97 protein-coding genes, 2 tRNA genes, 3 rRNA genes, 2 other RNA genes and 1 pseudogene (2 of these 105 cut by a window edge) are annotated in these 115343 nt (G+C 50.5%); 43 read left to right on the forward strand and 62 right to left on the reverse strand.

Annotated features, from left to right (window positions below; genetic code table 11):
• The 5 genes from aat to QJT81_17015 all read left to right on the forward strand — a co-directional run.
• Positions 1-86, forward strand: the 3' end of a protein-coding gene (aat, locus tag QJT81_16995; GenBank protein WGZ93482.1) for a leucyl/phenylalanyl-tRNA--protein transferase. Its footprint begins 664 nt before the window's first position; 86 of the gene's 750 nt are visible here — the last part of the coding sequence; its start codon lies off the left edge, out of view; its stop codon occupies positions 84-86.
• Between the two features lie 25 nt (positions 87-111).
• Positions 112-768, forward strand: coding sequence for a DUF480 domain-containing protein (locus QJT81_17000; protein WGZ93483.1), 657 nt, complete (start codon positions 112-114; stop codon positions 766-768).
• Positions 769-780: 12 nt separating this feature from the next.
• Positions 781-1479 (forward strand): 7-cyano-7-deazaguanine synthase QueC, encoded by a 699-nt coding sequence (gene queC, locus QJT81_17005; protein ID WGZ93484.1) that lies wholly within the window; start codon positions 781-783, stop codon positions 1477-1479.
• 11 nt (positions 1480-1490) lie between these two features.
• Positions 1491-1835 carry an AF1514 family protein gene (locus tag QJT81_17010; GenBank protein ID WGZ93485.1) on the forward strand — a complete coding sequence of 115 codons (345 nt, stop codon included), beginning with the start codon at positions 1491-1493 and terminating at the stop codon, positions 1833-1835.
• Positions 1836-2026: 191 nt separating this feature from the next.
• A complete protein-coding gene (locus QJT81_17015; GenBank protein WGZ93486.1) occupies positions 2027-2599 on the forward strand; it encodes a hypothetical protein in 573 nt (190 codons plus the stop codon).
• On the opposite strand, the gene QJT81_17020 is transcribed toward QJT81_17015, so the two are convergent.
• The 25 genes and pseudogenes from QJT81_17020 to ffs all read right to left on the reverse strand — a co-directional run bounded on the left by QJT81_17020 (position 2600) and on the right by ffs (position 39370).
• A complete protein-coding gene (locus tag QJT81_17020; protein ID WGZ93487.1) occupies positions 2600-3505 on the reverse strand; it encodes an alpha/beta hydrolase in 906 nt (301 codons plus the stop codon). It abuts the gene before it with no gap.
• A 19-nt stretch (positions 3506-3524) separates the two neighbouring features.
• The gene (locus QJT81_17025; GenBank protein WGZ93488.1) at positions 3525-4694 is read right to left on the reverse strand and encodes a UbiH/UbiF/VisC/COQ6 family ubiquinone biosynthesis hydroxylase; all 1170 of its coding nucleotides are present in this window, start codon (positions 4692-4694) and stop codon (positions 3525-3527) included.
• Between the two features lie 86 nt (positions 4695-4780).
• Positions 4781-5092 carry an RDD family protein gene (locus tag QJT81_17030; protein WGZ93489.1) on the reverse strand — a complete coding sequence of 104 codons (312 nt, stop codon included), beginning with the start codon at positions 5090-5092 and terminating at the stop codon, positions 4781-4783.
• 99 nt (positions 5093-5191) lie between these two features.
• The gene (truA, locus tag QJT81_17035) at positions 5192-5974 is read right to left on the reverse strand and encodes a tRNA pseudouridine(38-40) synthase TruA (protein ID WGZ93490.1); all 783 of its coding nucleotides are present in this window, start codon (positions 5972-5974) and stop codon (positions 5192-5194) included.
• Positions 5975-6049: 75 nt separating this feature from the next.
• The gene (locus QJT81_17040; protein WGZ93491.1) at positions 6050-9103 is read right to left on the reverse strand and encodes a FimV/HubP family polar landmark protein; all 3054 of its coding nucleotides are present in this window, start codon (positions 9101-9103) and stop codon (positions 6050-6052) included.
• A gap of 256 nt (positions 9104-9359) precedes the next feature.
• A complete protein-coding gene (locus QJT81_17045; protein WGZ93492.1) occupies positions 9360-10382 on the reverse strand; it encodes an aspartate-semialdehyde dehydrogenase in 1023 nt (340 codons plus the stop codon).
• 2 nt (positions 10383-10384) lie between these two features.
• Positions 10385-11464, reverse strand: coding sequence for a 3-isopropylmalate dehydrogenase (leuB, locus tag QJT81_17050; protein ID WGZ93493.1), 1080 nt, complete (start codon positions 11462-11464; stop codon positions 10385-10387).
• A gap of 23 nt (positions 11465-11487) precedes the next feature.
• A complete protein-coding gene (leuD, locus tag QJT81_17055) occupies positions 11488-12123 on the reverse strand; it encodes a 3-isopropylmalate dehydratase small subunit (GenBank protein ID WGZ93494.1) in 636 nt (211 codons plus the stop codon).
• The gene (leuC, locus tag QJT81_17060) at positions 12123-13526 is read right to left on the reverse strand and encodes a 3-isopropylmalate dehydratase large subunit (GenBank protein WGZ93495.1); all 1404 of its coding nucleotides are present in this window, start codon (positions 13524-13526) and stop codon (positions 12123-12125) included. Before leuC ends, leuD begins: the two co-directional genes overlap by 1 nt.
• A 119-nt stretch (positions 13527-13645) precedes the next feature.
• On the reverse strand, positions 13646-13804 hold the full coding sequence (locus QJT81_17065; GenBank protein WGZ93496.1) for a hypothetical protein: 159 nt from the start codon (positions 13802-13804) through the stop codon (positions 13646-13648).
• Positions 13801-15125: pseudogene (locus tag QJT81_17070) on the reverse strand (UPF0236 family protein). The gene QJT81_17065 and the pseudogene QJT81_17070 overlap by 4 nt, the downstream one beginning before the upstream one ends.
• Positions 15126-15168: 43 nt before the next feature.
• Positions 15169-15666 carry a hypothetical protein gene (locus QJT81_17075; protein ID WGZ93497.1) on the reverse strand — a complete coding sequence of 166 codons (498 nt, stop codon included), beginning with the start codon at positions 15664-15666 and terminating at the stop codon, positions 15169-15171.
• A 144-nt stretch (positions 15667-15810) separates the two neighbouring features.
• Positions 15811-23190, reverse strand: a complete 7380-nt coding sequence (locus QJT81_17080; protein ID WGZ93498.1) for an IPTL-CTERM sorting domain-containing protein — start codon at positions 23188-23190, stop codon at positions 15811-15813.
• A gap of 155 nt (positions 23191-23345) precedes the next feature.
• A complete protein-coding gene (locus QJT81_17085) occupies positions 23346-24851 on the reverse strand; it encodes a DUF11 domain-containing protein (protein WGZ93499.1) in 1506 nt (501 codons plus the stop codon).
• A gap of 43 nt (positions 24852-24894) precedes the next feature.
• On the reverse strand, positions 24895-29316 hold the full coding sequence (locus QJT81_17090) for an SdrD B-like domain-containing protein (GenBank protein WGZ93500.1): 4422 nt from the start codon (positions 29314-29316) through the stop codon (positions 24895-24897).
• A 116-nt stretch (positions 29317-29432) separates the two neighbouring features.
• Complete coding sequence (locus QJT81_17095) at positions 29433-30005, reverse strand: DUF11 domain-containing protein (GenBank protein WGZ93501.1); 573 nt, start codon at positions 30003-30005, stop codon at positions 29433-29435.
• 2 nt (positions 30006-30007) lie between these two features.
• Positions 30008-31996, reverse strand: a complete 1989-nt coding sequence (locus QJT81_17100; protein WGZ93502.1) for a hypothetical protein — start codon at positions 31994-31996, stop codon at positions 30008-30010.
• Positions 31997-32149: 153 nt separating this feature from the next.
• Entirely contained in the window at positions 32150-33358 is a 1209-nt protein-coding gene (locus tag QJT81_17105; protein WGZ93503.1) for an RNA-guided endonuclease TnpB family protein, read from the reverse strand.
• 155 nt (positions 33359-33513) lie between these two features.
• The gene (locus QJT81_17110; protein WGZ93504.1) at positions 33514-34437 is read right to left on the reverse strand and encodes a hypothetical protein; all 924 of its coding nucleotides are present in this window, start codon (positions 34435-34437) and stop codon (positions 33514-33516) included.
• Positions 34437-36224 carry a hypothetical protein gene (locus QJT81_17115; GenBank protein WGZ93505.1) on the reverse strand — a complete coding sequence of 596 codons (1788 nt, stop codon included), beginning with the start codon at positions 36222-36224 and terminating at the stop codon, positions 34437-34439. The genes QJT81_17110 and QJT81_17115 overlap by 1 nt, the downstream gene beginning before the upstream one ends.
• 52 nt (positions 36225-36276) lie before the next feature.
• On the reverse strand, positions 36277-36621 hold the full coding sequence (locus tag QJT81_17120) for a histidine triad nucleotide-binding protein (GenBank protein WGZ93506.1): 345 nt from the start codon (positions 36619-36621) through the stop codon (positions 36277-36279).
• Positions 36621-37217: a recombination mediator RecR gene (gene recR / locus QJT81_17125; protein ID WGZ93507.1), complete on the reverse strand. Its 597-nt coding sequence runs from the start codon at positions 37215-37217 to the stop codon at positions 36621-36623. The genes QJT81_17120 and recR overlap by 1 nt, the downstream gene beginning before the upstream one ends.
• A 1-nt stretch (position 37218) precedes the next feature.
• Positions 37219-37545: a YbaB/EbfC family nucleoid-associated protein gene (locus QJT81_17130; protein ID WGZ96509.1), complete on the reverse strand. Its 327-nt coding sequence runs from the start codon at positions 37543-37545 to the stop codon at positions 37219-37221.
• Positions 37546-37593: 48 nt separating this feature from the next.
• Positions 37594-39240 (reverse strand): DNA polymerase III subunit gamma/tau, encoded by a 1647-nt coding sequence (dnaX, locus tag QJT81_17135; protein WGZ93508.1) that lies wholly within the window; start codon positions 39238-39240, stop codon positions 37594-37596.
• A 33-nt stretch (positions 39241-39273) separates the two neighbouring features.
• Positions 39274-39370: signal recognition particle sRNA small type (ffs, locus tag QJT81_17140), an RNA gene on the reverse strand.
• 179 nt (positions 39371-39549) lie between these two features.
• Here ffs and QJT81_17145 point away from each other — a divergent pair.
• The 5 genes from QJT81_17145 to QJT81_17165 all read left to right on the forward strand — a co-directional run bounded on the left by QJT81_17145 (position 39550) and on the right by QJT81_17165 (position 47364).
• The gene (locus QJT81_17145) at positions 39550-39912 is read left to right on the forward strand and encodes a response regulator (protein WGZ93509.1); all 363 of its coding nucleotides are present in this window, start codon (positions 39550-39552) and stop codon (positions 39910-39912) included.
• A gap of 584 nt (positions 39913-40496) precedes the next feature.
• Positions 40497-41768 (forward strand): ABC transporter substrate-binding protein, encoded by a 1272-nt coding sequence (locus QJT81_17150; protein WGZ93510.1) that lies wholly within the window; start codon positions 40497-40499, stop codon positions 41766-41768.
• A gap of 15 nt (positions 41769-41783) precedes the next feature.
• Complete coding sequence (locus QJT81_17155) at positions 41784-43613, forward strand: methyl-accepting chemotaxis protein (GenBank protein WGZ93511.1); 1830 nt, start codon at positions 41784-41786, stop codon at positions 43611-43613.
• Positions 43614-43616: 3 nt separating this feature from the next.
• On the forward strand, positions 43617-46511 hold the full coding sequence (locus QJT81_17160) for a response regulator (GenBank protein ID WGZ93512.1): 2895 nt from the start codon (positions 43617-43619) through the stop codon (positions 46509-46511).
• 16 nt (positions 46512-46527) lie between these two features.
• Positions 46528-47364, forward strand: coding sequence for a response regulator (locus tag QJT81_17165; protein ID WGZ93513.1), 837 nt, complete (start codon positions 46528-46530; stop codon positions 47362-47364).
• Positions 47365-47455: 91 nt separating this feature from the next.
• Here the strand turns inward: QJT81_17165 and rrf are convergent.
• The 6 genes from rrf to tyrS form a co-directional block, all read right to left on the reverse strand.
• Positions 47456-47571: ribosomal RNA gene (gene rrf / locus QJT81_17170) — 5S ribosomal RNA — on the reverse strand.
• 122 nt (positions 47572-47693) lie between these two features.
• Positions 47694-50524, reverse strand: a 23S ribosomal RNA gene (locus tag QJT81_17175).
• A gap of 276 nt (positions 50525-50800) precedes the next feature.
• Positions 50801-50876, reverse strand: a tRNA-Ala gene (locus QJT81_17180).
• A 22-nt stretch (positions 50877-50898) separates the two neighbouring features.
• Positions 50899-50975 (reverse strand) — tRNA-Ile (locus tag QJT81_17185).
• An 87-nt stretch (positions 50976-51062) separates the two neighbouring features.
• A 16S ribosomal RNA gene (locus QJT81_17190) occupies positions 51063-52551 on the reverse strand.
• Together the 16S, 23S and 5S rRNA genes with 2 tRNA genes alongside form the textbook arrangement of a ribosomal RNA operon.
• 347 nt (positions 52552-52898) lie before the next feature.
• The gene (tyrS, locus tag QJT81_17195; GenBank protein ID WGZ93514.1) at positions 52899-54098 is read right to left on the reverse strand and encodes a tyrosine--tRNA ligase; all 1200 of its coding nucleotides are present in this window, start codon (positions 54096-54098) and stop codon (positions 52899-52901) included.
• Positions 54099-54682: 584 nt separating this feature from the next.
• On the opposite strand from tyrS, the gene QJT81_17200 reads away from it, so the two are divergent.
• Entirely contained in the window at positions 54683-55960 is a 1278-nt protein-coding gene (locus tag QJT81_17200; protein WGZ93515.1) for a peptidoglycan DD-metalloendopeptidase family protein, read from the forward strand.
• A gap of 45 nt (positions 55961-56005) precedes the next feature.
• On the opposite strand, the gene iscX is transcribed toward QJT81_17200, so the two are convergent.
• The 18 genes from iscX to hypA all read right to left on the reverse strand — a co-directional run bounded on the left by iscX (position 56006) and on the right by hypA (position 69769).
• Positions 56006-56209, reverse strand: a complete 204-nt coding sequence (iscX, locus tag QJT81_17205; protein ID WGZ93516.1) for a Fe-S cluster assembly protein IscX — start codon at positions 56207-56209, stop codon at positions 56006-56008.
• A gap of 12 nt (positions 56210-56221) precedes the next feature.
• Positions 56222-56560, reverse strand: coding sequence for an ISC system 2Fe-2S type ferredoxin (gene fdx / locus QJT81_17210; GenBank protein WGZ93517.1), 339 nt, complete (start codon positions 56558-56560; stop codon positions 56222-56224).
• A 4-nt stretch (positions 56561-56564) separates the two neighbouring features.
• Positions 56565-58427 (reverse strand): Fe-S protein assembly chaperone HscA, encoded by a 1863-nt coding sequence (gene hscA / locus QJT81_17215; protein ID WGZ93518.1) that lies wholly within the window; start codon positions 58425-58427, stop codon positions 56565-56567.
• A gap of 8 nt (positions 58428-58435) precedes the next feature.
• Complete coding sequence (gene hscB / locus QJT81_17220; protein ID WGZ93519.1) at positions 58436-58978, reverse strand: Fe-S protein assembly co-chaperone HscB; 543 nt, start codon at positions 58976-58978, stop codon at positions 58436-58438.
• Positions 58978-59298, reverse strand: coding sequence for an iron-sulfur cluster assembly protein IscA (gene iscA, locus QJT81_17225; GenBank protein WGZ93520.1), 321 nt, complete (start codon positions 59296-59298; stop codon positions 58978-58980). Before iscA ends, hscB begins: the two co-directional genes overlap by 1 nt.
• A gap of 1 nt (position 59299) precedes the next feature.
• Positions 59300-59695, reverse strand: coding sequence for a Fe-S cluster assembly scaffold IscU (gene iscU, locus QJT81_17230; GenBank protein ID WGZ93521.1), 396 nt, complete (start codon positions 59693-59695; stop codon positions 59300-59302).
• A 21-nt stretch (positions 59696-59716) separates the two neighbouring features.
• A complete protein-coding gene (locus tag QJT81_17235) occupies positions 59717-60940 on the reverse strand; it encodes an IscS subfamily cysteine desulfurase (GenBank protein WGZ93522.1) in 1224 nt (407 codons plus the stop codon).
• Between the two features lie 21 nt (positions 60941-60961).
• Positions 60962-61429, reverse strand: coding sequence for a Fe-S cluster assembly transcriptional regulator IscR (gene iscR, locus QJT81_17240; protein WGZ93523.1), 468 nt, complete (start codon positions 61427-61429; stop codon positions 60962-60964).
• 54 nt (positions 61430-61483) lie between these two features.
• On the reverse strand, positions 61484-62281 hold the full coding sequence (gene cysE / locus QJT81_17245) for a serine O-acetyltransferase (GenBank protein ID WGZ93524.1): 798 nt from the start codon (positions 62279-62281) through the stop codon (positions 61484-61486).
• Positions 62282-62307: 26 nt separating this feature from the next.
• Complete coding sequence (gene hypF / locus QJT81_17250; protein ID WGZ93525.1) at positions 62308-64632, reverse strand: carbamoyltransferase HypF; 2325 nt, start codon at positions 64630-64632, stop codon at positions 62308-62310.
• 3 nt (positions 64633-64635) lie between these two features.
• Positions 64636-65262 carry a YkgJ family cysteine cluster protein gene (locus QJT81_17255; protein WGZ93526.1) on the reverse strand — a complete coding sequence of 209 codons (627 nt, stop codon included), beginning with the start codon at positions 65260-65262 and terminating at the stop codon, positions 64636-64638.
• 17 nt (positions 65263-65279) lie between these two features.
• A complete protein-coding gene (gene hypE, locus QJT81_17260; protein ID WGZ93527.1) occupies positions 65280-66305 on the reverse strand; it encodes a hydrogenase expression/formation protein HypE in 1026 nt (341 codons plus the stop codon).
• 50 nt (positions 66306-66355) lie between these two features.
• Positions 66356-67492 carry a hydrogenase formation protein HypD gene (gene hypD, locus QJT81_17265; GenBank protein ID WGZ93528.1) on the reverse strand — a complete coding sequence of 379 codons (1137 nt, stop codon included), beginning with the start codon at positions 67490-67492 and terminating at the stop codon, positions 66356-66358.
• Complete coding sequence (locus QJT81_17270; protein ID WGZ93529.1) at positions 67489-67773, reverse strand: HypC/HybG/HupF family hydrogenase formation chaperone; 285 nt, start codon at positions 67771-67773, stop codon at positions 67489-67491. Before QJT81_17270 ends, hypD begins: the two co-directional genes overlap by 4 nt.
• A gap of 14 nt (positions 67774-67787) precedes the next feature.
• Positions 67788-68300 carry an ACT domain-containing protein gene (locus tag QJT81_17275; protein WGZ93530.1) on the reverse strand — a complete coding sequence of 171 codons (513 nt, stop codon included), beginning with the start codon at positions 68298-68300 and terminating at the stop codon, positions 67788-67790.
• Between the two features lie 121 nt (positions 68301-68421).
• Complete coding sequence (locus QJT81_17280; GenBank protein ID WGZ93531.1) at positions 68422-68637, reverse strand: hypothetical protein; 216 nt, start codon at positions 68635-68637, stop codon at positions 68422-68424.
• Between the two features lie 41 nt (positions 68638-68678).
• Complete coding sequence (hypB, locus tag QJT81_17285) at positions 68679-69428, reverse strand: hydrogenase nickel incorporation protein HypB (protein WGZ96510.1); 750 nt, start codon at positions 69426-69428, stop codon at positions 68679-68681.
• A complete protein-coding gene (gene hypA, locus QJT81_17290; protein ID WGZ93532.1) occupies positions 69428-69769 on the reverse strand; it encodes a hydrogenase maturation nickel metallochaperone HypA in 342 nt (113 codons plus the stop codon). Before hypA ends, hypB begins: the two co-directional genes overlap by 1 nt.
• 156 nt (positions 69770-69925) lie before the next feature.
• Here hypA and QJT81_17295 point away from each other — a divergent pair, with 156 nt between their 5' ends.
• Positions 69926-72820, forward strand: a complete 2895-nt coding sequence (locus tag QJT81_17295; protein WGZ93533.1) for an AMP-binding protein — start codon at positions 69926-69928, stop codon at positions 72818-72820.
• Positions 72821-72937: 117 nt separating this feature from the next.
• Positions 72938-73564: a lytic transglycosylase domain-containing protein gene (locus QJT81_17300; GenBank protein WGZ93534.1), complete on the forward strand. Its 627-nt coding sequence runs from the start codon at positions 72938-72940 to the stop codon at positions 73562-73564.
• Here the strand turns inward: QJT81_17300 and QJT81_17305 are convergent.
• Both QJT81_17305 and ubiH read right to left on the reverse strand, forming a co-directional pair.
• Positions 73561-74166, reverse strand: coding sequence for a 2OG-Fe(II) oxygenase (locus QJT81_17305; GenBank protein WGZ93535.1), 606 nt, complete (start codon positions 74164-74166; stop codon positions 73561-73563). The two genes, QJT81_17300 and QJT81_17305, sit on opposite strands and share 4 nt — an antisense overlap.
• On the reverse strand, positions 74163-75377 hold the full coding sequence (gene ubiH, locus QJT81_17310; protein ID WGZ93536.1) for a 2-octaprenyl-6-methoxyphenyl hydroxylase: 1215 nt from the start codon (positions 75375-75377) through the stop codon (positions 74163-74165). The genes QJT81_17305 and ubiH overlap by 4 nt, the downstream gene beginning before the upstream one ends.
• Positions 75378-75625: 248 nt before the next feature.
• On the opposite strand from ubiH, the gene QJT81_17315 reads away from it, so the two are divergent.
• Entirely contained in the window at positions 75626-77485 is a 1860-nt protein-coding gene (locus QJT81_17315) for a hypothetical protein (GenBank protein WGZ93537.1), read from the forward strand.
• On the opposite strand, the gene pepP is transcribed toward QJT81_17315, so the two are convergent.
• The gene (pepP, locus tag QJT81_17320) at positions 77482-78834 is read right to left on the reverse strand and encodes a Xaa-Pro aminopeptidase (protein ID WGZ93538.1); all 1353 of its coding nucleotides are present in this window, start codon (positions 78832-78834) and stop codon (positions 77482-77484) included. The genes QJT81_17315 and pepP overlap by 4 nt on opposite strands.
• Positions 78835-78844: 10 nt before the next feature.
• Entirely contained in the window at positions 78845-79399 is a 555-nt protein-coding gene (locus tag QJT81_17325; GenBank protein ID WGZ93539.1) for a UPF0149 family protein, read from the reverse strand.
• A 74-nt stretch (positions 79400-79473) separates the two neighbouring features.
• Between QJT81_17325 and QJT81_17330 the strand changes: the two genes are divergently transcribed.
• From QJT81_17330 to QJT81_17345, 4 genes are all read left to right on the forward strand, one after another.
• Positions 79474-79713, forward strand: a complete 240-nt coding sequence (locus tag QJT81_17330) for a hypothetical protein (protein ID WGZ93540.1) — start codon at positions 79474-79476, stop codon at positions 79711-79713.
• A gap of 5 nt (positions 79714-79718) precedes the next feature.
• Positions 79719-80027, forward strand: a complete 309-nt coding sequence (locus QJT81_17335) for a cell division protein ZapA (protein ID WGZ93541.1) — start codon at positions 79719-79721, stop codon at positions 80025-80027.
• Between the two features lie 53 nt (positions 80028-80080).
• Positions 80081-80259: non-coding RNA, 6S RNA (gene ssrS, locus QJT81_17340), on the forward strand.
• A gap of 117 nt (positions 80260-80376) precedes the next feature.
• On the forward strand, positions 80377-80856 hold the full coding sequence (locus QJT81_17345; protein ID WGZ93542.1) for a DsrE family protein: 480 nt from the start codon (positions 80377-80379) through the stop codon (positions 80854-80856).
• Here QJT81_17345 and QJT81_17350 read toward each other — a convergent pair.
• On the reverse strand, positions 80846-81259 hold the full coding sequence (locus QJT81_17350; protein ID WGZ93543.1) for a CbiX/SirB N-terminal domain-containing protein: 414 nt from the start codon (positions 81257-81259) through the stop codon (positions 80846-80848). The genes QJT81_17345 and QJT81_17350 overlap by 11 nt on opposite strands.
• A gap of 84 nt (positions 81260-81343) precedes the next feature.
• Between QJT81_17350 and QJT81_17355 the strand changes: the two genes are divergently transcribed.
• Together QJT81_17355 and QJT81_17360 are read left to right on the forward strand one after the other, a co-directional pair.
• The gene (locus QJT81_17355; GenBank protein WGZ93544.1) at positions 81344-82420 is read left to right on the forward strand and encodes a fatty acid desaturase; all 1077 of its coding nucleotides are present in this window, start codon (positions 81344-81346) and stop codon (positions 82418-82420) included.
• 13 nt (positions 82421-82433) lie between these two features.
• The gene (locus QJT81_17360; GenBank protein ID WGZ93545.1) at positions 82434-83024 is read left to right on the forward strand and encodes a CoA pyrophosphatase; all 591 of its coding nucleotides are present in this window, start codon (positions 82434-82436) and stop codon (positions 83022-83024) included.
• A 235-nt stretch (positions 83025-83259) separates the two neighbouring features.
• Here QJT81_17360 and gcvA read toward each other — a convergent pair whose 3' ends face one another.
• The gene (gene gcvA, locus QJT81_17365) at positions 83260-84222 is read right to left on the reverse strand and encodes a transcriptional regulator GcvA (GenBank protein ID WGZ93546.1); all 963 of its coding nucleotides are present in this window, start codon (positions 84220-84222) and stop codon (positions 83260-83262) included.
• Between the two features lie 43 nt (positions 84223-84265).
• Here gcvA and QJT81_17370 point away from each other — a divergent pair, with 43 nt between their 5' ends.
• From QJT81_17370 to QJT81_17385, 4 genes are all read left to right on the forward strand, one after another.
• Positions 84266-85411: a DUF4147 domain-containing protein gene (locus QJT81_17370; protein ID WGZ93547.1), complete on the forward strand. Its 1146-nt coding sequence runs from the start codon at positions 84266-84268 to the stop codon at positions 85409-85411.
• A 7-nt stretch (positions 85412-85418) separates the two neighbouring features.
• Positions 85419-86258 (forward strand): ferritin-like domain-containing protein, encoded by an 840-nt coding sequence (locus QJT81_17375; protein WGZ93548.1) that lies wholly within the window; start codon positions 85419-85421, stop codon positions 86256-86258.
• Positions 86259-86360: 102 nt separating this feature from the next.
• Entirely contained in the window at positions 86361-88139 is a 1779-nt protein-coding gene (locus QJT81_17380; protein ID WGZ93549.1) for a transglycosylase SLT domain-containing protein, read from the forward strand.
• Positions 88140-88244: 105 nt separating this feature from the next.
• Positions 88245-89189 (forward strand): hypothetical protein, encoded by a 945-nt coding sequence (locus QJT81_17385; GenBank protein ID WGZ93550.1) that lies wholly within the window; start codon positions 88245-88247, stop codon positions 89187-89189.
• A 48-nt stretch (positions 89190-89237) separates the two neighbouring features.
• On the opposite strand, the gene QJT81_17390 is transcribed toward QJT81_17385, so the two are convergent.
• The 5 genes from QJT81_17390 to QJT81_17410 form a co-directional block, all read right to left on the reverse strand.
• A complete protein-coding gene (locus tag QJT81_17390) occupies positions 89238-90824 on the reverse strand; it encodes a hypothetical protein (protein WGZ93551.1) in 1587 nt (528 codons plus the stop codon).
• 412 nt (positions 90825-91236) lie between these two features.
• On the reverse strand, positions 91237-91848 hold the full coding sequence (locus QJT81_17395) for a hypothetical protein (GenBank protein ID WGZ93552.1): 612 nt from the start codon (positions 91846-91848) through the stop codon (positions 91237-91239).
• Complete coding sequence (gene xrtH, locus QJT81_17400) at positions 91845-92360, reverse strand: exosortase H (protein ID WGZ93553.1); 516 nt, start codon at positions 92358-92360, stop codon at positions 91845-91847. The genes QJT81_17395 and xrtH overlap by 4 nt, the downstream gene beginning before the upstream one ends.
• Positions 92361-92461: 101 nt before the next feature.
• A complete protein-coding gene (locus QJT81_17405; protein WGZ93554.1) occupies positions 92462-92773 on the reverse strand; it encodes a hypothetical protein in 312 nt (103 codons plus the stop codon).
• A gap of 52 nt (positions 92774-92825) precedes the next feature.
• Entirely contained in the window at positions 92826-93662 is an 837-nt protein-coding gene (locus tag QJT81_17410; GenBank protein WGZ93555.1) for a serine/threonine-protein kinase, read from the reverse strand.
• A 251-nt stretch (positions 93663-93913) separates the two neighbouring features.
• Here QJT81_17410 and rpsF point away from each other — a divergent pair, with 251 nt between their 5' ends.
• The 12 genes from rpsF (at position 93914) to QJT81_17470 (ending at position 105432) form a co-directional block, all read left to right on the forward strand.
• Positions 93914-94303, forward strand: a complete 390-nt coding sequence (rpsF, locus tag QJT81_17415) for a 30S ribosomal protein S6 (protein WGZ93556.1) — start codon at positions 93914-93916, stop codon at positions 94301-94303.
• A 24-nt stretch (positions 94304-94327) separates the two neighbouring features.
• Positions 94328-94555: a 30S ribosomal protein S18 gene (rpsR, locus tag QJT81_17420; protein WGZ93557.1), complete on the forward strand. Its 228-nt coding sequence runs from the start codon at positions 94328-94330 to the stop codon at positions 94553-94555.
• A gap of 12 nt (positions 94556-94567) precedes the next feature.
• Positions 94568-95014, forward strand: a complete 447-nt coding sequence (gene rplI / locus QJT81_17425) for a 50S ribosomal protein L9 (protein ID WGZ93558.1) — start codon at positions 94568-94570, stop codon at positions 95012-95014.
• Positions 95015-95147: 133 nt separating this feature from the next.
• The gene (gene dnaB / locus QJT81_17430) at positions 95148-98021 is read left to right on the forward strand and encodes a replicative DNA helicase (GenBank protein WGZ93559.1); all 2874 of its coding nucleotides are present in this window, start codon (positions 95148-95150) and stop codon (positions 98019-98021) included.
• Between the two features lie 26 nt (positions 98022-98047).
• A complete protein-coding gene (gene alr, locus QJT81_17435) occupies positions 98048-99121 on the forward strand; it encodes an alanine racemase (GenBank protein WGZ93560.1) in 1074 nt (357 codons plus the stop codon).
• A gap of 92 nt (positions 99122-99213) precedes the next feature.
• Positions 99214-99909: a hypothetical protein gene (locus tag QJT81_17440; protein ID WGZ93561.1), complete on the forward strand. Its 696-nt coding sequence runs from the start codon at positions 99214-99216 to the stop codon at positions 99907-99909.
• 67 nt (positions 99910-99976) lie between these two features.
• Positions 99977-101461, forward strand: coding sequence for an ATP-binding protein (locus QJT81_17445; GenBank protein ID WGZ93562.1), 1485 nt, complete (start codon positions 99977-99979; stop codon positions 101459-101461).
• A gap of 11 nt (positions 101462-101472) precedes the next feature.
• Positions 101473-102162, forward strand: coding sequence for a response regulator (locus QJT81_17450; protein ID WGZ93563.1), 690 nt, complete (start codon positions 101473-101475; stop codon positions 102160-102162).
• 106 nt (positions 102163-102268) lie between these two features.
• Positions 102269-102685 (forward strand): Spy/CpxP family protein refolding chaperone, encoded by a 417-nt coding sequence (locus QJT81_17455; GenBank protein ID WGZ93564.1) that lies wholly within the window; start codon positions 102269-102271, stop codon positions 102683-102685.
• 36 nt (positions 102686-102721) lie between these two features.
• Positions 102722-103072, forward strand: a complete 351-nt coding sequence (locus QJT81_17460) for a hypothetical protein (GenBank protein WGZ93565.1) — start codon at positions 102722-102724, stop codon at positions 103070-103072.
• 263 nt (positions 103073-103335) lie between these two features.
• Positions 103336-104223, forward strand: coding sequence for an OmpA family protein (locus QJT81_17465; GenBank protein ID WGZ93566.1), 888 nt, complete (start codon positions 103336-103338; stop codon positions 104221-104223).
• 48 nt (positions 104224-104271) lie between these two features.
• Complete coding sequence (locus tag QJT81_17470) at positions 104272-105432, forward strand: mechanosensitive ion channel (protein ID WGZ93567.1); 1161 nt, start codon at positions 104272-104274, stop codon at positions 105430-105432.
• A gap of 68 nt (positions 105433-105500) precedes the next feature.
• On the opposite strand, the gene QJT81_17475 is transcribed toward QJT81_17470, so the two are convergent.
• On the reverse strand, positions 105501-106100 hold the full coding sequence (locus QJT81_17475; protein ID WGZ93568.1) for a hypothetical protein: 600 nt from the start codon (positions 106098-106100) through the stop codon (positions 105501-105503).
• Positions 106100-108601: a penicillin-binding protein 1A gene (locus tag QJT81_17480; GenBank protein ID WGZ93569.1), complete on the reverse strand. Its 2502-nt coding sequence runs from the start codon at positions 108599-108601 to the stop codon at positions 106100-106102. Before QJT81_17480 ends, QJT81_17475 begins: the two co-directional genes overlap by 1 nt.
• A 245-nt stretch (positions 108602-108846) precedes the next feature.
• On the opposite strand from QJT81_17480, the gene pilM reads away from it, so the two are divergent.
• The 7 genes in view from pilM to aroB are tightly spaced (at most 52 nt apart) and all read left to right on the forward strand, a layout consistent with a single transcriptional unit that may run on beyond the window.
• Positions 108847-109899, forward strand: a complete 1053-nt coding sequence (pilM, locus tag QJT81_17485; GenBank protein ID WGZ93570.1) for a type IV pilus assembly protein PilM — start codon at positions 108847-108849, stop codon at positions 109897-109899.
• A complete protein-coding gene (locus tag QJT81_17490) occupies positions 109899-110549 on the forward strand; it encodes a PilN domain-containing protein (GenBank protein ID WGZ93571.1) in 651 nt (216 codons plus the stop codon). The genes pilM and QJT81_17490 overlap by 1 nt, the downstream gene beginning before the upstream one ends.
• Positions 110546-111187, forward strand: a complete 642-nt coding sequence (locus QJT81_17495) for a type 4a pilus biogenesis protein PilO (GenBank protein ID WGZ93572.1) — start codon at positions 110546-110548, stop codon at positions 111185-111187. Before QJT81_17490 ends, QJT81_17495 begins: the two co-directional genes overlap by 4 nt.
• Positions 111184-111714 carry a pilus assembly protein PilP gene (locus QJT81_17500; GenBank protein ID WGZ93573.1) on the forward strand — a complete coding sequence of 177 codons (531 nt, stop codon included), beginning with the start codon at positions 111184-111186 and terminating at the stop codon, positions 111712-111714. The genes QJT81_17495 and QJT81_17500 overlap by 4 nt, the downstream gene beginning before the upstream one ends.
• Before the next feature lie 20 nt (positions 111715-111734).
• Positions 111735-114215, forward strand: a complete 2481-nt coding sequence (gene pilQ / locus QJT81_17505) for a type IV pilus secretin PilQ (GenBank protein ID WGZ93574.1) — start codon at positions 111735-111737, stop codon at positions 114213-114215.
• A gap of 52 nt (positions 114216-114267) precedes the next feature.
• Positions 114268-114804 carry a shikimate kinase gene (locus tag QJT81_17510; protein ID WGZ93575.1) on the forward strand — a complete coding sequence of 179 codons (537 nt, stop codon included), beginning with the start codon at positions 114268-114270 and terminating at the stop codon, positions 114802-114804.
• Positions 114791-115343 carry the 5' portion of a 3-dehydroquinate synthase gene (gene aroB, locus QJT81_17515; GenBank protein ID WGZ93576.1) on the forward strand. The gene runs 524 nt beyond the window's last position, so the window shows 553 of its 1077 coding nt (coding positions 1-553); its start codon is at positions 114791-114793; the stop codon falls past the right edge of the window. The genes QJT81_17510 and aroB overlap by 14 nt, the downstream gene beginning before the upstream one ends.

Consider the following 115343-nt stretch of genomic DNA (forward strand, 5'->3'; position numbering starts at 1 on the left):
AGGATAATTTACACATTCCCCCGCCACGCTATTGGGTCGCGGATACTCATGCTGACCTTTCCCATTGGGAACCACAAGCGACTTAAACAATAACACACAGGGCTAAGCACAATGTTTGACGACGAACAACCCAGACCACCGTTCAGTGCCGAAGAACTCCGTATCCTCGGTTGCCTGATGGAAAAGCAACTCACCACGCCCGCCAGCTATCCGCTGACCTTCAATTCCCTGATGAACGCCTGCAACCAAAAAAGCAGCCGCGAACCCACCATGAATTTGACCGAAGGTGTGGTCGGGCATACCGCTAAAGTGCTGGTGGAGGGCGGTTGGACTGCAATCCAATACAGCGAACGCGCCCAGCGCGTGGAACATAAAGTCGACCGTCGCCTGAAACTAAACCGCCAACAGCAAGCGGTTCTGTGCGTACTATTGCTACGCCGCCCACAAACACTCAATGAAATCAAAACCCGCACCGAGCGCATGGCAGACTTTGCCAACACTGATGAAATCCGTGAGATTTTAGAGGCATGGATGGCAGCCGAAAAACCGCTGGCAGTGCGTTTGCCTGCGGGTGCGGGGCGGCGTGAAGACCGCTATTTTCATACGCTTGGCACTGAAACGTTGGACGAATTGCAAACCACTGAACCCGCCAGCCCTACTGCCAGCAGTCATAGCAGTACGCCCCGCCAAGACCATTATGCCCAACTGGAAGCACGGGTAGCCGCTCTGGAACAACGGCTGGCAGCGTTGGAAAGCCAGTTGCTTTAACTAAGGAATCCCATGAATAAAGCAGTCATCCTTCTCAGTGGCGGACTCGATTCCACCACTGTCCTCGCCATTGCCAAAGCGCAAGGCTATGAACCCTACGCACTCTCGTTCCGCTACGGGCAGCGCCACAGCATCGAACTCTCCTCGGCGCAGCGCGTTGCTGCCGCTATGCAGGTCAAGGAACACGTCATTGCTGATATTAACCTGCGAGCCTTCGGCGGCTCGGCATTGACGGCTGATATTGATGTTCCCAAAGGGCGCGATACTGCCGCGATGGAAGCGGCTATTCCGATTACCTACGTCCCCGCCCGCAATACCATTTTTCTGTCGTTTGCGCTCGGCTGGGCGGAAGTGCTGCAAGCTAACCATATCTTCGTGGGGGTCAACGCGCTCGACTATTCCGGCTACCCCGATTGCCGCCCCGAATTCATTAGCGCGTTTGAGACGATGGCAAATCTTGCCACCAAAAGCGGGGTTGAGGGCAATAAACTCACCATCCACGCACCGTTAATCCAGATGAGCAAAGCCGACATTATCATCAAGGGCATGGAACTTGGCGTAGACTACAGCCTAACCAGCAGTTGCTACGACCCCAGTGATGACGGCAAACCGTGCGGGCAATGCGATTCCTGCCTGCTCCGCGCCAAGGGCTTTGTTGAGGCGGGCGTTGCTGACCCGTTATTGCTGCGCTATGCTCAAGGATCAGTCTGAGGAATAACCTGATGAAAGACACTGAAAACCACCCTTCCGAATTCGTCTGTAAACTCCGCGCCGAACCCGATTACAGCGGCGTAACCATCATCGAAATCGAGCAGGAAGTACCGATTCAAGATTTCAATGCTGCCAAGCAACTGGCGGATGATAAAGCTGAAACACTGCTGGAAAGCGCCATGCTGCTGGCATTTCATGATGGCGACAAAGGTTTTGACTCCCCGCAGCACGGCGATGAATGCCATGCAGGAAGCCCCATACCCGCGTATATCGACTATGCGCTGAGTCATGGTGCAACCCTGAAGATTGACATCGACAAGGGGCGCTTTATCTTTTTTTACCTCGCGGTTGCGTAACGCCACCGTATTGCCGCCAGTGTGGGAAATACGCGGTTCTCAGCATTCACACACCATCTTGCTGACTTCGCGCTAAAGGCTTTGCCGAGGCGGGCGTTGCTGATCCCATTAAGGTTCACCCCACCATTCGCATTCCCCCGCCCCCTACCCCTATAATGCCGCACCAAGTTAGTTTTGAAAGAGGAACCCCCGTGCGTATACGCCTAAAAACCAAGTGGAACAAGCAGGAACGTGAAGTTTCGCTGGAAGATACCGTCAGTGTGCTGGCGTTTAATACCTGGAAAATCGGGATGCAAACCCTGCTGGAAATCGAAAACGAAAATTTCCAGACCGACACCCAAATGCAACGCGTGATGGTGATGGAAGAAATCATGGCATTCATGATTCACATCCTCGACCGTATTTCTCATGACGTATTAAATGACGATGATCGGGCTGCACTTGTCACTACTTTCGCTTTGAAAATCGCCGACCACGTGCAAGACAATGCCCGCGATTTCGGGGGGCCAGGCGATTACCGTAACCCCTTCATCAATAAGCTCAACCAGCGTATGGAAGATTATGCGGAAACCACTTGGGGCAGAGTCGGGCAAGAACCCGGCTTTTCAATGGGGCTGGCGTTCGGCAACTTTATTGCCGAAGCCTTAGGTCCGCGTGACCGCAAATGGGTGTTGGACTATATCCAAAGGGTGCTGATGCCCGAAATGCTCAGCACTTACAAAAAAGTCCTAACCCGATTGGGAATGCTGGAAAGCCACAAGTGATTATTTCCAATCGACGAAAGTAGCAACCTTGTCTGCCAACTCATCGGCATACAAATCCATGAAGAAATGATCGGCTCCGTCGATCGTTTCTGTTTTCAGGTTATCCTGTTTGATGCCTTCGAGCTTGGCAGGCAAATCATCGACCACTTCATCTGCCGACCCCATCACAATCAGCGTCGGCTTTTTGATCTTGGGTAATAAGCTAGGTGTATTCTTGCGCTCGTCATCCTTGTAATAAGACACTACGCTATCCGCTGCGGCTTTAGCGTTTTCGCAATACACGAAACCGGGTAATGTCATCATCTCCGCGCCCTTACCTTCGCCCACCAGCTTGGTAGCTTCCGCCATAATGTCTGCCAAAGGCTTTTTGTAACGTTCCTCGTATTCTTTACTGCTCTTATCCGCATCAGCCGTTGCCGGGGCAATCGCTATAACTTTTTCCAGCAATTCAGAATCTTTTTCCGCCGCATACCACGCCACCTGATTGCCGCCACGTGAATGCCCTAAAATAGCCACTTTGCCAGCACCCTGTTCTTTCGACCAATTCATCCACGCATCGAGCTCCGCCACTGCATCTTCATGCTTATGCTTGTGCTCAATGGTGCAATCCAGCATCTCGGAAGGGCGCTTATCCACTGCGTAACTGAGGTTGACGTTGAGGGTGTTGTAACCCTTTTCCTTCAGCAACTCGCTCAAGGATTGCATGATTTCCATCTTGTTGTGTGCCAACGTGCCATGCTGCATCAAGATAACGCCATCTTTAGCCGTTTTTCCATCTGCCAAAGTCAATTCACCACGCAAGGTAATGTCGCCTTGCTTAACCGTCACTTCTTCCGCTTGCAATGTGCTAAAGGCTGCTACCAACGAAAATGCTACCGCACCTGTAAAACGTTTTACCAAACTCATCTCATCCTCCTACTCTTATTCAAATGCCCATCGCTCGTTTCGCGATTTCGTATTTTAGAAAGCTCATTTGATTGACGATAGATAACCCCGAATTGCGCAGGATTTTCCAGGGTGTCAAGGTATTACCAAATAACAAACGGAAACCTTCCATCGCCTTTTGTGTCAGCACATTATCGCCGCGCCGCGCCCGTTCGTAAGCACGTAACACTTTCACGCTGCCCACATCGCCCTGCGCTTGGCAGATTTGCTGGGCTAATTCCACCGCATCTTTAATGCCCAGATTCACACCCTGCCCTGCCAAGGGGTGAATGGTGTGTGCCGCATCGCCCACCAACGCTACACGTTCCTGAATATAAGGCTCAGCATGACGACCACGCAGTGAAAACGCCGCCCGTTCCCCCACAGCAGTAACGTCGCCTAAACGAAAATCCAAGGCTTGCGCCAGTTCGCGGCAGAAATCGTTATCCGACAAACGCAACATGGCATCTGCACGATAAGCAGGCAATGTCCAAACAATCGAACAGAAGCCATCGGCGAGTGGTAAAAAGGCTAACGGGCCACCCGGCATAAAGCGCTGCCAAGCCGTGAACTGGTGCGCTAATTCTGTTTGCACCACGCAAATCAGCCCTTTTTGCCCGTAATCTTGTGTTTCCATCCCAATACCCGCCAGTTGGCGGACTTTGGATTGTGCGCCATCCGCCCCTACCAACAGTTTGGCTTGCAAAACCTCCCCGCTGTGCAAAGTAGCGGTGACTTGCTGCGCATCAACCAGCACCTCGGCGAGTTTATCGGGGCAAAACACATCAACACCATCCAGAGCTTGCAAGGTATCCAGCAGCGCCAGTTGTATCACCCGGTTTTCAACAATATGCCCAAGGTCTGGCTCACCCAAATCCGCCGCATCAAAACGAATTTCACCCGTACCGGTGGCATCCCACACCTGCATGGCCTCGTAAGGAAACGCACGACGCGCCACAATCCCTTCCCATGCACCCGCTGCAAGCAACGCCCGCTGCGACGCACGGCTGATAGCCGACACGCGCAAATCATAGGGATCATCAGGGGAAAATAGTGCGGGTTGATGCGCTTCGAGCACCGCAACGCGCTTACCCGATTGGCCTAACAAACAAGCCAGCGTCGCACCGACCATGCCGCCGCCTGCAATAATGACATCGTATTGCACTTGCATTGCCTTTATCCTTTGCAGAGTTACCTAAGCAGCAAGACTACAGCAAAGCAGACGCAGGAAATACCGCTTCGGGTCAAATTGACGGGTTATTGCACTAACCAAGGCCACAACAATAATTTACCGGGGGTTGCCCCCAATAAACTCCAGAACCCGATGAAATACACTAGCGGTACAGCCACGAATACCCCATGTAGGGTGCTATTTTCGTAAGAAGCGTGATACAACAGCCACGTTTGCCCAAATACAAACGACAAGACGAACATCAATAACAGGCTGATCAGCAGTAAATCAAAGGCAAATGCCAACAGGCGCATCCCTAAGTTTCGATGGCTTGGCTGGCACACATGCGACATAAAATACCCTTTAGCGGGCGGAGTCAGTTGATGATTGATTTTCATGAATGACACTCCTTGTCACCTCGCAACACTCAAGCTATGAAGTATAGTCTGCTACCAGCAAAACTGCTGATAAAAGTATCTGTTAGTTAGCCAAAATGTTCAGAAGATAAAACTCGGTAGCGTGTATTCTGCTGATAAACCAAAATGTTCTGGATAATCAACATGCACAAAATACAAACCAGACGCAGGAGCCGTCATGCCTGCTTGTGTACGATCACGCTGCTCCAATAAGTCACCTATCCAGTCTACCGGGCGTTCACCGGCTCCCACCATCAACAACGAACCGGTGATATTGCGCACCATGTGATGCAAGAAAGCATTAGCCACCAAATCCAAATAAATGAACTCACCTTCGCGACTCACGGTCACTTCCAGCATCTCGCGTACCGCGTGACGCGCCTGGCAACCTGCTGCCCGAAAACTGGAAAAGTCCTGCTCACCCAGCAAGACCTGCGCTGCCTCATGCATTACTGCTGCATCTAATGAACCGTGTTGCCAACAAACCCGTTGCTGCAACAATGCCGGGCGTGCCTGACGGTTGAGAATAATGTAACGGTAACGCCGCGCCCGTGCCGAAAATCGCGCATGGAAGTCATCTGCAACCGGCTGAATCCAACGCATTGCCACCCCATCCGGTAAATGGGCATTCGTGCCAAACAACCAACCCCGCAAGGGGCGCTGTGCATGGGTTTCAAAGTGAATGACTTGCCCAATACCGTGTACCCCTGAATCGGTGCGCCCTGCGCATACCACCGCAATCGGCTCAGCCGCCACGGTAGACAGCGCCTGTTCGACATAACCCTGCACCGTTGGCCCGTGACTCAAACGCTGCCAACCAAAGAAGGGGCTTCCATCGTATTCGATACACGCTGCAAATTTCATGACACTTATCTCAGGGGCAGTAAAAACACAAAAGGCCGGGTTAACCGGCCTTTATAACGTGAAAGTGAAGATTCCTCAACCTGTCTGGTGGAGCAGCATTTCCGCTTCGCGACGTTGATCGTCGTTGCCTTCAACCATGACTTCTTCCAAGGTACTGCGAGCACCTTCGATGTCGCCCATATCCAGATAAGCCCGTGCCAAATCCAATTTAGTGCTGATATGCGCTTCGTGCAAGTCAATTTCCTCATCGGGGAAGTCGAGGAATGACAAGGCATCGTCAATATCACCTAACCAATCTTTATCTTCATCACTGATCGGCGCGTAGAAGGTATCCTTGGGCAAAATGCGCTTGATGCCGGTTTCATTATCCAAATGCAAGTTCAAATGTGTCGCATTGGAAGCCACAGCCATTTCAGGCTCAACCGCCACAACAGGTGGATTCTCAACAACCGCTGCATTGTCATCCACGTCGGTGAGATCAAAGTCCAACAGATCGTCGGTGTTACCTGCATCGTGCTGGTTATGGGAAACGGCTACAACGTCTGGTTGTGGCTGCTGTGGCTTGCTCGCCCCATCCAACGCTTCCAGATCGAAATCAAAATCCAAGTCATCATCCAACTCACCTAGCTCAAATGTATCATCTGCTGTCAGCGTTTCATCTTTTGCTTTATCCGCTGTCAGGTCAGATAAATCAGGCGTTTGTGCTGCGGGCAGCGGCTGATCCGCTGCTACATCGGCAACATCTTCGTCCTGTAAGAGCTTATCAAGATCAATGTCATCAAAATCTAAATCACCCAGATCCAGATCATTAAAGTCCTCTTCCAGTTCAGCTTTAGGCATAGCTGGAGCAGCAGAGGCCACTGGAAGGGTATCATCTGAATCGTGGGATGACGCCAAAGCCACACCAGCCGTTGCAGCAGCAACACCGCCCAAGGCCGCAGCCACTGTAGCCGCAACAGAAGGTATCGCAGCAGCTTGACTCATATCACCTTGATAGAGACGGTTATCCGGGCTAATTTTGCGTCCCCACTCCACAACAGACTGCCATAAAGCCTCTTTACCTTTAACGGGCATCGCAGCGAATTGTTGCGCCTGGCTGTCAAATGCATCGCGGTTATTCGCAACGAAGTAACACTCCATTAACTTGTGACGATACTCTGGCTTATCAGGATAACGCTCAATGCATTTTTTCAGCTCGGTTTCTGCCTGTTGATACAGGCCATAAGCGATATACACATTGGCTTCTGTTAAACAATCATCTTCATTAGCTTCAGCGGATGGCTCAGCCCCTATTCCACCAATCCCAAAAGGATCCTCCTCTGCCTTTGCAGATGCCGCCAGCACGCCGTAGGTATTGCCTTTGTCGGCTTTTTCCAATTCCCGTTCCAGGGCATTCATATCAAATGGTTCATCGGCTACCGGAACATCCAGATCATCATCCAGATTAGCCACCCGGCTTTGCGCTTGACCAGATGCAGCATTATCTGGTTTGCGACGGCGTCCCAATAACCACAGCAATAACAGCAATGCCAGAGAACCCGCCCCAATTTTCAATGCTAACGGTGACGTTAACAGCCCCAACAGATCGTCACCACCACTGGTTTGCTCCGCAAACGGGCTTGGCTCTTTCACCGCTTTTTGTGCATCTGCTGCCGGTGTAACAGGTACAATTGCAGGCTTTAACGGCACTGCACTGGTATTACTTGTTGCCGTATCTGCTGGCGTGGCTACCGTACTCGTATTCTGGCCTAAAGCGGTATTAGTCTTAGTTACTGTCTCAGTAGGCAACACAGTTGCTGGTTGTGTCGGCTGCTCTGTCCGCAAAATGGTATTGTTATCTTGACCGTTGACATTTGCCATTTGCATTTGAATGTCTTTACCTTGCTCTGGCGTCACTGCCGCAGGCTGCGTGCCTACGCCCTGAGCATCGGCTGTATCAGCCGTAGACGGAACGTTAATACCATTAGCAGCCAGTTGTTTTTGCAAATCGGCAAGCTGGCTATCACGCAACTCCAGCAAACGATTTTTCTTGTTCAGCATCGACTCAAGATCGGTTACACGTGACTTGAGTTCATTGTTTTCATTTTGACGCGCCGCCAAGGATTCATTTGCCAATGCCAGTTGCTTCTCGATTTCTGCTAATTTGGCAGTGCCCGCAGCGACTGCGGCATTATTAGCGGTGCCTTCACCTGTTTTAGCACCTAATACCTCAAGACGTGCTTTATCTGTCGCATTGTTAGCTGCTTTCGCTGGTGTTGCGTTTGCTTGAGTTGCTGGCGTCGTCTTGGCTTGCTTGGTATCTTGACCTTGTTGGGGCACGGTATTACCTGCCAGAGATTTTCTCAGTTCACGCCATTCAGCATTTTGCTGACGAATTTGGCGACGTGCCTCTGCTTGTGGCACTGCACTGATTTCGCTACCGCTTGGCGCTTTCATCAGCGCACCGGCACGGAGATTGTTGATGTTTTTATCAATGAAAGCCCCCGGATTTGCCCGGAATAAAGCCATCATCATTTGGTCATTACTGACACCCGCACGCTGGAGACGTGAAGCCACACGGAATAGCGTATCACCTGATTTGACGCGATAAGTACGGTTCCGAGAAGCAGCAGGTTGTTGCGCTGCTGGTGTAGCGGTAGCTGCGGCTGGCTCACGTGCCGGACGACGTACATTACCGGTAGCTTTAGGCTCCGCTCGCACTGCGGCTTCCCCAGCGACCGTATTACCCGGCTGCATAAGTACAGGCGGATCCAGCATCACAGTATATTCTTTTAGTAACTGTCCCTGAGGCCAGCTCACTTCAAGCAGGAAATTAACAAATGGTTCCTGAATCGGCGCATCAGATGATACTAAAATTACAGGCTTGCCACTTTGAACCGTTGGCGTAAAGCGCAAATTACCGAGGAACTCAGGACGTGCCACCCCAACTCGATTGAATACCTCCGGCGGCGCTAAACGTACCTGAATCTGACTGGCATCTGCCGGGGCAGCAGACAGCAAGTCAATTTTTGCACGCAATGGCTGGTTTAAGTGAGAGTTAGACTCAATATCCCCAAGCCCCAAGGCACTGGAGGCCGCTGGATACGCTCCGGCGATGAATATAGCTAAGCTCAAGGCTTGTTTATTCACTGCAATTCCCCTTCAATTGATTCTTTATCTGTGTAAGATTGTGGCATCCCTGATTCATCACCTTCATAACTTTTATTAACCATTATTATTTTGATGAATAGCGATTCTGGTTGTTGTTTCTTAACGCTGGAACTTTATATTAGTACATTATGCTCAGCAATGTTGCCCCGATACAAGCCTTTAGGAAGATGCTAACACCTAACCGTATCTGCAAGCCATTGTGGGCAACAGTGAATTAATTCCCGCTTAACCACACCTATATATAATCGCGTACTAATATTTCGGCAATTTGCACACTATTTAACGCAGCACCTTTACGGACATTATCAGCAACCACCCATAAATCTAAACCAGACGTGCACGAAATATCTTCACGGATACGGCTAACATAAACCACATCGCTATTAACAGCCTCGGTCACAGGGGTTGGATAACCACCATCTTGACGTTCATCCAACACTTCAACGCCAGCCGCTTGACTTAACAACGCGGTTGCTTCAGCCGCCGTCAGCTTGCGCTGCGTTTCAATATGAATAGCCGCTGCATGACCAAAAAACACGGGTACACGCACCGCTGTTGGATTCACCCCAAGCTCAGGCAAACCCATGATTTTACGGGTTTCCTGCACCACCTTCATTTCTTCCCAAGTATAGCCGTTTTCCTGAAACGCACCGATATGTGGGAAGAGATTAAAGGCAATTTGTTTGGCGTACAGCTCCGGTTCAACCGGACGGGCGTTGAGTAATTGCGCGGTTTGATGCGCCAACTCATTAATACCTGCACGCCCCGTACCGGAAACTGCCTGATATGTCGCCAGGTTAATGCGGGTAATTTCAGCAGCATCATGCAAGGGTTTTAACGCCACCAGCATTTGGCTCACCATACTGCTGGGATTCGCAATAATCCCGCGTTGCTTATACCCCGCAATCGCGGCTGGATTCACCTCTGGTACGACCAACGGTACATCCGCATCAAAGCGAAAATAGGCGCTGTCATCAATAACAAGGCAACCAGCGGCGACTGCTTTTGGCACATAATCCGCCGCTACCGTTTCAGTGCTGGCAAATAATGCCAATTGCACGCTGGAAAAGTCGAAATCTTCGACTGATTCAATATCCAGCGTTTTATTGCCGAAATCGACGTATTGTTCGCCATCGGTGGCAAATTCCAGTGCATATATTTTGCCAATTGGAAATTTACGCTTTGCCAGCAAGTCCAGTATGGCTTCACCAACCAGACTGCCGGTTCCAACAACTGCTACATTATAAGTCTTAGCCATGATTACCCTTGTAAAGCTGCAACAACCGCATCACCCATTTCCGCCGTGCCCACCTTGCGGTCGCCCTCGGTATAAATGTCGCCGGTGCGCACGCCTGATGCCAGCACTGTTTTCACTGCCCGCTCGATGCGCTCAGCCAGTTCTGGACGATTGAGGCTGTAACGCAGCAACATGGCCACGGACAGAATGGTTGCCAACGGGTTAGCAATGCCTTTGCCTGCAATGTCGGGCGCAGAACCGTGGATCGGTTCGTACAAGCCGCACGCAGAAGAATTCAGGGAGGCAGAAGGCAACATGCCGATAGAGCCGGTCAGCATCGCCGCCGCATCTGAGAGCACGTCACCGAACAAGTTACTGGTTACAATCACATCAAATTGCTTCGGTGCACGTACCAATTGCATTGCCGCGTTATCGACGTACATGTGGCTGAGTTCAACTTCAGGGTATTCCTTGCCAACCTTTTCGACGATTTCGCGCCACAGTTCGCAGACTTCCAGCACGTTGGCTTTATCAACGGAACACAGGCGTTTGTTACGTTTCATTGCGGTTTCAAAGCCGACACGGGCAATGCGTTCGATTTCGGATTCGGTGTAAGTCGCGGAGTTGAAGCCTTGGCGTTCACCGTTTTCCAACACCCGAATGCCGCGTGGTTGACCGAAGTAAATACCGCCGGTTAATTCGCGCACGATCATAATGTCCAGACCTGCCACCACTTCCGGTTTCAGGGTGGAAGCCGATGCGAGTTCTTCGTACAGAATCGCGGGGCGCAGGTTCGCAAACAAACCCAAATCAGCGCGAATTGCCAGCAAACCGCGTTCGGGGCGCAACGGGCGATCCAGCGCATCGTATTGGGGGCCACCCACCGCACCGAGCAAAATTGCATCGGCTTTTTGTGCCAACGCACGGGTGGAATCGGGGTACGGTTGCCCTTCTTTGTCGTAAGCGATACCGCCGATATTGGCGTATTCCAGCTCTACCGACAGTGTGCCTTCAGCGGTAAAAACGTTGAGAACTTTAACCGCTTCTGCCACGATTTCCGGGCCAATTCCGTCACCGGGCAATACTAAAACTTTGTGTGTCATAACCATCTAACCCAAATCAAATCTTAAAATAACCAAGGCGCGACTTGCTTACGCTTTGCTTCATACGCCCGAATATCATCGGCATGTTGCAAGGTCAGCCCAATATCATCCAACCCGTTCAGCAAACAATACTTGCGGAAGTCGTCAATGCTGAACGCGAACGCTGCGCCACTCGGCGTGACCACTTGCTGCGCTTCCAGATTCACAGTGAGCTGATAGCCCTCGGTGGCTTGCGCCTCAACGAACAACTGATCAACCACTTCAGCAGGCAAGGTCAACGGCAACAAGCCATTCTTGAAGCTGTTGTTGAAGAAAATATCCGCGTAACTCGGCGCAATCACCGCACGAATGCCGTAATCCGTCAACGCCCATACCGCGTGTTCCCGCGACGAACCACAGCCGAAGTTTTCACGCGCCAACAGCACGGAAGCACCCGCATAACGTGGCGCATTCAGCACGAAATCGGGGTTCGGAGTGCGCTTGCTGTGATCCATACCCGGTTCACCCGGTTCGAGGTAACGCCAGTCGTCAAACAGCGTGGGGCCAAAGCCGGTACGCTGGATGGATTTCAAATATTGCTTGGGGATAATCGCATCGGTATCGACGTTAGAACGGTCGAGTGGCACGACTAAACCTGTGTGTACGGTAAATTTTTCCATTAGAGTGCCCTCACATCCGCGAAATGACCTGTCACTGCTGCCGCTGCCGCCATTGCGGGGCTGACCAGATGAGTACGCCCGCCCTGCCCTTGCCGCCCTTCAAAATTGCGGTTGGAGGTGGAAGCACAACGTTCGCCCGGTTCAAGGCGGTCGGCATTCATCGCCAAACACATGGAGCAACCCGGCGCACGCCATTCAAAACCAGCTTCGATGAAGATTTTGTCCAAGCCTTCACTTTCGGCTTGTTGTTTGACCAAGCCAGAGCCAGGGACGACCATTGCCAACTTAACGTTTGCGGCAACTTTGCGGCCTTTAGCGACTTCAGCGGCGGCACGTAAATCTTCAATGCGCGAATTGGTGCAAGAGCCGATGAATACTTTGTCGATTTGCACGTCGGTAATCGGCATATTCGCTTCCAAGCCCATGTATTTGAGCGCGGCGCGGATGCCACTGGCTTTGACCGGATCAGTTTCGTTGGCAGGGTCTGGCGTTTTGCCATCGACTGGCAACACCATTTCGGGGGACGTTCCCCATGTTACTTGCGGTTGAATACTCGCAGCATCCAGACGAATCACACTATCAAATACCGCGTCTGCATCGGAATGCAGGTCTTGCCATGCTGCAACGGCGGCTTCCCAATCTTCTGCTTTCGGGGAATAAGGGCGGCCTTTGACATAATTGATGGTGGTGTCATCGACCGCAATCATGCCAGCGCGGGCACCGCCTTCGATAGCCATATTGCACACGGTCATGCGCCCTTCCATCGACAAATCGCGAATCGCTTCGCCGCCGAATTCGATGGCGTAACCTGTGCCGCCTGCTGTGCCGATTTCACCGATAATGGCCAGCACGATGTCTTTGGCGGTCACGCCTGCACCAACTTTGCCATCCACACTGATCAGCATGTTTTTCATCTTTTTCTGGATGAGGCATTGCGTTGCCATGACGTGTTCGACTTCGGATGTGCCGATACCGTGTGCCAGTGCGCCGAATGCGCCGTGCGTAGATGTATGGGAATCGCCACAAACCACGGTCATACCGGGCAACGTTGCGCCTTGCTCAGGACCAATGACGTGGACTATGCCTTGGCGAATGTCGCCAATGTTGAATTCGGTAATGCCAAACGTGCGGCAATTCGCATCCAATGTTTCGACTTGCAGACGCGCTACCGGGTCAGTAATACCGTGTTCCAGCCCGATGGTCGGCACGTTATGATCGGGGACTGCCACCATTGAATTGACGCGCCAAGGTTGGCGGTTAGCCAAACGCAGCCCTTCAAATGCTTGCGGTGAAGTGACTTCGTGAACCAAGTGACGGTCGATGTAGAGTAAGGCCGTGCCGTCGGCTTCTTGCCGCACCACATGCGCATCCCAGACCTTATCGTAGAGCGTTTTGCCTGCCATAAATCCCCAAAACTGCCGTTGGAAAAGGGGAACATACTACACTTTTTTGCCCTGCATCATCCACAAAAAAAGGCCAACACGTGGGCTGGCCTTCATACTTGCTACAGACTAATCGCTATTTATTTGCGCTTAGCACCCAAAGGATTGGATACATCTTTAACACCTTCTGGATGCTTGCTTACATCAACACCTGTAGCTTTGGAAATAGGATCCCAAAGCAATGGGTGAATAACTGCATCATCAATCGGGGGTGTGAACAAAAGTGCGGTAAACCTCATGCCGCCTCAGCGGTGTTTCGCCAATAATGCTTCCATTGCTGGTTTCCCCGCATGACCCTCAACGCCAACATATCCGCCGCATTATCACTTTTCCACCATGCCCCCGATTTTTTTAAGCGTTGCTGGATGATGTAACGGTGTGCACTTTCTATTTCGCCCGACCCCACGGGCAATCCGAGGGATTTTGCTGTCGGGTAATCCAGTTGCTCAATGCGGTTGCTCAGGTAACGGTGACAAGCTCGTACTGGGGCGTTACTGTCTTCTACCGTTTCTGCTTCGAGGAAAGGTTTCAGTGTGTCGATGACCGCTTGAGCTTGACCATCCTGTAGGGCTTTTTTCTGTTTGGCAAACCATTTATCCTTGTCCTTGAGGCATGAACAGCTTGCGGATGCTGCTGATAGGTATTCACAAACATGATAAAAATCAATCAGGTAATGTCCTTGTGTGCCAAATTGTTCATCCACTTGACGGTTGATCCAGCTTGCCCCATCACCCACCGCATGGAGGAACGTGCTTTTTCCAAATCCAGCACGGCAGGCGGTGTCGAATAAGATTTTTCCAGCATCTTCTACCGTGCCACCGAATATTGCGCCAAACGTTGGCGTAGCACTGCCTTTGGCGTGGGCAAGACACAGGCGGGCTTCTTTCCAGCTTTCCTTTTTGCCTTTGCGCTTGTCGGGGGCTGTTTCGTCAATCTCGACGATGGGGATCATGCTGCCGTCCATTTCGGCAATGACATAGGCTTTTCCCAACGTGCTTGGATAGTCTTTTATCAACACTTGGGATTCATGGATGCGTTTGGCGTGACCTTCGGTGATGTGTCGGATGCTGCTGGATGCCAGCCGTATCCCGTAATGTTCTTCTAATTTATCAGGCACTTGAGCAAATGAACAGTCCGCCCCAAAGTCCGTCACCGCCCGTTGCAGCGGGAGCGAACAGCCTCGGCAAACAACCTCGGCACTCTGGCTAAAGGGGCGGACACGCTTGCCGGGAATCCGGTAGACCGGTTCGCTTATGTGGATTTTTCCGTAGGTCGTGTGCCAATGACAGTTTTTTTTCCACTCTTTACATACTTCCCAATGCCTTCTTCACAGGCTGGGGCTGTGCATTTTTCTACACGTTTGTTTGCCCATGCAGTGATCGCATCATTTCCCATTTGGCGCAGTTCTTCTATCACCCGCTGTTCGGCGTCTGCTGCTTTGATAATGTCATCACCGGCATTTTCAACCACCTCGATTAGCCCTTCCATCCGAGCTTTTAATGCGGGGTTGCGGTTCAAGGCTTCTAAAAGTTTTTGGTCGCGGGAGCTAACTGTCAACATGGGAAAGTCCTTTTTCTCTGGTTTTAGGGGATGCCATCTTAGTCTACAGGACACCGCACTTTTGTTCACACCCATCAATCGGTGCAAATGCACTACCTAAACCCGTAGCAGAAATTGCTTTCTCAGCGAATTGGTGAACACCAGAAGCCAGCCCACCCGCAGCAGAACCCAAACCATTGGAAGATGAAGAACCGGCACTACCACCATAGCCGCCACAAGAAGAACCACCTTGACTGCCGTAACTGCCGCAGGAAGAGCCACCTTGACTACCCCCAGTAGAGACGCCACTAATACCACCGAGCAAGTTACCAATCAAGTTAGATTTAGCACCCAACAAACCGCCCTTCAAATCCAATAAACCACTACCAAATGATTGGCTCTTCGAACTCTCGTTTTTAGAACCCGAATTTCCAGAGCATCCACAACTAGAGACGGGTTGAGGAGCTGATTTATTACTACCAAACAAGCCACTTAACAATCCAATTGTCATAACATTACCTCTCATATCCATATAATAAACACATGATAGTAAGCACTTCATGTTTTTATCAATTTAGTATCTCAGTGGGGTTTGAATCCGCATAAGTGCGATTAACGGCTCAAAATCACAGACAAAGGCCAGCACGTGGCTGGCCTTTTTTTGAGTGGTATTCCCTTCGACTACGCTCAGGGAACGGGAGGGGGCTTAGTCTTCGCGGCGGCGGCGGAAGAATGCGGCTGTTGCCAGCAACATGCTCATGATCGCCAGACCCCATTGGCTAAGGGTCGGTACATGCAGATTCGCGACCAAACCGAAGCCAACCGTGGTATTGGTTGCGCCACCATCTTCTGGCTCATCACCCCAGCGTAGGCTGATCGGCTTGCTGACAATGCTACCATCTGGTGCCAAGACACCGTTGCTATCGGTTGCATCATCATCGTTCGGGTCATTACCACCAACCGTTGGCAGATAGCCAGCCGGTGGCACAACTTTAACAACGTAATCACCTTCACGCAGGTTGCCGAAGAAGTACTTACCATCAGCATCGGTCGTTTGTGGTTTCAGTACATCGCCAAAGACATCCGTTACTGGCTTGCCATCGACTGTCAGCAAGGTTACGGTTGCCCCCGGAATACCCGGTTCGCCGCCATCCTGTTTGCCGTTGCCATCCAAGTCTAACCAGAGGCGGCTACCCAGATTGACAGAACGGAACAGACCACAGTCAACCGTCAAGTTACTGAAACCGTTAGCATTAGGCTCGGTACCCGGTATCAACGTGACCACTGGGGTTTGGAAGCGCCCTTCGACAACCTTACAGTTGCTGTCAGTGTTGGATGGATCAGTATCCGGGTCAGCGCCACCTCTCGTGATGCTATAACCTGAATCCTTACCCGGATTCATGGTCACGATGTAATTACCCGGTTTCAGGTTCTGGAACAGATAATTACCGCTTGCATCCGTCATGACCGCTGCGACAGGCTTACCACTGGCATCGGTTGCCGGGGTAATGCCATCTTCTTCCCACAAGCTGACGCTCACGCCACCGATACCCGGTTCAGCATTATTTTGCTGACCATCGGCATTGCTATCCAGCCATACTTTGTCACCCAGAGACACGGAACCGTAGAAACCGCAGTCAACGGTCATATTACCGTTAGCATCGTCACCGTCAGCATCAGGTTCAGCACCTGCTATTAAGGTGAATGGATGGGTTTCAATCGTGGTATTGATCGGATTCACGCGGCAGTTGCTGTCAACATCACTGGCATCATCATCCACATCAATCCCGCCAATGGTTAGGAAGAATCCTTCTGGTGGTTCAACCGTCACAATGTACTCACCTTCCGGTAAATTATCGAACAGATAGAGACCGTCAGCACCGGTGGTGTGTGGGGCAACAATCTTGCCATCCATATCCGTCACCGGACGACCAGAAGCATCAGTGAGCGTCACCACAGCATTTTCAAGGAAACCTTCGCCCTCTTCACGCTGACCATTAGCATTGCTGTCAATCCAAATTTGGTTGCCAACAGAGACGGGCGTACCCGGCTCGACTGGCTTAACCGGTACAACCGCGAAGTCAACCGTCAGGTTAGAACGGTTATCTGCCGTTCCCATGCCGTCATCACCGGCAATGCCGCTGGCAGTTGGCATCTCGCCTGTTGGCTCCTTGTCGTCCAACACAATCAGGTTAGAACACAAGCCATCCGAAACGGTGCTGTCACCATTGTCGTTATTATCACCATCCGCGTTAGCATCAGCTTCTTTCGCGGCGGTGCTGGCGGTGTAACCATCCAGTGCTGCACCTTCATTAAAGTTGCTGCCCGCCACACAGACTTGGTACTCACCAGCGGTCAAGCCACTGAACAAGTAGTAACCGTCTTTGGTTTCGGTGTACGTCAGGACTTTGCCATCTTTATCCAGCAATTCCATGACCACACCGTCAACGACGGGCTGTTCATCCTTGTCGAATACGCCGTTATTGTTGGCATCAACCCACACGCTGTTGCCGAGACTGTGCGTCGGCGCTTTCGGCAGGTAGAAACCGCAGTCCACCGTCAGATTGTCAGTGGTGAGGTTGAATGCGCCCGTTTGCGTTTTGCCATCCACGACTTGGCAATTGCTGTCCGTGTTGGAGGGGTCATCGTTAACCGCTGCACCGCCTTTGGTGGTGATATAACCTTCTGGCGCTGCCACACGCACCAAGTATTCGCCTTGCGGTAAATTCTCAAACAGGTACATGCCATCCGCTGCGGTGGTGATCGCGGCTACCGGTTTGCCATCCAGATCGGTGACAGGGTTGCCTTCCTTATCCAGCAAGGTAACCGTTGCACCTTCTAAACCAATTTCGTCGTCGTCTTGCTGACCATTTTCGTTGGTGTCAATCCAGATTCTGTCACCTACAGAAACTGCTTTGGGTGGTGCAATGTCTGGCGGAACCACACCGAAGTCGACGGTCAGGTTAGAACGGTTATCGTCCGTACCCATGCCATCGTCACCGGCAGTGCCGCTGGCAGTTGGTGTTTCACCCGTTGGTTGTTGATCATCCAACACAAGGACTGTAGAGCACAATCCATCCTGAACATCGCCATCACCGCTGCTTTGGTTATCTGTTGGTGCATTACGTAACGGACTGCCTGTATAGCCTTTCAACAGACCTTCATCGAAGTTACCGTGCGCCACACAAACTTGGTATTCACCTGCCGCCAAACCGCTGAACAAGTAGTAACCGTCTTTGGTTTCGGTGTACGTCAGGACTTTGCCATCTTTATCCAGCAATTCCATGACCACACCGTCAACGACGGGCTGTTCATCCTTGTCGAATACGCCGTTATTGTTGGCATCAACCCACACGCTGTTGCCGAGACTGTGCGTCGGCGCTTTCGGCAGGTAGAAACCGCAGTCCACCGTCAGATTGTCAGTGGTGAGGTTGAATGCGCCCGTTTGCGTTTTGCCATCCACGACTTGGCAATTGCTGTCCGTGTTGGAGGGGTCATCGTTAACCGCTGCACCGCCTTTGGTGGTGATATAACCTTCTGGCGCTGCCACACGCACCAAGTATTCGCCTTGCGGTAAATTCTCAAACAGGTACATGCCATCCGCTGCGGTGGTGATCGCGGCTACCGGTTTGCCATCCAGATCGGTGACAGGGTTGCCTTCCTTATCCAGCAAGGTAACCGTTGCACCTTCTAAACCAATTTCGTCGTCGTCTTGCTGACCATTTTCGTTGGTGTCAATCCAGATTCTGTCACCTACAGAAACTGCTTTGGGTGGTGCAATGTCTGGCGGAACCACACCGAAGTCGACGGTCAGGTTAGAACGGTTATCGTCCGTACCCATGCCATCGTCACCGGCAGTGCCGCTGGCAGTTGGTGTTTCACCCGTTGGTTGTTGATCATCCAACACAAGGACTGTAGAGCACAATCCATCCTGAACATCGCCATCACCGCTGCTTTGGTTATCTGTTGGTGCATTACGTAACGGACTGCCTGTATAGCCTTTCAACAGACCTTCATCGAAGTTACCGTGCGCCACACAAACTTGGTATTCACCTGCCGCCAAACCGCTGAACAAGTAGTAACCGTCTTTGGTTTCGGTGTACGTCAGGACTTTGCCATCTTTATCCAGCAATTCCATGACCACACCGTCAACGACGGGCTGTTCATCCTTGTCGAATACGCCGTTATTGTTGGCATCAACCCACACGCTGTTGCCGAGACTGTGCGTCGGCGCTTTCGGCAGGTAGAAACCGCAGTCCACCGTCAGATTGTCAGTGGTGAGGTTGAATGCGCCCGTTTGCGTTTTGCCATCCACGACTTGGCAATTGCTGTCCGTGTTGGAGGGGTCATCGTTAACCGCTGCACCGCCTTTGGTGGTGATATAACCTTCTGGCGCTGCCACACGCACCAAGTATTCGCCTTGCGGTAAATTCTCAAACAGGTACATGCCATCAGTTGCGGTGGTGATCGCGGCTACCGGTTTGCCATCAAGATCAGTGACAGGGTTGCCTTCTTTATCCAGTAAGGTAACAACTGCGCCTTCCAAACCGGTTTCGCCTTCGTCCTGCTGACCGTTTTCGTTGGTGTCAATCCAGATTCTGTCACCTACCGATACAGCTTTCGGCGCTACGGCTGGTGGCAATACCGCAAAGTCAACCGTCAGGTTGGAACGGTTATCATCCGTTCCCATACCATCATCACCCGCAGTGCCGCTGGCAGTTGGCAATTCACCGGTTGGCTCTTGCTCATCCAACACGATCACATTGGAACAGAGACCATTTGCGGTCATTGCACCGCCGTTATCATTGCTGTCGCCATTTGCGTTAGCATCGGCTTCTTTGCCATTGATACCGGCTGTGTAACCCACCAATTTGCCCATGCCGCTGAAGTTATTCGCTGACACACAAACCTGATATTCACCTGCATTTAAGCCACTAAACAAGTAGTAACCACCGGAGGTCATGGTGCTGTCAAGGACAGTACCAGTGGCATCACGCAATTCCAGTTTAATGCCGTTAAGTAAGGTCTCACCTTCATCAAACTGACCATTACCCGCCTTGGCGTTATCGCCCGCTCCATCATCGACCCAGACCATATTACCAATGCTGTGAACCGCTGTGCTTGGCTGATAGAAACCACAGTCGACCGTCAGATTGCTATTATCGCCATCACCGTCAATGCCGGAAGGTGGTTCTGTACCTGCCATCAGGGTGAACGGTGCAGTTTGCACATGGTCGCCCATCACGGCACAGTTGCTGTCATCGTTGGCAACAACTTCATCCACATCACCCGCATTGATGGTAGGAATATAGCCTTCAGGGGCTTGTACACGAATGCTGTAATCACCTTCCGGCAATTTAGTAAAGCCATACAGACCGTCTGCGCCCGTCGTAAATGGGGCGATGGCATTGCCATCCATGTCTTTCGCAGGGTTGCCGTCTTTATCCAGCAAGGTGACAGTAGCGCCTGCCAGTGGCAGCTCACCTTCATCTTGTTTGCCGTTTTGGTTGGCATCAATCCAGAGATAATCACCAACAGCAACGACTTTGGGTTCAACGACCGGTGCCACGATACCGAAATCAACCGTGAGGTTGGAACGGTTGTCGTCGGTGTTTACACCGTCAACACCGGGTAAATCATTAACACCGTTTTCACCCGTAGGTTCTTGATCATCCAGCACCACGAGGTTGGAACACAAGCCGACGGCAATATCATCTGAACCATTGTCATCGCCGTCAATATCGGTGTTGGCATCAGAGATATTTCCACCCGTACTGGCGGTGAAGCCTTCCAAAATATTGCCTGCAATAAAATTCTCAGCAACAACACACACCTGATAATTGCCTGCCGCCAAACCGCTGAACAAATAGCGTCCAGTCGTATCGGTAGTGGTAGAACTGATGACTGCGCCGTTGGCATCCTTCAGATCCAGGCTGATACCAGCACCGGCTGCCATTTCACCTTCATCGGCTAAACCATTGTTATTGGCATCAATCCAGACGCGGTTGCCGATGCTGTGGGGCGGTTCTTTGGGTTGATAGAAACCACAATCCACGGTCAAATCGGTGTTCGCATCCGTATCACCATCATTGACAGGTTCAGCACCTGCGGTCAGCATGAATGGCAAGGTTTGAACATTACCGCCGACTACCGCGCAGTTGCTATCGTCATTGACGGAATCGGTATCGACTGCCGCGCCCCCTTGCGTCACGACATAGCCATTTGGTGCTTTCACCCGCACGATGTACTCACCTTCCGGCAAATCACTAAACAGGTATTTACCGTCTACGCCCGTTTGGATGTAGTCAACATTGTTGCCATCCAAATCTTTAACAGGGTTGCCATTTTTATCCAGCAAGGTCACTACCGCACCCACCAATGGTGCTTCGCCCTCATCTTGCTTGCCGTTTTCATTGGCATCAATCCAAACCGTATCACCCACAGAAACAGGGATTGCCGGTTTTGGTGGGATCACCGCAAAGTCCACCGTCAGATCAGACAGTTCATCCGGGGTATTAACACCATCATCGCCTGCGATACCATTGGCGGTATCCAGTTCACCCGTTGGCGCATTGCCATCCAAGGTGATCACATTGGAACACAAGCCCTCGGCAATGACATCACTGCCATTGTCGTTGCTATCCACACCTGCATTCGCATCCGTTTCATTACCACCCGTGCTGGCGCTGAAACCATCGAGCGTTGAGCCTGTTGCAAAATTGCTGGCGGCAACGCACACTTTATAATCCCCTGCTGCCAGACCACTGAACAAATAGAAACCTTTGCTGGTGGTAGTAGTGGTCAGCAATGCACCATCGGCATTACGCAACTCAATCACCACACCATCGTCTACGGCGGCTTCGCCCTCATCCAGCGTGCCATTATTGGCATTTGCCGGAGTATCCGCGCCATCGTCGATCCAAACTTTGTTACCCAAACTGTGTACGGGTTCGGTCGGTTTATAGAAACCACAGTCAACGCCCAGGTTGCTGTTCGCATCCGTATCACCATCATCAATCGGTTCACCGCCTGCCGTCAGGCTGAACAAGGCAGTGGTAATGCTGCCATCGCCCTGCACCGCGCAGTTGCTGTCATCATTCGCCGGAACGGTATCCACATCACCCGCATTCACGGTAGGAATGTAATCTTTCGGTGGTATAACTTTAACGCTGTAATCACCTTCTGGCAGATTACTAAACAAGTATTTACCGGTCGCATCGGTAACGACTTCAGGAACGATAGTCCCCGTCAAATCTTTAGCGGGAGAGCCATTACTGTCCAGCAAGATGACAGTTGCACCAGCTAATGGGTCTTCGCCTGCATCCTGCTTACCGTTTTTATTGGTGTCTTCCCAAATAAGATCACCGACAGAAACCGGTGTTTTCGGAACGGCTGGCAGAATATTCAGGGCGTAATCTTCCACTTCGCCATCCGCCGCCTCGCCACCAATGCCATCACCACCAGCGGTGGAGCAACGGAAGCGGGCATAAATCGTGCCTTCTGCGGCAAAAGCAGGGACATCCATCGTTAGGTCATTGACACCAGCCGAGAGCACCTGATCAATAAAAACTTGCTCGCCTGCACCGCCCCAACTACCATCTTGATTCCAGTCGACCCAAGCGTTTAATTTACAAGCGGCGCTCGCCGTTACTTGTACCACGCTTTTGGTATCGCCCACATGCAGCGGTTCAATGGCGACGCCATCTTCATCGTCTTGCTTACCGAATGCATCAGTTGCGCATACGCCGTAAACAGGCTGACCTTCATCAGCATCATCGGCACTAGCGCCCCCCTGCAATACACCGGAATCACCGTCCACACACTTGCCAAGATACAGATCAGTACCAAGCTGGTGACGCGCCCCATTGCTGGAAGCCAAGGTAGGGAAACCGGGGTCTGGTGCGTCACCGTGGTCGAATGGAATCGAAACCGCCGCACAAGATTCATTGTTAGTTGCATCGCTATCACTGCCACCACTGTCGACAACTTGCGTACAGTTGGTAACAACCTCGTTAGCATAGGCTGTCGGCAACGTTGCGAACGCACCAACCATAGAAATGCACAAGGAGAGCTTTATTATTTTCATCTATAGTGCCCTGATCAATTAAATTTTTATGGATATTTTTTTATTAATTATCCAAGGATAACGGCTTATTCGCCAAACGTCAGCAATAAGCCGCCGAATGGCACTACTGGTGCATGAGAAATCATTCCCATGCACCGTATTACCAAATGATTTACTTACTTCACGGTTGCAGTGATTTTCAGCACTTTATCCGCGCCATTTGCCAAATCACCCACTGTCCACAGACCAGTTGCTGACACGTAGTTGCCAGCGCTGTCATCACTGACATAAATCAACGTGGCAGGTAACTGGTCAGTAACAGTTACACCGGTTGCCTTGTCAGGGCCTTTGTTGGTCGCTGTCAGTACATAGACAACCTTATCGCCACGGCGTACTGTCGTTACTGCTGTACCCGTTTGATCAGTCACTGTTTTCACCAACTCAATATCGACCTTCGGATCAACCGTAATGGTAAGATCAGCAATGTCGTGGTCATCCTCGTCACCATCGGTATTGTCAATCACATCATCCTTAATACCGGCTTCATTGCCAGGGTTATTATCCGGCGTAGAATCCACATCCACACCCGGTTTTCCATCGGCATCTTTGAATGCCATAATTTCAGCCGCGTTGGTCACTTTACCTGCTGTGGCATCTGCTTTAACCGTAAAGCTAATGTTAACGGTGGTGCTTTCACCTGCTGCTAATGCTGCAATCGGTGCTTTCAGCGTTGCCGTGCCATCACCATTGTCTTGCCAAGCCGCATCATTCAGCGTCAAACCGCTTGGAATGTAATCGACAACTTCAATGTCTTTCGCTTCGAGCGTGCCTTGGTTGTAAACCTCAATGGTAAATTGGACACCATCCTCTGGTTTTGCCGTAGCAGCTTGTGCGTCCGCCAAACGTTTACGTAATGCCAAATCCATTACCGGCTGGGCAGTAAAGGTAACTTTGTAATCTTCCACTTCACCATCAGCCAATGCGCCAGTGGCTTTACTGCCATCAATGGTATCCGTACTCAAACGGCAACGGGCATACGTGCCATTGGGCATGGTGGTGCTGGCATCCGCCGGTACATTTGGCATCGTAATCATCACCGTTTCACCGACTTTGCCTGCCTCGATAGGAGCACCACCGTATTCATCAGTCGCATCAAACGTGCCATTGCCATCGAAGTCAATCCAGCAACCAATCGTTGCGTTGCTGCTGGTTTGATTGGTAGCGGTCACACTCAAGGTCAGCGTTTGACCATCAGTCAAGACAGGAATGCTAACCCCATCATCGTCCACGCCATCACCGTCCGCACTCGCACCAGGCTGACCATCAGCTTCTTCATCAACCGATGCACCGAGCATTAAACCCGGAATAATTTCGTGCTGTGCCCCATTATTTGCCAGCAATGTGCCATAAGAATCCGGTGCGTCGCCAAAATCGAAAATGGATTGCACGGTTAAGGGAGCACAGGCTTCATCATCTTCTAATGCCCCTTTGCTAAAAGCATCCAACAAATCCGCTTGGCTGGCTTTATTACCGGGGGTGGAGTCGGTATCCGTTTCCACTGTCGCGGACACTTGTGCACAGTTAGTGATAGTCGAATCAGCCCAAGACTGGTTCGCTGCCATCAACACCCCAATAGCACAGAAAGACACCAGCAAAGCTTTAGTATTAGTAAGTTTTCTCATTGTTATCGCTCTCTTTATTTAACTTGTTGTTTATTGTTGGTTGTTACTGAACCGTTACCGTAATTTTTAGGATTTTCGATTCATCTTTAGCTAAATCGCCAACTATCCATTCACCAGTTGCTGCGTTATAAGCACCAGCCGCACCATCATCACTGACATAAGCTACTCCATTAGGCAATTTATCTGCCACGACGACACCTGTTGCCGCATCTACACCGGTATTTTTGGCAGTCAGGGTATACACCACCGTTTCCCCACGCTTAGCGGTGCTTGGCTCAACGATTTTGCTCAATTCCACATCGACTGCTGGCACTGATTTTTCATAGCTGTACGTCACGCAAGCACTTGCACCGGCAAAAGTACGTTGGAACACCTGCGTATTGCCACCGCCACCGACCGTTGAAAGACCTGACATGGTTTCATAAGGCAAAATCACCATCACACCATCAGCCGCCGCAGTGAAATCTGCCAACGTCGAGTAGACTTTGGTTTGGCTGTTCGTGGCGTAATCCCAATCACTCAGGGCAAAAGCTGATGTCCCCCGATAATCCAAAATACCATCTGCTGCACTCAGTGCTTTGGAACCAGAATCGTAGCTTGTTAACGTGTCTACCGATGTAGCATCCGGCAAGGTCAAGAATCCCTCAACAGAACTCTTCAGTTTGACCGTCTGTGCTTGTTCCGCATAGACTTCCGCCGCTATCAACTGACGAGTTGCCCCGTAAGCGCTGAGGCTAACCCCCGTCAGAGTACCCAAAGTACTGTTAAATTTGGGCAAAGATAAGGTTTCATTCAACTCGGTTGGCTGGAAAGGTACCGCATCACAATACACCAGAGTATTGTCTGTCAGGACTAACCCCGCATCCCACTGACGTTGATTGTCACCCAGTGCAACACTGATATTGGGTGTGCGTCCAGTCGTGCTATCCGCATCACTGTCTTTATCAGGATCACCACCTTGTGTTGCAGCCGTCAAGCTATAGCCAGTTGGTGCAACAAATTCCACCTGATAAGTATCCGGCATTATCCCAGTGAACAAATACGCGCCGTTATCATCGCTAAAGGTAGATTTAACGATCTTGCCATCGCTAACACGAATCAAATTGACCAAAACACCGGCTACGGCTGGTTCACCACTGTCTTGAATGCCGTTTTTATTAGTGTCTTGCCAAATGTAATCACCCAGGGTTGCCCCTTGTGCAAGCGTAATCGCGTAATCTTCCACCTCACCATCAGCAGCCTCACCACTTGGGCTTAAACCACCGGCAGTGCTTAAACGAAACCGCGCGTAAGTTTGCCCGACCTTGGCATCAGCAGGCACATTCACATCCAACACCCATGAACTTTGATCGCGTAAAGCTGATGCCTTGATATTTTGGCTACTGGCGATCTGTTCACCCGGATCATCGAAATCACCATCCCCATTGAAGTCGATCCATGCATCCAGTTTAGCGTCACTGCCGCGTGGCTGTGTTGTCCCCACTGCAATCACCGCAAACTCGCCGGGAATGAGCGGGGTCATAAAGTTCACACCGTCTTCATCATTGCCATCACCGTCAGCCGCTGCATTGGGTTGACCATCAGCTTCTGCATCCACCACTGCACCCAAATGCAAGCCGGATACAATGGTATGGCGTGCACCATCCGTTGCTAACAGAGTCTTGTAGGTATCCGGCGCATCACCAAAATCTAATGTCGCCACAGATGGTGTTTCACCAGCATACAAACACATGGCATCAATCTTGATAAAATCCACACTGCCGCCGTATACCGAAACACGCACCGCATTTGCACCGGCGGGTTTCGCCCCCAGAATCAATTCCTGTTGTGCCAACTGCGCATCGCTATCAACATCATGTGTTACTGCCAGCGCTTGTGCCGTACCGATAACGGTTCCGCCCGGAGCAGTTAAATATTGGATAGAAACCGCTTGGTCACTCGGCTCATGTGAACCGGAATAGTATGACAGCTTGAGTGCCTGACCTTCCGGTACACTGCTGATGTCTGCATCCTGATAAAAGGTTTCAGGTGTCCATGTAAAGGCGAACTGCGAACCATGAGGCTTAAGGTTGACAGAAGAACTTGTTGAAATATTGTTTTCACCTGTCCAATTAGGTGCATTGTCACCTGCTGCACCTTGTTCAAAGCTACCATTGAGCAAAAAGTTCTCAACTGCCCCGACCGGACACCATGCATCGACTACCGGTGCAGCTTTGTAACCAATATCCAAGGTATGGTTGTTTTCACCGACATTGCCTACCGTAAACGCAATCTCGCCCGCGCTAGTCGCATCAGAGTCACGTAAATCGGTGGTTGCTTGGTTATCAGTAACATTGTCAGCGTTTTGTTTAGTGATAATTAAACCATCAAGTGACGTTTGCCCAGCACTGTTAACCGTTACTTTGCAACTCTCTCCTGCACTCATAAAGGTGGCATTGCTCGCACTAGAGAACAGGAATTGCCCGCCATTAGCCGTCGTTACCGTAGCCGTATCAGCACCACAAGTTAGAACAACCTCAACACCATCAATACCTGCTTCATCTGCATCCTGAATACCGTCACCATCAGTGTCGTTCCACACACGGTTACCTACCTCGATAGGCGCGGGATCACACAATACCTCCAAATCACCAAGACCTACACCCTTGCTGGCTGTTGTAGGATCAGCATCCGTAGTGCGATACAGCTCAAAACCGTTGCGCGTGCGTTTACCGCTCTGGTTATTCAAGGTAATGACACCGCCCGTACCGTAGTTAGCCGCACCTGTTACCGGGTCATACGTCACTGACATGACTTCACCCGTGTTGGGCACAACGCTCAAACCACCCACAATAATTTCAGGGTGTCCGGGGAAGTACGACAAACCCGTACCATCCGTATTACCGTCACCGTGGAAGAAGTCCCCCTCATAAAACTCACCCGCCTTGTCGAGTATGTCACCCCAACTCATCGGATAACCATCCGGGTCAGCCTGATTGATTGCAAGCCCACCGGCACTGCTACAACCCGCAACCGTACCTTCAATGCCCCATCCTGATGCCGTTTTACACGCTTTCAGAATATCGCCCGCAACATACAAGGAATACAGCGTCGTTCCGGTTGGTCCGTAGTTTTTATGCCCGACTTGAAAGCCCATGCGATCCGTAAAACCCAAGATCATATTGCCATTGTCTTCAAACTCAATGTCACTCAAGAGCGGTGATGGGTAACTGATATTACCATCGGAACAAGTATCCGGCAGGGCATCTGTCCACGGCTTCCATTTCGTCATGACTTTGCATTTATCGTCATACTGGAACGGTGGCTCTTTAAGATAATCCAATGGGAACGTTAAAACTTGGGTAAACGCTGCGCCATCCAGCCGATAAACACTAGCTTTAAGGTTTGCAGCACCCGAATCATCCGCAAGATTGGCAGGATTCCCCGAAGCACTACCATCACACGTGACACCCGCGTAAATTTTTCCTTGATGTTCACCTAATGCCCAAGGGCGGCTCTGACCGTTGCTGCAACTTGCATCCGGCAGGGCATACGAACCTTTTAGCGTTTTGCTGGCGACATCAATCGCGTAGACTTTTTTGTCATACACGTTCATCGCATACAGGGTTTTTTCATCGGCACTTAATTCGATGTCACCAATACCCACTTTCATGACATCCGTAAACGCCGATGCATCATTTTGTGGCGGTGCATCCACACCCCGCTCAGAATTGTCCTGATATTGTGGATTGGCAGAAACCGTACTCACGGCAATACCCAAATCATCCGTCAACTGCAACCAAGGCGTGGCATTGGGTACGCCGGTGCTAGGGTCAATCGTGTAAATAGCATCAAGACCGCCGCTACCCAGCGGTATATGCCGCTTTAGCACGGCAGCGGCATACAATTGTTTCTGAGAGCGGCTGTAAGCGACGCCCCATAAGCTACCAATCACCGCAGATGTCGCAATATTGGTTTTATCCAGCTCACTTAACCCTTCATTATTGTAAGAAAAGCGTAAAACCTGATTATTGTCTGCGCCGCTGCGATAGAGCGGTGTCACCATTTGTGGGTTTGCTTGGCAAAAATTATCCGCATACGTCACCGCAAAATTCACATCGGCGGCATTTGCTGTCACAAACTGGGTTGTCGTACCTGTCGCTGAACTACCACTATTGGAGAATTCCGGCAGATTGCTAAATTCAATCCTAACTTTATTGCCAGTTGCAGTCGCGCCACTGTTAGGAAAAGTGTACGTTCCGTCAGCAGCAGTGGTAGCACTAACTGTACTGCCTGTCGCATCCGTTGCCGTGACAATAACACCCGCAACACCGGTTTCCACCTGAGGTGAAGCCGTATCAAACGTGCCATTACCATTGAAATCGTGGAAAACTTTGCCGGAAATATCGGCCTGTACAACAGCAGCAGATAGCAGCAGCCCAACACCTGCATATCTCGCATAATAGGGGATTTTTTTACTTTTCATTATTCAGCTCATTGTTATTGTTAACTGGCTTAATTTTATCTGGGAAAGAATACCGTTCATCGAGGCTGTGCGCCATTAATCCCCGAAGAACGGTACATCACGCCGTTAAGATCACACTATTTAACCAATACGGAAATAGTAATGGTTTTGCTTGCCTTTGCTGCCAATTCGCCGACAGTCCAAGTTCCGGTAGCAGTGACATAAGCACCAGGGCTGTCATCACTGACGTACTGGACACCTACTGGCAATTGCTCCGTAACTTCTACCCCCGTTGCCGCACTATTACTTTCGTTGGTGACAGTCAGGGTGTAAACCACGGCATCACCATGCTTAGCGGTGGCAGGCATGACTTCTTTAGTCAGCTTCACATCTGTTTGCGCAGGTGCTGATTTATAGCCAATATCCAGCGCGTGGTTGTTTTCACCTGCACCACCAACCGTAAACGCAATCTCGCCTGTGGTGGTCGCATCGGAGTCGCGCACGTCAGTCAGCGGATTATTATCGGTGGCGGTATCCGCATTCTGAGTGGTCACGCTCAAGCCATCCAGCGGCGTTTGTCCACTGGCAACAGTGATTTTGCAGCTTTCGCCCGCCCCCATGAAGATGGCGTTGGTTTTATTAGAGAACAGGAACTGCCCGCCGTTCGCGGTCTTGACCGTTGCCGTATCCGTGCCGCAGGTCAGCACCACGTCTACGCCGTCAATGCCCGGTTCGTCTGCATCCTGAATACCGTCGTTGTCGGTATCTTTCCTACGCGGTTGCCCACTTCGATCGGGGCAGCAGCGGTTAACAGCTCAATATCACCCATACTGTGGGATTTACCGTTATAGCCAATCTCCTTATTCCCGGAATACATATTGCTATACCAGTTGTTGATTGCCCCGTTTGCGGTACTCAGGGTGTTCGTGCCTTGTGTAGACCAGTAAGGCTCTCCTGTTGCGCCTTCAGGATGCGGATCTACCAGACTCAACAACAACTGCTGGCTACCCTTGAGCAAAGCCATCGCACCACTTGAACCATCAGCAGCACTATCACCGGCCTGATCGTTGAAAAACTCCGTGCCATAATTACCCGCTGGACAATCAGCCGTGCCTTCCAGCTTAAAACCACCGGCGCTATTGCACACTTTCAGGATTTCACCCAATGACTGGGTTTTTTCTCGGTCGTTAGCGTCGCCCCATAAATCGGTAAGCCCCGATTTAGGCGCAAAGTTATAAAAACCGCCCTGTAAACCGTAACGGTCAAGGAATGCCACGTACATATTGTTGCCTTCATCAAACTCAATATCCGACAAAATAGGCTGAATATATTTTTTCCAGTTAGTCCCAACTTTTTTATCGGTATCTGACCACGGGTTCCAGTTACCCCCATCCTTGGCGTAGTTCAAGGGGAAACTGATCTCACTGGTAAAGCCATCCGCTGGTGTTTTAAGATCAAATGACAACACATGCGCCGTCATATCCGCCGTATTTTGCGAGGTTAAGGCATCACACACCGCCCCCAGATAGCCACGCCCCTGATGAATGCTCAATGCCCACGGTCTCAACTCCCCGCCCGTACAAGCAGGCACACCCGGCAAACTGCCAATCAGGTACTGGTTCACCGTTCCCGGCAAAGCCGCAAAACCATCCTTCACATCCACGGAAACCAGGCTTTTTTGATGCAGGTTGGTGAGCCACAAGGTATTGGCTGACTGATCAATATCCAGATCGCCCACACTCATTTTGCCCACTTTGGCGAAGGCATCTAGGTCAATATTCGGGTTAGCCGGGCTGGCATCCAGCGTATAGTCGAGTTCACGTCCGGTATTGCCCGCATCGGCAGCACACGCAGCACTACGGCAAACCGTACCAAAATCAAGCGCAGCCCCGCCATTAGCGGGTGTTTTGCCTTGCAAGCTAAATGAACCAAGGAAGGTTCCCGGCGTTCCACTGGCATAATCCATCACATAAATGGAGCCTGCGTCCCCGGTCGGTGCAAACCCGATATGGCGCTGAAGTACCGTCGAAGCGAACAAGCGTTGGGTATTTTTCTGGAATGCCTTACCCCAGATAGAGCCAACCTGCTGAACCGCCGCACTACTGGAAGGAATAGGCCCCGTTCCCTGCGTACCCTTATTATCCTTAAAAGCCGCATTCAAACCTGTATCAGCATAGCGGACATTCTGGATACTAGGCGCAGTATTACCCACCCCAGAGCCATTTTGTTGCAGGTTGGTAATGTAAAACGGGGTGGCAGTGTCGGAATAATCATCCGGGTTATGCGCCCCAAAGGTAACATTGCAATTGCTGGCGTCAATAAACTGCACAGAGGTATTACTGCCCGCACCACTTACCGTGCTTTTTAGCCATGCCTGATCCCACAAGAATTCAACCCGCACCGGGAAGGCAGGCGCGGTAGCCGACCATGCCCCAGTTGCATCAGTTGTCACAGCCTGTTCTGCCCCCGCTGCATCAACCACTTTGACCTTGATACCAGCCAGCCCCGGCTCGTTGGCTTCGCGTTGACCGTAAACGTTGGCAGCAGTACTGCCCGGCGCAACCGGCAATTCAAGATAAGCAACCCCACCCACATCCCCCGTATTACAGGCCGCGTGAACAGCCGTCGGAAGCAAAGCGAGTGCAAACGGCAAACCCAGCCCTAGGCGATACCATGACGGTGAAGGTGATTTTTTTTTCATAGCCCAACTCATTATAATTTTTAGAATGGATAATTTTAATTTCGAGAAGATACCACTTATCAGTATAACGGCTGAACCAAAACCCGAAGAACGGTAGTCATGCCAAGCAAATCCTCAAACCGTTATTTCAAACCTACCCAAATCTACCTATAGCTAACTAAAAGTAGTCATGGTGTTGAATTCCTGCTTCACGGGGGCTGGTTTCGTCTTCGGCTTGCGCCCAAGACCAGAGCCTTCCCCTCCACAGGCAGACACCGTGTAACTCACGGCGTATTCTTCTAAATTCTTGGCGGCATTGATGTCACGGTCATGGACTGCACCGCAAACGGGGCAAGTCCATTCACGTACCGACAGTGGCAGCTTCTCCACTTTATGCTCACAGCCAGCAACAGAACAGGTTTTGCTGGAGGCAAAAAACCGATCAGCCACCACGACCACCGCACCGCGCATTTCCGCCTTGTATTCCAGTTGCCGCCGGAACTCAAAGAATCCCATGTCACTGATGGCACGGGATAAATGACGGTTTTTCACCATACCCGACACGTTCAAATCTTCAATGCCGATGGTGTGAAAACGGCGGGTTAAATCCGTAGTGAGTTGGTGCAAACTGTCTTGGCGAATGTTGGCAATACGTGCGTGAAGTGTTGCCAGCTTCTGCTTCGCCTTGTGACGGTTGGCACTGCCTTTGACCTTGCGGGACAGGCTGCGCGAGAGCCGTTTTAGGCGGGAAAGCAAGGCTTTATGCGGCTTTGCCCCAACCACTTTTTCCCCCGTTGATAGGGTTGCCAGTGCAGATACGCCCAAATCCACCCCTACCGTGCCTTGGTTTTTGGCAGGCGGGAGATGATGTTGGTCGGTATCCACGGTGATGCTGGCGAACCACTGGTCAGCGGTGCGAGAAACCGTGGCAGAGAGGATTTTGCCGGAAAAGCGTAACGTTTCCCGCATCCGTACTACCCCAAGGTTGGGAATGCGGATGCGGCAACCGTCAAGGCTGAACTGGTCGTTGGTGAGGGTGAAACTGTCGCGGCTTTTACCTTTCTTTTTGAATTGCGGGTACTTGGCTCGCCCCGCAAAGAAGTTCTTGAAAGCTGCGCCGAGTTGGATAATTGCCATTTGTGGGGCGTTTTTGGTGACTTCCAGCATCCAGGGGAATTGTGCGCGTTTGATGGCGTTCAATTGGCGGCGCAAGCGCATTTGGTTGGGTTTTGGCTGAGTGTTGTCTTCCTTCCATGCCGTGTATTGGGTTTGCCATTCTGCCAACGCCCAGTTGTAGGCGAACCGTGCTGTACCAGCGGCTTTCGCCAAGTACGTCGCTTGCTTATGGTTGGGGTCAAGGCGGATTTTGTGGCTGATGATCATGGCAAACAGAATGCAGCACGGTGTGATAGTTGTCTAGTCATCCGTGCTTTTGCTGCTATCTTTTACGGATAAACGGCACTACGCTTTTATAAACCTAACCAAAATGATAAAGCTTGAATAGATTTAGATAGATTTTATGGTAACTGTTTCAAACCCTACTCACCACCCTCTGGCGTAGCCGCGACAAACTGCCAACGGTCTTGCCCCGCTTGGTAACTAAAACGGTACGCCCGTTTGTGCGGATTATTTTCCGCCAGCAAACGAAACCCAAACTCCGTTTCCTTCGCCTGCATCACGTACTGCCCCTGCCGCTCAGCAAACTCAATCTTGCGCACACTGGTAGAATTCCCATCCGGCAAGGTTGCCAACGCAAACTCATGGCGCAAGTCGTCCGTAAAATCCCCGTGCGTATCCAATGCCACCGAATACACATCTGACGACCGCGCTGACCCAAAATACAGCCGCTTGTGTTCCGCCCCGTTGAATACCCCCACGCCGATGGCATCCGTCCCCTCCAATTGGCTGACCACCGCATTGCTTGCCATATCCACCCGATAAATGCGCCCGTTAGCCTGTTTGGGGGTCGAGCCTGCCAGCGAACTCGCATACAAACTGTCGGTATCGCAATCGTAAAACAGCCCCATCGTGCCAAACGGGTTAGACGGCGATGGCGGCGCAACCGCTGGTAATTCCAGCCACAACGCCATCTCGCCCGTTTGCGCGTCAATTTTATAAATACGGTTCTGCAACGCGGGCGGATTCTCGGCAAGACTTACGTCCGGTGTCGGCGCAACGTAAATATTCCCCGCCTTATCCCGTGCGAACGCGCCAACGTGCCCCGCATCATCCCAGCTCGGATGTTGCCACGCCTGCCCACTCTGCACATTCAACAAACGCAAACCCGTATAACCACGCTGCTGGGTATCAATCGCCACCTGCGCCCCCAGCCCAGTTTTGCTGATGAAAGCAGGCATCGCTTGGCAAGCGTTCGCCACTCCCGGTTTAAAGTTGCCCATATCTGGCTCGCCGCAAGCACTCAGTAGCAAGCCAGCTAGCATTAACACGCTAATCTTACGCATCACGAAGCCCCCTTCACTGGCGTAAACATCGGCCCCGACCAGCACGGCCAAACCTCCACATTCGCCACGCCATCTTTGACCCGCGTATCTGCCCAGCAATATTCACTGCCGGGATTGCCATCATTCTTCATCTGCGGCACATACCACAGCACCGTATCCTTACCCTGCAACGGTTCGGCTGGCTCAATGAAATGCTCCGGGCCTTGCTGATAATCCTTATTGCAGCACGTCCCCAACGTCACTGTATCCTGTTCGCCCTCTTCCGGCTTATACACACTGAAATACGTAAACGCCTTATCGCCACGCCCGCCATCCCCAAACTGCCCACGCCCCGGTTCGACGTAGAACCCCGCACCATCCTGCCCCGTCACCCGATACTGATAACCTTCGTTGGTAAACTTAGCATCATCCTGCAAACGCCATTGTTCCTTATCCCACGCGCTCCAATCTGCGCCATTCCATTCCGCAATCGTATCCGCGCTGCCCGCGCCGCCCGCATCCAAATCAATCCGCACCACCGGACGGTACGTCCCATCCGTTCCGCAACCACGTCCGAAATCGGCTTGCGCCACCCGAAAACGCCCATCCTTATAAAACTCAAAGCGCTGCACGTAACGGTAATTGCACGGCGTAGGCCAAGGCGGTTGACGGAAATCCTGCACCACCGCAAACCCCACTTCCTGCCCATTCTGCATAATCGGCTCGGTTTTCGGCCCGTTATACGCAATCACCACCGCCGCACTGAACAGCGGACAACCAATCGCATCGCTATAGCCAAAGCCTTCCCGCGTCGAATAACTCACATGCCAATCCAACACCTTAGCGCTCTTCAGCACCTGTTTACCGTTGAATTTCACATTGGAAAGCTGCAAACCGTCTGATCCAGTAATCACATAATCCATATCCCAACCCGACTGCGACAGGCTATTCACCTTTTCGCAGAAATTGCGAAAGGTGGTTTCATTTTCCAGACTGCGTTCTGTCACCACGGTTTTGGGGCCACTTGCGCCCAAATCCGTCCAGCGCGTCCCCACCAGCTTGCCATCGGTCAAATCAACGATTGCCCACAATGCATCGTTTTCAAACACATAAGTTGGCGCAACACACAGATGGTGCGAACGTTCACACATCGAATCTTGCAACGCGGTTTTGAACTCTTTCTTATCTGGCTGACGGTTTCTATCCTGCAAAATCGCCTGCACTTCGGGTGCTGCCCCCGCAATCGCCGAGGCTAATTCCACCAAGCGCGGCGACAAATCCGGCTGCGCGTAATTCTGGCGACTCACCCCCAACACTTGCTGCTTACTCACATCCGCAAACGCAATCGTAGAGGCATTGTGGAAATGGTCATACATCTCCACCCGCCAACATTCTGCCTGCGCACACGGCCCCGCGTTGCCATTGAAATCCGCTGGCAGGGCTTTACGCACCGTCATGATTTCATTGCGCAACGGCGCGTTGGTTTTTTCATCACGGGTAAATTTGAGAAATTCAGGGTTGGCGACTGCCAGCTTTTGCGCCAGTTGGGCATTCGCTTCCGGCAATTCTTTGTCGTTTAACACCAAGATCGGCGGATCGGCTTGCAATGCCGTTTGCACCCGCTGCCAGTAATCAGCAAGTGCCGGAATGCTGGAATGCAGTTGTTCACGCGGCACAGCTTGCGCCAAGGTGCTGGTATCCGCGAATTTATCGACGGTAGGTAAAGTGACGGATGGCGGTTTATCTTCCCCGCAGCCCCCAAGCCACAGAGAAAAAAGGCACAAAACAATGCCTGAATGGATTTTCATGGTTAGCCCTTATTCTGTAGGTCGGGCTTCAGCCCGACATCTTCTCCAACGTTTAGCCCGGCGGCCAGCTCAACGCCCGCCCCGCCAACAAATGCAAATGAATGTGGAACACGCTTTGCCCCGCGTCCGCGCCACAATTCATCACCACGCGGTAGCCTTCATCCGCGTAACCCGCATCCGCCGCAATTTTCTTCGCCGCCAAATATAACTTGCCGATCAATACCGCATCTTCGGGCTGAATGTCGTTGATCATCGCAATGTGTTTACGCGGAATAATCAGCACATGCAGCGGCGCTTGCGGGTTAATGTCGTAAAACGCGATGACATCTTCATCTTCATACGCCCGCTTTGCCGGAATGTCACCTGCAACAATGCGGCAGAATAAACAATTGCTCATCAGTATTTTCTCCGTCCTTCAAAGGCGTGGGAAAGGGTTCCGCTATCGACGTATTCGAGTTCGCTACCCATTGGTACGCCGTGCGCAATGCGTGATGCAGGAATGCCGCGTTTGGCGGCGAGTTCGCTGATGTAATGCGCGGTGACTTCGCCTTCGACGGTTGGGTTGGTGGCAAGAATCAGCTCTTGCACTTCGCCCTCATCCAGCCGCGCCTCCAGCAAATCCAAGCCAATGTCTTCGGGGCCAATGCCATCCAACGGCGACAAGCGTCCGCCTAATACGAAATAGTAACCGCGATAGCCGGTCGCTTGTTCCACCGCCACCACGTCGGAAGGGTGTTCCACCACGCACAGCAATTGCGGTTGCCGTGCCGGATTCGCGCAAATGCGGCAGGTATCGTGTTCGGTGAGGGTGCGGCAACGTGAGCAATGCTTAATGTCACGCATCGCCCGCCCCATGACATCAGCAAGCCGTTCACCGCTGCGTCGGTCATTTTCCAGCAAATGGAACGCCATGCGCTGCGCGGTGCGTGAACCGATACCGGGCAGGCAACGCAACGCATCCACCAATTCTTTCAGCAGCGAGGATTCGCTCATTTTAGAACGGCATCTTGAAGCCAGGAGGCATCGGCATTCCCGCTGTTACGCCTGCCATGCGCTCCTTCGAGGCTTCTTCCAGCTTATGCACAGCATCATTGAACGCGGCTGTTACCAAGTCTTCCACCATGTCTTTATCGTCTTCAAACAAGCTAGGGTCGATGGTGACACGCTTGCATTCGTGCTTGCCGTTGATCACGACCGACACCAAACCGCCACCGGATTGCCCCGGCACTTCCATCGCCGCAATTTCTTCTTGCGCCTTTTGCATATTTTCTTGCATTTTTTGCGCCTGCTTCATCAGGCCGCCAAGTCCGGCTTTACCCATCATGGTATGTGTATCCTCATTGTGTTCAATAGCTGGCAGTTTACTACACTAACTGGCATTTGTGCGCGGGCGGATGCTTCCCGGTACGATAACTGCGCCAAAAGCCTCTTGCAATTGCTGCACGAACGGGTCGTTGTTAATCGCTGCTTCGGCTGCCTTCTGCTGTTCCGCCGCTTCGCGCAAGGTACGCTTTTCAGGGGTTTCTTCGGTGACAACACTAACGTGAAAATTTAACTTGAGCGAACGCCCGTAATGTTTTGCCAACGCCGCTGCCAATTGCGCTTCGGCAGATTCACTTTGCAAGGTTGCACCGCTTTCATCCAGCAACAGCGTAATTTGATCGTCAGTAACACTTTCCAGCAAACAATGTTGCGCTAAAGGCAGCGCCATGCCGGAAAGATTGAGCTGAGGGTAGAGGGTATGCCAGTCGTTAGTGGAAAGAAACCCCTCCCCAGCCTTCCCCTTATCAGGGAAGGGAGCAAGAGGTGAAGCAGTGACGGCTTCTTGCTCCTCCCCTGACATGGGGAGGTTGGGAGGGGTTTCTTTCTCCCGTAGCGTTTCAATTACAATTTTTTTTTTCTCAACCGGTGTTGAGTGTGCTTGAGATTTGCCATCATCCAGCCGAAACGCCAGCATCCGCAACAGCAGCATCTCAAACCCGCCACGCGGATCGGGTGCTAAGGGCAAATCCCGTCGCCCATACAATGCCATCTGATAATACAACTGCACATCTGCCGGTGACAGCAATTTCGCCATCTGCGCAATATCCGCATCCGCTTCATCGGCTGGCACGATTTGCTGCACCGCTATGCTATGCAATAACGCAATGAAACCATCCGCCGCCGCCGTAAAATCGGTGGTGAGTTGCGCCATTTGCTCAACCGTTGCCAGCATCCCAACCCCATCGTCATCCGCGATGGCTTGCAACAAGGCGAGTAAATGCTCGTGCGGCAACAAACCCAGCATATCCTGCACTTCGTCTTCACTCACTGCCCCACCACCGGCAACGATTGCCTGATCAGTCAGGCTCAGTGCATCGCGCATACTGCCATCTGCTGCACGCGCCAATAAGCGCAAGGCGCTTTCGCTGAAGGGAATATTTTCCTGCTCCAACACATTCGCCAAATGCCCGCTGATCATATCCACCGGCATTCGTTTCAGATTGAATTGCAGGCAACGCGACAAAATCGTGACCGGTAATTTCTGCGGATCAGTGGTGGCAAACAGGAATTTGACATGCGGCGGCGGCTCTTCCAGCGTTTTCAACAGCGCGTTGAAGCTGTGACCGGAGAGCATGTGCACTTCGTCGATCAGGTAAATCTTGAAACGTCCACGAGTCGGGGCGTATTGCACATTGTCCAACAAATCGCGGGTATCTTCGACCTTGGTGCGAGAAGCCGCATCGACTTCGATCAGGTCAACGTGACGCCCTTCGGCAATTTCGCGGCAACTGCGGCATTCGCCACACGGTTTAGCGGTAACACCGGTTTCGCAGTTGAGGCATTTGGCAAAGATTCGGGCAAGCGTGGTTTTTCCTACCCCGCGCGTGCCGGTGAACAAATAAGCGTGATGCAGCCGTTGCTGCCCATCATCGCCTTCCAAAGCATTCATCAAGGCTCGCAATACATGCGCCTGACCCACCATTTGCTGGAAGTCCTGAGGCCGCCATTTTCGTGCAAGTACTTGATAACTCATGAGGTATTCGTAGAATTTTAGAGTGGTGGCAGCCTGCACCAGCCGCATCCCGGCGCCCGAATCAGTAGCTGTTGCTGCTCCCTTCCGGGCCTGACAAGGTTCACTACTTATCGTCGCGGGAGAACCAATGCAGGCCACCATTGCGAAGGACGCGGAATTATGACCGAATTACCCGCCAACAACAAGGCATTTACGCAAGCATCAGCAAACCGACCCCATTCATAGAAATTTGATTGCTTAAAGTGAACCGATTGACTATAAACGATACTGGCAGTTTTACCCCGTTGAGTGTACTAAGGAAGAGCACCCATGATGATTCGCAAGATACTGATTGCTGATGACTCCAATACAGAACGTCTGAATCTTACCCACATCCTTGAATCTGCTGGCTATCAGGTCATTGCTGCACAGTCCGGCAACGAAGCAAAAGCCTTAGCAGAATCACAACAACCCGACCTCATTTTGCTGGATATTATCATGGATGATGGTGATGGTTATCAGGCGTGTCGTGCCATCAAACGTAACCCTGCTACCCAAACCATTCCTGTGATCATGGTTTCCAGCAAATCCAATCCTGTGGACAAACAGTGGGCGCAAAAACTAGGTGCTACTGACTATATCGTTAAACCGTATACTGACGCTGAGGTGCTGGCACAAATCAAGAAACTGTGAATACCAACCACGATTGATGATTCCAACAATAAAAAATAACTGGCACATGTCGAGCAAAGAAGCTGGCAGGTGCGTTACCCAAGGAATAATAGAGGGACAGATAGGTGCAAACTTCATCTGAGAAATTAATCGAGAATCGCTTTTGTTATTGCGTAGGAATGCACACGATCCTACTAGAAGCAGAGGTCAGAGCAGAATTATTGACTGGGCAGGTTATTTATCCTGTTCCTTTTGCACCAGCATGGTGTGCTGGGTTAATCAGTTTGCGTGGCGATTTACACCCTATCATTAATATGCATCACGTTGTACAAGGCCAATCCTTTCGCAATACACCGCAATTACTGTTAATACAACACCCGAATTTCTCACCTATTGCACTAACCTGCGATGGTTACCCACGTCAGCTAAAGCTATCTTCCACAGACCTAACCCCACAAATCGCAGACAACTTACCGAGCTGGATCCCCCATAGTCTGCATCATCAAGGTAAACCATTATTAGCGGCTGACCATGGAAAATTATTGCGTTACATACAACGCACACAAGGAAGTTAAACCATTAACCCCGGAGGAGTGTACTTAAATATGAAAAACAACAATAAATATCGACTCATAACGGCAAGTATTTTGAGCTTGCTCTTGAGCACCCCAAATACTATTCATGCAGAAGATGGTGTCAGTGCAAATGAGATTCTCATTGGTGGTGTGATGGATTTGGAAGGCCGCTCTAGCGGCTTAGGACTTGGCATGAAAGCAGGCATTGAAGCCGCTATCAATAATCAAACTATTGCAGGCCACTCTCTCAAGTTTCTAGCAGAAAATGACTCTTATACCCCAGATAAAGCTGTAGAAGCTACCCAAAAGCTCATTGAACAAAAAGTCTTATTATTTGCTGGCAATGTTGGCACACCGACTGCCCACAAAGTGTTGCCTATTCTAGAGCAGCAAAAAATACCCGCAGTGGGATTCTTTACAGGTGCTGGTTTATTACGCCCCGGCAAAGGCGACATCATCAATTTCCGTGCAAGCTACGTCCAGGAAACTAAAGCAGTCATCGACGCTGCCTTGAAAAACGGAATCCAACCCACTGAAGTATGCGCTTATGTGCAAAACGATACTTATGGCATGGCAGGTGTCCAAGGTATTATGGATGCGCTACAAGGAAAAGAGAATGCCACAAACGTCGTTGCAGCGCTTGAAAAAGTCTTAAAACTACAAGGCGATAACATTCCCCGCAACGGCATCGCCCCTGTTGGCGTCTATACCCGCAATACCTTCATCGCCCGTGACGGCTACGACTCACTAAAAGAATGGGAAATCAATCACGACACCCATTGTAAACTAATTGTCACTGTTGGTACTTACGAAGCCATCGCTCGCTTCATCGCTTACGCTAACAGTAAAGCCGAACCGTGGATTTTCAGCGCAGTATCCTTCACCGGCGCTGATGATTTTCGTAAAACCTTAAATAAATTTGCTATTACAGAACGGGTAATCATGACACAAGTTGTACCGCCACCCGACAGTGAGCTGCCCATTGTTCAAGAAGCACGCACTGTATTAGGTAAAGATTACGGCTATGTCTCGCAAGAAGGCTATATTGTTGGCAAACTACTCCTACATGGGCTGCGCCAACTGGAAACGGAAGGTAAACCTATTACCCGTGCTAACCTGTTAACCACCTTCAAAGGCCAACAATTTGACCTTGGTGGGTTGAATATGGATTTCACCCATGATAATCAAGGCTCCGACTTTGTGGTCATGACCCACTACCTAAACGACAAATGGCTAGCCATGCAAGATTCCACTTGGCGTGACTGGCTTGACCAACAACAAAAAATGCCAACAACAGACTAAGCAAGGGAGATAACCATGGCAACTCAGGCAACGAAACGTGCCACTTTCCTCAGCAACCTCTCGGTTGCTCGCCGCATTTATGCGCTCATTCTGGTGCCACTCGCCATCCTGTTTATCACAGGTATTTTTGCGATTATCGCCCTCAATCAAAACCGTTTGGCATTGGAAGATGTAAATAACCGTGTCATTGCCATCGATAAAGGCAATAAAGTGATTCGTCGGATGCAACGTGATTACATCGCCTTACTCCATGAAGTACAAATTGGTAGTCGTACTTGGGAAGATGGACTCAAAACCTTAACCAAACTGGAGTCGGATCTTAATACCAGCATCCTCCCCAGTTATAAAGCGGCAAAAACTAGCCAAGCAGAAGACCCACAGACGCTCACAGCTTTCAAAGAAGTCGATAATTTATTTGGTGTCATAAAAGAAGCAAAGGAACTCCTGCAAACAGAAGACCGTGGCAAACTAGAACTTTACCTGCAAAATGATTTAAACGCTGACACGAAACCCTTGCGTGACAGCATTCACCAAGAAGTGGAACGTGACATCCAGCAAGCAGAAGAAACGTTTATTGGGGCACAACAAAATGTTGGCTCATTCCTAATTACCAGTATTGTCTTGATTTTATTAGGCACACTGATTGCCGCTGCCTTAGGCTTCCTCATTTACAAGTCAATTGCTGACTCTATTGACCGGCTCATCGGCACCATGAGGAAAATTGCCGACGGCGACTTACAAGCCCGCGTAGAACTCGAAGGCAAAAACGAACTAGCAGAACTCGGACAAAACTTCGACCAAATGATCGAAGACCGCATCACCACCCAAGCACGTATCGACCACGATCACCAACAACTTAACCAGTCCGTTGGTGCATTGCTGAATGCCGTATTCGATCTGAGTGAGCGCGACTTAACCGTTCGCGCCAGAGTCACGGAGGATGCGACAGGCCCTCTGGCGGATGCGATTAACCAGCTTGCCGAAGATACTGCCGATGTCCTTAAACAAGTCCGTGACGTCGCCACCTCCGTCGAAACCACCTCACAAGACGTTAACCACTACGCCCTCGCTGTCAACAAGCTGGCGCAACTGGAACAATCGGAAGCGGAAGAAACCACCGCGCAACTCGGCACAATTTTACAACGCCTAGACAGCATCGCCGCCTCTGCCCAACAAGCCAATCAGGTTGCCGATACCACCTCTAGCACCACCCGTCACGCGCAGGAAGCTGTATCGCGCAGTATGGAAAACATCACCAATATCCGCGATACCGTACAAGAAACCGGCAAACGCTTGAAGCGCCTTGGTGAACGTTCCCAAGAAATCAGCCAGATCATTGACTTCATCAACAACCTTTCTGAACGCACCACCGTACTGGCACTCAACGCCAGTATGCAGGCCACCGCTGCCGGTGATGCAGGACGCGGGTTCTCGATGATCGCCGAAGAAATCCAACGTTTGGCGGAAAGCTCGCGGGATTCCACCAACCAGATTTCTACCTTGGTCCGCAATATTCAGCAAGAAGCCAACACCACCATCGCCACAATGGATAACACCATCGCGCAAGTGGTCAACGGCTCAACACTTGCCAGTGAAGCCGCACAACAAATGCAAGCCACGCTCGAAGCCACCAACCAATTAGTCGCTTCGGTTGAAAAAATTGCCGAATCTTCAGCCGAACAGGTCGCCATCAGTAAATCGTTGCAAACCCGTGCCGAACGCATCGTGGAAGCCACGCAATCCACCGGTAAAGAATTGCTGTCCCTCACCGGATTGACCAAAAACATGGCGGAATACGGGCAACGTCTGGTGAAATCGGTTAACGTTTTCAAACTGGATGCGTAAGCCATGGATGATGTCAGCGCCTTTGCCGAAGTACTGGAAGATGTTGCCCTGCAACTCTCCAGCCTCAACCCGCTTGCGGAAGAGCCAGAAGAGATTGCCGCGACTGCTGCCACCATAGTTGCCGAATACCAACGCCTGTCTGAAGCTGCCCATCAGTACGGCATGGCGGGTATGGCACAAACCGCAGAGTGGATACACGACCTGCTGCTTAGCTATCAGGAAATGTTACCGGAAGCCATCCTCGAACTGCTGCAAAGTGGGCAATTGTTCGGCTGGATCGAACTCGCTGCTTTTGCCCTGCGCGAACCAGAAGACCCCTCACATTTGCCTGCCATTGCCGCCGAATTAATGAATGAAGCTTGGCCAGAACCGCCCAAGCCGGATATTTTGGAAAACTTGCTGGTTAACCTGCGCGTTAATACCCTGCAACCAGCGCCTGTTGAAGAAGAAACCCTCGCTACGGTTGCCGCTATTGATGTAACGACACCAAGCAACGCTGTCGCACAAAACCCATTGGCTTGGGATGCTGACATTCACCCCGAATTGTTGGAAGCCTATTTACAAGAAACGCCGGGGCAAATCGCCGAAGCCGCCCGTCTAATTCACCTGATTTCCCAAGGTGATAATACGCCAGAACAAAAACGTCATGCGGCACGTCTGGCGCATACGGTCAAAGGAGCCAGTGGCGTTGTCGGTGTCAAGGCGATTGCTGCCTTTACTCACCGACTGGAAGATATTCTCGAACTCGACATTAACCCGCATTTGCCCAATGGTCTAGGCGCAACCTTAGCCGCGTGCGCTGATTGCCTCGAAACCCTGTTCGACCATTTGCAAGAACACAAACCGCTACCGGACGAATACCACAGTTTACTGGTGGAGATGGATACCTGGGAATTACGCCTTACTGAAACAATACCAGCAGAAGCCGCCGAGCCTGATATATCCGAACTATTGCCGGTAACACCGCTGCTTCTGCCCGACTTCATCACCCAGTCGGGTTTAACCACCGATGATGAAACCAGCACAAATAACACGCCCAATGCTGAAGTGCCACGCAGCAGTGCCGCCCATTTGAGTGTTCCGCTGGAAACCGTACAACGCTTGCTCAACTTGGCGGGGGAATTAATCACCTCCACCAGTCAAATTGCCGAACAAGCACAACACACATTAGCGTTTGGCAAACAGCTTCAACAGCAAGACGAACGCATTCGCCAGATGCTAGAAGAACTCAGTGAAACCATCGACCAGCAATCCAGCAATTTGCACTCGCCATCCACCTATCAGTCTTTTACAACCTTGAGTCAGGCAGATGGTTTTGACCAATTGGAATTGGAAGCTTATAACGACTTACACAGCACCTCTAATTTGCTCACTGAGTCCATTGCCGATAACCGTGAGTTAACCCGCAATCTGCAACAGCAAATTCGCCAAATTTCGGAACAGGTTTATCAGCAACAACGCCTGCAACGGCAACTCAGTGAAACCATTTTACGCACCCGTCTCATTCCGGTGCAATCCATCGTCACACGCTTAGAACGCACCGTGCGGGAAACGTGTCGCCGCACCGACAAGCAAGCCAACATCAGTATCATTGGGCAAAACTTGCAAGTGGATACCGACATCTTGCAAGGGCTAAACGCCCCTCTGTTGCACATGTTGCGCAACGCAGTTGACCACGGTATCGAAACACCCGAAGCACGCCAAGTCGCAGGCAAATCGCCAGAAGGTCAAATTGAGCTGCGTTTTGAACAAAAAGGCAACCAAATTCACCTCACCTTGAGCGATGATGGGCAAGGCTTAAACCCTGAGCAAATTCGAGCGCGAGCTATCGAACGCGGCATGATTAAACCGGATACCAAACTCAGCGAATCTGATATTTTACGCCTGATTCTACAACCGGGCTTCACCACCCGCGATCAAGTCAGCGATATTTCCGGGCGTGGTGTGGGCATGGATGTGGTGCAAACTGCCGTTGAAGACCTGCAAGGCTTGCTGCATATCAGCAGCCAAATGGGACAAGGCACAACCATTCACATCCAAGTCCCACTGACGCTGATTGCCACTAATGCCCTATTAGTACGCGCAGGCAATCATTTAGTCGCCATTCCCAGCAATACCATTCAGCAATTGCTCTATGTCGCGCCCGATCAATACCAATTTGAAGGTGAAAACTGGTTCATTCAACACCAAGAGCAATCGCTGGAAGTGCTGCAACTATCGCAATTACTCGGCTGGCAAGCACCTGCACCTGACTTACGCAAAGGCCATTCACTCTTGATCATTGCCAGTGAACAGAAAAGTTATGCGTTATATGTCGATGAAATCCAACAACCGCGCGACATTGTAGTCAAAAGTCTCGCGCCTTGGCTCAACTTAGCTCAAGGCGTCAGCGGTGCTTGTATCCTCGCCAATGGTGCAGTTGCGCCGGTATTAGACGTATTGCGCATCTTGCGTCATCTGGAAAACGGTCAGCTTACCTTAAAAAGCAATCAAGCACTCAGCACCGACAAAACGGCACAACGCGCCCGCATCCTCATCGTTGACGATTCACTCAGCAACCGTAAATCGCTTAGCCTCATGGTGGAACAAATGGGGCATCAAGCCATGACCGCTGTTGACGGTCTCGAAGCACTGCAACAATTGCATGAACATGCAATAGAACTGGTGTTAACCGACTTGGAAATGCCGCGCATGAATGGCTTAGAAATGACGCAAGCCATCCGCATCTGGCCTGAAAAACGTCACTTGCCAATTGTTATGATCACCTCGCGTGGCACGCAAAAGCACCGCAATATGGCACAACAAGCGGGAGTCGATGCATACCTCACTAAGCCGGTTGACTACGACACCCTGCACAAACAATTACAGCGCTGGCTGCAAACACAACTTGCGGCCTGATAAAGAGAGAAACCCCATGCTTACCACAGAAAAAGAAACAATTGGCATTTGTTTATTCGAGCTTCCCGAAAAAGATCAGGCAGTTATTCAACGTGTCGTCACATTTGGAGCATCGCAGGGCAAACATTACAACTTGCAACCCAACATCGCGTGTTCTGAGATTGTAATCACACTGGATGAAGTCGAGCTACCTAATAATACCGCCGTACATATCCGTATTGGTGACTCCGATCTGCCATATGACATTTTATTGCAACGCCCTCTGTTAGTGACCCGTGTTATGCGGGCTATTGACGATGCCGCACAATTACTCAAATCACGCCCTGTCATTAGAGCAGAGAATCCAGACATCACCACAGAATCATCCTCCAAACTTAGCACAACAACAGAACCAGAAATAGTCGTACAGGAAATGCCTGTTCCAACAGCGGTTGTGCCAGAAAATGGGACTGAATCAGCAGAAACTTACCGTTATACCGCACTCGTCGTTGATGATAGTGCAGCCATTCGTAAACAATTAGAAATAGAGCTACGCCACGCCAATATTGCAGCAGAATTTGCTGAAACCGGTGAAGAAGCTTTGGAAAAGTCAGCACACAAGCAATATGACTTGGTATTCTTGGATGTCATTATGCCCGGTATTGATGGCTACGAAGTCTGCCGCAAAATGCGCTCTAGCAAAGCCATGAAAAAAACCCCAATCATCATGCTAAGTGGCAAAACATCGCCATTGGATGAAGTTCAGGGGGTTATTGCTGGCGCATCCACGTACTTGACCAAACCCGTTCAACATGAACAGTTTCAACAGACATTAAAACGGGTGTCTAAATGGTTAACTAACTTTGCCCGCTGATGCGGGCATTTTTATGGTGTTGCATTTTACAAATTCCAAGCATAAAAAAAGCCCCGTAACGGAAACCGTTAACGGGGCTTTTAGGATTGATGCTTGGCGTTGACCTACTCTCACATGGGGAGACCCCACACTACCATCGGCGATGCTGCGTTTCACTTCTGAGTTCGGGATGGGATCAGGTGGTTCCACAGCTCTATGGACACCAAGCAAACTGGCAAGGTTGAGAAGGGAATGCCTAGGCTGCCTTCTCGACCTAATCTGGAAAAATATCAGGGATACTTAATAACTGAGGTCTAATTTTATATCTCTCGTAGACCGTTTTGGGTTATAGGATCAAGCCTCACGGGCAATTAGTACTGGTTAGCTACATACATTACTGCACTTCCACACCCAGCCTATCAACGTCGTAGTCTCCAACGGCCCTTTAGGACCCTCAAGGGGTCAGGGAGATCTCATCTTGGGAGGGGCTTCCCGCTTAGATGCTTTCAGCGGTTATCCCGTCCGAACATAGCTACCCTGCAATGCCACTGGCGTGACAACAGGAACACCAGAGGTTCGTCCAACCCGGTCCTCTCGTACTAAGGTCAGCTTCCCTCAAATCTCCAACGCCCACGGCAGATAGGGACCGAACTGTCTCACGACGTTCTGAACCCAGCTCGCGTACCACTTTAAATGGCGAACAGCCATACCCTTGGGACCTGCTTCAGCCCCAGGATGTGATGAGCCGACATCGAGGTGCCAAACTCCCCCGTCGATATGGACTCTTGGGAGGAATCAGCCTGTTATCCCCGGAGTACCTTTTATCCGTTGAGCGATGGCCCTTCCATTCAGAGCCACCGGATCACTAAGACCTACTTTCGTACCTGCTCGACTTGTCTGTCTCGCAGTCAAGCGTGCTTATGCCTTTACACAAACCTCACGATTTCCGACCGTGATTAGCACACCTTCGCGCTCCTCCGTTACTCTTTAGGAGGAGACCGCCCCAGTCAAACTACCCACCATGTATTGTCCCCGGCATTGTGATGCCTGGGTTAGAACTCCGAACATACCAGGGTGGTATTTCAAGGACGACTCCACCAGAACTGGCGTTCCGGTTTCATAGTCTCCCACCTATCCTACACAAGTAGGTTCAAAGTTCAATACAAAGCTATAGTAAAGGTTCACGGGGTCTTTCCGTCTAGCCGCGGGTACACTGCATCTTCACAGCGATTTCAATTTCACTGAGTCTCGGATGGAGACAGTGCCGCCATCGTTACGCCATTCGTGCAGGTCGGAACTTACCCGACAAGGAATTTCGCTACCTTAGGACCGTTATAGTTACGGCCGCCGTTTACCGGGGCTTCGATCAAGAGCTTCGCTTGCGCTAACCCCATCAATTAACCTTCCGGCACCGGGCAGGCGTCACACCCTATACGTCCTCTTTCGAGTTTGCAGAGTGCTGTGTTTTTGATAAACAGTCGCAGCGGCCTGGTCTCTGCGGCCCACTTGCGTGGGCGTACCTTCTCCCGAAGTTACGGTACCATTTTGCCTAGTTCCTTCATCCGAGTTCTCTCAAGCGCCTTGGAATTCTCATCCAGCCCACCTGTGTCGGTTTGGGGTACGGTTAATTTATACCTGAAGCTTAGAGGCTTTTCTTGGAAGCAGGGCATCGAACACTTCAGTACCGTGGTACTTCGTCATTACGCCTCAGTGTTAAGAATTCCCGGATTTGCCTAAGAATTCCACCTAAACGCTTAAACAGCCATCCAATAGGTTGCTGTCCTAGCCTTCTCCGTCCCCCCATCGCAGTATAAATTAGTACAGGAATATTGACCTGTTTCCCATCGACTACGCATTTCTGCCTCGCCTTAGGGGCCGACTAACCCTGCGCCGATTAACGTTGCGCAGGAAACCTTGGGCTTTCGGCGGACGGGTTTTTCACCCGTCTTGTCGTTACTTATGTCAGCATTCGCACTTCTGATACCTCCAGCAAACTTTCCAGTTCACCTTCACAGGCGTACAGAACGCTCCTCTACCACTTGAATAAATTCAAGTCCGCAGCTTCGGTAGGTGGCTTAAGCCCCGTTGAATCTTCCGCGCAGGCCGACTCGACCAGTGAGCTATTACGCTTTCTTTAAAGGATGGCTGCTTCTAAGCCAACCTCCTGGCTGTCTGTGCCTTCCCACATCGTTTCCCACTGAGCCACCATTTGGGGACCTTAGCTGGCGGTCTGGGTTGTTTCCCTTTTGACAACGGACGTTAGCACCCGCTGTCTGTCTCCCGTGCTCGCACTTCCTAGTATTCGGAGTTTGCAATGGGTTGGTAAGGCGGTCAAGCCCCCCTAGCCATAACAGTGCTCTACCCCTAGGAGTGATACACGAGGCGCTACCTAAATAGCTTTCGAGGAGAACCAGCTATCTCCGAGCTTGATTAGCCTTTCACTCCTATCCACAGCTCATCCCCTACCTTTTCAACGGGAGTGGGTTCGGTCCTCCAGTACCTGTTACGGCACCTTCAACCTGGCCATGGATAGATCGCTCGGTTTCGGGTCTACTCCCAGCGACTGAACGCCCTGTTCAGACTCGCTTTCGCTACGCCTCCCCTATCGGTTAAGCTTGCCACTGAAAGTAAGTCGCTGACCCATTATACAAAAGGTACGCAGTCACCCCGTAGGGCTCCCACTGCTTGTACGTACACGGTTTCAGGTTCTATTTCACTCCCTTCACCAGGGTTCTTTTCGCCTTTCCCTCACGGTACTGGTTCACTATCGGTCAGTCAGTAGTATTTAGCCTTGGAGGATGGTCCCCCCATCTTCAGACAGGATTTCACGTGTCCCGCCCTACTTAATATGTCCTCTATAACGTTTCGTGTACGGGGCTATCACCCGGTATCGCTGGCCTTTCCATACCATTCCACTACATTAAAGAGATTCGGCTGGTCCCCGTTCGCTCGCCGCTACTGGGGGAATCTCGGTTGATTTCTTTTCCTACAGGTACTTAGATGTTTCAGTTCCCTGCGTTCGCCTCCCTTGCGGGATACCACAAAAGTGGTGGGTTTCCCCATTCGGAAATCTACGGGTCAATGCCAATTTGCAGGCTAACCGTAGCTTATCGCATGCTATAACGTCCTTCATCGCCTCTGACTGCCAAGGCATCCACCGTGTACGCTTAGTCACTTGATCCTATAACCCGAAACAGTCTACTACCTTTTGTGCGGTAAACTTGGGTTACAGCGTGTCTATAATCTCGTAACGATCAATCTTGAGATATATAATCTTCTCAGTTATACATTTCGCCTTGATATTTTTCCATTTTGTTAAAGAACGACCTAGATACTTAGGTTGAACTGACAAAAGCCAGTGCAAAGCAGCCCAAAGGGCTGCTTTGCGGTGACTTCTGAAGTTACCGTGGTGTTGACATTTATTGCAATGCCTTTCGATTCGGGATGAATCAGAAAGTGGTGGAGCCAGACGGGATCGAACCGACGACCTCCTGCGTGCAAGGCAGGCGCTCTCCCAGCTGAGCTATGGCCCCGATAACCTTTGCGATGCAAGAGTGGTGGGTCTAGGTGGACTCGAACCACCGGCCTCACCCTTATCAGGGGTGCGCTCTAACCAACTGAGCTATAGACCCGTGTTCGGTACTAGAGCACTTGCAATAAATGCGGTCTGCCAGACGACTTGTGTGGGAACTTGTGTTCGTGTGAGCGGCGTTTCTCGTAAAGGAGGTGATCCAGCCGCAGGTTCCCCTACGGCTACCTTGTTACGACTTCACCCCAGTCATCGGCCACACCGTGGCAAGCGCCCTCCTTGCGGTTAGACTACCTGCTTCTGGTGCAACAAACTCCCATGGTGTGACGGGCGGTGTGTACAAGGCCCGGGAACGTATTCACCGCGACATGCTGATTCGCGATTACTAGCGATTCCGACTTCACGGAGTCGAGTTGCAGACTCCGATCCGGACTACGGATGGCTTTCTGGGATTTGCTCCACCTCGCGGTATTGCTTCCCTCTGTACCACCCATTGTAGCACGTGTGTAGCCCTGGTCATAAGGGCCATGATGACTTGACGTCATCCCCACCTTCCTCCGGTTTGTCACCGGCAGTCTCCTTAGAGTTCCCACCATTACGTGCTGGCAACTAGGGATAGGGGTTGCGCTCGTTGCGGGACTTAACCCAACATCTCACGACACGAGCTGACGACAGCCGTGCAGCACCTGTGTCAGTGTTCCCGAAGGCACCAATACATTTCTGCAAAGTTCACTGCATGTCAAGACCAGGTAAGGTTCTTCGCGTTGCATCGAATTAAACCACATGCTCCACCGCTTGTGCGGGCCCCCGTCAATTCCTTTGAGTTTTACTCTTGCGAGCGTACTCCCCAGGCGGTCAACTTAATACGTTAGCTCCACCACCAAACCCTAAAGCGGGCCTGACGGCTAGTTGACATCGTTTACGGCGTGGACTACCAGGGTATCTAATCCTGTTTGCTACCCACGCTTTCGTGCCTCAGCGTCAGTGTTGGTCCAGAGAGTCGCCTTCGCCACTGATGTTCCTTCCGATCTCTATGCATTTCACCGCTACACCGGAAATTCCACTCTCCTCTCCCACACTCTAGTCACCCAGTATCAGATGCAGTTCCCAGGTTGAGCCCGGGGATTTCACATCTGACTTAAGTAACCGCCTACGCACGCTTTACGCCCAGTAATTCCGATTAACGCTTGCACCCTCCGTATTACCGCGGCTGCTGGCACGGAGTTAGCCGGTGCTTCTTCTGTTGGTAACGTCATTATCTTCCCAACTGAAAGTGCTTTACAACCCGCAGGCCTTCTTCACACACGCGGTATTGCTGGATCAGGCTTGCGCCCATTGTCCAATATTCCCGACTGCTGCCTCCCGTAGGAGTCCGGGCCGTGTCTCAGTCCCGATGTGGCTGGCCATCCTCTCAGACCAGCTAAAGATCGTCGCCTTGGTAAGCCTTTACCTTACCAACTAGCTAATCTTACGCGGGCTCATTAAATAGCGGCTTGCGCCTTTCCCCCGTAGGGCGTATGCGGTATTAATCCGGCTTTCGCCGGGCTGTCCCCCACTACTCAGTAGATTCCCACGTGTTACTCACCCGTCCGCCACTGAATCCGAAGATTCCGTTCGACTTGCATGTCTTAAGCATACCGCCAGCGTTCAATCTGAGCCAGGATCAAACTCTTCAGTTCAATCTTCATCTTTTGAAATTGAAGAGCAAATCCATCGAAATTACGTATAAATTACATTAACGTGAACTCAATGGTTGCTTGCTTCTGTGCCTCTCGACACAATCACAAGCCCCCACACAAGTTTTCTGGCTTCTTTTGTTAATCTGCGCACTGCTCTCTAAGCAGCGAGGGGCGAATCTTAAAGGCTTTCGAGGTTCGTGTCAAACACTTTTTCAAAAATCTTTCGGACTCTAAAAGCAAAACACACAACCTAAGTCACTGATTCTGCTTTTGTTTCAGAGCGTTTTTGCCCTGAGTGAGCGGCGCATTATACAGACTGAGTTAAGCCCGTCAACCTGTTTTTTGCCTTAAGCCAAGGTTATTTTGGCGAACTTACGCTTGCCTACTTGGAAGACTGCCGTGATTCCCTTTTCAATCAAAAGATTACGGTCTTCAACCTTGATGCCATCGACTTTCACGCCACCCTGTTGAATCATCCGCAACGCATCCGACGTACTGCCAATCAAGCCTGCCGCTTTCAATAGTGATGCAATTGGCATTCCCGCGCCTTCGGCAACGAGGCTAATTTCGTCCATTTCATCCGGCATCGCACCTTTCTGGAAACGTGCAATGAAGTCTTCACGCGCCCCAACTGCCGCCGCCTGACTGTGGAAACGCGCAATCAGCTCTTCCGCCAACAGGAATTTAAGATCACGCGGATTCGCCCCCTGCTCCACATCCTGCTTGAAACGCTTAAGTTCAGTCAGTGGACGGAAGCTGAGTAATTCAAAGTAACGCCACATCAACTCATCCGAGATCGACATGATCTTGCCAAACATATCGTTAGGCGCATCAGTAATACCAATGTAGTTACCTAACGACTTAGACATTTTATTAACGCCATCCAAGCCTTCGAGCAATGGCATGGTCATGACCACCTGCTGTTCCTGCCCGTATTGACGCTGTAAATCACGCCCCATCAGCAGATTAAACTTCTGATCCGTGCCACCCAACTCCACATCGGCTTTCATCGCCACCGAATCGTAACCCTGTACCAATGGGTAGAGGAATTCATGAATCGCAATGGACTGCCCCGATTTGTAGCGTTTGGTGAAATCATCACGTTCCAACATCCGCGCCACCGTTTGTTTAGCAGCCAATTGAATCAAGCCCGCACTGCCTAACTGATTCATCCACGCCGAGTTAAACATGATCTCGGTTTTGTCGGGGTCAAGAATCTTGAAAATCTGTTCCTGATACGTCAGGGAATTTTGTTGCACCTGTTCAACCGTCAACGGCGGGCGCGTGGTAGATTTTCCGGTTGGATCGCCGATCATCCCCGTAAAATCACCGATTAGAAATAAAATCTGGTGTCCGGCATCCTGAAACTGTCTCATCTTATTAATGAGCACGGTATGCCCCAGATGCAAATCAGGCGCAGTTGGATCGAAACCCGCTTTTATCCTAAGTGGCTTACCTTTTTTAAGTTTCGCCACCAATTCGGCTTCGACCAGCACCTCTTCACAGCCACGTACCAGCTCTTGCATCAGGTCAGCAACATCATCCATTTAACATGCTCCAGAATTGACAATTCTTTAATTTTGATCTACATAGACGAGTAAGTTTATCAGTTTTCTCAGATGCAAGGTCAAGCCAGCATAGAGAGTGTCGGCATTTTTGGCTGATAAGCGTGGTGAGTCAACCTCTATTGAGTTCAGGAATGATTCAGTACATACTCGCTAACCTCTGCTTCACTTGCAGGTTTTTGTATGAAAAACATACAGAAACATACCATTTGATAACAAGTATGGAGTGAAAACCCTTGTCATCGTTTACACGAAAGTCACAACCCAAAAAAAGCTGGGACGAGACTATGAAAGGCTTTGATTTCCCCGGATGTTATATTCCTGCGGATCATAAATCTGGGTCAATAAAGACTCCATCTAAACTGTTGGAAAGCCTTCTAAAACCTGCCCCGGTCAACATTAGGGTAGCGCCACCCAAAAACAGCGCGAAGCCAAAAGTACCAGCCAAACCGCGTACTCTTGCTACACAGTCCCTTTCTACGAAAAAGCCGCTGCGCTACCTTGCGACTCGCTCATTATTACTTGCCTGTGGCCTTGCTACACTGGGCAATGTACCTGTTTACTCAATGATCAGCAGCACGGAAGACGGCAAAATCATTCACCTGACAGAGCCATTGCTGGATAGCACATCCCCTGCGCAAATCGTTAAGGATCTGAATTTACCAGCCGTTGCGGTTGAATCTTTCTCAGGATACGCCGTCGATATTTTGCCCGATGCCACGCAAGGTAACTGGTCGGCACACACAGTAGAAACGGATGACACCCTAGAATCCATTCTAGGCAGACTCGAACTCACCAAAACATCACAAAAACTGCTGGAAAATACCACCATCAAACAAGCACTCGGCAATCTGAAAGCGGATACCCGCCTCTTCACCCAAGTGGTTGATGACAGCTTACAACAGCTCATTTATGCCAAAAACAACGCTGAAGTTTACATCGTTTCCGTGACGGATGACGGCTACGTCGGCAAATGGGAAAGCAATGCATTGGAAACCCGCAATGCCAAAATCGCTTTCACGGTCAAACATTCCATACAAAAAGATGGCAAAGCCGCAGGCTTGAGCAAGTCGGTCATTCGTCAACTCAGTCAAGTCTTCCAGAAAGATGTCGATTTCAAGAAAGGCATCAAAGCAGGTGATAAAATTGGCGTTATTTTTGAAGATTTCCGTTACCAAGGCGAAAGTATCTACACCGACAAAGTACTGGCAGCCGAATACGCCACCGCGAAAAAATCCTATCAGCGAGTACGTTTCACGTTGGGTGAAGGCAGAACCGACTACTTCCGCCCCGATGGTGACACTGAACTGAAACGTGCCGCCTTTGACCGCAAGCCACTTGCCGACGGACGCTTGAGTTCTGGTTTTGGAATGCGTCGCCACCCTGTTTTTGGCTTACGTAAAAACCATGCCGGTACGGATTTTGCCGCGCCCCGTGGCACACCGATTTATGCCACCGCCGACGGTAGCGTCAAATCCATTGGTCGACAAGGTGGCTACGGCAATGTCATTGAATTAAGCCATATTAATGGCATCACGACTCTGTACGGACACATGTCAGCTTTCAAAGAAGACTTAAAATCAGGGCAAAGCGTTAAACGCGGTGAGGTGATTGGGTATGTTGGCTCAACGGGAACATCCACTGGCAACCATGTGCATTACGAATTCCGGGTCAATGGTGAACCGCAAAACCCAATGGCAGTAGAACTCCCACAAGTCGGCATTATGACTGCGGAAGAAATGCAAGCGTTCAAAAGTGTGGCAACTGCAATGGTGCGTGATCTTGCAGACTTGCGCAAACTGGCTTCAGCCGATCAAACAAGTCGCACACAAAACGGCAGTTGAATTCCAACAGATGGCTTGTTGTGAGCAGCAACAAGCCAGATTCACCTACTCCGCTTCTTCAATCCACGCCATTTGAATCGCCTCTAGGATCTTCTCATTGGATTTTTCTGGGTTATCGTTAAACCCATCCAATGCCTGCACCCACGCATGTAAATCCGTAAAGCGAATATAACGCGGATCAACATCAGGGTGCGCGTCGTTCAACTGGATAGCAATTTCCAAGGTATCCGTCCATTTAAGTTCGTCCACTTCCTACTCCCCTTAATGATTTTCAGACACCATATTGATGGTATATTTGGGAATTTCGATCACCAAATCTTCAGCCGCGACTTTCGCTTGGCAACTCAAGCGTGAATCCGGGTCTACACCCCACGCCTTATCCAAATAATCTTCTTCCAGATCAGTCGCATCTGCCAGTGAATCGAAACCCTCACGGATATAGACGTGGCAAGTCGTGCAGGCACACGATTTCTCACAAGCGTGTTCGATGGCAATACCATGCGCCAACGCCGCATCACAAATGGTCGTCCCTGTTTCGACATCCAACACCGCACCTTCTGGGCAAATGTCTTCGTGCGGTAAAAAAATCAGTTTTGGCATGGTGTTATCCTTTGAATTCGTCAACCCGGTGGCCGGTCATCGCGGCGCGAATACTGGCATTCATACGGCGCTCTACATAAGCTTCGGCGGCTTTTTCCAACGCCTTGATTCCCGCTTCAATCGCTTGGTAATCATTGCTGGGGCGCAGTTCGGCTAATTTTGCACGGAAACCGAGAATATGCTCACGCTCGGCAGCACTCAGCAATGCCTCGCCATCGGTTTGTAAGGCAGCATCCAGCGCTTCGATGGCGCGGTCTGCTTCCACTTGCTGTTCACGCAACCGCCGCGCTTCCATATCATCGCGGGCATACGTCATGGAATCACGCAACATGGTTTCGATTTCAGCATCGCTCAAACCGTAGGACGGCTTCACCTCGACACCCGATGTAATCCCCGTGGTTTGCTCTTGCGCGGTCACATTCAGCAAACCGTCCGCATCGACTTGGAAAGTCACGCGGATACGTGCTGCCCCCGCCACCATCGGCGGAATACCGCGCAATGAAAAACGTGCCAACGAGCGGCAAGCTTCCACCGTATCCCGTTCGCCTTGCAGCACGTGGATAGACATCGCCGTTTGCCCATCCTTAAACGTGGTGAACTCCTGAGCGCGAGCCACAGGAATGGTGGTATTACGTGGAATCACTTTTTCCACCAAACCGCCCATGGTCTCCAACCCCAGTGACAATGGAATCACGTCCAGCAACAGCATATCGGAATCGGGCTTATTGCCCGCCAATATATCGGCTTGAATCGCCGCCCCAAGTGCCACCACCCGATCAGGGTCGATATTCACCAGCGGCGGCTTACCGAAAAATTCGCTGACCTGTTCGCGCACTGCTAATACACGGGTCGAACCACCGACCATGACGACATCCTTCACCTCATCCTTGCTCAGATTCGCATCACGCAAAGTACGGCGGCACGCCATCAAGGTCTTTTTAATCAAGGGCGCAATCAAGTCATTCATCTGGCTGCGCGTGAATTCGCCCTGCCACTCGCCTAACGTTACCGCAGTGGTTTCTGCCGTCGTCAGCGCTTCTTTGGCATCACGCGCTACCACCAACGCACCACGCAACACCGTTTGCTCGGCACTGCCTTGCAAACCAGAGGCTTGCAACAACCATTCCGCAATCACATGATCGAAATCATCGCCACCGAGTGCCGAATCACCACCCGTTGCCAATACTTCAAATACGCCTTTATGCAAACGCAAAATCGAAATATCAAACGTGCCGCCGCCCAAATCGTAGACCGCGATCACGCCTTCCGCATCTTGGTCCAAACCATAAGCGACCGCGGCAGCGGTTGGCTCATTCAACAAGCGATAAACATTCAAGCCCGCCAACGTCGCGGCATCACGGGTGGCTTGACGTTGCGCATCATCAAAATACGCCGGAACGGTAATCACCACGCCGGTCAAATCGCCACCCAAGGTTTCTTCCGCACGTTGCTTGAGGACGCGCAAAATATCTGCCGACACTTCCACCGCCGAAACATCGCCACCCACGGTATGAATGCGTGGCACGGTCGAGTCACCATGCACAAAATGGTACGGCAAATGCCCACCAAGCTGTTTCACATCATCGACTCCGCGCCCCATCAGGCGTTTAGCAGAAGCAATGGTATTGTAGGGGTCTTGGCTAATCGCGGCCTTGGCATCGTACCCCACCAGCGGCGCAATATCGGCTTGATAACGCACCACGGAAGGCAATAAATGCCGACCCTCTGCGTCCGCTAAGGTATCGGCTTGACCGCTGCGCACGGTAGCGACTAATGAATTGGTTGTCCCAAGGTCAATGCCCACCGCCAGTCGATGCTGATGCGCAGTCGTGGACATGCCGGGTTCGGAAATTTGCAGTAATGCCATGATTAATCCTAGAAGCTTTCTTCAAGACGTTCTTCACGCTGGCGAATGTCTTCCAGCAGACGCTCGAAAAAGCGCATTTTGAGCATAGCATCTTTGGCGGCAGGCAGGTGTTGCTGCGCCCATGCTGCGGTGAAATCGCCTTCCAAATCGCGCATGGCTTGGCGCACTTGTGAGGCTAAGGCATCCAACACTTCAAACGGCTCTTCTGCCGTTTCAGCCTCTTCAATTGCCTCGCGCAACTCCATCTGCTCCACGAGAAATTCAGGGTCGGAAGATGTATCGCGCTCATCGTTAATGACCACGCCAGCCAGCACCAGCAAATAACGCGCCCGCAGACGCGGTTGCCGCAATGTGTCATGTGCTTCATTCAGCAATGAGGTAATCTGCATTGCCAAGCGCCGCTCCTGATCGCTGCCACTGGCAAACCGATCAGGATGGTATTGGGATTGCAATTCGCGAAAACGCTGACTTAACACCGCGCCATCGACCTCGAATTGCGGCGGCAAACCGAACAGGGCGAAATAATCCTGTTGCAGCGCTGACATTGCCATTAGACCGTGAAGCTCTCACCGCACCCACAACGCGCTTTTTCGTTAGGGTTGGTGAATTTAAAGCCTTCGTTCAAGCCTTCGCGGGCATAATCGACCTCAGTGCCATCCAAATACACCAACGCTTTGGGATCGACGATGACTTTTACACCCAGACTTTCAAACACTGTGTCTTCTGCTTGCAGATCATCCACGAACTCCATGACGTAAGCCATGCCAGAGCAACCGTTAGTTTTCACACCCAAGCGCAAACCCAAGCCTTTGCCACGGTTGGCAATGAACTTGTTAACGCGGGCAGCAGCGGATTCAGTCAAGGTAATCATCTTATGCACCTGCTTGTTCTTGCTGTTTCTTTTGATAATCTTCAATCGCGGTGCGAATCGCATCCTCTGCCAATACCGAGCAGTGAATTTTCACCGGGGGCAAATCCAGTTCAGCCGCAATATCCGTGTTCTTAATTTGCTTAGCCTCTTCCAGCGTCTTGCCTTTGACCCACTCGGTCAGCAAGCTGGAAGACGCAATTGCTGAACCGCAACCGTAGGTTTTGAACTTAGCATCTTCAATAATGCCTTGATCGTTTACCTTGATTTGCAGCTTCATGACGTCGCCGCACGCCGGAGCACCGACCATGCCCGTACCGATATTCACATCTGCCTTGTTGAAACTGCCCACGTTGCGGGGATTTTCGTAATGGTCAATGACCTTTTCACCGTATGCCATGATCTATACCTCGTAGAAACTTTAATGCGAAACCCATTCGACCTTACTAATGTCGATGCCTTCTTGGAACATTTCCCACAATGGAGAAAGTTCACGCAGTTTTTCGACCGCTGTGCGAATACGTCCGATGGCGTAATCCACGTCTTCGACGGTGCTGAATCGCCCCATCGACAAGCGTAGGGAACTGTGAGCCAATTCATCACTACGCCCCAAAGCACGCAACACATAACTGGGTTCGAGACTGGCACTGGTACACGCTGAACCTGAAGACATCGCCAAATCTTTCAACGACATCATCAGACTTTCGCCTTCAACGTAGTTGAAACTGATGTTCAGAATCCCCGCAACGCGGCGTTCCAAATCACCGTTCACGTACACCTCTTCAATATCTTTTAGACCATCGTACAAGCGATTGCGTAACATTAGTATACGGTCTTTCTCGGTATCCATCTCCAGCTTGGCAATGCGAAATGCTTCCCCCATGCCCACAATTTGGTGCGTAGGCAAGGTACCGGAACGCATTCCGCGTTCATGGCCGCCGCCATGCATTTGCGCTTCAATACGCACACGCGGCTTGCGACGTACATACAACGCACCAATGCCTTTAGGCCCGTAAATTTTGTGAGCGGAAAAGCTCATCATATCCACTTTCAAAGCTTCCATGTCAATCGGCACTTTACCGGCACTTTGCGCCGCATCCACGTGGAAAACCGTTTTGTTCGCACGGCACATTTCACCAATCGCGGCGATGTCCTGAATCACACCGGTTTCATTATTCACCTGCATAATGGAAACCACGGTGGTGTCTTCACGCATGGCGGCTTTGAGCTTCTCCAGATCAATTAAACCGTTGGGTTCTGGATCAAGGTAGGTGACTTCAAAACCTTCACGTTCCAATTGGCGGCAGGTATCCAACACCGCTTTATGTTCGGTTTTGCAGGTAATAATGTGTTTGCCGCGACGTTCATTAAAGTGTGCCGCACCTTTGATCGCGAGATTATTGGATTCGGTTGCACCGCTCGTCCAGACGATTTCTTTGGCATCCGCATTGATCAGTGCGGCTACATCATGACGTGCCTGTTCCACCGCCTCTTCTGCTGCCCAACCAAACGCATGGCTTTTGGATGCAGGGTTGCCGAACATGCCAGCAGGGGTCAGGTATTGCATCATTCTTTCGGCAACACGCGGGTCAACGGGAGTCGTTGCGGCGTAATCGAAGTAAATGGGCATTTTCATTTCACTCATGGGGCTTGTCCTGCACTAGCATTAATGGGAATGTGAATGGATAAAATCAATGCGCTTATTATGCTGACGCGCGGCGGTTTCTTGGACTTCCATTTTGGCGGTCATGTCAGCAAGGGTGATTTCTGACAGGAAGACGCGAATTTGGTTACTCAAGTCCATCCACAAATCGTGGGTCAGGCAACGTTTATTGTCTTGGCAATCGCCTAAGCCGCCACAGCGGGTAGCATCCACGTTTTCATCGACGGCGCTGATAATGTCAGCAATCACAATGTCGGCAGCAGCGCCGTTCAGTTGGTAGCCACCACCTGGACCACGCATACTGACCACCAGCCCGGCTTTGCGCAATTTGGCAAACAGTTGTTCCAAATAGGAAAGTGATATATCCTGCCGTTCAGAAATCTCCGCCAGCGATACTGGCTGCTCCCCATTGTGCAAGGCCAAATCCAGCATGGCTGTCACTGCATAGCGACCCTTAGTAGTCAGTTTCATATTGATGCTCTCCATTCAAGCTGAATGCATCCTATCAATACCTGACAAAACTAGTCAAGTATTAAGGTTTTCCGTATCTCTTTTGGCAGAGTCGTCACTACTACCCTCCATACCACCAAAACCTTCCGTTTTTAACATGGGCAATGGCACCATTTCCAAGTGCCCGCCAAGACGATGCACTTCTTCACAGAGTTTATCCATACGCTCATCCATAAGGTGAATGTGGTCAAGCATTCGGTTAACGGCATTGGCTACGGGGTCAGGCATATCTTGGGTTGCGCCATAAGCGTCGAATCCCATTTTCTGCGCAATTTCCTCACGGCGTTTTTCTTGGTGTTTGCGTGGGGTGACGACACGCCCCGGAATGCCCGTCACGGTGGCACCTTCCGGCACACTTTTCACCACGACGGCATTGGAACCGACCCGCGCACCGTTAGCTAAGGTAATCGGGCCGAGAATTTTTGCACCCGCACCAATGACCACATCATTGCCCAACGTCGGGTGGCGTTTACCTTTTTGCCAACTTGTGCCGCCCAAGGTGACGCCGTGGTAAAGGGTGCAATCGTCACCAATTTCCGCCGTTTCGCCGATCACTACGCCCATGCCGTGATCGATAAAAAAGCGCCGCCCGATGGTTGCGCCGGGGTGAATTTCCACGCCGGTAAACAAACGTGCCACATTCGACAATACCCGCGCCAGCCATTTGAAGCCACGTTGCCATAACCAATGGCTGACGTGGTGAATGAAAACTGCGTGCAAACCGGGGTAAGTGGTGACGATTTCAAATACATTGCGGGCAGCCGGGTCACGGTCAAAGATGCAGTAAATGTCTTCACGGATTCGCGCAAACATGCAATTCCTCAGGCAGCAATGGGGGTTCAGGGGGCATAGTATGCCTGCTTCTGACGCATTGCGCCAATCACAGCCTGACCTAAGGCAATGCCACCATCATTGGTGGGTACGTGTTGGTGGGTGAGTACCTGTTGCCCAAGCCCTTGCAGGCGTTGGCTGATACCGTTAAACAGAATGGCATTTTGGAACACACCACCCGACAACGCGATGGCTTTAATTTCCGGGTATTCCACCCACAAACGTTGTGCCAACTCGCTAATAACGTGAATCAACCCTTGGTGGAATTGTGCAGCAATCGCCTCGCGGCAATAGCCCGTTTGCAGGTCTTTGAGCAATTCAAACCACAGCGGTGCGGGGTCAATTTCCCAACAACCCGCCACATTCTTTTCCAGACCAAAGGGATAAGCAGGTACGATATTCAGCAAACACGCGGGCGTAAGCGCTTCGAGTTCAAGCGCCGCTTGCCCTTCGTAGCTAATGCCGTCGCGGCTGCAATTCAATGCTGCTGCCACCGCATCACACAACCGCCCACAAGAACTGCTCAACGGGGAATTCAGCCCCCGCGTTAACATGGTTTCCAGCGTTGCCAACGGTTGTTGTTGCAAGTATTGAATCAGCTCCAGATCGGCAAAACAGGTGCTGACTTCTGACCAACCGAGTGCTTGCAAATGCGCCCAGGTATTGCGCCAGGGTTGCAAAATGGCTTGCGTACCACCGGGCATGGCGATGGGTTTGAAATGCCCTACCCGCTTATAACCGCTGTAATCTGCTAACAAGAATTCGCCGCCCCAGAGTGTGCCATCATCACCGTAGCCTAAGCCATCCAGCACGATACCTAGCACTTTGCCACCCTCCACAGGCCAGCCGTTTTCTGCCATGCAAGCGGCAATGTGGGCGTGGTGATGTTGCACTTCGAGCAGCGGCAAGCCTTGTTCCCGCGCCCATTGTTGCCCCAGTTGAGTGGAGCGGTAGCTGGAGTGTTTATCGACCACAATCGCTTGCGGTTGATGCTGGAACAGGTCACGGTAAAGCTGCAAAGTGTGGGTGTATTCGCGCCAAGTACGGGCATCTTCGAGGTCGCCTAAGTGTTGCGAGAGAATGGCTTGCCCGTCGCGTAACAATGCGAATGTGTTTTTAAGTTCGCCCCCCATTGCCAACAGTGGCGGAGCATCCGCAAAGCCTGACGGCAAGCGGATAGGTTCGGGTGCATAGCCACGCGCACGGCGCAATAAGCGCGGTTTGCCTGCAAGGATACGGGTGACAGAATCATCGACACGGTTCACGATCGGTCGATTGTGTAACAGCAGGTAGTCGGCGATGCCTTGCATTCGCTGGCGGGTTTCATCCAACGTGATGCATTGCGGTTCTTCGCTGAGGTTGGCGCTGGTCATGATCAGCGGCGTATTCCAAGTGTCGAGTAGCAGGGCGTGGAGGGGGGTGTAGGGGAGCATGAAACCGATGGTAGGTATTTCTCCTCCCACCCTGCGTTCTAGCAGCACAATCGGCGCATGTTTGCTGTGCAATAACGCCGCTTCTGCCTCGCTCATATAGCAATATTGGCGAATAACCTCTATATCCCGTGCCATCAACGCCAACGGTTTCTGATAACGGCGTTTACGACGGCGAAGCTCAGCAACACTGGATTCATTCATTGCATCGCAAACAAGGTGCACGCCCCCCAAGCCCATTAGCGCGATAATGCAACCTTCACGTAGCAAGCGGCTGGCTGTGTCGATGCAATCACGTTCCGCTCTGGTTAGTTCAATCCCCTGCCCCGCCATGTCTTCCAACCACACCTTGGGGCCACACGTCGGGCAAGCATTCGGTTGCGCGTGAAAACGGCGGTCGGCGGGGTCGGTGTATTCGCGCAAGCAGTCGGGACATTGCGTAAACGCTGCCATACTGGTATTCGCACGATCATACGGAATGGTGCGCACAATGCTCAAACGTGGCCCACAATGCGTGCAATTGGTAAATGGGTAACGGTAACGGCGATTGCTGGCATCAAAAATATCCGCACAGCAAGCGGCACACATTGCCGCATCTGCCACAATACCCGTGTGAACGTCACCGGATTCACTGGCAATAATACGGAAATCGTGGTGTGGACAATCGGCATCCAATACCGTGATGTGAATGCCATCAAGCCGTGCCAACGGTGGAATATCAGTACGTAATTGCTGTTGGAAATCAGCCAGTGCCGATTCACTGCCCCATGCCTCGATCAACACGCCGCTGCTGTCATTGCGCACTGTTCCGGCGATACCACCCGCCTGCGCCAAGCGCCAAACATTCGGGCGAAAACCGACACCTTGGACTAAGCCAGCAATGCGAATACGGCACGCACTCATCCCTTATGACTCAAGCCGTGCGGCTAAATGCGCCCAGTCTATTTCCTGTAAAACTCGCGCCTGTTGTTGCACGTAACCATGCTGCATCGCTGCCTGCTTTTGCTCCGGCGTTACCATCCCATGAAACGGCAACATTGCCTCGTAAGCCGCATCCTGATGGAACTTGAGCGGGGTCAACACATCCTCACGACGAGTGTAAAAAGCATCCTCACCTTCCGCACACGTTTTGCCAAACACATTGAAATGGCGGCACGCCAGCGGACGCATCGGGTGCACGCTACACGCCCCCTCCAGCAAAAACGGGCAAGGCTGCCCTGCCACATGATTCGCCAGTTGCGGTTTCAAGCGGGTGCGTGTCTCAGCGGGCATGATCTTGGTGACATACCAATACAGCCCCAGCAATTCCAGCGGAAAAATCGGAATGGTGGTGTGACTCTTACAGCAATTAGAACAACCTTTGGCACAGGCAAGTTTACGCCCGTTGCGTTCTTCTTGCTGAATACCTTTGGCAACACCGACATCCGCGCGGTAATAGGCGTCGAAGGCGTAACCCAGCCATTTATTTGCCGCCTCGTCAGCAGGAAACTTGAGGCGTTGGGGTTTGCCGTAAGCGGCTTTTTTGGTTTTCATCCAGACTCCGATGGGGTTCAGCAAATGCGCGGTAACTGCTCTCCCGGCAGCATATCAACAATCCGTTCCCCACCGAAAGCGGTTTGCAAGATCACATGCCCCTCGCCCTCCACCACCGCACCAATAATGCAGGCGTGATAACCTGCGGGAATGCGCTGCATCGCCGCCAACACCGTTTGCGCCGCCTCTGCCGGAACAACGGCGACCAGCTTGCCTTCATTCGCCAAATACAGCGGGTCTAAACCCAGAATTTCGCACATGCCACGCACCGGAGTACGAATCGGCAAAGTATCTTCCTTCAGCACCATATCCACGCCGGAACGTTCCGCAAATTCATTCAGCACTGTCGCCAGCCCGCCACGGGTCGCATCGCGTAAACAATGAATGTCGGAACAAGCCGCAAACATCGCTTCCACCAGCGCATTCAACGGAGCGCAATCGGATTCAATATCCGCCTCCAACGCCAAATCGCCCCGCGCATTCAGGATTGCCGCGCCATGATCGCCTAACCAGCCGTTGATGATGACCACATCGCCCACTTGCGCACCGCCAGCGGACGGGTTGAAACCAGCCGGAATCACGCCCACCCCAGCCGTATTGATAAACAACTTATCCGCCCCGCCGCGTTGCACGACTTTGGTATCACCCGTGACGATTTGCACGCCTGCTTCATCCGCCGCCAAGCGCATGGATTGCAATATGCGGGCGAAGGTTTCCAACGACAAACCTTCTTCAATAATGAAACCGCAACTCAAGTACAGCGGTTTCGCACCCCCGACTGCCAAATCGTTGACCGTGCCATTGATGGCGAGTGTGCCGATATTGCCACCAGGAAATTCCAGCGGCGTAACCACGTAAGAATCCGTGGTGAATGCCAACCTATCACCTTGCGCACCTAATCCCGCCAACGGAATACGCGCCTGATCTTCGCCCTCTTCCAACAGCGGATTGCTGAAGGTGCTACGGATAAGCTCATCCACCAATTGATGCATCACCCGCCCGCCACTGCCATGCGCCAACGTAATCGAGCCACTAAAATTCATACCGCCCCCTCCCCCAATCCTATTAATCCTTTCATCCTAAAAATCCCGGTTCAAGACCGTTTCGCCAACTTCCCATACGCATAATACGCCGCACACGAACCCTCCGGCGACACCATCAACGCCCCCAGCGGATTTTGCGGATTGCACGTCTTCGCAAACGCTGGGCATTCCCACGGTTTCATCACCCCGCGCAACACATCCGCACACTTCAGATGTTCAGGATCGTACCCAACCGCGCCCTGAGCGAAGTCGATGGGCAAACCAAACTTCTTCTCCGCATCGTAAGCCGCATAATCATCCCGAATCTGGACACCCGCATCGCCAATATTCCCCAAGCCGCGAAACTCGCTGTGCTCCCGCGTTTCGTAGACCTCCGCAATGGCTTTCAACCCCGCAACATTGCCCGCCTCTGGCACAATCCGCGCATATTGATTTTCGACCTCGCAACGCCCTTCGGCAAACTGTTTCACCAACATCCACAAGGCTTGCAAAATATCCAGCGGTTCAAAGCCGGTAATCACCAACGGCTTGCGGTAATCGCGGGTCACGAAATCATAGGGGTGTGCGCCGATCACCATGCTGACGTGTCCGGGAGCGAGGAAACCATCCAGTCGCAAATCGGGATCGGTCAGAATTGCCCGCATCGTCGCAGGCGTGGTGATGTGATTGCAGAACAGCGAAAAGTTTTTCAGCCCTTCACGGTATGCCTGCAACAGGGTCAATGCGGTACTGGGCATGGTGGTTTCAAACCCCAGCGCGAAAAACACCACTTCGCGCTCAGGATTTTTACGGGCAATCGCCAGCGCATCCATCGGCGAATACACCATGCGCACATCGCAACCATCCGCTTTGGCTTGCAACAGGCTTTTGCGCGTACCGGGGACACGCATGGCATCACCAAACGTGGTAAAAATCACGCTGGGTTGTTCCGCAATTGCCACGCAATCATCCACCCGCGCCATCGGCAATACGCACACCGGGCAACCGGGGCCGTGCACCATTTCGATGTCGGCGGGCAACATCGACGCAATGCCGTATTTGAACAAGGTATGGGTATGTCCGCCGCAGAATTCCATGATTTGCAAAGGCATTTCACGTTGACCGCGAGCGATGGGTGCAAGCCGTTTGATTTCTTCTACCAGCTTTTTGGCAGTGGCGGGGTCGCGGAATTCGTCCATGTATTTCATACGGAACTACCCACTTGCCGCATCAAGTCGATCTCGTCCTGCATATCGCCTAATTCTGCCAGCAAGGCTAAGGTACGAGCAGCTTCCTCCTCATCCAACCGGCTCATCGCAAAACCGGCGTGTACCAGCACCCAATCCCCGACGCAACTTTCAGCCGGGTGTTCGTCATCGACCACGCAAGTGATAATGACATCGCGTTTCACCCCGCCAATATCCACTTTGGCAACGAGAAATTCATGGTCAACCAATTCGGTAATTTGTCCGGGGATGCCGAGGCACATGCTGCTCTCCTTGCTTAACTGAAATTGAGATCAACCGTCAGCGGATCAGGCATCGCTTCAAACGCACCTTGCACATCATCCGCCGTCACACCATCCGGCAAACCCAGCTTAAGGTGGGCGTAAAACATTAACTCGCTGGACATGGGCGCGGCGCGTTGTTCGCTTTCCAGCTCTTCGATATTGACGTTCAAGGCGGCGAGTTGGCGGGTAATGTCGTGAATAATGCCGGGGCGGTCGTGACCTAAAAGCTCCAAGGTCAGCGGTGTGATATTACGCGGAGCGCCAACTTCGCTGTCCGTTACCAAGATTTGCAGACCGTCGTTTTGCAAGGCTTGTAGGGCTTGTTTGAGATTGGCGACGTGTTCTTGCGGCAGGGTGACGTGAGCAAGACCGGCAAATTGTCCTGCGAGGTGAACCATGCGGCTTTCCTGCCAGTTGCCGTGATGGGCGGTAACGGCTTCAGCAAGGGATTTGACCAGACCAGCGCGGTCAGAGCCAAGAACAGTCAGTACCAGTGAGGATTGCATGGGAACTCCTTATTGCGGTTGTAATGGTTCGATTGTAGCAGGTCAGTGCGCCGGACATAAAAAAACGGCGGCACAATCGCTTGCGCCGCCGTCTTTATCAATCAGTGGTTACTCGGCTGGCTTATTTGCCGACCATTGCTTCGCATTCAACGATCAAATCATCCAGAACTTTCACCGCTGTTTTGGCTTCTGCTTTGATTTCTTTCAGGAAATCCAGCTCGCTTTTGCTTACCGCGCCGTCTTTCAGCACCAGTTCACGCAGCATATCGACTTCTTTGATGCTAATATGACCGTCAGCCAGTACGAAGCCTTTAGCCACTTTACGCCATTCTGCCATGATCTATTCTCCTTTTTAACATTGATTTCATAGAGTTTAGATTATGCTGGAACTGGCGGTTTGACACAAATTAACCAGTCAAGCCAGCCCCCTATTCCTACGCCGCTAGTGGCAGAAACATGCAAAATCTGGATGGTGGGGTTAACACGGCGGGCGTATTCTTCACATTTTGCCACATCGAATTTCAGATACGGCAACAAGTCAATCTTATTGAGGATCATTAAATCCGCCGCGTGGAACATGTCGGGGTATTTGATCGGCTTGTCTTCGCCTTCGGTGACAGAGAGAATCACCACTTTGTGCGCTTCGCCCAAATCGAAGGCAGCGGGACAAACCAAATTGCCAACATTTTCGATGAATAAAATGCCGCCGTTGGCGATGGGTAACGATTCGAGCGCCTGCCCGACCATGTGCGCATCCAAGTGACAGCCTTTGCCGGTATTGATTTGCAGCGCGGGAACGCCCGTGGCGCGAATGCGGTCAGCGTCATTGCTGGTTTGCTGGTCGCCTTCGATCACCGCCATTGGCAGGTTGCCCTGCAAGCGGGTCAGGGTTTCGGTCAGCAAGGTGGTTTTGCCCGAACCGGGGCTGGATACCAAATTGAGAGCCAGTATGCCACGTTCAGCCAACCACTGACGGTTTTGCGCCGCGTATTGATTGTTTTTGCCGAGAATGTCTTGCTCGATTTGCACCATCCGTGCATTGTTCAAGCCCGCCGCGTGGCTATGACTATGCCCACGAATCAGGGAATGCTCCGCCGAGTCTGTTCCACATCCACATACGGTACACATCACGTCACCTCCAGTTCTTTAATGCGCATTTCATCCCCCTGTGTCACCTGTAGTTGGTAACTGCCGCAGTGCGGGCAAGCATCATAACGTTGTTGTATGGCAACTGTTTGCGCACAATCCAAACACCATGCTTGCGCGGGGATTTCAATGATTTCCAGTGTAGCCCCATCTGCCAAGGTATTTCGCACGATTACGTCAAAACAGAAGCGCATGGCCTCGATTTCTACACCGGACATTGCCCCGATTTCAAGCCACACCGCCTTCACTTGGCTAAAGTGCTGGCGTTTAGCTTCATTTTCCAACACTTGCAAGACACTTTCGCATAGGGACATTTCATGCATGGCGAACCTCCGCTTAAATGATACACCGCTAATAGCGACTCTCAGTAGCAACAAACGCCACTTTTCCCGTTTCCCTTGCACGATAATCATGTAAACCGTTATCGTGCAATCCTATAAACAGCAACATTTACATAATGATTCATGAGGAGGAAGCCGATGTTGCCAGCCACACGCATCCACGGATTACGGGTTTTTCTGACAGCGCTCATTGCCGTCCCCATCCTACAACAGTGGATGAGCAAACCCGTGGCGACGTTAATCAGTATGCTGCCCTTAATCTTGTTGAGTGTCGTGCAATACCGGCAGGCTGCTTGCAACCGACACGATTGGCAAGCAGTACGTCACCACCCTGATCTGTGGCTCACAATCATGGGTAAAGCGGTATTCTGGGGGATATTGCTGGTATTACTTGCCATTTATCCGGTGCATTGGGCGCTACACGCCCTCACAGCAGTGGGTTTACTGATTGGAATGCTGATTGCACAGCGTATGTCGACCACGCATATTGAAACCGGGTTAATTCCCGTCGGTGCGCTGGGTATTATGGGCAGCATTATCGTGCTCGGCCTTCCCTCAACGCTCTTGCTGCAAATGGCTCTATTACTGTTTTTAGGGGTAATGGGGGGATTCTTTGTTAGCCCCTTGCACGCGCTGTTGCGTTATCACGTCCCCTCGGAACAACTGCCTAAAACCATTCCGCTTGACCATGTAACCCAAAGCGCGGTCATGCTGACGTTTGTGGGCATTACCGCGTTACTCGCATGGCAAGGTGTCACTAATCCGCTGTTAATGACGGTGTTAACCGCAACCACGGTGGCGGGGGCGCTGTATACGCTGTATCACATGCCGCAATCCTTGCTGCGTTTTGTCTTCAGCCGCCTGTTTAGGGCGCGTTACCGCTTGAAAGTATTGGGCTTTGAACACCTGCCTGCCACTGGTGGCGTATTATTGCTGGGCAATCACATCAGCTTCATCGACTGGGCATTGGTACAAATGGCATCCCCGCGTCAACTGCATTTTGTGATCGAAAAAGGCTATTACGAACGTTGGTATCTGAAAGGTTTCCTCAACTGGTTTGGGGTAATCCCGATCAGCAGCGGGGCGAGTGCGGATTCACTGGAAAAAGTCACCGAGATGCTGAAAGCGGGTGAAGTGGTGTGTTTGTTCCCCGAAGGCACGATTAGCCGTACCGGGCAGTTGTCCGAATTCAAGCGCGGCTACGAAAAAGCGGTGAAAGGCACAGGTGCGGTGATTGTGCCGTTTTACCTGCACGGCTTGTGGGGCAGCCGCTTTTCACGTTCCAGTGGCTTTTTGCGCGAAAACCGTCAGTCAGGGTTTAAGCGTGACATCGTGGTGTCATTTGGCAAAGCCTTGCCGGAAAGCATTCCTGCGCACGAGTTGAAACAGAAGGTGTTTGATTTGTCGTTTGCGTCGTGGGAAGCGTATTCACACCTGATCGACCCGATTCCAGTCAACTGGTTACGGGCGGCAAAACGCATGAGCTTCCGCATGGCGGCGGCGGATGTGATCGGCGAACCCTTGAGCCATCACCGCTTTATGACGGCGGTATTTCGCTTCGCGGCGCTGATCAAAAAACTTAGCCCCGAACAGAATATCGGTTTGCTGTTACCCACCAGCGCGGGCGGTGCAATTGCCAATATGGCGGTGCTGACGCTGGGTAAGACCATTGTGAATCTGAACTACACTGCCAGCAGCGAGGCGATGCAGAGCGCCGTGCAACAAGCGGGTTTAGCACGGGTTTACACCTCTAAGCGTTTCCTCGACAAACTGAAAGAACGCGGGATTGATATTGCCGCTATCCTGCCCAATACCCCATTGACGTTTTTGGAAGATCTGAAGGCGGAAATCCCCAAACACCAACTCCTCACCACCTTACTGCTGGTAATGCTGTTGCCGACCCGCGTACTGCAATGGCTGTACATTCCGAAAATCGACTTGGATGCAACCGCAGCGATCCTGTTTTCCAGTGGCAGCGAAGGTGCGCCTAAAGGCATTGAACTGTCGCACCGTAACCTTGCAGTGAATGCGCGGCAGGTGGCGGATGCGCTGAATACGCTGGATAACGACGTGATCATGGGGACATTGCCGACCTTCCACGCCTTCGGCTTGCTGGCGAGTACGCTCATGCCGTTATCGGAGGGCATTCCGATTGTGTGCCACCCCGACCCGACCGATGCGGTGAATATCGCTAAGGGTGTGGCGCGTTACGAAGCGACTTTGCTGTTTGGAACGGGGACGTTTTTGCGTTTGTATGCGAAAAATTCCCGCGTGCATCCGCTGATGTTCCAGTCGTTGCGCTATGTGGTGGCGGGTGCAGAAAAACTTGCGCCGGAAGTGCGTCGCCTGTTCCTCGACCGTTTCGGCAAGAAATTGCTGGAAGGTTATGGCGCAACCGAAACCTCACCCGTTGCCAGCGTAAATTTGCCCGATCAGCTCGATACGCGCTATTGGAAGGTGCAAGCGGCAAACCGTGAAGGCACAGTCGGTTTGCCTTTACCGGGAACGAGTTTCCGCATTGTTGACCCCGATACGCTGGAAACCTTGCCGACAGGCGCGGATGGTTTAATCCTCATCGGTGGCCCCCAAGTCATGAAAGGCTATCTGGATGCGCCCGAAAAAACTGCGCAAGCGATTGCTGAAATCGACGGGCAACGCTGGTACAAAACCGGCGACAAGGGGCATGTGGATGAGGATGGCTTCCTCACTATCGTTGACCGTTATTCGCGCTTTGCGAAGCTGGGCGGGGAAATGGTCAGCCTGACAGCCGTGGAGCAACAGGTACGGCAAATCCTCGGCGAGGCAGAACTGGAATTGGTCGCGGTCAATTTGCCGGATGACAAAAAGGGCGAGAAGATTGTGTTGCTGATGGCGGGAACCTATGACGAAGCAGCGGTGAAGCGTAAGTTATTGGACAGTGGCATGAATCCACTGATGATTCCGGCAACGATCCGCAGCCTAGCGGAAATTCCGAAGCTGGGGAGTGGCAAAACGGACTTTGGGTCAGCGCGAAAGGTGGCGTTGAGTTTATAAGAGAGATTCTTTATCCAAGCAAACAGCATAAATATAATCTAATTATGACTAACCGCCCCACCAATCATTTGCTAGAATCGACCGCTAGTTCCTTTTTTACAGTATTTCGGTGACAGAGTGCAAAACAAGCAAAACCAAATCGTGACGCAATTTACGTTTGCCGTCGCGCTATTGAGTATATCCAGTCAGGGTATCGCGGGTTCATGTGATCAACAACATCCGAATGTACTCAGACAAAAAGCCCACCCTTACCATCATGAGATTACCCAAGCAGCGATTAAATACCGTGTCAGCCCCGCATTGATTAAAGCAGTGATTACGGCTGAAAGTTGCTTTCGCAATGAAGCCAAATCGCATAAAGGTGCGGGTGGACTCATGCAACTGATCCCCGCAACCGCAAGACGTTTTGGGGTAAATGACCGCTTCAATCCAGCGGAAAATATTGATGGCGGAACACGCTATTTACGTTGGTTATTAAACCGCTATCACGGCAGTATCCCGCACGCCATCGCCGCTTATAACGCCGGGGAAGGCAGAGTCGATCAATACGGCGCAAACGTTCCCATCACAGAAACAGCGGTTTATACCAAGCGGGTATTAAATGCCTACGGTAAACTTGCCAGCAACGGAATGCGCTACCCCGCCTCACGCCCCACACAACCGCAACTCATCAAGGTAAATTATCGCGTACCCGCCAAACCCAAAGCAGATGAGCGCTTTAAGTGGGATGAATACAGCGACTAAAGCGGCTCAGCACGTCGCCGCAGCCAACCGGTCAGGCTAAAGCGCTCCCGTGTTGCCGGGCGCACCTCATGCCAGAACACCTCACTGCGAAACAATGCTAACTGCCCCGCATGGGGGAATATATCCACGTATTCCCCCGCTGTATCCTCACCGGTATACAAACGCAACTGCCCGCCGTCCGCCTCATCCCACGCCTCATTCAAGTACAGCACAGCACTGATGATACGCGCCGAGGTTCCCCTAAAATTATCAAGATGTTGCTGATAACGCGCCCCCGGCGGATACACCGCAAAATGCGCCTCAAACTCAACCAACCCCAAATACAACGCCTGATTCAAACTCACTCGTAAGCTGTCGATGAATGCCTGATAGTCTGCCAACGCGCCCGTTTCCGCCTGCTCCAGCCACAGTACCTGATCACCACGGATCGACTCGTTCACATTCAAGCCGTGTCCGCGCCCGATACCTGCTGCATGAAACGCCCCTGCCGCCTGATTCACCAGTGCCTGCTCACGCAATTCACAGCACTGCGCCAATGACAAGAAATCAGGCAACACGATCCAGCCGTGCTCGACCAAGCCATCCACCACCGTCTCCATCATACGTGTAACCCCAAACCACGCGATAACCGCGCTTGCCGATGATTCAAGCCCATGCTTTGGCGCGTAATCCAATGGCGCAAGGCTGGCACACGATCCACCGCCAACAAACCGCCCGCCCGCGCATGTCCCAACGGCGCAAAATCATTAGAAAACACCCGTACCAGCGTGTCGGTATACTGCATCACGGCGGCATAATCCGCTTGCCGTTGCTGTTCATACGCGCTCAGCAGAGCCTCACTACCAGGGTCTGCGCCTGTTTGTGCCGCTGCTGCCAGCAAATCCGCTAACGTTGCCACATCACGCAACCCAAGATTCAACCCTTGCCCCGCAACAGGATGCAACGCATGGGACGCATTGCCGATCACAACGGCACGCCCTGCCACTTCGCACACCGATTTCTGCAACACCAACGGATAAGCGGCACGTTGCCCTACACGGGTGAATTCACCTTGCCGATAGCCAAACTCCGCCTGCAACTTGCGCAGGAAGGCGACATCACCCAGTTGCATGGTAGCCGCCACCTCCGCATCCTGATGCGTCCACACCAGTGAATAACGCCCTTGCGTCAACGGTAACAGCGCCAAGGGGCCATTGGGCGTAAAGCGTTCGTAAGCAGTGCTGCGATGGGGGTCAGCCGTAGTGACATTCGCAATCACCGCAGTTTGGTGGTATTCACGCCGCGTCACAGCAATGCCCAGCATCTCGCGCACCTTGGAATTCACCCCATCTGACACCACTAACAAGCGGGTTTGCAGTGACTCCACCACCCCATCACGCTCGATACTCACGGTCACGCCATCCGCATCCTGCTGCACCGCAAACACGGTTGCCGGAACATATTGTGCAATCTCACCGGACGCCAATTCAGCATACAACAGCTTACCCAGCACCCGACTTTCCACCACATAACCCAGCGCGGGTACGTGCTCTTGTGTCGCTGCCAAACGGGTTGCGCCGAAATGCCCCCGGTCAGAAATATGTATATGTTGAATGGCCTCCACCCCGAAATGCAGCTTGTTCCACAAGCCCATACCCTGATAGATACGGCTGGAACCATACGCCAAGGCAATCGAACGGTCGTCGTAACTCGGCTGTTCTGCTGCTCCAAAATGAAAGGCTTCGATCAAGCCAACCTGCAACTTCAGGGGCTTGAGTGCCACGGCTAAACTTGTTCCTACCATCCCGCCGCCGACGATCAAAATATCAAACATAGTGCTGCTCACTGGCTAAAATCATGCTGTCATCCTTGAACAAAGCAGACACGCTGTCAAGCAACCCCCAACTTACCCAAAATCGCCTATACTCTAAGCAAAGGGGCAACACGATAAGCTCTCCTATCCCAGCAGAGGGGCTGCGGAAAATACCTTGTTCAAGTGATTACTGGCTTACGTGTGGATACGTAAGCTCCAGTTTGTACCGCAATCACGTAATCAACCTAAAGAGCGAGAGGAAATACACCATGACCACTAAACCTATGGGCATGTTATTGCAAGACCCATCCTTACCTGATTTGTACCAAGACTACGAATTCCCCATCGACAGCGATTTTCTCGCGGGCATGGGGTCAAGCAAATTTACCATCCGCGATAACGACCTGTATGACATGCCACTTTACCAAGGGTTAGATTGGGCAAATGCCGATCTCTCCTTTGCCGCACTCAATAGAAAAGGCAATTTCATTGACAACCCACAGTTCCACCAAGTCAACACCTTCGCCGTCGCCGCTTACTCGCTGGATCTGGTAGAAGCCGCTATCGGGCGCGAAATGAAATGGAAACACGGCGCTCCCTTGGTGTTGCGTCCCCATGCCTTCGGCGATGCGAATGCGTTTTACGACCCGATGTCACCGTCACTCAATTTTGGGTCGTTCACCTCCCCATTCCGCCGCGCCCCGGTGTGGACATGTTTATCCCACGACATCGTGTCCCATGAATTGGGTCACGCGATCCTCGATTCCTTCCGCCCCCTGTATGTGTATTCCGAAGAAGTCGATACCGGCGCGTTACACGAATCGGTCGGCGATTTAATGGCGATGTTTACCTCGCTCAGTCACAAACCGGTAGTAGAACAATTATTCCGCGAATCCGGCGGCGATATGATGAACCCCAGCCTTGCCAGCGGCTTGGCAGAAGAATTCGGCATCGGCTTGTGGGGGGTCAGCTTCCCCTTCCTGCGTTCTGCCCTGAATGGCCCCAGCTACGACATGGCACCATTTGAAATTCATGATCGCTCCACAGTATGGACTGCTGCCATTTATGAAATCCTCGCCACTCTGGTTTCCGAAGCGCTGCCCCCCACAGTGAAAGCCACCTTGGAGAATGCACCTGTCACGCATAAACCCCAGGCGCAAATGCGTTCAATGCGCCAGATGACGATTCAGCAACAAGACCCGGCGTTCGAGGACTACTACACCGAATCCGCTAATCGCAGTGATTTCGACGCCTTTTTCGAGGCCATCGTCTCTGCGAGTACCCGCGTCAAAGGCATGATGTTACGGGCGCTGCAAGACATCCCACCCACTGGCGTGACGCTGCTGACCTTGGCACGGGTACTGTACAACGCCGACGCTCGCCTGTTCCCGGATGACCCACACCCGCGTGAACTGGCTAAAGAAGTATTCCAACGCCGCATGATGTGGCAGGAAGAAATCGACATCAACGCCCCCGGCATTGGCTCTAGTTTCGAGGAAGCTTTCCATACCGGCAATACCGCACTGATGAAAGCCGTGTATGAAAACGCCGATGCCCTGCGCATTCCCATGAGTGAAGGCGCACGCATTCTCAGCCCCCGCATCAGCACCGTCACCCGCACCATTGACGCGGCGAAGGAACAACGCGGCACCGGCAGCAAAACCGTGACCGAGCGTTACCTGTATTACACCTATGAAATGCAGTACGAATCCTGCTACATCACCCCAGATGGCGAAATCGCCATGGGCATGGTGTCAATTTACAAGGGAGGCACCTTGGTTATGGACGAAAACTGGAATGACATCCAACTCACCACCGACACGGATTTGTGGATTTACCCCGAAGAACCCAGCGAAGGCGACGTGCCGCCCGCAGAACCCGTTGGTATCCGGGCGATTAAAATGGCGAAACAGCGTTTCATCAAAACCCACCGCCAATCCCTGCGGGCATTCCGTGACGGTCTGGTGCGGCCTGATGGAACTTTACCCAGCGGGCAAGTGGCGCTGCCATTCAAGGTAACACGTCAGTCTAGCGGCGCGAATGTCCTCATCCGCAACCGCTGCAACTTGGGTGAGCACCTGATGGGCGTGGCGGGTAAGCACGCACACTTCCCGTTTGATGTGGATTAACGCTGCATCAATGCCTCAATGTCGTCAACTTCTTTGACAACTGCCGCCGACAGCACCTCGTTGCCGTCGGCGGTGATTAGCACGTCATCCTCAATCCGAATCCCGATATTCCACCATTGCGGATCGACATTATCGGCGGGGGAAATATACAGCCCCGGTTCCACCGTCAACACCATGCCCGGTTGTAAGGTGCGCCATTCTTCACCGTGCTTGTAATCCCCCACATCGTGGACATCCATCCCCAGCCAATGCCCGGTTTTGTGCATGTAAAACTGGCGGTAAGGCTCTTCGGGAGCAGGTTCTTCGAGATTCGTCACCTCAGGCTTTTTCAACACCTCTTCCAGTGTGCCGCTCAATATGCCCAAATCGAGTAACCCTTGCGCCAACACCTTCACTGCCGCTTGGTGCGGGTCATCCCACGTATTGCCTGGAATCGCGACAGCAATCGCCGCCTGTTGCGCATCCAGCACCAACTGATACAAGGCCCGTTGTGCGGGGCTAAATTTGCCATTCACCGGAAAGGTGCGGGTAATATCGCTGGCGTAGCATTCGTGTTCTGCCCCCGCATCAATCAGCAGCAAATCACCGTCTTGCAACACGTCACGGTTTTCAATGTAGTGCAAAATGCAGGCATTTTTACCGCCGCCCACAATCGAGGTATACGCGGGTTCCATCCCCATGCGCCGGAATTCGTGCAGCAATTCGGCTTCGACTTCGTACTCGTATGTCCCCGGCTGGCACAGTTGCATCGCACGGGTATGCGCCCGTGCTGCGGTTTGCGCGGCATAACGCATGACTGCCACTTCCGCTGCTGATTTGAACAGGCGCATTTCGTGCAGAATCCGATCCAGCATCACAATGCTGTGCGGCGCACGTATCCCCGCCCTCGCTCTGGCACGCAAGTGATTCACCCAACGAATCAGGTGCAAATCAAACTCAGGGTTCGCGCCCAAATCGTAATGCACTTGATCACGCCCGATCAGCAATTCCGGCATCAGCTTGTTTAAGTCGCTAATCGGGTGTGCATCATCCGCGCCATGCCAATGTTTTGCGCCCTCCAAACCGGCACGAGTGCCTGACCAGCGTTCCGCTAATTCGTTTTTTTCGCGGCAAAACAACACGTATTCGCCCTCATCGCGCCCCGGCACAAATACCGCCACTGCCTCCGGCTCGTTGAAGCCAGTGAGGTAATGAAAATCGCTGTCTTGGCGAAACGGGTATTCCGCATCACGGTTACGCACTTTCAAGCCGCCAGAAGGCACGACTGCCACCGCATCATTACCCAATTGCGCCAACAACTGCCGCCGCCGTGCGGCGTACTCTTCCTTCGGAATTATCGGTTTTTGCATGGTGTTCTCCTCAATGAATGTGTGGCGCTGCTTTCATCGGTTGCAGTTCTTCGTTCATCATCAACACCCCGACGCGCAGGTACTCGATAATTTCCGCGAGTGATTCTTCACCCTCTTCTTCATCTTCCATTTCCAGCTCGCCGGAACTGCCGATACGCACCACATCTTCCGCCCATTCACGCGAATCGTCCGGCAAAGTGCGCATGTCTTTCACCCCCGCCAGTGCCAACCCGAAACTGAAGCCCTGACACCAATCTTGCATCGCTTCCACGCGGGTTTCCAAGGCATCATCTTCGGGCAAAAATAGTTCAAACGCCATCTCTGAATCATTTAATTGCTGGCGAGTCGCGCTAAACAAATCTTTCAACAAGCTGCGAGCTTCTTGCACATGAAAATCCTGCGGGTTGCCTTCCAACGCCTGCGCCAACCAGGTTTCTGGTGCAGTTGCCTGATCAACCACCAACAAACCGCACGCCATGCCATGAATTTCTGCACTCGAAAAATCCACATTGGCACGCCCTAACGCCCGCTCTACGCCTACATAATCCGGTAATTCACTCTTCAAAATTATCTTCTCCCTGACAAAGCACTATTATGAGATGATTGACGTGGTTTCGCACTCTTTACTACCATTAGCGTATGAATACAAAAGCCCCCGACCTGACACTGCAAACTCAACTCGACGCCATCGAACAACGCATGGAACGTTTGTTGGGTCTCATTGAAAAATTGGCGACTGAAAATGCTGATCTGAAAAAGCAAGAAAAAACTCTTGCTCAGGAATGTCAGGCATTACGCAGCCGCCATGACAAAGCCAGCAGTCAACTGGAAGCCCTGATACAGCGCCTAAAAACTCAGCCAACCGCAACCGGGGCATAAATCACATGGAAAAAACTATCCAACCCGTCAGTGTGCGTATTCTCGACAAAGACTATATGGTCGCCTGCCCGCTGGGTGAACAGGATGCCTTGATTGCTTCTTCACGCCGCGTCGATCGCGAAATGCGCAAAATCCGTGATTCCGGCAAAGTATTGAGCAGTGACCGCATTGCCGTCATGGTTGCCCTCAATCTTGCCCATGAATTAATGCACGGCAAACAGCACCACAACCCATCAGCCGACCCTGCAACGCTGGAACACCTGCAAAAAATGCAGCAACGTTTGGATGCCACGCTTGATAAGCACAAAGCTTGAGCATTTGTCAATTCTTCCCCTCACCCGATAATTGTAATAGTATGATCACAAGAGCACCTCTGGGGGACGCGTGAGAAGATGGGTATTATCCTTGAGCCTAATTTCTTACCCCGGGAGTGGCTGTAATGATTTGGTGTGCATGACCGCCCGACGGTAAGCCTGAAAAACATTCGCCGCACCCACTTGAACCACTGGTTCAAGGTCGAAGTCTTCCACGATTTTCTGGAGTGTGCTCCTACTTTTCCGCCCGCCATTTTTTACCCCCCTATTCATCGCTATTTTGAGTTTTCTCAAACGCTGCATTACGCCATTTGTTATAGTGGGCAAACCGTTAGGAGGAAATTAAAACATGAGAGTAAACCCGTTTTTTGCTGCCAGCATGGTGGCAATTGCTTTATTGAGCGTCCCTTTTTCAGCCGTCACCGCTGCCGATGCTGTTACCGAAAAAACCAGTGAAAGTGAAGCCACTGGTGATGAAACCCATCGCTTGGTGATTCAGGTCAACAAGCGTGAAGAAGACTTTCAAGATCACGTCTTAGCCAATATCGTCAATCTGCAAAAGCATTACGGCATGGATAATATCGAAATGGAAGTGGTCGCCTATGGCCCCGGCATTTGGTTAGTCACCGACAAAAGTGCGTTTCTCAAGCGGGTCGAAAGCTTGATGATGCAAAACGTCACCTTCACCGCTTGTGGTAACACCCTCGATACCGTGGAAGAAACCAGTGGCACACGTCCCACACTCATTGACGGCGTCGAGGAAACCCAAGCGGGCATTGCTCGGATTATTGCCTTGCAAGAACAAGGCTGGAGTTACCTTAGCCCGTAATGCACGCGGGATAAGTGCAGTTAGCTCCATTGCACTCACACGCTGTTTGCGCTGACTGCAAAATCAAGCTCGGCATTAAACCCGATACCCCCAAGTAAGGCGCCATACGAATCTTTACTTGGGGGTTTTCACGTTGTTTCGCTTGTACCAATTCAGGCACATCCGTTACCACATGCCGACCGGCTGATAGAAAAAATGGCATAATGGTGATTGCCGTTGCGCCTTGATCAATGCATTGCTGGATACCATCGGGAATCGACGGCTCTGCCAATTCCAGAAACGCACTGCCCACGTAAGCGTAATCCGCACCAGACTGCTCCCCGACTTTGGCAGCAAGGGCACGAATTTCATCATTCGATTGCACGCGGCGACTGCCGTGCGCCACAATAAGTAAAGCTTGCATCATGAATCCTTGGGTAAACCCTATATCAATAAAGGGCGAATGTAGTAGAGTATCCACTGTCACAACAGAGGAGAGGTAAATAGTATGGGTTTACTCGCAGAACTCAGCGCCTGGCAACTGGTGCTGGTCGCACTGGGCTTAACACACATTACCATCGCGGCAGTCACGATCTTTTTACACCGCGCCCAAGCACATCGGGCGTTGGATTTAGGGGCTATCCCCGCGCATTTTTTCCGTCTCTGGTTGTGGCTAACCACCGGCATGGTAACACGCGAATGGGTGGCGATTCACCGCAAACACCACGCCAAATGTGAAACCCCCGAAGACCCGCACAGCCCGCAAACCCGTGGGGTGAACACCGTCCTCTGGAAAGGTGCGTGGCTGTACCGCCAAGAAGCCAAAAATCAGGAAACCCTCGAAAAATACGGCAAAGGTACCCCCGATGACTGGCTGGAACGCCACGTATACGCGCCCTACCCTTGGCTAGGTGTCAGCACCATGCTGGTGATTGATCTGGTGCTGTTTGGCTTGCCCGGCATACTCATCTGGGCGGTACAAATGGTGTGGATTCCGTTTTGGGCAGCGGGTGTTATCAACGGTTTAGCGCACTTCTGGGGTTATCGCAATTGGAACACTACCGACGCCTCCACCAATATTTCCCCGATTGGCATTTTAATTGGCGGCGAAGAATTGCATAACAACCACCATGCATTTGCCGCATCCGCACGGCTTTCCAGTCGCTGGTATGAATTCGATATTGGCTGGTTCTACATTCGTATTTTAGAAATACTGGGCATGGCAAAAGTGCGTAAAGTTGCCCCGCGCATTCGCATTAACCCTAACAAACTGGCGGCGGATTTTGACACAGTGACCGCAGTCCTCGGCAATCGCTTGCAAGTCCTCTCGCACTTTGCCCAGCAAGTCATCAAACCGGTGACGAAATCGGAATTGCGCCACCAAACCGTACTCGCGGAAAGCCAAGCCTTACAAACCGTGTATTTGTACCAGCAACGCCTGCATCAATTGTGGGAACGCACCACGGTTAGCCAAGAAGCACGGTTAGAAGCGGTACAAGAATGGATCAGCAACGCGGAAAAAACCGGTATTGCGGCACTGGAACAATTTGCACACCGCCTGCGCGGGTATTCGGTCAGCGCCTAAGGCAGCCAGCACCATGAACGCCATTGACCAACTGACCCCAACCGACATTATGCAACGCTTACAACAACGTAGCGCAGCGACGCACGATGTCGCGTTGGATGCGTGTCGCGAAGCCGGGGTGTTAGTACCGTTTGTGCGCATGGATAATGCTTGGCATTTGCTGTTTATTCGCCGCCCTAAGTCAGTGCGCGACTATCACAGTGGGCAAGTCGCTTTTGCTGGGGGCAAGCGTGACCCGGAAGATGCCGACCTGACCGCCACCGCCTTGCGCGAGGCACACGAAGAAATCGGTATTTTACCGCAAGATGTAGAGATTTTAGGGCAACTCAGCCCGCACCATAGCGTGAGCCGCTTTCAAATTGTGCCAACCGTTGCCAGTGTCCCTTGGCCTTATGAACTGATACTCAGCCCGCAAGAAGTCGCCCGCGCCTTCACCATTCCGCTGCATTGGCTGGCACAGCCGCAACACCACGAAATACGCTACCGGCAATTAACCGACGTACCCGAACCGATACCGATTGTGTACTTTCAGGAATACGATGGAGAAATCTTGTGGGGGGCAACGGCGCGAATTACGCTGTCATTGCTGGCTTGCTTGCAGTAAGCCGCTTAGAAAAATACGCCCACAGCAAGAACACGAGGAGAGAGAGGAGGAGGAGAGAATCCCTCAATGTCCGTGCGCTGTGGGCGCTTGCAAATGATTCAGAAGCCAGGAGGAGGAGGAGGAGGAGGAGGAGAGAGACTCTGAATCATTCATATTGCAATGCAGCAAATGATAGGGATTTATCCCCAAACACACAAGCTACTATTTCTCAACTTTATGGTTAGGAAAACTTACCTTAAGCGCTCAAATCATTGTGTGCCTGAGCTTCTGCTAACAACCACTCCACAAACACATCACTGGCGTGTTGGTTCACTTGTATTTGCTGGGGGCGAAATACGTAGTAGGCATGTTCTAACGGCATAGGTAAATCGAAAGGAATACACAGCCTACCCGTTTCTATATCCGATTGTGCAAGGAGCTTAATCCCAAGCAACACCCCCTGCCCGTCAACAGCAGCATCCAAAGCGAGAGACACATGGTTAAAATGCAGCCCACGATTAGCATTAACACCGGTAACTCCTTGTAATTTCAGCCACTTTTCCCATCTAGGGTGTCCAACATAATTGGTATCATCATGCAGCAACGTGTGAAAGGCCAAATCCTCCGGCACACGTAACGGGTGCGGATGCTCAGCATTAACCAAAACCGGGCTGCATACAGGTACAGCAGATACCGCAAACAGCCTCTCAACGCGATCCCCCGCATACAGACCTGCACCAAAACCAATGACGACATCGACCTGATTTTGACGGAAAAACGTATCCATCACGCCCCCGCCTTGCTGAAGATCTGCATCCACCAAACCAACATTACTATTGATTTGCATATCAATTTCAGGGTGTTGGCGAGAAAAACGGTGTAAGCGCGGAATGAGCCATTTAGATGCGAACGACGGTGCAGCACACACCGTAATGCGTTCACTGTGAGCTTCACTGCGCATCAGGTGTACCGCATCAGCGAGACAGTCAAAACCTTGACGTAATTTAGGCAATGCAGCTTCCGCCCCCTTGCTGAGAATAATGGTACGATTTTTACGTTCCAACAAAGCAAAGCCGAGGTAATCCTCCAGAAACTTAATCTGATGGCTAATCGCTGCGCGAGTCACATTAAGCTCTGCCGCCGCCTTGGTAAAACTCAAGTGACGGGCAACAGCTTCAAACGCTCGCAAGGCATTCAGTGGGGGGAGTTGTTGTGACATGCTATGATTATGCCTTATTCACTTAAGAAGAACACACAAACCAATGCCCGATTATCGCACTCATCTATTAGAAATTTATGCCGCAGGGCTTGCTGCGGTACAAGGCGAACAAGTTGTTTATCAGGCTCTCAACAAACGCGGCAAGCGGCAACCCTGTCATGTCATCGCCATTGGTAAAGCAGCCGAGGCAATGTTATTAGGCGCACAACGGTATTTACAGCAACATCTACACAGTGCGCTGCTGATTACCAAACAGGGGCATGTCACCGCTTCACACCCCAGTCATGTCAGCATTATCGAAGCAGCTCACCCCGTTCCTGATGAATCATCCTTAGCGGCGGGCGCAACACTTCTAACATACCTGCAAAATCTTCCCACAAATGAGCCCGTGTTATTCCTCATTTCCGGCGGCACATCCAGTTTAGTCGAAGTATTAAATACCGACTGGACGCTGGCAAAACTTCAACAAACCACTCAGGAAATGTTAGCCAATGGTGCCGTCATCAGCGAAATCAACGCCATGCGTCGCACCCAATCACTGATCAAAGGTGGCAAGCTGTGGCACTATATCGGCGAACGCCCTGTCTCCTGCCTACTCATCTCTGACGTACCCGGTGATGACCCAACGGTGATTGGCTCCGGTTTATTATTTCCTGCACCGCACGACGATTTTGACTGGGAAATTATCGCCAGCAACCGTCAAATGTTAGAAGCCATTGCCGCCTCAGCCACGACCAACGCAGCGCAAGGCTGGACACAGGTTCGCCTCATGCCTGATTTTCTCGAAGGTGATGCGGAAGTTGTCGCGCACTGCTGTATCGAGCATTTACGAGAAAACCCGCCCGGCCTCTATATATGGGGGGCGGAAACCACCGTACAGCTCCCGCTTAACCCCGGACATGGTGGACGCAATCAACACTTAGCCCTTGCTGCCGCTCTCTATTTACGCCCCAACGATACTATTTTTCTGCTAGCGGCCGGTACAGATGGTACCGATGGCGTCACGCCCGACACCGGCGCATTGGTGGATGCTGGCACAATCATGCGTGGCAAATACAATACACTTGACCCATTAGCTTGTTTACAAGCAGCAGATGCCGGTACATTCCTTGCTGCCAGTGGCGACCTGATTTATACAGGGCCAACCGGCACCAATGTGATGGATATTATTCTTGGCTTAAAATTCTAAAGTGATCATGCAAAATCTCTACAACGCCGCACATGCCTGCTTAATGCAAACCGATGTTGACCAAAAGCTAAGCTGTGCCCAACAGCTTTATAGCGCATGGAAAAATGGTGAATTGTCGCGTGATAATGCTAACGCCCCCCTAGTGGAAACCATTTTAATTCCGGGGCGACCTGCAAAGCCTGAACTTGTACATCCCAAACAAGTCAAACAACGCAAGCTCAATACGCCAGAAGGACAACGTGCCTTATTGCACGCTGTTGCCCATATTGAATTTAACGCCATTAATTTAGCACTGGATGCGGTATACCGGTTCCGCGACTTACCGGATGATTACTACGGTGATTGGTTACAAGTGGCGGCGGAAGAAGCCTACCATTTCAGCCTGTTGCAGCAGCGCTTAATGGAGGTTGGGTGTGCGTATGGCGATTTGCCTGCACATAACGGCTTATGGGAACAAGCCTGTAAAACTGAGCATGATGCATTAATACGCATGGCGCTGGTTCCAAGAGTGCTGGAAGCGCGGGGGCTGGATGTTACCCCCGGCATGATGCAGCGCCTACGCGAAGCAGGGGATACGCAAACCCTTGCTATCCTTGAAATTATTCTGCGTGATGAAATTGGGCATGTGCGGATTGGCTCGCACTGGTTTCATTATTGTTGTGCACAACGCGGCTTAGAACCAGAAGCCACGTTTCGTCAACTCTTGCGTGACGCTTTACCTGCTCCTTTAAGAGGGCCGTTCTATACAGAGGCACGTTTACAAGCAGGCTTTAGTGCCACAGAACTGGAACAATTAATCGAAATGGAAAAAAACTGGTTTGAGAACACCGCTTGTCGGAGGGAATAGCCATTACCTGACGGGATACAAGCATTCATTGGTATTTTCCGGCAGAATTCGTGACATTGGCCTACATTAATTGTAGGGTTATTCAAAGAGTGTCTTATCATCATGAAAAAAATAGATCGCAAATGGTGGGGCGTCTTACTAGCAGGTAGTCTGCTCGCTTCGCCGATTAATTTATATGCAGGGGATGCACCACGTTGCCTTAACGACAGTTCTAAGGTATTAAATAGAGAGGCTGATCTTTATCATACTGCTATAAAAAAAGCAGCCAATCGCTACAGTGTCAGCCCCGCATTGATAAAAGCTGTCATCGCAACCGGTAGTTGTTTTGAGCACAGTCAGGTCTCGCCGGAAGGCAGAATTGGGCTGATGCAACTTATGCCAAATACCGCCAAACGTTTTGGGGCTATGGATGTATTTGACCCAGAAGCCAATATTGATGCCGGGACGCGGTATCTCAGTTATCTATTACGGCGCTATCAAGGTAGTTTAGCGGAAGTGTTTGCCGCGTATGCTGCGGATAGAGGCACTGTTTGGCAAGATACCACCCCGCAAACACCTTTTGCGCAAATTCAGGAACCCGTTAAGCAATTACTGACGATGTTATTAAAATTTGAGAGCAATAAAAAAGCGAATCGTCAGGCACAAACACTGGTGAAACAGTGGTCTAAGAATCCTCAAGATTACCAAACAGCGTTGTTAGCCCTACCGCAGCCTGATACCAAAGTGGCTAAAACATGGTTTAAATCACGTTTGGCAGCCGTACATTATCCCCGTACTCCTGAAGCCAGAGGGTGTGGTGGCTTTAGTGCCAAGACATTACAAGCCAAAGCAGCTCCCTATGAAACGATTATTCAACAGGCCGCTAAACGGCATGGCGTGAACCCTGCCCTGGTCAAATCGGTCATTGCAGCGGAAAGCTGTTATCGGGAAATGGTCGTATCGTACAAGGGAGCATCAGGATTAATGCAGCTCATGCCGGAAACCGCCGCAGAATTGGGTGTACTGGATATTTTTGACCCGCAAGAAAATATCAATGCCGGGACTCGCTATCTGAGTTGGTTGCTTAAACGTTATAACGGCAGTGCCACCCATGCGATTGCGGCCTACAACGCAGGAGCAGGCAGAATACCGCAAGGTGAGCCTGTCACGATCTCATTTACCGAAACCCGTGGCTATATCCGCAATGTCTTAACCAACCTCACAAAGTTAGAAAAAGGCAAGCAACCTATCGCCCATGCTCAATTTCTACTGGCTGGTTGGGAACAAGCCGATTTGGAATACCGCGCAGCATTACGGGGTGAAACCCTAACGGTTGCTCAAACAGACCAAGCTCCCGTTGCTACGGATTCTTTACAGCCTAACAATCTCGCTACACCAACGTTAGAACCCACACCGGATATGGCGGCGACTGTAGTACCCAATGAACAGATTTCACTGGCTGCGATGCCAACCGACACCCCCCCCAACGTGCAACTGATCTCAGCGATTGACCAAGGCATTGTCAGGGTGAAACACATCAATACCGTCGCTATTCTACCGGCAGACAACCCCGCCACTCCTGAGCATGAGACAATGGATATAATCGCACCAGTTGAGTTCATTCCTAGCAATGAGCCAGCGCCCCAACTACAACCCAGCGCCCCAGCATTGCCAAACTGTGACGTGTTACCACCTGCGCTATTTTCACAAACTGAGCAGCGTGGCAGCGGGCGCTATGCTGCTTTCTTCTACCCTGTCCAGACAGACGAAACGCTGCAACAAATTGTGGTTAAACTAGGTATTAGTCCAGAAGAGGTTACACGCCTGAATAAAATCCCTGACACGGGAATCCTTAACCCCGGCAGTCAGTTAAAAGTTGCCGAGTGCACCAGGAGTTTGTAGGCCATTGAGGCGAAATTTTCAGTGCATTTCGCCATGTTTTGGTAGAATGCACTGATGGAAGAAAGTCTATCATTTGTTGTCACGCTCGAAGGTGGTGCGCCCTCAATGCAACTTGTTGTGCTTGAGGGCTACAGCCACCCTGATCGTATTATGGAGATCCCGTTTGGATTGCTGGATTTCCGTGCCCTCGTGCGCAGTGCTCAAGCCACTGGCGACTACTGGATTGTCAATACCACACCGGATTTACCAGAATTCCAAGTCGAATCTGCTATCTTTGTGCGTCATCGCGATGGCAAAATTCTCTGGGATATCGTGTTTGAACACTACGAACCCTTTCTCGATATTGAACTAGCGGCTGACGATGAAGAAGAACCGCTGGAAGAATTTGATGAAAATGTCATTACACTGAGTTTCGACCCATTTCAGTATGTCAGTGCACTGTACCAGTTTTGCCAGCTTTATCCGCAATTCAAACCTGTTACCTTCCAAGCGAAAGCATCGGATGAACACTTACGCCTAGAACAATTCTTGCCTCAGTTGCACATCCTCTGGCGACGTTATGGCGAAGAACATGGCGCGGTTAGTTCCGATGGGCTCTTAATCAGTGAAACCGACACTTTTGCTAAATATGCAGAAGAACAATGGACAGATGAGGTTCTCCGCGCCTTACTCGAAATGCGGTTTGGTAAGATTCTGGGCAATATTGATGACTATTTGAATTCATTACCCAGCGATGTACTGGCTAAACTGGAAGCAGATAGTGCCAGCATTGAACAAGCACTGAATGAACGTTGGGAAAAACTGGCTAACTCACTGACAGAAGAAGAAGCCGAAGCATTAGAAAACGACCAAAGCCAAAGCAAATTCCCTAACAGTTTGAAATTGCGTTTAATGCGCGAGTTTCTGGCGGGGAACCCGTCGGTATTACTGGGACACGCACACGTGGCAGGAAAGCACAGCGACACCCCGGATAAGGTCATTAGCCTAGAGTCTTGGAAAAAAGATAAAGATTCGCTTACTAACCAGCAACAATCAACTCATGACGAATAGCGAGAAACTGCACCTCAATTTGTGGTGCAGTCCCTGCTTGATGGGTTTTTAGCGCTTACGTGCTCTCAACCCAACGGCAACCATCAGTCCCAGTAATAATGAAACCAGTGGGAAACTACCACCACCGCCACCGCTGCTGGTCGGCAGTGTAACTGTCGTACTCGTACTTGCACCAGCATCTGTTGTCCGGCTTTTTAAACGGTTAATGACATTTTTAGTGATACGTCCAACAATCTGGTCATTTTGTATATATTCGCCCCAGTCAATTGTCGGCGCAACAAACACTGTGCCACTATTTGCAGAAGGTTTGAAAATCCCCAGCGTTCCCCACCCCTGACCTTCGTGATTACTAGGCACTATCCCCGGCACACCTGTAGGAGAATCAATAGCAAACGCAGGTGTTGTGGCCAAAATCTGGAAATTAGTTGGCGTACCATCTTCGCCAGTCACCACCGGTTTACCATTAACCATTTTGAATAAAGCACCATCAACTTCATAACCAATAACGCCTGAATCACGCCCGAAGATACTGCCATTACCCAGACCTGTACCCTCGAAAATCCAGTGGGAAGCATCTGTTACGGTAAATCCGTCATTACGATAATTAACGCCCCCTTCGGTATAGTCAGCATATCCCCCATGGCGGAAACTAACCCCCGTCGAGAGATTCTCAGGCCGGTTAACCGGGCTATTAAACCAGTTAACCGTCACCCGACTGTTGTCATTCTTCAATGGATCATTACTAGCATTTTTGTAACAAATCATGTGCTTGTTGTCAGCGCTGAAACGCACCTGCCACCACATGGTATTGCCACTGAGGTTTGCCGCATTACCACCAGCAGCTAAATAACTGTCCCAGTTATCCCGCATTTCTTTTGACCAGTACTCATTGTGACCGACCAAAATCACCAGATTATAATTGTGCAATAGTGAAGGATCTCGGTGCAAATCCATCATCGAAGCGGCTTCGTAAGCAATACCTTCTTTATCAAGCCAAGAAACAAATCCCACATGCTCCGCCCATTGTCCACGCCCTGTAGGGCGTTCCATGGAGACTTCCGTAGCCCATTGACCATTGTCGGAGTTAAATACATACATGGATTTTCCACCGATAGGCGAGTAAGCAATCTTAGTCGGCAAGCTATCGAGCACTAACACTTTGGAATGGCTGCCGGGCTGTGCCGATTTAATCGTAAAGAAATCCGTGTAACTGCCCCCTTGAGCATTGACCAAATTAAGCTCGTAAATACCACTTTGCCAAGTGGCGGGGATACCAACAGAGAAAGCTCCCCCCCAATTTAAGCCGTTATGGCTCCCTACCGTAGGATTGTAATTACCCGCCCCACTGAATGGAGCCGTTTGCAAGGTAGGGTTAGCGTAACCTGCACGCCTGAGGCGTACTTCAAAATTACTGGTCTTACTGGCAACATGTACCTTCACTTGCCCGCCTGTCTGCACAACGCCAGCTTCAAGGTAGCCGCAAATATCCGTAAAATTGTCACCGTTTTTAAAATCACAAGACACTGCCATAGCGTTGCTAGACACTAGGAGGGAAAATAAGCCTGCAATACCCACTAATATGGTAGAGGATTGGCAAGGTGTGCTGCGAACGTGGCTGGATAAGCGCTGAATCATAATTATTGTCTCCAAGATCACTCTTATAGAGCAATCTTTGCTTTACTTGGGGTTATAAACGTATTTATTGTATTACAACCTCATAAATTTGCACGTCATTAAGACAATATTCAGATAGCAGGAGGGGCTTTTGTGATAAAGAGCAAAAATAGAAGCGCTATTATGATGCGAATGGTGATAAATCGTTCAGTGTTAAAATAACGTTTAACACTACCAAGGCAGTCATAATTGCCATTGCAACATATAGATTTTTAATTGATCGTTCCATAATAAATATACCAAATAATAGAAAGCGCTAAGAGCGCGAAGTAGACCTCATCTTACAAGTATCCTCAAGTGAATCTGAGAACTCAGATACTGGGGTTTTCCCTTGAAAATCCAATATTTGCGGAATTTTTTTACATTATGGGGTTTAACGCGCCAATGATTTTCTCAATTGTGGTGCAAGGTGTATCAAGAAATCCCGATTTAGTGCAACCCAGATAATTAATGGTGCAATCATCGGCAATAACAATGTCCCTACTTGATACCCTAAAGCAATGAGGTCGGCAGTTGCGGGGGAGAGGCTTTGTTGTGCTTGAAAGGCGGCTCCGACATCAAACGTCAAGGTTTTTAGTATGCTAAATGTCATACTGAAAATTTCAGTCGGCAGCATCACGAGCATCCCCCAGAACAGATTTTGCCACTTATACGGGCTGGGTGTCGCCAGTATCAACGCCGCCAATAACGGCAAACTGTAGCTATAAATCAGCGGATTCAAGTGAAACCCCAACACATCATCGCCCACTGGCGGAGACACGACGGCACCACTGACATCATGCCCAAAGTTAGATGCCAGCACCAACATATGCCCATCTAACCGTAACCACATCAACGCATCAGGCACTAACCACCCCAGCAATTTGCCAGTGATCAGCGTAACAGGCGCAAGGTGAAAGCCTGCGGTCACGTACCAAATAAAGAATGTTAACGGAAAGAAAATCAAAACGCTCAACATGAAGCGCTGCAAAGGTTTACCCATCATGCCATGGCCTCTACAGGTTGGTGTGGCGGTGTGGTCTGCCCCGGCAAATAACGAATCCAGATCAAAAATACCACCAAGGCATCCAACATGATCAAAGCTTGCCAGATATACAAGTGTGCCCAATCAAATAATGCCTGGCTCCATTGACCCAAGTAAAACAGGCTAATGATGCGCAATAAATTCATGCCTTGAATAGCAATGAAGCCCCAAAACAGACCAGCCAGTTTGTACAGTAACGGCGCAGGAAAAGCGATAATGGCAGCCAGCAACACGATCATGGCCTCAACCCCATTACACCCCGGCTCAATCGACACGGCAAAACCGTTCAGGGTACTACGCACCACCTTACCCGCAGTGGCAACATTCGGATCAAACGCTGACATCAACCAACCACTTATATCGGCCAACAAACCAGTCCAAGGGAGAATAATGGCTGCCTGCACCGCTTGAAGCATTTCAACCCCAAACAAAATGCCTTGCACTAACAGGAAAAACAGAAGGAAACGTAGCATAACCTGCTTTCTTTTAATTTTTATAAAGGCATCATTTTAACTGATATTCATATAAATGGGTAGCCTACCCTACCTGCTTGCACATCTGACTTGGAAAAGGCTCAAACCTGGCGAATGGTGATGCCGCCAACTATCGTTGATTTGTTACAAGTACCACAACGCTTGCGCGTAGCACATTCACTTTTCATGATGCAATGCCCAATCCAAAATAAACCAACGCCACAAACGATACAGACAGAAACAAACATCCAATTGATGTCTTGATGACGTTGAAATTGGAGTAGCGCTCCCATACCGCCGATGCCCACTAGCAATAAAAAAGCCACCCATCTGGCAACACGCATGAAATAAAACACGACTGACTGTTCGCATTCCAGGGCTTTTGAATTAATGCATTGTGCTTGTTTTTTCATAATGTGGAACTCCCAACCTTAATCGGTTAAAACAACGCCTTTCCCAAATTTATTATTGCTGTGTTAGTTGCGTTATATTCTGCAATAATCGTACCACGGCTTCTGCCGACTCTAACCTGTTTTCAGGAAACTTTGCCAATAAACCATTTATCAATGGCTGATAAGCAGACAATGCCTCAGGCAAGCATGGAATGGGGGCAAGCGCATGTTTTTTCAAGAGTTCTGCCAAAGAACTTGACTCGTAAGGTTTATGACCAACCAATAACTCATACAGTATTACCCCTAGGGCATATAAGTCTGTCCGCTCATCGGGTGGGTCGCCCATAATTCGCTCAGGGCTAATATAGTAAGGTGTGCAATAAATTTCATCCTCTCGCAGAAAACCGGCGGCAACTAGCAAACGTGTTTCCAAGCCAAAATCCAACAATGCTAGGGAATTATCAGTACGTACCAGGATATTAGAGGTTTTAAGGTCTTGGTGCAGCAGCCCAATACTGTGTATCACGCCCAGAGCCACCGCGATTTCCTCAAACCAAAACAATGCTTGTTGCAGAGAAGGCAATGGCATTTGTGCCAAGCATCGCCGCAATGTTTCGCCCTGCACATATTCCATCACCATATACAGTGTACCGGACGACATACCTGCATCCAACGGCCTCACCAAGCCACGATGCGCTAACAAACTTAGGGCTTTACTTTCCATGAGAAATTCATCTACTAAGTCTGGAGCCAGCCCAGTCGCATCAAATTTAAAACGCTTGATAGCGACCGGCAATCCACCAGGACTATTTGCCAGCAAAATGATGGCGTTTTCGCTTTCATGCAATACGTTTAAATATTGATAGCCCGGCAACGCTAGCGGATACCGTTCCAACCCTCGGTGCTTCACGCAGCTATTCCTCTGTTGTGGCTCATCAGCCCTCGCTCATTATGATTTTTGACAAACATCTATCTTAAGAACAGTGTAGGACATTGATAAGCGATATGCCGTTCTACCTGATTGCAGCAGGGGAATCGCAGCCAAAATGAATTGACAAATTACCCTCCGCACTTGATAATTTCGCGCTTTTCTATGGGCAATTGCCTTAGATCCTTGCCTCACCGTTAGTGGGAGGCTGTTTAACCCGAAAGGAAATCGTCATGAGACATTATGAAATTGTCTTTCTGGTCCACCCGGATCAGAGCGAACAAGTACCTGCGATGGTAGAACGCTACCGTAGCATGGTGCAAGAAAGCGGTGGTGCCATCCACCGTTTGGAAGACTGGGGCCGCCGTCAACTGGCTTACCCCATCAACAAGCTGCATAAAGCACATTACGTGCTGATGAATATCGAATGCGGCGCGGAAACACTGGCTGAACTGGAAAGCATTTTCCGCTTCAACGACGCGGTTATCCGTAACGTCACCATGCGTATGGATGCGGCAGTCACTGAACCTTCTCCTTTGAGAAAAGACGGTGAAGCACGCCCACCTAAGCGTATGCGTGAAGAAGTCCTGTCTGATGATGACGATTCATCTGACGACGAATAATTACGGTTGATCTGGAGATAGTTTATGTCACGTCAATTCCGCCGCAAAAAATACTGCCGTTTCACGGCTGAAGGCATCACCGAGATTGATTACAAAGATCTCGACATCCTGAAAAGCTTTATTACCGAAACCGGTAAAATCGTACCTAGCCGCATTACAGGTACTAAAGCGATTTATCAGCGTCAACTGGCAACCGCTATCAAGCGTGCGCGTTTCCTCGCGTTGCTGCCATACACTGATCAGCACAAGTAAAAGGTGAGTACGATGCAAGTCATTCTTCTGAAAAAAGTGGAAAACCTCGGCGCATTAGGCAACGTTGTGTCTGTACGCCCTGGTTATGCCCGTAACTTCTTGATCCCGCAAGGCAAAGCCAAAATGGCAACCAAGGCCAACATGGAAGCATTTGAAGCTCGCCGTGCTGAACTGGAAGCCGAGGCTGAAGCGATTTTGGCGGCTGCACAAGCACGTCGTGACCAATTGGCAGACATGGTTCTGACCATCAAAGGCAAAGCAGGTAACGAAGGCAAACTGTTCGGATCTGTATCCAACATCGAAATCGCCGAGGCTATCCAAGCTGCGGGTATCGAGATTGAACGTCGTGAAATCCGTATGCCGGATGGCGCTATCCGTCACTTAGGTGAATTTGAAATCGGTATTCACTTACACGCTGAAGTGGATACTGCCATCAAGGTTGTCGTTGAAGCAGAGTAATTCCTGCATTCATTACGCTTTGTGATCAATGCCCCGTCATGCTTGAATGTGTGACGGGGCATTTTTATTTATCCACAGCTTTCCCACTATTCTATCCCTAACGCTTGCCGCCGATTTTCGTTAAACTGAGCCAATGGCAGACTCATACGAATCACTCAAAATCCCCCCGCACTCTATCGAAGCTGAACAATCTGTATTGGGCGGCTTATTGCTGAGCGGGTTAGCAAACGACAGTACCGCTTGGGATACCATTGCGGATAAAATCACCGAGGGCGATTTTTATCGACAAGATCACCGCCTGATTTTCCGCGCTATTGCCGATTTAGTGGAAGATAATAAACCACTCGATTTGGTCACGGTGTCCGAATGGCTAAAACAACGTAATGAACTGGAAAATGCCGGTGGATTCGCTTACTTAGCAACCATGGCAAAAGATACCCCCAGTGCGGCCAACATCCGTGCCTATGCTGAAATTGTGCGCGAAAAGTCGGTACTGCGTCAGTTAATCAGCGTAGGAACAGGCATTGCGGATTCCGCTTTCACTGCACAAGGTCGCCCCAGCAAAGAGCTATTGGATGAAGCCGAACAAAAAGTCTTTAAAATCGCCGAGCAAGGAACCAAGCAAGGCCAGGTATTTAAGCCGCTAAAAGGGCTGTTGAAAGTGACGCTGGCGCATATCGAAGAGCTGAGCAAACTTGATAGCAATATCACTGGCGTTTCGACCGGCTATACACAGCTTGATGAAATGACCTCTGGCCTGCAAAAAGGCGACTTGATTATTGTGGCAGGCAGACCATCCATGGGCAAATGCATTGTTACTGGTAGCCGCGTACTGGATCCGATCACGGGTCGATTGGAAAAGATTGATGATTTGGTTGCCCGACAACAAGGCTCGTTGGCGACGCTAAACGCACAGTTACGTTTGCAAATCACACAACCCTCGCAATATGTTGATGATGGTATCAAACCCGTTTTCCGGGTACGCACAGCACTTGGACGTGAAATTACCACGACACTGACGCATCCTTTTCTTACGATTGAAGGTTGGAAACCATTAGCTGAGATCAATGTCGGCAAACGGATTGCAGTGCCACGTATTTTGCCTTTTTTTGGGAAAAGTTCACTATCAGAGCAACGTACCAAACTCATTGCTTATTTCTTGACAGACGGTGGTTTGACACAAAGTTGTCCACAGTTTACCAATATTAATCCCCAGATACGGCAAGATTTTATTGCCGCACTCGACGATTTTCCAAGTGTGCAATGGCGTCTGGAAGACAGTAAAGGGCAACGTACCCCCAGTATTCGTGTGGCAACAGACACGGTATTCCAACACGAGGCAAGGCAAGATTTTGCGGTACGTTTCAAGCAACGCTTGCAAGAACTTTCCCTAAGTTTGAATGCATTAGCGCGACAATTAGGCGTTGCCGTTGCAACGGTACACTATTGGTCAGTAGGTAAAGCAGTACCTGCTGGGGATATGTTCGGTATTTTGTGTCGGGAACTTCAGGTAGAACCATCAGCATTAATGCCACATGGCAGTGCTGCAACTACCCGTTCCGCACCAAACCCGGTGACAGAATGGTTACAAACGTTGGGCTTGATGGGCAAGAGTGCTCATGAGAAGCGCATACCTGCGCCTGTATATGAATTGCCGCGTGCATTGATGGCGGTTTTCTTGAACCGGGCGTTTGCGTGTGATGGCAGTGTCTACGTCCAGAATGGTGTCCAAGCGGGTATTTCCTATAGCACGGTTAGCTATGCATTAGCACGGGATATGCAGCATTTATTGGTACGTTTTGGCATTCTTGCGAAATTACGCCATCGGCAAGTACGGTATCAGGGCGAGTATCGCGCCGCCTATGAATTGCGCATTACGCATCAGCAACATGTGCGCCAATTTTTAGAAGAAATTGGTGTGTACGGTAAAGAAGAAGCCGTTCAAAAAGCCTTGATGGTCAACCAAGAAAAAACACCAAACGTCATTTTAGATACTTTGCCAAGCGAAACATGGGAAATTATCACTGAATACAAAGGCAAGCTGACTTGGGCGGAATTAGCTCAACGCATGGGACGTAACCCCGGACATAATTTCCATGTAGGTAAGCGCGGAATAGGTCGTGAGTTATTGGCAGAAATGGCAGAAGCTTTATCATCTGAGGCACTTGCTACGCTTGCCCATAGCGATCTTTACTGGGATGAAATTCAATCCATTGATTATTTAGGTAAACAGCAAGTCTATGATCTAAGCGTACCTGATACGCATAATTTTGTTGCTGATGATGTTCTGGTGCATAACACCACCTTTTCGATGAATATTGCCGAATACGCTGCTGCGCACAAAAAACTCCCGACTGCCGTATTCAGCATGGAGATGCCTGCCGAACAACTTACGTTGCGTCTGCTGTCTTCGATGGGGCGGGTTGACCAACATCGTATTCGGACGGGGAAACTGACTGACGAAGATTGGCCCCGTATTGCTACAGCAGTCAAGATTTTCGCGGATGTTCCCATGTTCATTGACGACAGCCCCGCGCTTTCCCCTACTGAAGTGCGTGCTCGCGCCCGTCGCCTGATGCGTGAACACGGGCAACTCGGCCTGATTGTGTTGGACTATTTGCAATTAATGCAAACAGGCACCAGTTCGGATAACCGTACTGCTGAAATTTCCGAAATTTCCCGTGGTCTCAAGTCCTTGGCAAAAGAACTCTCTGTGCCTGTTATTGCCCTTTCGCAGCTCAACCGCAGCTTGGAGCAACGCCCCAATAAGCGCCCAGTAATGTCAGATTTACGTGAATCGGGAGCAATTGAACAGGATGCTGACTTAATCATCTTTATCTACCGCGATGAAGTCTACAATCCCGAATCCCCCGACAAAGGAACCGCAGAAATTATTATCGCCAAGCAACGTAATGGCCCGATTGGGACTGCGCGTTTAACATTCCTCGGTAAATACACCCGTTTCGAGAATTTTACCCCTGACATTTATACCCCAGGATTTGAATAATTGGCATAAACCGCTACACTGCCCACATGAAACGATCTGCACGCGCCATTATTGATACCGCCGCCCTGCGGCATAACCTTGCCCGCTGCCGTGAGGCTGCGCCCAATAGTTTGGCAATGGCAGTGATTAAAGCCAATGCTTACGGGCATAACATGCTTAAAACGGCTGAATCGCTGAGTAATGCCAATGGCTTTGCGGTGTCATGCCTGCAAGAAGCCGTAGAGTTGCGGCAAGCACGCTTTATCCATCCCATTTTGGTATTACAGGGGTTTAGCAATCTGCAAGGCATGAAAGCCGCCGCAGAACACCGTTTTCGCGTGGTACTTCACGACCTTTCCCAACTTGAACTATTGGATAGTGCGCCGAGTTCGGTCAAATTAGACGTGGCGCTAAAACTCGATACCGGTATGCACCGCTTAGGCTTTCCCGTCGAACAAGCCCCTCACCTGTTCGAGCGTTTAAGTAAGCACCACAATGTCAAACCCACCCCTTGGTTAATGACCCACATGGCATGTGCCGATGAGTTGGATAATCCCAAAACCTCACAACAATTGGAAAGCTTTGCCAAATATACGACTGGCTTGCAAGCACCTCGCAGCGTGGGCAATTCCGCCAGCATCCTAGGGTGGCCGCAGACACATGTGAATTGGGTACGCCCCGGTATTATGCTGTACGGTTCATCACCATTCGTGAACGGTGATGCCAAACGTGACGGTTTGCAAGCCGTCATGACCTTGGTTGCACCCCTGATTTCGATTCATACTATCCCCAAAGGTGAGAGCATAGGCTACGGCGCAAGCTGGACATGCCCAGAAGACACCCGCACCGGCGTAGTCGCAATTGGCTATGCAGACGGCTACCCGCGCCATGCGCCTACCGGCACACCTGTCTGGGTCAATGGTAAGCAAACCCGTATTTTAGGGCGGGTGTCGATGGATATGATTGTGATTGATTTAACGGCTATTGAAGCACGGGTGGGGGATCAAGTTGAATTGTGGGGTAAAAACCTTTCAGTTGATCGTGTTGCACAAGCAGCCGGAACCATCAGCTATGAACTTCTCTGCAATGCAGGCAAGCTATGCAATCATGAATATCTTTAATTAAATAAATCTTTTCTTGTTACTGATAATTAAATAAGAATTTGCTATCCTATTTTTTATTCAAATCAATCTAAATCATGGATGGGCTTAGCATGACAACAGCAAGATACACCGTCAACAGTGGTCGTCGCGAACAAATGAAACGTGAACTAATAGGGCTAGTCATTGGTACAACCTTATTAATGACTGGGATGGCCTTCCTCTTTTCTCAGAATATTGGCGCAACCAATAATGACAACAATCTATTAACCGAAACAGCTACCAAACCTGCTGCCACACCAGCAACATCAGAGGAAACAAAATCGGATACTACACCAACTTTAGCGGCATTAGACGTCACCCCACACGATACGACCAAAATCACACCTGATGCCTCTCCTGCTCCAGCAATGTCAGACATCAAAGCCACAACGCTAAACTTAGCTGAAATCACACCCGATGCTAAACCTGATGATAAAGTTGAAGAAATTACACCCGAAGTCAAGTCTGATGAGACTGCCGCTCCCGCTGCTGAGGTAAGCACCGGCTGGATTTATGCCGGACAATTTGTTAACGGCAAATGGTCAGAAGCAGGTTTAAAAATTGGTGCTGAGCTACCGACAAATGCTAAGAAATATACCTTAAGCTGGGGCGCAACCGTGCGAGAACATCCTCCCCGTAGCTCAAGCAGTAACAAACTCGGCAAAACCCTCGGTAATCTTGCTGCTGGGCAAGAAATTGAGATTGTCCAAGTCAAAAAATCGGGTAGCAAAGGCCATGTTTGGCTGGAAATTAAATACCCTCAATAGCCGGTGTCGATATGTATGGTGCTAGACTTGCAACTATTCCTAAATTGCTGTTGTCTACAAACGCATCATGATTTTAAGTATCCGAACTAAACTGTTTATTGCCATTTTCCTTGCCTGCCTACTAATTGCTGGCGGTTTAGCCGGTATGTTGCAATATCGGCTAAACCGCAGTTTTTTAGACTACCTGAATGAACAGGAAAATCGATCCCTAGCCCAACTGGAAAATCGCTTAATCGAGGTCTACGAAGCGCGTGGTAGCTGGGAAGAACTGGAACAAAATCCTCATCTATGGATTTCCATTCTCGATTCTGCGGTGCGCAGCAGTTTTTTGCGTATCAACGACAATGAACCGGGAAGAGTCCCTCCTCCTCCCATAAGACCACCTGTTCGCCCTAATCAAGACCCAGCAATGGGTGATATGCGCCCTCCACCGCCGCGAACCAACGTTGCACAGCGTATGGAACGTTTCATCGGACGTATAGTGCTATTAGACGCTCAACGCGCAGTGGTCAAGGGCAGCATTCGCATGGATATTCCCGAAAATTTACTAGAACTCAAATCTGACAATACAACCATTGGTTATCTCGGTATGTATCCGCGCCAACGCGTGACAGAGAAAGTGGATATGGACTTTGCCGAACGCCTGCAACGTACTTTGTGGTTAGTAGTACTCTTTATGGCACTTCCCATGGCTGGCTTACTCTCATTTTTATTAGCACGGCATTTAGGCAAACCCATCCAAGCGTTACGTAACGGCACACGCCAACTGACCGATGGGAATTATAGTTTGCGAATGCCTTCCCAAGGGCATGATGAACTAGGCTTATTGACACGGGATTTCAACCAACTGGCCGAGCGTTTACAGCAGAACGAAGCCTCCCGCAAGCAGTGGATTGCCGATATAGCACACGAATTGCGTACTCCCCTAGCCATTTTGCGCGGAGAAATTGAAGCACTACAAGATGGTATTAATCAACCGGATGTAGCCACTTTGGCATCATTGCATCAAGAAGTCAGCCATTTACAACGCTTAGTCAACGACCTTTATGACCTTTCCATGTCTGATAGTGGGGCACTCAGTTACCGTAAAGAAACGGTAAATCTCATCACTTTGTTACAGGAAACCCTCGCATTACACAGCACAACATTACAAGAACAAGGCTTACAAATGCAGGCGACAGGGCTACATCAGCACCCCGTATTGATTCAAGGTGACCCACAACGCTTGCAGCAATTATTCAAGAACCTGCTAGAAAACAGCTTACGTTACACCGACAAACCGGGACAATTACAGATCCATACGCAGATACAGGCTGGCTGGGTGGATATTCTGTTTGAAGATTCGTCACCAGATGTGCCTGATGACGCCTTACCACACTTGTTTGAACGCTTATTTCGCGTCGAAAGCTCACGCAATCGCGCAACCGGTGGCGCAGGTATTGGTTTAAGCATTTGCCGCAACATCGTGGATGCTCACGGGGGAACCATTAGTGCAGCGCATTCAGCACTGGGTGGGCTACAAATCCGTATCCACTTGCCCTTGCAACAGTAACGGACAGACGCATGGAACACATCCTGATTGTTGAAGACGAACCCAAAATTGCTGATTTACTGCAAAAATACCTGCAAAATGCCAATTACCGCACACACTGGCTAAACAATGGTTCGAAGGTTGGCGAGTGGGTACGCCAAACACCACCCAACCTTATCGTGCTCGACCTGATGCTACCGGGTAAAGATGGCCTAGAAGTGTGCAAGGAAATTCGTCAATTTTCCCCCATCCCCATCATTATGCTCACCGCACGTGCAGAAGAAATCGACCGTTTACTCGGATTGGAACTTGGCGCAGATGACTACATTTGCAAACCTTTTAGCCCGCGTGAAGTGGTTGCACGTGTGAAAGCGGTGTTGCGGCGCGTACCGCTCATCGCCGCCGATCAAACTCAACATCCTCCCTCCCCTAATGCACGCTTATTGGAACTTGATCGTGATCGTTTACTGGTCAGAGCAGGTGAACATGAAGCGCTCCTGACGCTGGTAGAGTTCGAGTTACTCGCCACCTTAAAACAACAGCCCGGCAGAATCTTCGGTCGTGACCAACTGATGACCAAGGTATACACCGACAACCGTATTGTATCTGACCGTACTATCGACAGTCATATCAAAAAACTACGCAAAAAACTGTCTGAAATCTTGCCGGATCAGGAACTGATTCACTCCGTATACTCGGTTGGCTACAAGTTCGAAGCGTAGATTCCTCTGCACACTTCCTCATTGTTTGCACAATTGCAGCAAATTTCGTGCGCAATCTGCGCGTAGCATGTCCCTCATCAACCAAGTTACACAAGAGGAACACAACATGAAAAAAGCATTAATTGCAACAGCATTGATTGGCGTAATGGGCATGTCCGTTGCACTTGCTGACCACGGTTTCGGTGGTGGCAAAGGCGTTTGCGGCGGCAAAGCAGGGCATGGTGGCTTTGGCGGACGTAGTGCGATGATGGGCGAAATGTTGGCCGAAAAGCTGAAATTAAATGACGCACAAAAAGCCCAACTTGATACCATCAAACAAGAACAAAGCGCCAAAATGGAAACAATGCGCACCCAAATGCAAGAGCAAATGAAAGCACTGCATACCGAAAACGAAGCTAAAATTGCCGCCATTCTGACACCAGAACAAGCTACAACTTTTAAGCAAATGCAAGATGAACGTCAAAAACGTCAACAAGAGCGCTTAGAATCCGTCAAAAAGCGTCTTGAAAACAACACGTTCTAAACAACTCAAAACAATTAACAATAGGAAACACTACTCATGAAAAAAGCATTAATCATTACTTCGCTGGTTGCCATGTTAGGCGCATCTGCTGTTATGGCTGATTACGGTTTTGGCGGCGGCAAAGGCATGGATCGCATGAAAACATTCCTTGGCTTAAGTGACACGCAAGCCGCACAAGTAGACAGTATCATGCAAGAACAACACGCCAGAATGCAGGCATTACATGATGAAACCAATCAACGTATTCAGGCATTGCTGACACCTGATCAAGCCGCCAAATTCCAACAAATGGAACAGCAACGCGGTGAACGCAAAGGTAATCGCATGGGAGGTGCTTCCCAAAGCAATCTGCAACCACCAGCTACCAATAATTGGGGCAACTTTTAAGCTAACTTGATTTTCACGTCTGGTATTATTTGAGTCATATTTCACCTCGCTTAGGGCAGTCTATCGACTGCCCATTTTTTTGCCATCAAAAAATTTACTTATTTTTAATTATTTATATAAAAAATTTAATTAAGAAAATATTTAAAACATTGATAAGCAGCCATGTTACATCAATTAAATTTAGTTAAAAAAATCTGTCCATTTGAAAAAATTGACTAGAATTAGCGTAAAGCATTTCAGAGTAAGCAACAGGGAAGGTGAATATGTTGGACAGTACTTCGGATAATGATGACCTGACACCGATGCAAGAATACATGATTGCCGGTGGGGTAATCCTAATGTTTGGGTTGCTTTATTGGTTTTTGAATCATAGCGAAAGTGACGACACTGCGTTGATGTCCGCTAATACGTCAGCACCTCAAGTGGTAATGATGGCAGCGGAGCAAACACCTGTTGAAACAGCGACGGCAGACATCAATGACGCAAACGTAGTGATGGATTCAACAAAAACTGACAGTGGCAACGCTGCGTTAACCGTTAAATCAGCACAAGAATTGACTCAAAACACCCCAGAACCCGTGCCAAATGTACCTGTAGCACCTGCTCTCATCACCACTACTGCACCCAAAATAGCCACATTGGAAGCTGGCCCTGTTGGCTCCGCGAGTTCCAATACTATCACCAGCACACCAGTCACTCCGGTAGCACCACAACCCACGCTATATACACTTCCTGACGGTCGTCAGATCGACATAGCGCCCAGCCATTTTGGGTTGGCGTTCCGTGATGCGATTGCAAAACGTGAAGTTGATAAGCCGATTATTTTCGACGAAATTAAATTCGATTCTGGCTCTAGCAAACCGAATTATCAATCTACCACGCAAATTCAGCAGGTGGCGGCATTACTGAACGCGCACCCCGACATCAAATTATTGATTCGTGGGCATACCGATGAGGTAGGTGCTGCCAAAGATAATACCGAACTATCGTTAATTCGCGCCAACGAAGTAGGCGTTGCCTTAGTGCAAGCAGGCATTGACCGCAAACGTTTACGCATTATGGGCATGGGAAGTTCAGAACCCATCAGTATTGATAATACCAATGAGGCACGTGAGCGCAACCGGCGCATTGATGCCTTAATTCTTAAATAATCGAAATAGTTACACAGTAAACTCATTTAATTGACAGGAGTAATCACTATGGATGGACTTTCATCATCTCTCGCTAACATATTAGGGGAACTGGCTTCCGGCAAACTAGGACATGCTTTGATTGGCTTGGCAATCTTGATTGTAGGGCTGATTGTGGTCAGCTTTATTGCAGGCTTCATCAAGCGTATGTTGGGAAAAGTAGGTTTCTTGGAACGCACTAAATTAGCTAAGCCACTGGCTTCCTTAATCAAAGCATTGCTAACCATTTTTGTCTTGATGGCAGTCTTACAGCACTTTGGGTTAACGGATGTGTTAGCACCGCTGAAAACCATGCTGAATAAGTTCCTGGCAGCTATCCCCAATATTATCGGTGCAGGTGTCATTGGTTATGCTGGCTGGGTCATTGCAAAGATTGTTTCAGAACTAACCGCCGTTGCACTTGGTAAAGTTGATCGTCAATTGGCCCTTAAAATGGGTGACCAAAGCACGCAAGGCATGAAGATCTCCAAAATTGGCAGTTCTTTCATTTTTGCTGCCATCTTAATCCCTATCGCGGTAAGCGCCTTAGGGGTATTAAATATTCCTTCCATTACTCAACCTGCTTCTGACATGCTGAATAAGCTACTAGCGGCTATTCCAAATATTATTGGTGCAGGTATTATCCTAGCGGTAACCTATTTTGTTGCTAAGTTTGTGGTATCCATGCTAACCAGTGTCTTGGATGGCATCAATATCAACGGTATGCCACAAAAATTGGGGTTGACCGGCGTCTTTAATGACTCATTCACACCGACTAAATTAGTTAGCAATGTCATTATGTTCTTTGCCATGTTGACGGCTGCGACGGCAGCAGTGAATACCTTGGGTATTGAAATCATTTCCAATATCTTTGCAAAAGTGTTGGAGTTTGGTGGCGGTATTCTGGTCGGTGGCGTTATTCTGCTGGTTGGTTATTTCCTAAGTACTTTGGCGTATAACAAACTGAGTCAATATGGCAGCTCTGGCATCGCCAGTATTGCCCGTTTCGCTATTTTAGGCTTGGTGTTGGCAATGGGGCTGCGGGCAATGGGATTGGCAGATAATATCGTGAATATGGCATTTGGTTTCACGTTGGGTGCAGTAGCGATTGCAGCAGCTTTAGCCTTTGGTTTAGGCGGGCGTGAAGCCGCTAAACGCATTGCAAATGGCTGGGCTGACAAAATCAAGTAATGCTGATTGGGTTAATACCCATAATACTCAAAATAAATGGGAGTGTATGACACACTCCCATTTTTCTATCACGCTAATAATGCCGCTACTTTCTTTCGATCTGCTCGCTTCATGGCCTTCCCTGTAACCGGACTAATCGGCGCACTCGCAAACCGGTCATCATGTGGGAATACCATCAATTCCACCTCCACATCATCCACGTAAAAGCGTAGCAACGGAAAATATTCCTGCTTTTTATTGCCTAAACGCGTGCGACGTTCGTGAACTTGGAATGGAATATGCTGATCTTCTAGAAAAAACATCACCTCTTCTACGCCATCGGCTGATAAATACAGGGTCACAGCGGAGTGTGGGCTAGACGTTCCTTCTAAAGCTGCTCCCGTCAAATAGGGGTTGTAGGCTTGCAGGAAATCCATGGCTTCTAAGGCAACCTCACGGTGATGCCGCAACACAGCAGGTTGAGTATCTGCATCGAATAACTGAATGCGCTGGTGAATCGCTGCCTCGATTTCTTCATTGGTAGGCTGAGCGCTACCATGTGCTGAAACCCCCAGTTGCTCGGCTGCCCGCAACTTAGCCAAACGATAGTCACGCATCCCCTCCTCATAAATCAGACGGGCTGCTTCCTCTGCTACCCAATGGCGTACTTCATCGCGGGTATTACGCATCAGAACAATTGCTCAGGAATTTCGACCCGTTCAGGTGTACGTTGTGGTGCTGGTGCTCGTGGTGCTGAGCCACCGGCAGGAGCTGCCTGACGGGGTGCAAGATCACGCTCGCTTTTGTACTGAAAGCCAACCCCTGAATTTTCCGCACGAGCAGTACTGCGACGGCGCGGTTTATCTTCAGTATCCAGATCCAAATCGGCCTCTTTAAGATCAACTGGCTTTTCCCATTCTTTAGACGGCTCACCTTTAAGCACACGATGCATAAAATCAATCCACATGGGCAAAGCCACATTAGTAGCAGTTTCACCCTCGCCTAATTTAGACATATCATCGAAACCAACCCAAGCAACAGTTACCACATTAGGGGAAAAACCACAGAACCATGCATCTTTTTGATCATTCGTTGTACCGGTTTTACCCGCAATATCTTTACGATTTAAGCTACGCCCCGCACGGGCAGCAGTGCCAGACTGGGTAACATCTTGCATCATGCTAACAATCTGATAATGCGTTCTATTGTCCAGAATACGTTTAGCCGCAGGGTAAGCCCCATTCTCACCGATTTTCGGACGCTCAACCGCCGCAGTCTCCCAAATGGGTTTATCCGATGCTACAGAATCCACGCTTTTCTTATCCGACTTATCCGCGCCTGCTGTGTTTTTACCATCCTTGCCTTCATAAGCATCGGCTGGCTGATCAGTCTGCTTTTCAATAACACACACATCTGTCTCACCCGCACAAACCCTAGGCGAGGTCTCTTCAAACAACACTTTATGATTACGGTCTTCAATCTTGGTAATAAAGTAACTATCGACTTTGTAACCACCGTTCGCAAACACGGCATAAGCCGTCGCCATTTCTATCGGCGTCGTCATGGCCGTTCCCAACGCAAGGGTTAAATTAGGCGGCAAATTTTCTCTGGGAAACCCAAACTCGGTGGCAAAATCAATCGCGTAATTCACACCAATGCTACGCAATAAACGGATCGAAACCAGATTACGGGATTTCGACAATGCCTCCCGCAAAGTCGTAGGGCCGATGTACCTCCCCCCAAAGTTTTCTGGCTTCCATGTACTGCCAGGAATGTCAATCGGTGCATCATTCACAATACTGGCTGGCGTGAAACCTTTCGCCAACGCAGCCGCATACACAATAGGTTTGAAGCTAGAACCGGGTTGACGCAGGGCTTGCGTAGCACGATTAAATTTAGAATGTTGGAAATCAAATCCACCCATGACAGCACGTACCGCGCCATCACTAGGGTCTAGGGATACCAAAGCCCCCCCTACCGTCGGCACCTGGGAAAGCACCCACGTATTTTTTTCTTTATCGGTCTGGCGAACCCGAACCACATCCCCAGCTTTCAACACATCACTGACACGTTTAGGTGCAGCCCCTCGACGGTCTTCGCTTTTGAATTCACGCGCCCATTTGACGGCCTCGAATGTCAAGGTCACGCGAGTTTCACCCACCAATAACTCCGCCGCGCTAGCGTCTGTTGTTAACACCAATGCAGGATACAGCTCCCCTAATACGGGGTAAGAAGAGAGCTTGTCACGCATCTCATCTTCTGTTTTCAAATCACTGAGCACTAGTTTGTCTTCTGGCCCACGATAACCGTGGCGCTGGTCATACGCTAACAATGATTTACGTAATGACTCAGCGGCTTCTTTCTGGATGTCGGAATTTAGTGTGGTATAAACATGGTAGCCTTGGGTATAGGCATTCGCTTCACCAAAGCGCTTTACAATATCAGCACGCACCATTTCAGCTAAATAAGGCGCATCAGCATCAAGCTCTGTTTTATGCCGTTGAGCGGTATTCGGCTCATTTAACGCGGTTTGGTATTCCAGTGAGGTAATGTGCTGTAACTCCAGCATCCGCTTAAGAATGTAATTGCGGCGGATCATGGCACGCTCAGGATTCGCCAAGGGGTTATACCGCGAAGGTGCTTTAGGCAAACCTGCAATCATGGCACTTTGCGCTAACGTCAACTCTCCCAAAGTTTTGCCATAGTACGTTTCCGCAGCAGAGGCAATACCATAAGCCCGATTACCCAGGTAAATCTTGTTAAGGTATAGCTCCAGAATTTGGTTTTTACTTAGCGTTTGTTCCATTTTAATGGCTAATAAGGTTTCCTTTAGCTTACGTTCCAGATTTTTACCTGAATCCAAGAAGGAATTTCGCGCCAACTGCATGGTAATTGTACTAGCACCCTGACTAGCGGAACCTGTTGATGCCACACTCCGCAAGGCACGTAACACGCCTTTTATATCAACCCCTTGGTGATCATAAAACCGCGCATCCTCAATATCCAGAAAGGCCAGTTTTAACTTTTCAGGCACATCCTCCAGATTAACGGGGCGGCTACGGTGTTCACCGTATTCAGCCAGTAATTCACCATCACGGGTATAGATACGCAACGGCACTTGAATGTCGATCTTGCGTAACTCTGCCTCATCAGGCAACTGGGGAGCATAGTGAGAATATAAGGCAAACAATGCTAACGCCCCTAAAGTAAGGAGTGCAAAAAAAGCGCCTAAAACAAGCTGAAAGAACTTATAGATGAACCGCATGACTACATTGGACTTTTATTCATTTACGCACGGCTCCCGTTTATCTGAAAGCACGCCACCCAAGACGGGCAGAGTAGACTATTTTAGGATTCGACGCTACCATTGACCTGAAAATAATTAAAAGACACGTCACACAACGTTTAATAATAACAATAACTTCGGAATTGCCTGTGTTTTCAATATATCCTCGTAAAGAAAGCTTACTCGGTCTGGACATCAGCTCTTCCGCCATAAAACTGGTGGAAATGACCCGCAAGGGACGCGACTACCGGATCGAAAGTTACTCCGTCGCCCCACTGCCGGAGGGTGTTGCCAATGAAAAAGACATCGTGGAACCGGAACCCGTAGGAGAAGCCATCCGCAAAGCTTTGCGTGATAGCCGTTCCAAACTGAAGCATTGTGCCTTGGCTATTCCCACTTCCATGGCGATCAGCAAAATCATTGCCATGCCCGCTTCTATTCCTCAAGCGGAGTTGGAAGCACAAATGTCAATGGAGGCTGAGCAACACATCCCCTACCCTATGAACGAGGTCAATTACGACTTTGAAATTCTAGGCCCTTCCGCCAATTCACCAGAAACAGTCGACGTATTGTTAGCTGCAACACGCTCTGAAAATGTCGAAGTCCGGGTAGCGGCTGCCGAAATGGCTGGCCTAACCGTGGATATTGTGGATACCGAAACCCACGCGCTGGAAAAAGTGCTGCGCCACTTAACCAACGAATTAGAGCAACATGACTCGTTAGCCATTGTCGACTTTGGCGCAACCATGACCGGCATTAGTGTATTCGAGCGTAGCCGCCTAACTTTTTCTCGCGAACAAACTTTCGGCGGGCGACAATTAACCGAAGAAATCATGCACCGCTATGGCCTCACTTGGCAGGAAGCCGGTTTGGCAAAAAAAGAAGGCAACCTACCGGAAAACTACGTTTCAGAAGTGTTAGAACCCTTCAAAGACAGCATGGTGCGCCAATTACACCGTTTCCTTCAGTTTTATTACGCGTCCAGTCAGAAAGACAGTGTATCGCAAATCCTCATTTGCGGCGGCTGCGCCCGCATTCCTGGTGTAGATGAACAAATCCAATCCACTATCGGGATTCCGGTCAGGGTCATAAACCCTTTCACACGGGTTGCCTTAGGGTCGCGCGTCAGTCCGGTTAGATTTACCAATGACATGCAAGCCCTGCTGATTGCAGCAGGGCTATCACTACGAGGGTTAGAATAATGGCGGGTCTAAACCTCCTTCCTTGGCGGGAAAAAGCGCGTGAAGAAAAGAAAAAGCAGTTTTTCACTCTTGTAGGAGGCAGTGCAACACTAGCCGCTGGGATTATCTTTGGCGCACACCAATACATGCAATACGCCATCGGTTATCAGGAGCAACGCAACCAATTGTTAAGCACTGAAATTACTGAGCTGGATAAACAAATCAAGGAAATTGAAGCGCTAGACGCTACCCGTCAAGCCTTATTAGACAGGATGCAAGTCATTGAAGACTTACAAAGTACCCGTCCCGCTATCGTGCACCTATTTGATGAAATGGTAAATGCACTTCCCAAAGGTATGTACTTACTGCATCTTCAGCAAGAAGCCACCAAGGTACAACTGGAAGGCAAAGCAGAGTCCTATGCACGTGTTTCCAGCTACATGAACCGCTTGGATGCCTCTCCTTGGTTAAGTTCATCTAACTTAAATGTCATTTCCACTCAAAAAGATGCAACCGATGAGGAAATGGTACTGCGTGACTTTAAATTGGATGTCACCCAATTGCTACGTCAAACGCAGGATGATACTAATTCCAACCAAACCACACCCCAAAAGAGTGGTACGCCTCCCAACGTGAAAAAACTCACTAAAACTCAGGAGGATGGCAAATGAACCTGCATGAGCTGAATAATTTAGCAGACGATCCGGGTAGTGTGTCTTGGTCAATCAAGTCAGTGGCTCTAGCATTCATCATGCTGATTATTTTGTTATTGGGCTACCAACTTATCATTGTTGATGAGATAGAGGCACTGACTAACGTAGAAACGAAAGAACAGCAGTTACGCGCTGATTTAGAAACCAAGCAAAAACGTGCCAGCCAGCTTCCACAATACAAAGCTCAAATGGAAGAAATGCAACGTTCTTTCAGTATTTTATTACGTCAACTACCTAGTGATACTGAAATCCCAGGATTGATTCTGGATATTTCTGAAAAAGGCTTATCCAATGGTCTGGAATTAGAACGCTTTGAACCACAAAATGAAGTGCAAATGGAGTTTTATGCCGAGAAGCCTATCAAAATCATCGCAAAAGGCTCATACCGTGAACTAGCAACCTTTGTCAGTGATATTTCTGGGCTGTCACGTATTGTGACCATCAATAATATCGACCTCAAACCAGAAGAAAAGAGCGGACGGCTGCGATTAGAAGCCACCCTTAAAACCTATCGTTACCTAGAAGAAGATAGCGGCGATGCTCCGAGCAAACCGAGCAACAAAGTAGCCAGTGGCAATAAGGGGAAAAAAGGATGAGCAGTATTAAGTTATTGGCAGGATTGGGGTTGTTAGCATCCCTAACAGCCTGTAACAGTGACATGAGTGACCTGGAACAATACGTACAAAGTGTTAAGGCAAAACCGGCCAGCCCTATTGACCCGATTCCCGAAATCAAACCCTATGTGCGTTTCATTTACCCTGGACACGAATTGGATCCGTTTGATTCCAAGATTCTCGCACCCGATACCGTGGCAGACCCCGGCAATGCCATCATGCCAGACCCCAATCGCGTACCCGAATTTCTGGAAAGTTTCCCCTTGGACAGTCTACGCATGGTGGGTACGCTCAACCAAAATAGCGCACTGTGGGCGCTTATCCGTATCCCGGATGGTGCCATTCACCGCGCCCGTGCAGGCAATTACCTCGGTAAAAATCACGGCAAGATCACTAAAGTTGAAGAAACCAAAGTAATGCTTCAGGAAATTGTGGAAAATGGTTTTGGTGGTTTCAAAGAGCGGGAAAATGCCATTGCCCTCTCTGACCTTAAAGATGTAAAAAAATAATACACAGGACTAGCAACAAAATGAAAACAATAAAGCAAAGTGTTGCTTTGGCAATTCTCATGGCCTGCACCCCTGCCAGCAGCTTGGTATTCGCTGCCGACAAGCAACTGCAAAATATTACAGCACAATCTGCGGGCAATAAAACTGAAATCCAATTGCAATTCAGCTCCCCAGTAGAATTGCCAAAAGGTTTTCTCATGGAAAATCCTTCACGGCTAGTCTTTGATTTTCCCGCTACCGAAGTTGCGCCCAATACCCGCAGCAAAGCCGTTAACTTAGGGCAAGTGCAAACGATAGACGCAGCCAATAACAAAGGCAAAGCACGGGTGGTCGTGCATTTAAATGGGCTGGTTGACCATACCGTTGAGTCACGTGGTAACACCGTTGTCATGTTGTTTGACAACACAGGCAACAAGCATGACCAAAAGACGCCTGCTCCCGCGATGCAACGTAGCGGTAAAGCCGCATCCGATACCTTCACGCCAGCACCAAAAACTGAAATAGCGGCAGCCCCCCCCACTTTTGTGATCCCACCACAACCACAAACAGCGGCAAAACCATCCGTCGTAGAGACGCAAAATCTTGCGTCTCTACCTTCAGCCAACAAACCTTTGCCATTGCCAGAACTGCCTATTCCTCAGGCATTACCAACTGATTACGCTTGGTATACACCACCCGATACAACAGCGCCGGTAACAACTCCCGCACCCGCGCCACTCAATAAAACTGTAGCCGTAGCCCCTAAAGCAACGGCTCCCGTTGTAGCCAACCCCGTCATAGCAAAGGCTCCAACAGCTACGCCATTACCCCCTGTTCAAGCATCTACAGCGGTTAATGCAGCGTCACAGTTGCAAGGTGTTGACTTCCGACGTGAACCTGACGGTGGCGGACGAGTCATCATTAACCTACCCTCAGCCAATACCCAAGTTAGCGACAGTAAAAGCGGCAACACCATCACCGTTACATTGGCTGATGTTGATGTCCCCAGCGATCTGCAAAAGCGTATGGATGTCATGGATTTTGGTACACCCGTCAGCGGCATTGACGTAGCACAACGCAATGACGGCGCACGAATTCGTATTTCCAGTCACGAAGGGTTTGAACACCGTACCAAACGTAATGGCAATGAGTACACCGTCTATATCGACAAACTCAAAGTATCAGCAGAAGAAAAATTGGCTGGAGAACAGAAAAAGAAAAACTTTACCGGCGAAAAACTCTCGCTCAACTTCCAAGACATCGAAGTACGGGCGGTACTGCAATTACTGGCCGATTTCACCGACAAAAATATCGTGGTCAGCGATACCGTAGCGGGCAACATTACGGTGCGCCTCAAAGATGTACCGTGGGATCAAGCCCTCGACATCGTGCTCGAATCCAAAAATCTGGCAATGCGCGAAAACGGCAACGTCATCTGGGTCGCACCTGCTGCCGAATTGACCGCGAAAGAACAGCAAGAGCTGCAATCCATCAAAGCCAAGCAAGAGCTGGAACCGTTGGTAACGGAATACATTGCCATCAACTTCGCCAAAGCAACTGAACTATCGGCGTTGATTGAAAAATCCAAAGGCGAAGACAAACAGTCCCTGCTCTCGCCGCGCGGCAAAGTGTCGGTGGACGAACGTACCAATACCCTGTTGGTGCAAGACACGGCAACGCAAGTCAAAGCCATTCGCGATTTAGTGAAAGCACTCGACGTTCCGGTCGAACAAGTCCTAATCGAATCACGCATTGTCATTGCCAATGACACCTTTGGCAAAGAACTCGGCGCACGTTTCGGCGTCACGCCCATGTGGGTGAATCAAGACAGTATCGGCATGGGAACCGGCCATCTTGGCGCTGGCACTGACAAGTACTGGGAAAGTGCCACCAAAGCCCTTGCCGACACAACAGGTAAAAGCACTGTTACCATCCCCGGTCTCAATGACCGCCTCAGTGTCAACTTACCGGTGACTGGCGCGATTGGCAGTTACGGCTTCTCCATTTTGAGTAAGGACTTCTTGGTCGATCTCGAACTCTCTGCCTCACAAGCCGAAAGTAAGAGCGAGACCATTTCTAGCCCACGGGTGATCACCTCCAACCAAACCAAAGCGCTGATCGAACAAGGTGTAGAAATTCCTTACCTGCAAGCGTCTTCCAGCGGTGCGGCGAACGTAGCCTTCAAAAAAGCGGTGTTAAGCCTTGAAGTCACGCCACAAATTACCCCGGACGAACACATTTCAATGGACTTGAAAGTGAATCAGGACACCGTAGGGCAAATCTTCTCCGGCGTCCCCAGCATCAACACCCGTGAAGTGCAAACCAAAGTGCTGGTAGAAAACGGTCAAACGGTAGTACTTGGTGGTGTGCATGAAGAAGAAACCCTCAGTGGCACAACCAAAGTACCCGTATTGGGTGACGTGCCCGTGTTAGGCCGACTGTTCCGCACCGACAACAACAGCAACAAGAATCGTGAGCTACTGATCTTTGTTACCCCGAAAATTGTGGACAGTAAACGCTAAAGCAGTCCACAAGCTGCTTGATTCCCGCGCCCAGTGCTGGCATAAATCCCCCATGCAAAACAGTATCATTCTGGTGGGATTGATGGGCGCGGGAAAATCCACCATAGGCCGACAACTTGCGCGACGACTGAACCTAACCTTCTACGATTCCGACCGGGTGATCGAAGAGCGCACGGGTGTCAGCATCCCCACCATCTTTGAACTTGAAGGAGAGGCTGGCTTTCGCGAGCGTGAAGAACAAATCATTGCCGAACTCACGACTTTACCCGACATCTTACTCGCCACTGGCGGCGGCAGTGTTTTGCGCGAGACTAACCGCGAACACATTAAAGCGGGCGGTTGCGTGATCTACTTAAAAGCGTCCGCCGATCAGCTCTTTCAGCGCATCAAACACGACCGCAGCCGCCCGTTGATGCAAACCGAAAACCCGTTGCAAACCTTGCGCAACTTGCTCAAAACCCGCGAACCGTATTACCTGGAAGTCGCTGATTTAGTCGTGCCAACGGGCAAACAAAAAGTGAATGTCATTCTGCGCGAAATTCAAAACAAACTCAAACAATTACAGGAAGTTACCCATGCAAACCCTTAACCTCGACCTTGGCGAGCGCAGTTACCCAATCCACATCGGGCAAGGCTTGCTGCAACAGGCCGAGCTGGTCACACCGCACATCAAAGGCAAAAGCGCGGTAGTCGTGTCCAACACCACCGTTGCCCCGCTGTATCTGGAAGCCACGCAACGCTTGCTCACGGGTTTGAAACACTCTGCCGTTATCCTTCCCGATGGTGAAGGCTACAAAAATCTCGATGTCCTCAACCAGATTTACACCCACTTACTGGAACACAAAGCCGACCGTAAAACCACGCTGATTGCGCTGGGCGGCGGTGTGGTGGGCGACATGACGGGGTATGCGGCGGCAAGTTACCAGCGTGGCATCAACTTCATCCAAATCCCCACCACCTTGCTGGCAATGGTCGATTCATCCGTCGGCGGCAAAACGGGCGTAAACCACCCACTCGGCAAGAACATGATTGGCGCATTCCACCAGCCACAATGCGTGCTGATCGACACCGACAGTTTGAATACACTCGCTGATCGCGAACTCAGTGCAGGCATTGCGGAAGTGGTGA

Source organism: Candidatus Thiothrix putei, from assembly GCA_029972225.1.
In the GTDB taxonomy this organism is placed as follows: domain Bacteria; phylum Pseudomonadota; class Gammaproteobacteria; order Thiotrichales; family Thiotrichaceae; genus Thiothrix; species Thiothrix putei.

Excerpts from the sequence above, each read along its gene's own strand:
- QJT81_17275 (WGZ93530.1), bottom strand. The coding sequence starts at position 68,300 with ATGCAATCCTCACTGGTACTGACTGTTCTTGGCTCTGACCGCGCTGGT.
- QJT81_17280 (WGZ93531.1), bottom strand. The coding sequence starts at position 68,637 with ATGGCAGAATGGCGTAAAGTGGCTAAAGGCTTCGTACTGGCTGACGGT.
- hypE (WGZ93527.1), bottom strand. The coding sequence starts at position 66,305 with ATGAATTTTAGTGGCTCGATTACGTTGGCGCATGGCAGTGGCGGGCGG.
- QJT81_17335 (WGZ93541.1), top strand. The coding sequence starts at position 79,719 with ATGGAAAAAACTATCCAACCCGTCAGTGTGCGTATTCTCGACAAAGAC.
- QJT81_17200 (WGZ93515.1), top strand. The coding sequence starts at position 54,683 with ATGATCAGCAGCACGGAAGACGGCAAAATCATTCACCTGACAGAGCCA.
- alr (WGZ93560.1), top strand. The coding sequence starts at position 98,048 with ATGAAACGATCTGCACGCGCCATTATTGATACCGCCGCCCTGCGGCAT.
- QJT81_17330 (WGZ93540.1), top strand. The coding sequence starts at position 79,474 with ATGAATACAAAAGCCCCCGACCTGACACTGCAAACTCAACTCGACGCC.
- QJT81_17010 (WGZ93485.1), top strand. The coding sequence starts at position 1,491 with ATGAAAGACACTGAAAACCACCCTTCCGAATTCGTCTGTAAACTCCGC.
- tyrS (WGZ93514.1), bottom strand. The coding sequence starts at position 54,098 with ATGGATGATGTTGCTGACCTGATGCAAGAGCTGGTACGTGGCTGTGAA.
- iscU (WGZ93521.1), bottom strand. The coding sequence starts at position 59,695 with ATGGCATACGGTGAAAAGGTCATTGACCATTACGAAAATCCCCGCAAC.
- cysE (WGZ93524.1), bottom strand. The coding sequence starts at position 62,281 with ATGTTTGCGCGAATCCGTGAAGACATTTACTGCATCTTTGACCGTGAC.
- QJT81_17065 (WGZ93496.1), bottom strand. The coding sequence starts at position 13,804 with ATGAGGTTTACCGCACTTTTGTTCACACCCCCGATTGATGATGCAGTT.
- QJT81_17020 (WGZ93487.1), bottom strand. The coding sequence starts at position 3,505 with ATGAGTTTGGTAAAACGTTTTACAGGTGCGGTAGCATTTTCGTTGGTA.
- dnaX (WGZ93508.1), bottom strand. The coding sequence starts at position 39,240 with ATGAGTTATCAAGTACTTGCACGAAAATGGCGGCCTCAGGACTTCCAG.
- pilQ (WGZ93574.1), top strand. The coding sequence starts at position 111,735 with ATGAAAACAATAAAGCAAAGTGTTGCTTTGGCAATTCTCATGGCCTGC.
- QJT81_17295 (WGZ93533.1), top strand. The coding sequence starts at position 69,926 with ATGTTGCCAGCCACACGCATCCACGGATTACGGGTTTTTCTGACAGCG.
- hypA (WGZ93532.1), bottom strand. The coding sequence starts at position 69,769 with ATGCATGAAATGTCCCTATGCGAAAGTGTCTTGCAAGTGTTGGAAAAT.
- QJT81_17395 (WGZ93552.1), bottom strand. The coding sequence starts at position 91,848 with ATGATGGGTAAACCTTTGCAGCGCTTCATGTTGAGCGTTTTGATTTTC.
- QJT81_17110 (WGZ93504.1), bottom strand. The coding sequence starts at position 34,437 with ATGCGTAAGATTAGCGTGTTAATGCTAGCTGGCTTGCTACTGAGTGCT.
- QJT81_17370 (WGZ93547.1), top strand. The coding sequence starts at position 84,266 with ATGCCCGATTATCGCACTCATCTATTAGAAATTTATGCCGCAGGGCTT.
- QJT81_17380 (WGZ93549.1), top strand. The coding sequence starts at position 86,361 with ATGAAAAAAATAGATCGCAAATGGTGGGGCGTCTTACTAGCAGGTAGT.
- QJT81_17455 (WGZ93564.1), top strand. The coding sequence starts at position 102,269 with ATGAAAAAAGCATTAATTGCAACAGCATTGATTGGCGTAATGGGCATG.
- QJT81_17155 (WGZ93511.1), top strand. The coding sequence starts at position 41,784 with ATGGCAACTCAGGCAACGAAACGTGCCACTTTCCTCAGCAACCTCTCG.
- QJT81_17000 (WGZ93483.1), top strand. The coding sequence starts at position 112 with ATGTTTGACGACGAACAACCCAGACCACCGTTCAGTGCCGAAGAACTC.
- QJT81_17085 (WGZ93499.1), bottom strand. The coding sequence starts at position 24,851 with ATGAGAAAACTTACTAATACTAAAGCTTTGCTGGTGTCTTTCTGTGCT.
- QJT81_17115 (WGZ93505.1), bottom strand. The coding sequence starts at position 36,224 with ATGAAAATCCATTCAGGCATTGTTTTGTGCCTTTTTTCTCTGTGGCTT.
- QJT81_17355 (WGZ93544.1), top strand. The coding sequence starts at position 81,344 with ATGGGTTTACTCGCAGAACTCAGCGCCTGGCAACTGGTGCTGGTCGCA.
- QJT81_17510 (WGZ93575.1), top strand. The coding sequence starts at position 114,268 with ATGCAAAACAGTATCATTCTGGTGGGATTGATGGGCGCGGGAAAATCC.
- rplI (WGZ93558.1), top strand. The coding sequence starts at position 94,568 with ATGCAAGTCATTCTTCTGAAAAAAGTGGAAAACCTCGGCGCATTAGGC.
- QJT81_17105 (WGZ93503.1), bottom strand. The coding sequence starts at position 33,358 with ATGATCATCAGCCACAAAATCCGCCTTGACCCCAACCATAAGCAAGCG.
- recR (WGZ93507.1), bottom strand. The coding sequence starts at position 37,217 with ATGAGCGAATCCTCGCTGCTGAAAGAATTGGTGGATGCGTTGCGTTGC.
- QJT81_17025 (WGZ93488.1), bottom strand. The coding sequence starts at position 4,694 with ATGCAAGTGCAATACGATGTCATTATTGCAGGCGGCGGCATGGTCGGT.
- fdx (WGZ93517.1), bottom strand. The coding sequence starts at position 56,560 with ATGCCAAAACTGATTTTTTTACCGCACGAAGACATTTGCCCAGAAGGT.
- hypF (WGZ93525.1), bottom strand. The coding sequence starts at position 64,632 with ATGAGTGCGTGCCGTATTCGCATTGCTGGCTTAGTCCAAGGTGTCGGT.
- leuD (WGZ93494.1), bottom strand. The coding sequence starts at position 12,123 with ATGGAAAAATTTACCGTACACACAGGTTTAGTCGTGCCACTCGACCGT.
- QJT81_17145 (WGZ93509.1), top strand. The coding sequence starts at position 39,550 with ATGATGATTCGCAAGATACTGATTGCTGATGACTCCAATACAGAACGT.
- hypB (WGZ96510.1), bottom strand. The coding sequence starts at position 69,428 with ATGTGTACCGTATGTGGATGTGGAACAGACTCGGCGGAGCATTCCCTG.
- QJT81_17465 (WGZ93566.1), top strand. The coding sequence starts at position 103,336 with ATGTTGGACAGTACTTCGGATAATGATGACCTGACACCGATGCAAGAA.
- QJT81_17315 (WGZ93537.1), top strand. The coding sequence starts at position 75,626 with ATGACCACTAAACCTATGGGCATGTTATTGCAAGACCCATCCTTACCT.
- QJT81_17120 (WGZ93506.1), bottom strand. The coding sequence starts at position 36,621 with ATGAGCAATTGTTTATTCTGCCGCATTGTTGCAGGTGACATTCCGGCA.
- truA (WGZ93490.1), bottom strand. The coding sequence starts at position 5,974 with ATGAAATTTGCAGCGTGTATCGAATACGATGGAAGCCCCTTCTTTGGT.
- leuB (WGZ93493.1), bottom strand. The coding sequence starts at position 11,464 with ATGACACACAAAGTTTTAGTATTGCCCGGTGACGGAATTGGCCCGGAA.
- QJT81_17045 (WGZ93492.1), bottom strand. The coding sequence starts at position 10,382 with ATGGCTAAGACTTATAATGTAGCAGTTGTTGGAACCGGCAGTCTGGTT.
- ubiH (WGZ93536.1), bottom strand. The coding sequence starts at position 75,377 with ATGTTTGATATTTTGATCGTCGGCGGCGGGATGGTAGGAACAAGTTTA.
- QJT81_17450 (WGZ93563.1), top strand. The coding sequence starts at position 101,473 with ATGGAACACATCCTGATTGTTGAAGACGAACCCAAAATTGCTGATTTA.
- QJT81_17375 (WGZ93548.1), top strand. The coding sequence starts at position 85,419 with ATGCAAAATCTCTACAACGCCGCACATGCCTGCTTAATGCAAACCGAT.
- QJT81_17130 (WGZ96509.1), bottom strand. The coding sequence starts at position 37,545 with ATGGGTAAAGCCGGACTTGGCGGCCTGATGAAGCAGGCGCAAAAAATG.
- QJT81_17270 (WGZ93529.1), bottom strand. The coding sequence starts at position 67,773 with ATGTGCCTCGGCATCCCCGGACAAATTACCGAATTGGTTGACCATGAA.
- xrtH (WGZ93553.1), bottom strand. The coding sequence starts at position 92,360 with ATGCTACGTTTCCTTCTGTTTTTCCTGTTAGTGCAAGGCATTTTGTTT.
- QJT81_17100 (WGZ93502.1), bottom strand. The coding sequence starts at position 31,996 with ATGAAAAAAAAATCACCTTCACCGTCATGGTATCGCCTAGGGCTGGGT.
- leuC (WGZ93495.1), bottom strand. The coding sequence starts at position 13,526 with ATGGCAGGCAAAACGCTCTACGATAAGGTCTGGGATGCGCATGTGGTG.
- rpsR (WGZ93557.1), top strand. The coding sequence starts at position 94,328 with ATGTCACGTCAATTCCGCCGCAAAAAATACTGCCGTTTCACGGCTGAA.
- QJT81_17390 (WGZ93551.1), bottom strand. The coding sequence starts at position 90,824 with ATGATTCAGCGCTTATCCAGCCACGTTCGCAGCACACCTTGCCAATCC.
- QJT81_17470 (WGZ93567.1), top strand. The coding sequence starts at position 104,272 with ATGGATGGACTTTCATCATCTCTCGCTAACATATTAGGGGAACTGGCT.
- QJT81_17160 (WGZ93512.1), top strand. The coding sequence starts at position 43,617 with ATGGATGATGTCAGCGCCTTTGCCGAAGTACTGGAAGATGTTGCCCTG.
- iscA (WGZ93520.1), bottom strand. The coding sequence starts at position 59,298 with ATGATTACCTTGACTGAATCCGCTGCTGCCCGCGTTAACAAGTTCATT.
- QJT81_17345 (WGZ93542.1), top strand. The coding sequence starts at position 80,377 with ATGAGAGTAAACCCGTTTTTTGCTGCCAGCATGGTGGCAATTGCTTTA.
- gcvA (WGZ93546.1), bottom strand. The coding sequence starts at position 84,222 with ATGTCACAACAACTCCCCCCACTGAATGCCTTGCGAGCGTTTGAAGCT.
- dnaB (WGZ93559.1), top strand. The coding sequence starts at position 95,148 with ATGGCAGACTCATACGAATCACTCAAAATCCCCCCGCACTCTATCGAA.
- QJT81_17165 (WGZ93513.1), top strand. The coding sequence starts at position 46,528 with ATGCTTACCACAGAAAAAGAAACAATTGGCATTTGTTTATTCGAGCTT.
- hypD (WGZ93528.1), bottom strand. The coding sequence starts at position 67,492 with ATGAAATACATGGACGAATTCCGCGACCCCGCCACTGCCAAAAAGCTG.
- QJT81_17305 (WGZ93535.1), bottom strand. The coding sequence starts at position 74,166 with ATGATGGAGACGGTGGTGGATGGCTTGGTCGAGCACGGCTGGATCGTG.
- QJT81_17360 (WGZ93545.1), top strand. The coding sequence starts at position 82,434 with ATGAACGCCATTGACCAACTGACCCCAACCGACATTATGCAACGCTTA.
- QJT81_17500 (WGZ93573.1), top strand. The coding sequence starts at position 111,184 with ATGAGCAGTATTAAGTTATTGGCAGGATTGGGGTTGTTAGCATCCCTA.
- hscB (WGZ93519.1), bottom strand. The coding sequence starts at position 58,978 with ATGGCAATGTCAGCGCTGCAACAGGATTATTTCGCCCTGTTCGGTTTG.
- QJT81_17090 (WGZ93500.1), bottom strand. The coding sequence starts at position 29,316 with ATGAAAAGTAAAAAAATCCCCTATTATGCGAGATATGCAGGTGTTGGG.
- QJT81_17350 (WGZ93543.1), bottom strand. The coding sequence starts at position 81,259 with ATGCAAGCTTTACTTATTGTGGCGCACGGCAGTCGCCGCGTGCAATCG.
- QJT81_17255 (WGZ93526.1), bottom strand. The coding sequence starts at position 65,262 with ATGAAAACCAAAAAAGCCGCTTACGGCAAACCCCAACGCCTCAAGTTT.
- QJT81_17075 (WGZ93497.1), bottom strand. The coding sequence starts at position 15,666 with ATGAAGTGCTTACTATCATGTGTTTATTATATGGATATGAGAGGTAAT.
- QJT81_17440 (WGZ93561.1), top strand. The coding sequence starts at position 99,214 with ATGACAACAGCAAGATACACCGTCAACAGTGGTCGTCGCGAACAAATG.
- pepP (WGZ93538.1), bottom strand. The coding sequence starts at position 78,834 with ATGCAAAAACCGATAATTCCGAAGGAAGAGTACGCCGCACGGCGGCGG.
- rpsF (WGZ93556.1), top strand. The coding sequence starts at position 93,914 with ATGAGACATTATGAAATTGTCTTTCTGGTCCACCCGGATCAGAGCGAA.
- QJT81_17495 (WGZ93572.1), top strand. The coding sequence starts at position 110,546 with ATGAACCTGCATGAGCTGAATAATTTAGCAGACGATCCGGGTAGTGTG.
- QJT81_17385 (WGZ93550.1), top strand. The coding sequence starts at position 88,245 with ATGCAACTTGTTGTGCTTGAGGGCTACAGCCACCCTGATCGTATTATG.
- QJT81_17030 (WGZ93489.1), bottom strand. The coding sequence starts at position 5,092 with ATGAAAATCAATCATCAACTGACTCCGCCCGCTAAAGGGTATTTTATG.
- QJT81_17490 (WGZ93571.1), top strand. The coding sequence starts at position 109,899 with ATGGCGGGTCTAAACCTCCTTCCTTGGCGGGAAAAAGCGCGTGAAGAA.
- QJT81_17150 (WGZ93510.1), top strand. The coding sequence starts at position 40,497 with ATGAAAAACAACAATAAATATCGACTCATAACGGCAAGTATTTTGAGC.
- hscA (WGZ93518.1), bottom strand. The coding sequence starts at position 58,427 with ATGGCATTACTGCAAATTTCCGAACCCGGCATGTCCACGACTGCGCAT.
- QJT81_17475 (WGZ93568.1), bottom strand. The coding sequence starts at position 106,100 with ATGCGTAATACCCGCGATGAAGTACGCCATTGGGTAGCAGAGGAAGCA.
- QJT81_17405 (WGZ93554.1), bottom strand. The coding sequence starts at position 92,773 with ATGAAAAAACAAGCACAATGCATTAATTCAAAAGCCCTGGAATGCGAA.
- QJT81_17445 (WGZ93562.1), top strand. The coding sequence starts at position 99,977 with ATGATTTTAAGTATCCGAACTAAACTGTTTATTGCCATTTTCCTTGCC.
- iscR (WGZ93523.1), bottom strand. The coding sequence starts at position 61,429 with ATGAAACTGACTACTAAGGGTCGCTATGCAGTGACAGCCATGCTGGAT.
- queC (WGZ93484.1), top strand. The coding sequence starts at position 781 with ATGAATAAAGCAGTCATCCTTCTCAGTGGCGGACTCGATTCCACCACT.
- QJT81_17460 (WGZ93565.1), top strand. The coding sequence starts at position 102,722 with ATGAAAAAAGCATTAATCATTACTTCGCTGGTTGCCATGTTAGGCGCA.
- QJT81_17080 (WGZ93498.1), bottom strand. The coding sequence starts at position 23,190 with ATGAAAATAATAAAGCTCTCCTTGTGCATTTCTATGGTTGGTGCGTTC.
- QJT81_17235 (WGZ93522.1), bottom strand. The coding sequence starts at position 60,940 with ATGAGTGAAATGAAAATGCCCATTTACTTCGATTACGCCGCAACGACT.